The organism is Paraburkholderia phytofirmans OLGA172 (assembly GCF_001634365.1).
In the GTDB taxonomy this organism is placed as follows: Bacteria; Pseudomonadota; Gammaproteobacteria; order Burkholderiales; family Burkholderiaceae; genus Paraburkholderia.
This window is the reverse complement of the sequence record NZ_CP014578.1, coordinates 115,344-230,686: the sequence shown is the minus strand read 5'-3', so window position 1 is coordinate 230,686 and position 115,343 is coordinate 115,344. Positions and strand designations below refer to the sequence as shown.

The following is a 115,343-nucleotide window of genomic DNA, read 5'->3' as shown; positions in this document are numbered from 1 at the left end:
GTGCTCGGTCCGCAAGGCCGCGGCGCAGTTGCAGAAGCCGCATTGCGCTCGCCGAACCTGATTTCGATCGGCACGCTCGGTAAGGCGGCGGGTGTATCGGGCGCATTCGTCGTCGCGCATGAAACCGTGATCGAATGGCTCGTGCAGCGCGCCCGGCCGTATATCTTCACGACCGCTTCGGCGCCCGCTGCGGCGCATGCGGTGTCGGCGAGTCTGCGGATCATCGGCGGCGAAGAAGGTGACGCGCGGCGCGCCCATCTCCAGCAACTGATCGAACGCACGCGCGCGATGCTAAAAGCCACGCCGTGGCTGCCGGTCGATTCACACACCGCCGTGCAGCCGCTGATCATCGGCTCGAACGAGGCCACGCTCGATATCGCGGCCACGCTCGATCGCGCGGGTCTCTGGGTGCCGGCTATCCGTCCGCCGACCGTGCCCGCGGGTACGTCGCGGCTGCGCATTTCGCTTTCCGCCGCGCATGCGCAAGCGGATCTGGACCGGCTCGAAGCGGGCTTGCAACAACTCGGGGCGAAGGCGGCATGAGTCGGGCGCTGTCGCTATTCGTCACCGGCACCGATACGGAAATCGGCAAGACGTTCGTGTCCGCAGCGCTTCTGCGTGGCTTCGTTCGCGAAGGCCTGCAAGCCGCCGCGATGAAGCCGATCGCCGCGGGCGCGTTCGAAGTGAACGGCGTGTTGCATAACGAAGACGCGGATCAACTCGACGCCGCGTCGAGCGTCCTGCTGCCGCCGGCGATTCGCACGCCGTACCTGCTGAAAGAACCCGCCGCGCCGCATATCGTCGCCGCGCTGGAAAACGTAACGTTCGATATCGACCACATCGTCGATTGTCATGCGCAGGCTTTGCAGCAAGCGGAGATCGTCGTGGTCGAAGGGGTCGGCGGTTTTCGCGTGCCGCTGACCACCACGCAAGACACGGCCGATCTCGCCGTCGCGCTGAAACTGCCGGTCGTGCTGGTGGTTGGCATGCGTCTCGGTTGCATCAGTCACGCGTTACTCACCGCCGAAGCGATCGCCGCGCGAGGGCTGACGCTTGCCGGCTGGGTGGCGAATCGCGTCGATCCGGACATGACGTTCCCCGATGAAAACATCGCCTCGATTCGAGAGCATCTCGCGCGCGAATACGACGCGCCCTTGCTCGGCATCGTGCCGCATTTGAACCCGGCTTCGCCCGAGCTCGCGGCGGATCAACTCAACATCAACCGACTCCTGCAGACGCTGCGCCACGCGCAGCGCTGAAAACCCATTACATCCATCCATGAGGATTGACGACATGACGCAATTGAACATCGCTCCGACGCCAGCCGACGCGGCCGCCTCGAACCACGCCAACAACGCCGCCGCAGGCGCCAAGCCGGTGGCCAAATGGCGCGTCGCCGACATCGTCGCGTTGTACGAACTGCCGTTCAACGACCTGATGTTCCGCGCGCAGCAAACCCACCGCGAACACTTCGACGCGAACACGGTGCAACTGTCGACGCTGCTGTCGATCAAGACCGGCGGCTGTGAAGAAGATTGCGCGTACTGTCCGCAGTCGGTGCATCACGACACGGGCCTGCAGGCCGACAAGCTGATGCCGGTCGATGAAGTATTGGCCGCCGCCAAGGTCGCCAAGGAAAACGGCGCGACGCGCTTTTGCATGGGAGCGGCGTGGCGCAATCCGAAGGACCGCCACCTCGAGCCGATCAAGGACATGATCCGCGGCGTGAAGGCGATGGGTCTCGAAACCTGCGTGACGCTCGGCATGCTGGAAACGCATCAGGCGCAAGGTCTGCGCGAAGCGGGCCTCGATTACTACAACCACAACCTCGATACGTCGCCGGAGTTCTATGGCCAGATCATTTCGACGCGCACGTATCAGGACCGTCTCGACACCCTGGAACGCGTGCGCGATGCGGGCATCAACGTATGCTGCGGCGGGATTGTCGGTCTGGGCGAATCGCGCCGTGAGCGCGCCGGCCTGATCGCGCAACTGGCGAACATGGAGCCGTATCCGGAATCGGTGCCCATCAACAACCTGGTGCAGGTAGAAGGCACGCCGCTGACCGGCACCGAAGCGATCGATCCGTTCGAATTCGTCCGTACGATTGCGGTTGCACGCATCACGATGCCGCGCGCGATGGTGCGTCTGTCGGCCGGCCGCGAGCAGATGGACGAAGCGTTGCAGGCGCTGTGTTTCCTGGCTGGCGCAAACTCGATTTTCTACGGCGACCAGTTGCTGACCACCAGTAATCCGCAAGCCGAAGCGGACCGCAAGCTGCTCGAACGCCTCGGCATTCGCGCGGAAGCGGCGCAGCAGATGCCGCTGGATCAGAGCGGCTGCGAGCACGGCTGTGACAAGCACGCTGCGCCGAACTAAAAAGCGACGCGTACCCGGCACGCGTGATGAAACGCGCGCAATAAAAAAGGTCACCTCGTTTCGGAGGTGGCCTTTTTACTTCCAAGCAAAGATTAACTTCGTGACATGACGCCACCGGTCAGGCCGCGATCTGGGCGACCATCCCGCCGACGATCCGGCAAAACCCATCGGGCTCCTCGAGCATCATCATGTGGCCGACATCCGGCTGGACCACGTAGGAGCGCGCCGCAGCGCGCGCCCAGTCCGGCGCGTCCCATCCGGACGCCGACCGTTCGCCGGCGAGCATGAAGAGGGGAGTGCCCCGTTCGACGACCATGCGAATGTGCGAAAGGAAATCGGGTGCGCCGGTTTCCGCCACCACCGCGCGCGCCATCGCCTGAATCGTTTCGCGCGGTTGGTTCGCGAGTGCGGTGCGCGCCCACTCGAGACGCTGCGGCGTGACGGCAATACCACCGTTCTTCAGCCAGCCCTCCGGATCGGCGACGAGGCGCATGTGCTCCGCTTGCCACGCGGCGGCGTCGAGACCGGCGATTTTCCGGCACCAGAATGCGTCGTCGAGCGTGAAATTGCCTTCGACATTAATCACCCCGCACACAAGGTCGGGCGCGGACGCGGCGGCGAGCATCGCGACCGCGCCGCCGACACTGTGTCCGAGCAGGATGCTCGGTGCGCCGACGTGCTCGTGCACATAGCGGATCACATGCGCCGCTTGGCCGGCCAGCGTGATCGGCTCAACCGCGCTGTCTTTCAGCGCGCCGTAGCCGATCAGATCGGGTGTATGAACATCGACGGCGACAATGCGCCGGCTCGGTGCATAGAAGCTTTGTGACCCGAACAGGCCGTGGATCATGACCAGCGGCATAGCTTTATTCATGGTGTTTCACCTGGTAATGGACATGCAGCGATGTCTCCGGCAACGCCGGCCTGAACCGAACGATGGAGGTCTGTTTCAGCGGCCATAAGCCGATTCGCGCACAGCGCTGATGTCTCGCATGGCGTTCCATGTCATGCTCGCCACGTAGAACACGACGAACGCGAGCGCTGCGACGAACAGACCGTACCCCTGCGCGACCCAGCTGCCCGCGAATCCAGCGACGATCATCCCAAGATAGACGCTCGCATACTGGAACGTAGCGACGAGCGCCATATGCTCGGGCGGTGTCGCCGCGACGACGTCCGCCTGATGCTTGAAGAACAGCACCTCCCAGAAAAACATGTAGACGAAGTAGAGTGTGTAGCTGACCGTCACGTCCCGGAACGCCGCCGATCCCGCCATCGCGCCGAGACAGATCACGTTCATCGCGAACATGGCCACCTTGCCGAGCGTGACGCCACGCCGGCTCGCAAACGCAAACATCAATGCAGCGATCAGAGCTGACGTCGCGCTGATAATCTGCAGATAGCCGACATGGGTCTGCGACAGGCCAAGCACCGAGATTGGCAGCGTCACCCGCGACACGTTGAAGAAACCCTGGTAGACCGACACCAGCAGGATGAACGCGATAAAGTGACGCTGCAACGCGGGCGAAGTCCGCAGCACTTGCACGAGCGTGCCGAAAGCGCCGGCCGACGCGGCGGGGGCGGGCTGGGCCGGCGCGCGGGGCAGCAACACCGCTGCCAGTGTGCCTAGACCGTATGCCGCGATCGTGATCGCTCCGGCCATCGTCGACGTGATCTCGCTCTTGTACAACGACAACGCGACACCCGCAATCGCGCCGGCGATGAACTGCGCGGTCAGCGTGATCGGTAACGCATAGCGAATGTCGTCGTTCGAGAAATAGCGTTTGATCGCGACGGTTCGCGCGATCCGCTGCGTCGCATCAAGGAAACCGATCACCAGCGTGCCGGCAACCGCCGCAGCGACAAAGCGGTCGACCAGCGCGTAGGTCGCCGCCGCGACCAGCATGCCCGCGAAATTGAACCAGACGAGGATAGCCTTCGGCGAGCGCCGGCCAGCCGCCGCGTTGATGACAAAGCACAGCAAGACCGGAATCACCATCGGCGCCAGCAGAACCGCCTCGGACAGCAACATCGAGCCGGTCTTCTGATACGCACTGTACGACAGATAGACATAACTGAAGACGCTCGCCGCGATGGACGAAAGATTGACAATCCAGAGCAGCAGGCTGACTCTCGGGGGGGTCGGGTTCATTGTGTGCAGTCTCCGCTCGGTGCTCACGCGTGGTCGGGCAAACGCGCCTCGAGCCCGTCGATCAGGCTATAGGCCGCACGCTTCAGATCGGCCGGCGTGGCGCTGACGAGGAACGCCTGCCCGGCATAGTTCAGCAATCCGCCTGCACCGTCGTAGGGCATCATGCGGCTGCCCGGTTCCACCGACTGAGCGGCTTCTATCCCCACGTTGGCGCGCTCGTCGACGAGCGCGCGCCAGTCCACCTGTGCTGGCTCAAAGGTCTTCGCGCCACGCCACGGGGTGCCATTGCTGTCGCAGCCGACCAGCGCCACTGACGCCGCCGCGCAGCGCGGCGGGTTCTGCTCGAACGAAGGAATCGGCGCCCGCTCGCCAAGCATCACATCGAGGAACAGGTTGATGTAGTCGATGCCGAACACCTCAGCCACTTCCTTTGCGATCGCGACGCCGCCCATCCGCGCAGCAGTTTCGAGGAACGACACGCCGCCGTTCGCCATCAGCTTCATCTCGGTGTGCGTCGCGCAGTTCTCGAAACCGAGCGCATCGATCGCAGTCCGGACCAGCGCGACGATCTGCTCCTTCTTCTCGCGACTCAGCACACACGGCGCTACGTTGCCCAGTTCGGTGAACGGCTCGATGGTGCGCAGACGGCCCGTCATCGCAAGCGGGAAATACTCGCCGTCGCGCACCAGCCCCTCGACGCTCAGATAATCGCCGTATCCGTCCTCGGCGTACCACGACTCGGTAGTCGACTCGATGATCTCCTCCGCGACCAGTTGCGGAAAGCCAGACTGCTCCGAGAACTCATGCTTTCCGGCGCGACGCGCCGCCTCGGTGGCCTCTAGCAGACGCGCGACGGCGCTGTCGAGTTCATGCATGCCGTGGATGATCTGCTGGCCGATCGAACCTGCGCCATAGGCGAGCTTGACGAGCACCGGGAAGCGCAATTCCGCGACCCGATGCAGATCGTCGCGCCGCCGGATCGCGCGGAACGCCGGCTGCGGCACGCCCGCTTCCTGCCAGCGCTTGCGCATCAGTATTTTGTTGCGCGCGAGGTCGATATTCGGGCCTACGCCGCGCACGCCCAACTGCGCCGCGAGCTCCGACACGGACTTCAGCAGGAACTCGGAAAACGTGAACACGACGTCCGGCTTCAGTGCATGCGCGATTTCGGCGACACGCGCGAAACCGTCGTCCGGCCGCAGCCCACTGAAATCGTGCAGCGTGGTGCTGTGCTTGCACAGAATCTCGAGGTTGTAGGCGGATGGCTTGCTGACGATGCAGGTGTGCACGTCGCCGCGGCTCGCGACTTTCGGGAAGAAGTAATCGAGCGGCGGCCCAGCCGGCGCATAGACGTAGAGAATCTTCTTGGTCATGGTTGCGGAATGTCTCAGGGGTATACGATTCGGGAATTCGGCGGGCGACCCTCTGGCGGCCCGGTGGGAGCTTACTTGCGGATCACGCAGAACCGGTCGTCGTAGACGAAGCCGTCGATCCCCGTGGTTTTGCAGTACTGGTAGAGGTCGCTCGTGCGGTTGATGAAACCAGTGCCGTTGAAGTTCAGCGACGTGTTGCACAGCACGCCCGAGCCGGTCTGAGCACGGAACTGCGTGAGCAGCGCGTGCATCCGTGGGTTCTGCTGCGCGTTCACGGTCTGCACGCGCGCGGTGCCGTCGACGTGCGTGATCGCAGCTAGTTCGCGATTACGCACTTTTTGGAAATACAGCATGTGCGGCGAAGGACCGGCCCAGTCGAAATGACGCGACACCTCTTCCTCCATGCAGATTGGCGCTACAGGACGGAACCCTTCGCGCTTCTTGATGTGGTTCAGGCGATCGCATGTCGAGCGCGCGAAAGGCGCGGCGAGAATCGAGCGGTTGCCGAGTGCGCGCGGGCCGATCTCGCACCGTCCCTGGGTCCAAGCGACGATGTTGTCCTGTGCGAGAAAGCCGGCGACGCACTCCAGATCCAGCGGATAGGTGTCCACGTCCGGCATGTCCGGCTGATCGTCAATGAAGGCACGGTCGCTATAGACGGTCCACTCGAGCTTCGCGCGGCCCGTGAACTCCCGCATCGCGTCGACCGCGGTGCCGATCGCAGAGCCCGTGTCGTTCGTACACGGCGGTACAAATACGTCCTCGAACAGTCCGCTGTTGCGCCACATCGTGTTCCAGTCACAGTTGAGCCCGCATCCTCCGGAAATCAACAGCGGATAGCCATCCGTCAGATGCTCTTTTGCGTACTGATAGAAGTGGTTGAAGATCTCATCGGAGTAACGCTTCGCGAGCCGGGTGAAATCCGGATGCTGCAAACCGATGTTGTGATACTTCGATTCGCTTAGATCGTCCTTCGACAGCGTCGCGAGGATGCTGTCGCGCTTCAGCAGAAAATCGGTGATCTCGCGCTCGTCGGGCGTCATTTCGCCGGATTCCCCGTACGCGCACAGCGCCATCAGTTTGCCCGGGTCCTCGTTGCGTAGCTTGCCTTTCGGCAGCGTGAACGTGGGGTCCGCGAGCGCGTACAGAAATGCGTACTTGTTGCCCGGCGTAACCATCACTCGACCGACGTGATGCACGTCCAGCTTTTCGTCGACCCGATAGAAGTCGCCGAGCGCGCCTTCCCATGCGAGCACATAGCACGGCTTGCCCTGCTCGAAAGGCGACAGGCCATACGTGCACCAGATGTGCGAGCGTTCATGGCTGCTGGTGAAATAGTTCACGTTCGCGCCGAACATCGTCGTGCGGTGATGTTGGACCGCTCCGCTGCCGTGTCCGTAGTAGCCGGCACCGATGGGCGCGTTCGCGGCCATCGAGCCCTTGCCCCAGCCACTCACGGCAAATACGTCCGGCATCGCGCCAAGCTGCTCGGCAGCAAACACGAACTGCGACGGATTGAACACCTCGTAGCGCGGAAAGCTGTCCTTCTCCGGTTCGAACGACCATTCCAGCTTGCCGCTCGCAGCATCCACCAGCGCGATGGCGCCATCATGGCCCGGCTTCATAGAAAAGATCTTCACGAAACTCCTGTCCTTATTGACATGGGGCGCTCACCGTCCCCAGATGAAATGAACATCGCGGCGCCCCGTCGGTTGCGGAGGCACCTCGGCCGCTTGTTCTATGCCTCAGCGAAGCGGATAGATCGAACTCTCCTGCTTCTTCTTTTTCTTCCGGAACAGCTTGCGGAACAACGCGGCGATGATCGCGAGCGGGCCAGCTTTCTTCGTCTGCGGTTTCATGAATTCCTCCAGTTGCCACTTTAGGCAAGTCGTTAAAGCATCTTGTCGGCGATCAGGCGCGCCACCTCGTCGTAGCCCTTGTCGTTGAAATGAACACGGTCGACAAACAGGTAGTCGTCGATGACCGGCGAGTCGCGCAGTAGCACGTTCATGTCCGCGAAACCGATCTTCCGCTTCTCGCAGACCTCGCGTATGCCGTCGGCAAACGGGGCATGAATCTCTTTGCCGAGGATCCCCGCAAACAGTCGCCAGAAGTTATTCGGACAACTGTCGATCGCGTGAAATATTGCCGCCTCGTCCAACGCCAGGTGATCACGGGTCCAGAACGACATCGGTTGCAGCACGAAACTCAGCTTCGCGCCCGTTCCGGTCAGTAACTGCTGCCACTGCTTCATCGCGTTCGACACGACCCAGGCCGCGCGCTTGACCCGCGCATCGGTGTCGGTACCGTCGTCGGTGATCACGACGTCCGCAGGGTTGTCCTCCGACAGAAACCGGTTGATATATCGGGAGATGAAGCTCTTCTCACGGCCGTCCAGCGCCGACGCGTAAGTTCGCGCGCGCCGTTTCAGGTCGTCGTTGTACCGGTTCATGTAGTGCGGGTACTCGAACGAGTAGTAGTAACGTCCGTGGTCGGTGGCGAGTTCGTCGGGCTGCCCTTCGAGCGCGAGTGTATTGATGCCGCTCAGCACCACGACGTGATTAATTTTCTCGAAGCGGTGCTGATGCATCATGTACATCAACACCTCCTGGACCGCGTTATAGCCGCGCCCGCTGAAATTCAGCCATGGCTCGCCGGTCCACGCCGCGAGCCGTGAGGCGACCGTATGCGAATCTGCCGTCGCGCCCGTGCCCAGCGCGGTCGAGCCACCGACCAGCAGGTTGACCGGTCGCCCCTTCGGCGGGTTAACCACGCTCACGTCGCGGGCGTCGCCAAATGTGCTGAGCCGGAAGCCCTGATCGTCCGTGTTAATCACGTCGGACCGGTAGTTCTTATGATGAAAGAACATCGTATACGGCAACCAGCGCACGCCAAGATACATGAACTGGTCATACTCGCGGATCTGCGGCGTCAATCGGTACACCTCACGAACTGCCTCATCGTGCGTCAATGCGCGCCTGTCCATTCAGCCTCCTCGTCTCGACGTCAGGAATTGCGGCTCGTGAACTGCTCCACGCTGCCCCGGTGAAGGCGCCCACCGTTCATCCGGGCGGTCGGAGACAGATGAAAGTAGGTTGACGCCCGTTCGTGCCTGCGCAAACGAAGCTTGTCCGAGACGAGCCGCGCACATGCACCGAACGGAACGACGAAGATGAAAAACGACAACGTGAGAACAGCAAGCAACGCAAATCTGAAGACCATTTTCATGGACGTCCCGATGAATAAAAGTGTGTCGATGCAGGGCGACATCGCCCCGGTTCAGTCGAGTGCGAATTCGGTGCGCCAGTCGCCCTCCTCCGCCAGTTCCGGCTGATTGGCCTTGCGCAGCACGTAGTTGCCCACCACGAGGTAATCCATCTGGGTGCGCATGAAGCAGAGATAGGCATTCGACGGCGTCTCGACGATCGGCTCCCCGCGCACGTTGAACGACGTGTTGACGAGGACTGGACAGTTCGTCTGTTGATGGAACGCTTCGAGAAGCTGCCTGAAGCGCGGATTCGCTTCCTTGCCGACCGTCTGCACGCGCGCCGAGAAATCGACGTGCGTAACGGCGGGAATCGACGAGCGCGTGCAGTTCAGCAGTTCGATGCCGGTCAGCGTTTGCTGCGACGCGCTGACCGGCTTGCGATGCGTGGGCTGGACATCGACGACGAACAGCATGTACGGGCTCGCGCTGTCCAGTCTGAACCACTCCTGCGCGTGTTCCTCGAGCACCGCCGGCGCGAACGGCCGGAACGACTCGCGGTTCTTGATTTTGAGGTTCATCACGCTTTGCATGGTCTGGTTGCGCGGATCACCAAGAATCGAGCGCGCGCCCAGTGCGCGCGGCCCAAATTCCATGCGACCCTGAAACCAACCGACCACATTGCCTTCCGCGAGAAGCCCAGCAACATGAGCCGGCAGAGCTTCATCGGAGAGCCGCTCGAACACCGCACGATGGCCGGTGAGCACGACCTCGATCTCCGTATTGCTATACGACGTGCCGAGCAGCGTCGCTTTCATCCGGTCCGTCGTTCCGAGCGTGCGAGCGTGCCCCATCTGCACGTGCCAGCCCGCGAGCGCCGCGCCAAGCGCGCCGCCTGCATCGCCGGCGGCGGGCTGCACCCAGATTCGGTCGAAGACCCGCGCCTCGAGCAGCCTGCCGTTCGCGACGCAATTCAGCGCGACGCCGCCCGCAAGACACAGATTGCGCTGGCCCGTCTGCTTGCGCATCGTGCGGCCGATGCGCAGCATCGCTTCCTCGAGCACGCGCTGCACCGACGCGGCGAGGTCAAACTCACGCTTCGTGATGCGGCTCTCGGCTTCGCGGCGGGGTCCGCCGAATAGCGTCGCGAACTCGTCGGTGATCATGCAGTTGCCGACCGCGTAGTCGAAGTACTTCATGTTCAGCCAGAAGCTACCGTCCGGCTTCAAGTCGATCAGGTTGTCGAGGATCGTGTCGTAGTAGACCGGCGTACCATACGGCGCGAGTCCCATCAACTTGTATTCGCCCGAATCGACCTTGAAGCCACAGAAGTAGGTCATCGCCGAGTACAAAAGGCCAAGCGAGTGGGGAAAACGGATCTCCCAGACCGGGTGCAGTGTGTTCCGCTCGCCGACCCACGCGCTGGTGGTCGCCCATTCGCCGACGCCATCCACGCACAGCACGGCTGCCTCCGAGAACGGACCGGGGAAGAACGCCGCCGATGCATGCGACATATGGTGATCGATGTAATGGACCGCCGGTATACACGCGGACACCCCAAAGCCGCTCTCCAGTTCCCGGCGAATCAGCTGTTTGACGAACACCTTGCCGGTAAGCCAGTCCGGCACGTCCGAAATGAACGCCCCGAAACCGCGCGTACCGAAGGCGAAGTAGGTCGACACGATGCGACCAAGCTTCTTGACCGGATTCTCGTAGTAGAAGATCGCGGAGACATCCGCTAGCGTGACGCCGGCCTCACGCAAACAGTAGCGCAGCGCGTTCAGGGGAAAGCCCGGATCGTGCCGGACCCGCGTGAAGCGCTCCTCCTGCACCGCAGCGACGATCTCGCCGTCGCGGACTATCGCAGCCGCGCTATCGTGATAACCGAACGAAACGCCAATGACATATGAACTCACTCTCAGATCCCTTTTTCAATGTGCGGCGCGTGAATCGTCAAACGGTGTAAGTCGGTTTCGCGAACACTTCCTTCCAGCTGCGTCGAGGAATTGCGAGCGCACGGAAGCCGGTCCATACGCGTCGCCACTGCGTGCGTGATGCTGCCGGGCTGGCCATGGCCAGCGCTGCGTCCATATATACTTCGATCGCTTGCAGCGCCATGGCGGAGTGTCCGGTGGAGGCGTTGTCGATCGTGTTGTGCAGATCGACGAAGCGGGTATCGAACTGGTAGTGGCGAAGTTCGTCGCGCGCGGTGCGGTACGCACCTCCGACGCCCGACAGCTCCATCGCCAGATTCAGCCCGAGCGTTTCCGGCAGAAAGCGGCGCGGAAACTGAGAGATCGACAGCCAGAACGCTGGCACTTCGAAAGCAGCGTCGCTGAACAGCTCGCTCATTGCGAATGCGCGGCTCCTGAAATCCGGCAGTTCGATACCCATCTGCCGCATCAAGTCGCGATAGATGTTCGGATGATTAAGTTGCGTGTCGCCGTTGCCGATCTCGTCAGAAAATATCTTGTACAGCAGCGTGCCAATGCCGGTCTCCACATACCCGGCGTTGGTCCAACGCTGCACCCAGCCGCCGTCGATAAAGATCATCGGGCAGAGCTGTACGGCCTCCTCGATCACCTGCTCGCGCGGCTTGTCGATGTTCTGTCCGGGGCCTGCATACGACTGCGTCTGACGCAGCGCCCGGTCTTCGAACCAATGCCGCAGGCGTTCATGCGTGTAGTCCGCGAATGGCAGCGCGTCCGGACCGCGCTCGGCGACCTCGACTGCACGCGCCAGCCACGTTTCCGCAAATGCGCCGGCGTAGTCGAAGACGGTCGGGTTGTTCTCGTGGTTGAGCAGCCGGTGATATAGCTCGCGCGGCCCCACGTTGCCGCTCGCGGCGCGCACGGGTTCCGCTTCGGTGCGAGTATGCGTCGCGGGTTCGGCAACGCGATGCTCGCTCGGCACAGACGGGACGGATGGTGCTGATGTTGTAACCCACGAGTTATTCGTGGAGGGTCCTGCCGATGCGCCGGCAGGCAGCGATGCAATCCAAGCGCGCATCACATCAAGTTCTTTATTAGAAAACACACGAAACATCGGGCCGCCGAATGCGACTAGCCTGGTCAGCAACAGGCTCTGTTCGGGATGGCCGCGCACGATCCAGCGCGAGTGTGCAAGATCGCGGACAAAATGCTCGGGATCCTGCACCACGTAGTCGTCGAATGGGCGGTCGGCGAGCGTGAGCCGACTGTGGTAGCCCGCCGCGAAGCGGGATTTTCGGCGGATCAGTTCGACCATGGCGACCGTCGGATCGAGCAGAAGCTCGCGCACGTGGCGAGCGATCGCGGCGTGCCAGGCGCCTTGCAGATGCATCGACATGCGGTGTCCGCGTTCGATGCGCGCCGCCGTGGTCGACGAGTCGATGCCCGGCTCGCCGAGCATCCCACCAATCGCCTGCTCGATGTGGCGTTGCGCGGCCTGCCTACATGCGTCATGCCGCGCCGTCAGGTACGGGTGTCCGCGTGTGATGTCGCTGGTGCGCAGCAAGGCCTCGACGACCGGGGAAACCGCGACCTGCAACTCAAACAGCGCCGCGCCGAGAATTTCCGGACCATACGCGCCGGGGCTCAGCGACAACGCCAGCCAGCAAGCCGCGAGCTCCGGCGATGTCGGCAGCAATCCGGCCTGCTCCGCGAACATCGGCGAATCGATCGTCGGCAGATACTGACCGGTATGTTCGAGCAACTGACGGTACAGGCAAGCATGATTGCGCGCCGGGGAAAAATCGCCGACATGCCACAGGTGTGCAGCGTGCGCGTGCGCGGGCACCGGCTCGTGACAGTTTGCTGCGTGCACCACGTTCTGCAGCGCGCAGCCCGGCGCGAGTCCCACTGGCGCATATTGCGCTGCGACGAAACGCACAGTAGCAGAGGTGCACGCGACCGGATGGCGGGCCAGTTCATCGGACTTCCAGTGTTCAGCGAGCGCGTTCAGTCGCGCGACCAGATCGCTGACATCCACGCACGGAAATGCTGTGTCTCGAGAACCGGATTGCAGCGCCGCATCGTCATCCGCAAAAAGCGATTCGATATATGCTTTTGCTGCACGGCGCACGTCGATATGCGCCTCCTCCAGATTCATAATGCGATAATAGAGCCGTGCGACCATCATGTTCCCACCCGTCGAAAACCGAATACGACCCGATTGTTAATTTTTTACTGGGCATTCACGGGACGACGAAAACCGTCCGGGTCTTATGGGCGCTTTTTGAAATGGGAGTACGCCGACACCATTCAATTCAAAGGTGGGAGCCCTCCTCACCGAACCGGTGATCCTCTACCGCCCTCAATACAATCAATCCATAAATGCAGCAAACCCGCTGAAGGGATGACTAGCGCAGAATTCGTCGCCCTCACTAAAAGCGGTATTAACACTTTCCGCGGGAACATCAGTCACATGCTGCCGTGGCGCCACGTGGGGAGTGCCCGCTGCGTTCAGTCGACTATCGGATCGAAAAAATTCGCTATCGGCGAAGTGCTCTGGATGACCCACAAGCTGCTCTCGAACATTCACGTCTTTTCTCCGTCGTCGTAACAGAAAATCCCTTCTCCTTGCACCACCACGCCAAACAGAACATCCACGAAAACCTTAAGCACGTGCAGCGACAGGTGAAATGGATGCTTGACGTACAGCGACGTCATAAAGAAAGCCCAACAAAGGTTTGATTGATCATCAGATAAAATAGAAACATCCAATACCAGGGGAATCGACAGGATAGATTTCAGACTTATCCGATATCTATGAATCAATTTTTATGAATCCAACCACGCCGCAGGAGACGCCAAGCCGGTGGCCAAATGGCGCGTCGCCGACATCGTCGCGTTGTACGAACTGCCGTTCAACGACCTGATGTTCCGCGCGCAGCAAACCCACCGCGAACACTTCGACGCGAACACGGTGCAACTGTCGACGCTGCTGTCGATCAAGACCGGCGGCTGTGAAGAAGATTGCGCGTACTGTCCGCAGTCGGTGCATCACGACACGGGCCTGCAGGCCGACAAGCTGATGCCGGTCGATGAAGTATTGGCCGCCGCCAAGGTCGCCAAGGAAAACGGCGCGACGCGCTTTTGCATGGGAGCGGCGTGGCGCAATCCGAAGGACCGCCACCTCGAGCCGATCAAGGACATGATCCGCGGCGTGAAGGCGATGGGTCTCGAAACCTGCGTGACGCTCGGCATGCTGGAAACGCATCAGGCGCAAGGTCTGCGCGAAGCGGGCCTCGATTACTACAACCACAACCTCGATACGTCGCCGGAGTTCTATGGCCAGATCATTTCGACGCGCACGTATCAGGACCGGCGCCAGCCAGGAAACACAGCGCCTGCAACGCAAACTCGATTTTCTACGGCGACCAGTTGCTGACCACCAGTAATCCGCAAGCCGAAGCGGACCGCAAGCTGCTCGAACGCCTAGGCATTCGCGCGGAAGCGGCGCAGCAGATGCCGCTGGATCAGAGCGGCTGCGAGCATGGCTGTGATAAGCACGCCGCGCCGAACTAAAGAGCCAGGCGTACCAAGCGCGCGTGATAAAACACGCGCTCAATTGGGCGCTCGGCCATCCGTCTGGTCACGCGATCACTTGCCCGGCGCTCGACGCCCAAGCGCCGGGTGAAGCACTCAAACCCACTCAAACGAACGCATGCTGCGCGACCCTCGAACGCCTCCTCGCGAAAGCGCAGCGGCGCCGCGCAATGCACCAACGTGTCGATGAAATACCCGGCACGCGGCCAAGGGCCGAATCCCGCCGCGGTGTTGATGTGTCCCGCATCGCCAAGATTGACGAACGCGCTGCCGAAACGCTGCGCGAGCAAATCGTGCAGCGACTTCGCCCAGACTGCGACGTCCGGGGCGGGCCAGAGGCCCAAGCCAAAACAGCATGCCAGTGCGCAAACGCGCGCGATTCGCCTCGAAAAAGTAGAATGAAGCCTGTCCATAAAAGGAGGAGGCACCATGCCGCAAGCGTCGTCTGAAGCGCCGCAGGCGTTGCAGCCGTTCTACCGGGCCTTTCCCGCCATCGGACTCGACAACGCACGCGCCTTCCGGACCGTATGAAAATCCTCTTCTACATGCCGCATGCCGACGCCGCCGCGTGGCTTCACGACTTCGCCCGCGCGCTGCCGGAAGCCGAACTGCGCGAATGGCAGACCGGCGACATCGACCCTGCCGATTTCGCGGTCGTGTGGCGCCCGCCGCGTGAGATGCTGGCCGGCCGCGACAATCTGCGCGCGATCTTCAATCTCGGCGCGGGCGTCGATGCGATCCTCGCGCTCGAACACGAGCAACCCGGTACGTTGCCGCGCAACGCGCAGTTGATCCGGCTCGAAGACACCGGCATGGCCTCGCAGATGGCCGAATATGTGACGCATGCCGTGCTGCGCTACCTGCGCCGTTTCGACGAATACCAGACGCTGCAAAACGAACGCCGCTGGGAAGTGCTCGATCCGCACCCACGCGAGACCTTCACGGTTGGCGTGCTCGGCCTCGGCGTACTCGGCGCGCAGGTCGCGCAAACGGTCGCGTCGTTCGGCATGCCGGTGCGCGGCTATAGCCGCAATGCGCGGCAAATCGACGGCATCACGGCCTTCGCCGGTGAAGCGCAGTTCGATGCATTTCTCGACGGCGTGAAGGTGCTGGTGAATCTGCTGCCGCATACGCCGGATACGGGCGACGTGTTGAACCAGCGCACCTTCGCGAAGCTCGCGAAGGGTGCGTATCTGATCAACGTCGCACGCGGCGGGCATCTGGTCGAACAGGACCTGCTCGAAGCGCTCGCAAGCGGCCAGCTCGCCGCCGCGACGCTGGACGTGTTCCGCGAAGAGCCGTTGCCGCCCGATCATCTGTTCTGGAGGGAGCCGCGCATCACAATTACGCCGCACATGTCCGCGCTCACCTTGCGCGAAGAGAGCGTCGCGCAGGTCGCACGAAAAATGGCGGCGCTGATGCGCGGCGAAACCGTGAGCGGCGTGGTCGATATTGAGCGCGGATACTGAACGTGGATACTGAACACACCTATCGCGTGCGGATTTTGAACGCCACCGGATCCAACCGAACAACTGAAGAAGCGCCGCCACGCGCGGGCTCATTGCATGGGACCGGAGTAACGCGCTAAAGCGCAAACTCCGGTCAACACAGGAGACACATCATGGCCTTGCCCCAACACGTCAAAATCGTCGAAGTCGGTCCGCGTGACGGACTGCAGAACGAGAAAGAATTCGTCCCCACCGCGATCAAGATCGAGTTGATCAACCGCTTGTCGGCGGCGGGTTTCCGTAATGTCGAAGCGGCCTCGTTCGTCTCGCCGAAATGGGTGCCGCAAATGGCCGACGGCGCCGACGTGATGGCCGGCATCGAGCGCCGGGCGGGTACGATCTACTCGGTGCTGACGCCGAACCTGCGCGGTTTCGAAGGCGCGCTCGCCGCGCGCGCGGACGAGATCGTGATCTTCGGCGCCGCCAGCGAAGCGTTCTCGCAGAAGAACATCAACTGCAGCATCGCGGAAAGCATCGATCGATTCGCGCCGGTCGCGCAGGCGGCGAAGGATCATGGCGTGCGAATTCGCGGCAGCGTGTCGTGTGCGCTCGGTTGTCCGTATCAAGGCGAAGTGCCGGTGGCATCGGTGGTCGATGTGGTCGAACGTTTCGCGGCGCTTGGCTGCGACGAGATCGATATCGCCGATACGATCGGCGTCGGCACGCCGAAGCGCACGCGCGAAGTGTTCGAAGCGGTCACGAAAGCGTTCCCGCGTGAACGTCTGTCGGGACACTTCCACGACACCTACGGCCAGGCGCTCGCGAACATCTACGCCGCGTTGCATGAAGGCATCGAGATCTATCACGCTTCAGTGTCAGGTCTCGGCGGCTGCCCGTATGCAAAGGGCGCAACCGGCAATGTCGCGACCGAAGACGTGCTGTATCTGATGAACGGTCTCGGCATCGAAACCGGTATCGACCTCGCGCAAGTCGTCGCGATTGGCGATTTCATTTCGACGTCGATCGGCAAGCCGAACGTCTCGCGCGCCGGCAAGGCACTGCTCGCCAAAGCGCGCAGCGAACAAGCCAGCTGCGTTTGACGCCTGCTCATCCTTGAGGACCCTGAAACAATGACGGACCAAGTTTCTCTCGAATCCGACGATCTCGCCGCGTTGCCTGACTCGGCGCGCCGCGTCGCGCAGTTGTTGCGTGAACGCGGCCACGCGGGCCGGATCGTAATGCTGCCGGAAACCGGCAAGACTTCCGCCGAAGCCGCCGCCGGCCTCGGCTGTTCGGTTGCTCAGATCGCCAAGTCGATCCTGTTTCGCCGCCGCGAAGACGACGCACCGGTACTGGTGATCGCGAGCGGCGCAAATCGCGTCGACGAAAAGAAGGTCGCGGCGCAAGTCGGCGAGATCGGCCGTGCGGATGCGAAGTTCGTCCGCGAGAAAACCGGTTATGCGATCGGCGGCGTGTGCCCGATCGGCCACGCCACGGATCCGGTCACGCTGATCGATGCCGATCTGCTGGAACTCGACAGCCTGTGGGCCGCCGCGGGTCATCCGCATGCAGTGTTCAATCTGACGGCGCAAGAGCTGATTGCGCTGACGGGCGCCCCGGTGATCGACGTGGCGCTGCGCGAGACGGCGTGAAGCGATGACAGCGGACATCGATAACGAAGACGACGAGGCCGCCGTGCCGTCACCGTGCATCAGCGTGTGCAGGATGGACGCCTCGACCGGTTGGTGCGAAGGCTGCTTGCGCACCATCGACGAAATCGCCGGCTGGTCATTATTCGACGACGACGCGAAGCGCGCGGTCTGGGACGCGATCGAGGAACGTCACGCGGAGTTCATGGCAAAGCAGGCAAAGGGACAGCGATGAACGCCGCGCCGCGCATCGTGACGGTCGGCGAGACGTTCAGCTCGACGCTCGAACTATCGGCGGAATCGGTGAAATCGTTCGCCACGCTCGTCAACGACTTCAATCCGCTGCATCACGACGACGCCTATGCCGCGCAAAGCCGCTTCGGCGGTTTGATCGCGTCCGGCACGCAACCCACCGCGTATTTCATGGCGCTGCTGGCCACGCATTTCTCGACCTACGCGCAACCGCTTGGGCTCGAGTTCGACATCAAGCTGAAGAAAGCCGTCCACGCGAACGATACGCTGACGATCACCTGGCGCGTACGCGACGCTTACTGGAAGCCGAGTCTGAACGGCGATCTGGCGCATCTCGAGGGAAGCGTGGTGAATCAGCGCGGCGACACCATGTTGATCGGTACGTCGACAATTCTCGTGATGCCGAAACCTGAAGCATTAGCGAATTCGGGCGCGGACATAAACTCGGATACAAGCGTGGATACAAGCGCGGGCACGAATCCGGGCACAAGCGCACCATGATCACGCTACCGGAATCGATCCGAGTCTTCGAACGCGGCTGGCTTTCGTCGAACAACGTGCTGCTGGTCGACGACACGTGTGCCGCGCTCGTCGATACCAGTTACGCGACGCACGCGCCGCAAACCGTCGCACTGGTAAAGCAAACGCTCGGCGCGCGCCCGCTCGATCTGATCGTCAATACCCATCTGCATTCGGATCACTGCGGCGGCAACGCGCTCTTGCAGTCGACGTGGCCGTGCCGTACCGCGATTCCCGCATCCGAAGCCGACTCGGTGCGCAGCTGGGACGAAACCCGTCTGACGTTTCGCGCCACCGGCCAGACCTGCGAGCGTTTCACCTTCACCGAGACGATCACACCTGGCGCGCAGCTGCGGCTCGGCGCGCTCGACTGGCAAGTGCTCGGCGCACCGGGGCACGATCCGCATTCGTTGATGCTGTATTGCGCGGACGAACGCATCCTGATCAGCGCGGACGCGCTGTGGGAAAACGGCTTTGGCGTGATCTTTCCCGAGCTGGAAGGCGAAAGCGGTTTCGCCGAGGAACAGGCGGTCCTCGAAGCCATCGCGAAGCTCGACGTCCGGCTCGTGATTCCCGGCCACGGCTCACCCTTTACGGATGTCGAGCAGGCGCTTGAACGAGCGTTTTCACGCGTTGCGTGGTTACGCGCCGATCCGGCGCGAAATGCGAAAAATGCGCTGAAGGTGTTGATCGTGTTCAAGCTGCTCGAAGTTCGCGCGATGAGCTTCGACACCTTGCTGCGGATGCTCGACGATGCCGCCGTGATGCGCGCCGCCGCAACAATGCTCAAGCCACGAGGCGAATGGTCCACGTTGGTGCACACGATCGTTGAGGAACTGGCTGCCAGGAACGGGCCATTGGAAATAGATGGCGAGCGCATCGTCGCGCGCAAGGGTTGATGCGCGCGGGGCAGGTGGTCGGGTGGTCGGGTGGTCGGGTGGTCGGGTGGTCGGGTGGTCGGGTGGTCGGTCGGGCGGTCGGGCGGTCGGGCGGTCGGGCGGTCGGGCGGTCGGGCGGTCGGCAGGTTGTAAGCGGTAAGCCGCGTAGGACACGCAAAACACCAAAACCGTCGCCACAAAAAGAAAGCCGCTCGACCATCAAGGCGAGCGGCGGAAATTCTGTCGGACGTGATCAGCGTCGCTATGAATGATACGCGCGCCGGTTTTTCGACCGCATCAGTGATTTCCCTACAGAAGCATGACGCCGCCTTTTAAACCCGCATACAGACCATGCTACGAGGCCTCGTAGCCGTGCGAATTGAATATTATTGATCCGTCTATATAAACAATGTAGCGCGCCGGTTGCTCCGGAATCCGTACTAATACAGTCCGATTCATCGGCATGGCAAGCATCACATCAGGTCGAGGACAGACGTTTCTGCGGCACGATCCGCCAGCCGAGATTCACGCCGGCCGCCGCGAGCAGGATCAGCACCGCACCGAGCACCTGAATCCACGCGAGCGTCTGCCCGAACGCGACCCGGTCGACAATGATCGCCACCACCGGATAGATGAACGACAACGCCCCTGTCATCGAGGTCGGCAGCTTCTGGATCGCGCCGTACAGCAGCACATACATGAGCCCCGTATTGATCACCCCGAGCACGATCAATTCAAGCCACTGCACGCCGCTAGTCGGCAGCGCATCGAAGCGCACGAACGGCGCCAGCATCACGACGCCGAGCGACACCTGGATCAACGCAATCAGATGCGGGGGCGTGCCCTTCAGCCGCTTCGTGATGATCGACGAGACCGCATACATCGCCGCCGCGCCCACGGCATAGGCGACACCGACCAGATACTGGCCCGGCACCGCCAACACCGCCGGCTCGACCTTCACCACGAACACAAGGCCGACAAACGCGACCGCCAGCCAGGCGAGCGTCGAGGCGCTGATGCGCTCGCGAAACACCAGTGCGCCGAGCGCCACCAGCATGAACGGCTGCGTGTTGTAGACGGCGGTTGCCATCGAGATCGAAGCCCGTGAATAGGCCGCGAACAGCAACACCCAGTTGATGACGATCGCCGCACCGCCGAGCAGCGCGAGGCCGAGCATCTTCCACGAAAAGAGTTTGCGCCTGAACAGGCCGAGCACGGCGCACACGAGCGCCAGCGTCGCGCCGCCGAAGATGCAGCGAAAGAACACCACATTGAACGGGCTCTGCTGCGACGACACCACCAGCCAGCCGATGGTGCCGGACATCAGCATGGCCATGGTCATTTCAGCCGCGCCGCGGCGAATCTCATTTGACGCCATGATTCGATCCTTGAATTGATTCCTGCATGAGAAGCAGTGTAATTAATCCAACCGCCCGAATACATGGCTAAACTTAAGTCTTCCTGCGAAGGAGCCTAATATTTGAAGGCCATCATGACCAAACGCCTTGCTGCCGCCACGCCCGCCGCACTCGATGAAACCGACCGCGCGCCGCTTGCCGCCGCTAGGCTAGGCGAAACGCTCGACCGCGCAGCCTTGTCACCTCGTCACCTCGTCACCGCAGCCTCGTCACCTCGCGCTGAGCGGCCAGCGACCGGAGGCCGCCATTGCGCATGAACAAAGCCGCTTACTGTTCGACCGCTTCGAAAAACGACAGCATTTCCGTGACCAGTTCCTCCGGCGCCTCTTCAGGAATGTAGTGCCCGCACGGCAATGAACGCCCGCTCACGTCCCGCGCGACGTGACGCCATTCCGCCAGCGCGTCGAAGCACTTCTCGATCACCCCCTTGTCGCCCCACAGCACACGCAGCGGACAGCCGAGCTTGTGGCCGCGCTCGATGTCGGCACGGTCGTGTTCGAGGTCGATGCTCGCCGACGCCCGGTAGTCCTCGCACATCGCATGCACGGCGCCGGGTTGCGCCAGCGCGCTGCGGTAAGCGTCGAGCGCTTCGGGCGTGAACGGCGCGAGGCCCGCATGGCGGCTCCCCATCACCGCATCGACATACGCAGCCGGGTTCGCGCCGATCAGCGTCTCCGGCAGCGGCTCCGGCTGGATCAGGAAGAACCAGTGGAAGTAATGGGTTGCGAAGGCGCGGTCGGTGGCTTCGTACATCGCGAGCGTCGGCGCGATATCAAGCAGCATCAAGCGCTCGACGGCATCGGCATGATCGAGCGCCATCCGGTGCGCAACCCGGGCGCCGCGATCATGTGCGCACACCAGGAATCGTTCGAAGCCGAAGTGGCGCATCATGGCTACCTGATCGGCCGCCATCGCGCGTTTGGAATATGGCGTGTGGTCGGCGTCGCTCGGCGGTTTGCCCGAGGCGCCGTAGCCGCGCAAGTCGGTGGCGATGACGGTGAAGTGCTCCGCCAATTGCGCTGCGCACCGCTGCCAGATCAGATGCGACTGCGGGTGACCGTGCAGCAGCAGAAGGGGCGGCCCTGCCCCGCCCTTCACTCCGAAAATATCAACGTCGCCCACGGCGACGCGAAAGGGCGTGAAATCCTCGAAGGCCATAGCGGGTCTCTTGTCGTTTGGGAGTCAACGCATTGTAGGAGCGCAATGTGTCGATGCGGGGTGGGATAGCCCACGCAAGCATAGAAACTGAACACTCCTTCCAACTGTTCCTAACGGGCACGGCGCGGCAGCTTCGCCTATAATCGAACGACCGTTCATAAAATTTCCGGGCGGTCATGGCAAATACGGGGCGAGATCGTGACGTCAGCATGACACCGGTCAGCCTCGACGCATCACAGGCCATGTGCCGCTAAACTCACTATCGCCGGGCGCTCTACACCGCACCGGTCCGTTCATCAGGAGACTCGCACCATGGCATTGCCCGCCGTCCTGCAAAAACTCGCGCTGCCCGTTGTCGCTTCGCCGATGTTCATCGTCAGCTATCCCGAACTCGTGTTGGCTCAATGTAAGGCCGGCATCGTCGGCTCGTTCCCCGCGTTGAATGCTCGCCCGGCCGAACTGCTCGACGAATGGCTCACGCAGATTCAGGCCCAGCTCGCCGAGCACAAGGCAGCTAACCCCGACGCGATCATCGGCCCGATCGCCGTCAACCAGATCGTCCATCAGTCGAATACCCGGCTCGAGCACGACGTGCGTGTGTGCGTCGAACACAAGGTGCCGATCTTCATCACCAGCCTGCGCGCACCGGCGCGTGAGATCGTCGACGCGGTGCACAGCTACGGCGGCATCGTGCTGCACGACGTGATCAACCTTCGGCATGCGCAGAAGGCGCTGGAAGCGGGCGTCGATGGGCTGATCCTGGTGGCGTCGGGCGCCGGCGGCCATGCGGGCACGACCTCGCCGTTCGCGCTGGTCGGCGAAGTGCGGCGCCTGTTCGACGGCCCGATCGTGCTGTCCGGCTCGATCGCCAACGGCGGCTCGATTCTCGCCGCCCAGGCAATGGGCGCGGATCTCGCCTACATGGGCACGCGTTTCATCGCGACCAAAGAAGCGCACGCGGTCGACAGCTATAAGCAGGCGATCGTCAATTCCACGGCGTCGGACATCATCTACACGAACCTGTTCACTGGCGTGCACGGCAACTACATCCGCGAAAGTATCGTGAACGCGGGGCTGGACCCGGACGCGCTGCCGGAATCGGACAAGACCGCGATGAACTTCGCCAGCGACAAGGCGAAGGCGTGGAAGGACATCTGGGGCGCAGGCCAAGGCGTCGGCCTGATGGACGATGTGCCGAGCGTGGGTGAGCTGGTCCGGCGTCTGACGCAGGAATATGACGACGCGAAAGCGCGGCTGGGCATCGCGCGGTAAGCGGGCCTCACATATTGCGGCGGTACTGCCCGCCCACTTCAAACAACGCGTGCGTGATCTGCCCAAGCGAGCAGACGCGCACGACGTCCATCAGCACCGCGAACACGTTGTCATCGTCGATCACCGCGCGCTTCAAGCGCTCAAGCGCCGCGGGCGCGTCATTACGATGCCGCGCCTGAAAATCGCGCAGACGCTTCAACTGGCTCTGTTTTTCTTCGTCGGTGGAGCGGGCCAGCGCGATCGGCTGCGGCGCTTCGTGCGGATGCGCGCTCAAAAACGTATTCACGCCGACGATCGGATACGAGCCGTCGTGCTTGCGATGCTCGTACAGCATCGACTCGTCCTGAATGCGCCCGCGCTGATAACCCGTTTCCATCGCGCCTAGCACGCCGCCGCGCTCGGTGAGCCGATCGAATTCCGCCAGCACCGCTTCTTCCACCAGATCGGTCAGTTCCTCGATCACGAAGCTGCCCTGATTTGGATTCTGATTTTTCGCCAAGCCCCATTCGCGGTTGATGATCAACTGGATCGCGACCGCACGGCGCACCGAATCCTCGGTGGGCGTGGTGATCGCTTCGTCGAATGCATTGGTGTGCAGCGAATTGCAGTTGTCGTAGATCGCGATTAGCGCCTGCAGTGTGGTGCGGATATCGTTGAAGTCGATTTCCTGCGCGTGCAGGCTGCGACCCGAGGTCTGCACGTGATACTTGAGCTTCTGGCTGCGTTCGTTCGCGCCGTAGCGCTCGCGCATGGCAATGGCCCAGATGCGCCGCGCGACACGGCCGAGCACCGTGTACTCCGGGTCCATGCCGTTCGAAAAGAAGAACGACAGATTCGGCGCGAAATCGTCGATCGACATGCCGCGCGCGAGATAGGCTTCGACATAAGTGAAGCCGTTCGCGAGCGTGTAGGCGAGCTGCGAGATCGGATTCGCGCCCGCCTCGGCGATGTGATAGCCGGAGATCGACACCGAATAGAAATTACGCACGCCGTGATCGACAAAGTACGCCTGAATATCACCCATCACTTTCAGGCTGAACTCGGTCGAAAAGATGCACGTGTTCTGGCCTTGGTCTTCCTTCAGGATGTCGGCTTGTACCGTGCCGCGCACGTTTTCCAACGCTGTGCGGCGAGCGGTGGCGAGTTCTTCGCCGGTGGGCTTGCGTCCTTCCTGTTGCAGCCTTTCGTTTAGACGCGCGATCTGCTGATCGATCGCGACGTTGAAGAACATGGCGAGAATCGTCGGCGCCGGGCCGTTGATCGTCATCGACACCGACGTCTCAGGTGCGCACAGATCGAAGCCGTCGTAGAGCGTTTTCATGTCGTCGAGCGTCGCGACGGAGACGCCCGAGTTACCCACCTTGCCGTAGATGTCGGGGCGCTCGTGCGGCTCTTCGCCGTAGAGCGTGACCGAATCGAACGCCGTCGAAAGACGTTTGGCCGGCATGCCCTCGGAGAGCAATTTGAAACGGCGGTTGGTGCGGAACGGATCGCCTTCGCCAGCGAACATCCGTGTCGGGTCTTCGTTTTCGCGGCGGAACGGAAACACGCCTGCGGTGAACGGAAAGTAGCCAGGGAGATTGTCGAGCATCAGCCAGTGCAGGATTTCACCATGGTCAGCGAATTTCGGCAGCGCGACTTTGCGGACCTTGGATCCGGATAGTGTCGTGACGGTGAGTGCGGTATGAATTTCGCGGCCACGAATACGGACGATGTGTTCGTCGCCGGAATAGGCGCTCACCGTTTGCGGCCAGGCTTCGAGGAGTCTGCGTTCGCGCTCGCCGAGGGCGGCGGTGCGTTGGGCGATGAGTGTGTCGAGTTCGGTGTGGAGGTGAATCGCTGCCGCTGCACCTGTAGTTGTTGCGGCGCTCGCGCCCGGACCTGTTCTCGTGCCTGTGCCTGTGCCTGTGCCTGTGCCTGTGCCTGCATCAGCTTCGCCGAGCATCCGCCGCGCTTCAGTGAGGTGCCAGCGTTCACGTGCCACACTGGCTTGCGCGTCGGCACGCTCGCGGTACGCGTGGACGGTCTGTGCGACATCCGCCAGATAGCGCACGCGCGCGGGCGGCACAATGGCATTGCGGCCGCTCGAAAAGCGCAGGTCGTCGAGCCTGGGCAGACGGCCGCCGCCTGAACGCAGGCCGTGCGTGCGCAGCGCCCCGGCTACGTGCTGATAAAGCGCGGTCACGCCGTCGTCGTTAAAGCGCGAGGCGATTGTGCCGAACACCGGCATCGCGTCGGGCGCCTTCGCGAAGTCGCCGCGATTGCGCTGCACCTGCTTGGCGACATCGCGCAACGCGTCCGGCGCGCCTTTACGGTCGAACTTGTTGATCGCGACGAAGCTGGCAAAGTCGAGCATGTCGATCTTCTCCAACTGGCTCGCCGCGCCGAACTCCGGCGTCATCACATACAGCGATTCGTCGACGAACGGCACGATCGCCGCATTGCCCTGCCCGATCCCGGACGTCTCGACGATGATCAGATCGAAGCCGGCGGCCTTGCACAGCGTGAGCACGTCGGACAACGAATCGGTGATTTCACTCGACGCTTCACGTGTCGCCATCGAGCGCATGTAGACGCGCGCGCCGCCGCCCCAATCGCCGATTGCGTTCATGCGGATGCGGTCGCCGAGCAGCGCGCCGCCGGATTTGCGGCGCGACGGGTCGATAGCCAGCACGGCAATGGTGAGGGCGTCGCCATAATCGAGGCGAAAGCGGCGGATCAGTTCGTCGGTGAGTGAGGATTTGCCGGCGCCGCCGGTGCCGGTGATGCCGAGGACGGGAATCTCGGTCGCCTCAGCGAGGACCGCTAGTATTTCCGGTTCGGCCGATTTGACGCGGCCCGCTTCATACGCGCTGATCAGTTGGGCCAGGCGGCGGAAAGTGAAGGCTGCAGGGTCTGGCTGCTCGGCGGTGTCGTCGATCTGGCTGGCGTAGAGGGCTCCGCCCGCTTGCCGTGCCGTGCCGGAAAGATCGCGCGCGTTGGCGTGATCGTCGGCGCGCGCCTCGACGTCCGACTCTGCACGCGGCTCGAAACGCGGCAGCCCACACGCCGACAAATCGGCCACCCACTCGCCAACCGGACTTTCCCGTACGGCTGCAGCGGCGCGCGCCACTTCAGCGCAGCGCGCAATCATGTCGTCGATCATGCCTTGCAGGCCGAGCCGCTGGCCGTCATGCGGCGAATAGATCTTCTCGACGCCGTACCGTTCGAGTTCGGCAATTTCTTCGGGGACGATCACACCGCCGCCGCCGCCGAACACCTTGATGCGCTCGCCGCCGCGCGCGCGCAGCAGGTCGACGAGATAGCGGAAGTACTCGTTGTGGCCACCCTGGTAGCTCGACACGGCGACGCCGTCGGCGTCTTCTTGCAGCGCGGCGGTGGCGACTTCATCGACGGAGCGGTTGTGGCCGAGGTGGATCACCTCCACGCCGCTCGCTTGCAGAATGCGCCGCATGATGTTGATCGACGCGTCGTGGCCATCGAACAAGGCGGCGGCGGTGACGAAGCGCAGGCGCCGACCCGCGGGCAGCTTGTGGCCGCCGGCGCGCTGCGGCGTGGACAGATCGGTCATGTCTCCCCCAGATCGTTACGCGTATGGGTGCTTCCAACCAGTATAGCGAAACGAGTGCTGGCGCCTGCTCGGCCTGCTCAACATGCTTGCGCACCGGCTGGCGCGGTCGCGCAACACACCTATCGCGCCGCCAGCGCCTTGATCTGTTCCAGCGAAGGCCATAGCGATTCGTTCGCAAACCGGTCGGCCAGGAAGTCGACAAACGAACGCACCTTGGCCGACAGATGCCGACGGCTCGCGTAGACCACGTGGATGGGTAACTCGCGCGGCGGCACCTCGTCCACCAGCAGCGGCACCAGGCGCCCCGCCGCCAGATCGTCGCCGATCACCTCGGTGCCGAGCATCGCGATGCCCGCGCCTTGCAGCACGATCACGCGCTGCGCCTCCAGATGGTTGACGATCAGATTGCCGGACAGACGCACGCGCGGCGAGGCATCGCCGGTCGCGGGAACGATTTCGAGCGCGGACACGCCCGCATACTGCAGATAGTTGTGGCGCGCCAGATCGGCGACGGTCTTCGGCGTGCCGTGCCGGCGCAGATAAGCCGGCGACGCGCATAGCACCAGATGAGCGGTCGCAATCTGCCGGGCGATCAGCGAAGACGACTTCAGTCCGCTCGGCGAAGCCCGGATTGCAACGTCGAACCCTTCGTCGATCAGTTCGACCACGCGGTCGGACAGGGTCATGTCGACGGTGACCTGCGGATACTGCGCGGCGTAGTCGGCCACTGCGGCCATCACGTGGCTCAAGCCGAACGCCGACAACGACGACACCCGCAAACGCCCTTGCGGCACGACGCTCGCCGCGCCGACCACCTGCTCGGCTTCTTCGAGCTCGGTGAGCACCTGGCTCAGGCGCTCGTAGTATTCGCGGCCCGCCTCGGTCGGCGCGACACGGCGCGTGGTGCGGTTCAGCAAACGCGCGCCGAGCTGCTGTTCGAGGTGCATCACATGCTTGCTCGCCATCGCCGCCGACATCTCCATCCGTTCGGCCGCGCCGACAAAGCTACCGACTTCGACTACATGGCGGAACACTTTCATGCTGACGAGGGTATCCATCTCAATCGCTCGCTTCAGGAATCAATCGGCGCCATTTTGCCGGGTTTATCAAAAGCTGGGCGGCAAATCAGGCGGAAGCGGACACCGAAAGCGGACGCAAGAAACGGCAAAGCCCACCTTCCGGGGAAGGTGGGCTTTGCAGATGTTGCCGGGTACGGCAGCCTTGGCAGTGGCTGTGGCGGCGCGTTCACGTTGACCGCTACGCGGCAGTGACCCGGCACCTGTTCGCAGGCGCCGACCGCCATGCCCCCAGACGCCTAGAACTTCGCGCGCAGGCCGACGCCGTACGTATTGCCGCTCGACTGGCTGGTGATCTTGTCGTACATATAAGCCGCGTAGATATCCGTGCGCTTGGACAGCGGATAGTCATAGCCGAGCGCAGCCGTCTGACGGGTCTGGTCGAGGCCGCCACCGTCGCGCGAATAGGCGTACGACGCCATCACCGTGCCCGGGCCGGCCGGTACCGACACGCCGCCCTGCGCCGTATTCACGTGCCAGCTCGAAATGGTCTGCTGGTTATACGTGTACATGTACTGCCCAAAGAACTTCACGAACTTCAGGTCGTACGAGACGCCGGCTTGCGCCACGCTCTGGCTCTTCAGGCCCGGAACGCCCGACGTATTGAAGCTGCCGAGGTCGCCCGGCACGTTGTTGAAGTTCACGTACTGGTACACCGCGGTCGCCGCGAACGGGCCGTGGAAGTACAGCACCTGGCCGCTCCACTTCTTCGCGCCGTTTTCGCCCGCCGTGTTGCCGAGCGCGTACATCGCCGTCGCGGACAGGCCGTTGAAATTCGGCGACGAGTACGACACCGCGTTGTTCCAGCCCGAGTCGCCGGTCACGCCCTGATCGGTGTTGTAGGTCGGGAACGTGCCGAGGCCGAGGTACACGTGGGCCACCATCGGCGAGAACACATACGAGTCGATGAACGGGTTGAACAGAATCGTCGACACGAACAGCGGCGTGGTCAAACGGCCTGCCGTCACCGTGCCGTACGGCGACTCGATACCGACGTACGCGTTGCGCGAGAACATCGTGTCGCCCTTGAAGCGGCCGTACTCGCCGTTCTGCGCGAGGAAGAAGCCTTCCAGCGCAAAGATCGCCTTGTAGCCGTTGCCCAGATCCTCCGCCCCCTTCAAGCCCCAGTACGACGTCGACATGCCGCCGCCGGACACCTGCACTGCCGTCTTGCCGCCCGGGAATTTCTGCGCGCCAACCCATTCGTCGACCTGACCGTAGAGTTGTACGCTCGATTGCGCAAAAGCAGACGATGCACTGGCCAGCAGAGCGGCACACGCGGTTGCCTTGAGGGTGGTCTTCAGCGCACTGCTGATGCTTGTTTTCATGGGTTCTCCTGTCTTTGTCAAAAGGGGTGCGGCTGTGCGAAAGGGGGAACTCGCGCGAACCGTTGTTGTTGTCCGTTCGATCATCGAGCCAATCTGGGCGGGACCATCTTTGCGGACCATTTTTATGGACAAAAATATCTTGGCTTATTGCGGGTATAGCGGTCTGATTAGTTTTGCCACTTATCGGCCGGATAGAGGCATGGCCGTGTATGTCGTCACCGCATCGCCGCGGACCTCGCGGTTGGGCGCAAAACGTTACTGACAGTGCGCCCGACTGGGAGATAACGGCTCAGAGGACATGCGGAAGACGCGCCGCGGCAAGACCGACCAAATTTGACGACGAGAGGTGGTGTGCTGCCGAGTGTTTTCAAAAAAGTGTGGTGTCGAAACGTCACATTGACAGGGGCGTTCTGGACGGCAGCGACGCGCCATGCCGCAGCAAACCGGTTTGAAAGCTGGAAAGGCGGATTTGGCGAAGCGTGGGGAGGGAAATTCGGTGAGACGAGGAGCGGCGCGGGATCGCATTTGGCGCGAGCCCGATTGCCGCGCTGCCGCTAGTTACGGTACGGCGAACCTTCCGGCTGACGCGGGTCGTCCCCTTGGCGCTGCATGACACGCGAGGCGCCGCGCTCTTCGTTGTAGCGGGCGACATCGGCACGAATCGAGCCGGCGCGAACCGGTGCGTTGGGCGGCGGCCGGGGCACCGCGCGCGATTCGGCGCTGACCGGGGTGATAGCGCCAGCGTACTGCATGCTGCCGCGGCCATCGTTAGCATATCCGGCCTGTCCGGCGACACGGTGCATGCCGGGGGTGTAGCCGCCAAAGCCGTTGGCGTAGCTGCCGACGGCGAAGTTCACGCCGCCATGCGGCAAGCGTGCGTTGCTGTCGGCCATGTTGTTGCGAGCCGGTCTTACATTGGCCGCGCCGTAGCGATAGCCGCCGTTGCGCGCCTCGCCGCGCATGGCGCGGCCCGCAGCGGCATGCGAGTAACCGCCGCCACCGCCGCCGTGCGGTATGCCCAGCTCTTTTGCGTAGGCGAACGAGCACAACGCAGCGATAACCGCGCCCACTGCCCAGTGCTTCGTTCTCGACAACCCGTCCACCCAGTAACTCACATGCCCGAAGACCTGCCTGAAGCCCACCGTTCGAGCTGCGATGGACTTGTTCTGGGATCGGCGCGAGCGCTGCGTATCTGTCGCGGCGCGGGGCATCCCGATGGCCTTTGAGCGTAATTTATGGGTGCCGGCAAAGGGTGTCGAGCCAAAAAGTGTTAGGCCTCGACCGCTGTTGTAACACCTTGTTACTGCGACGTTTTTCCGAGACAGTGTCCTTGCGCGAAAGCCTTGAAACAGCTTGGTTCGACGGCATTATCGAGATTGGCCGAGGGTGCTTGCATATGACGAATCCCACGCGGATTTTTCGCCGGATTGTCAAAAGGGCAGTAGACCAAACAAATACGGTCGCCAATACTGGAACTGACCGTGGACATCGGCTGAAGCTCAGCCGATGCAGCAATTTGATGCGCGAGGCTCATTAATCGATTCGGCAAATGAATTTGCATTTTCAATCGGTTTTCAATAACAATAGGCGTTTTCCATAGCCTCAGGCGGGCGTATTCGCGCGCCGTGCTTTCCGCATCACCGAATCGAGATTCCGCCATGGCCCGCCCGAAACTGCTCCCCGACAATTTCACCTTGTGCCTCGTGAGCACCGTGATCCTTGCCAGCTTTCTGCCGGTTCACGGGCAGGCCGCTGCCGGGTTCAACTGGGTGACAAACGTTGCAGTCGGCCTGCTGTTTTTCCTGCACGGCGCCAAGCTCTCACGCGAAGCGATTATTGCGGGCGCGACGCACTGGCGCCTGCATCTGGTAGTGCTGCTCAGCACGTTCGCGCTGTTTCCGCTGCTCGGCCTCGCGCTTAAGCCGCTCCTTTCGCCACTTGTCACGCCGGCGCTCTACGCGGGGGTCCTCTTCCTCTGCACGCTGCCGTCGACGGTTCAATCGTCGATCGCGTTCACGTCCATTGCCAAAGGCAACGTGCCGGCCGCCGTATGCAGCGCGTCGGCCTCGAGCCTGCTGGGCATCTTCATCACGCCCGCACTCGTCAGCCTCGTCGTCACCAGTCAGGCTGCGAGCGGGGGCGCCTCGCCGTGGCATACGGTGGGTAACATCGTTCTGCAATTGCTGGTGCCGTTCGTGGCCGGGCAGTTGCTGCGCCCGCTGATCGGCAAGTGGATCGAGCGCAACCGTGGCGTACTGAAGTTCGTCGATCAGGGCTCGATCCTGCTGGTGGTGTACGGCGCGTTCAGCGAGGCCGTTGACGAAGGCCTGTGGCACCAGATCCCGTTGTCCGCGCTCGGCGGCCTGGTGTTGATCAGCGTGGTGCTGCTCGCGCTCGCGCTGGCCGCGACGATCCTGGTCAGCAAGCGGCTCGGATTCAACCGCGCCGACCAGATCACGATCATTTTCTGCGGTTCGAAGAAAAGCCTCGCTGCCGGCGTGCCGATGGCCAAGGTGATTTTCGCCTCGCATGCGGTGGGCGCCGTGGTCTTGCCGCTGATGCTGTTCCACCAGATCCAGCTGATGGTGTGCGCCGCGCTCGCGCAGCGCTGGGGGGCTCGCGACACCAGCGGCGAAACCCGCGCTGCCTCGCGCGAGCGGCCCGCCGCCGCCGTCGCGCGCCGTTGAATACGCGCGCAATGCAAACAGGACATTCATAAGCGCCCTCCCTGAGCGTCATTTGAAGAAAGCCGCCTTGTGCGGCTTTTTTGTTATTTCACGCTCAAACGCCGCAGCTGTCGCCTCAGCCGGATGGCATAGGCAAAGTCCTGGCCGTGGCAACGCCAGCCGGCAGCGGGCCCAAGACCAAGACGCACCATTTTTGTGCAACGCTTCACTAAAAATTCACTTAATTTCAAGCAGAATGGGACGATAAGACGAATGTCGATCGCTACGCCTAACTGCCATGCAACCTCGTTCGCCCTCCCGATCCGCTACGCCGCGCATCGAGGAATTGATCGCCCGGCGTGCCTTGTCCGCCGTATTCCAGCCGATCATCGATTTCGACGACGGCGCGATCCTCGGTTACGAAGGTCTGATCCGTGGCCCGGCCGGCACGCCGCTCGAAGCGCCGTTCGCCCTGTTTTCGCAGGCACTCGCCGAGGGCTGCGCGCTTGAGCTCGAGCAGGCCGCCGCGCGCACTTGCATCAATGCGTTCACGAAGCTCGATTTCGACGGCAAGCTGTTTCTCAATTTCAGCGCGGGGGCGATCCGTCAACTAGCCGAAGCACGCGACGACGCGCTCGCGCTGCTGCACCGCCGCGACATCGACCCGCAACGGATCGTGATCGAGCTGACCGAGCAAAGCACGATTGCGGATATCGCCAGTTTCCTGCCGGTGATTTCGGCATTGCGCACGGCCGGCGCGCAATTCGCGCTCGACGACTACGGCACCGCGAACGCCAGCATGAATCTTTGGGTGCGCCTGCAACCGGACATCGTGAAGATCGACCGCTTCTTTATCCACGGCATCTCCAGCGATTCGCTCAAGTTCGAAGCCGTGCGCGCCATGCAGCACTTCGCCAACGCGAGCGGCGCGAAGCTGGTGGCCGAAGGCATCGAGGACGAAGCGGATCTGATCGTGGTGCGCGATATGGGGATCGGCTGCGGGCAGGGCTATTTCTTCGGCAGGCCGCATGCCCAGCCGGCCCGCAGGGTCACCGACGACGCCCGCGCCGCACTGCGCGCCGGCCACATTGCCGTGTTCCCGGAGACCACGCGCACGGTGAGCAGCGCATCGCCATCGGGCGGCATGGCGTCGGCGAAGATGATGGTGCATGCGCCCGCGCTGCCGCGCCATGCCACTAACAACGACGTGCTCGACCTGTTCAACCGCATGCCCGATTTGCACGCGGTGGCGGTGGTCGAGCACGGCGACCCGGTCGCGCTGATCAATCGCCGCAGTTTCATGGACCGCTACGCGCTGCCTTACCACCGCGAACTGTTCGGCAAGCGGCTGTGCCTGCAGTTTGCGAACGCATCGCCGGTGATCATCGAGCAATCGATGACCGTCGAACAAATGGCCAAACTGCTTGCAAGCGACGACCAGCGCTATCTCGCCGACGGCTTCGTCATCACCGACAACAACGGCAAATACGCCGGTCTCGGCACCGGCGAGAATCTGGTGCGCGCGGTGACCGAAGTGCGCATCGAAGCCGCGCGCTACGCGAACCCGCTGACCTTTCTGCCGGGCAACATCCCGATCAGTTCGCACATCGCCCGCCTGCTGGGGAACGACGCGGGCTTCTACGCCTGTTACGTCGATCTGAACCACTTCAAGCCCTTCAACGATCAGTACGGCTACTGGCAGGGCGACGAAGTCCTGAAATTCGCCGCCGCCGTGCTCGCCGACGTCTGCGACCCGACCCGCGATTTCCTTGGTCACGTCGGCGGCGACGACTTCCTGATCCTGTTCCAGAGTGAGGACTGGCAGGACCGCGCGCTGCGCGCGATTCACCTGTTCAACGAAGGAGCGCAGCGCTTCTATGCGCCCGCCGACCGGCTGGCCGGCGGCATCCATGGTGAAGACCGGCGCGGCAATCCGACCTTCTTCGGCTTTGTGACAATGGCGATCGGCTGCGTGCACGTCGAGTCGGACGGTGGTCCGTCCTTTTACAGCAGCGAGGAAATTGCCTCCGTCGCAGCGCTGGCGAAGCGGCGTGCGAAGCACGAAACAAGCGGGTTCGTGCTGATCGATGCGGATGAGAGCGTGGCGCTGCTACGCGGACAGGCCGACATGTCGGCTAAGCCGTTCGACTGAATGCACCGGCGCGCCAACGCCAACGCCAACGCCAACGTCAACGCCAACGTCAACGCCAACGCCAACGCCAACGCCAACGCCAACGCCAACGCCTTGTTTAGCATATTTTACTAAACAACATAAACCAGGCCAGCGTCACTGCCTACGGGTATTTCCGGGTACCGATCACTTGTTCACGAGGCGGTTTCGGTCGCGGTTTACTATACAATCGCCCGAACCCAAACACCGCGCGGCCGCCCTCCTGCGGCCGCTTCATTCGATGGCCACAACCATCCGCGACGTCGCCCGCGCTGCCAGCGTGTCGATCGGCACCGTCTCACGCGCATTGAAGAATCAACCAGGCCTGTCCGAGGCCACCCGCGAACGCGTCGTAGAAACGGCGCGGCAGCTCGGCTATGACGCGGCCCAACTGCGTCCGCGCATCCGCCGCCTCACTTTCCTGTTGCACCGCCAGCACAACAACTTCGCCGTGAGCCCGTTCTTTTCGCACGTGCTGCACGGCGTGGAAGACGCGTGCCGCGAACGCGGCATTGTCCCGTCAGTGCTGACCGCCGGTCCGACCGAAGACGTGATCCAGCAGATGCGCCTGCATGCGCCGGACGCGGTGGCGATCGCCGGTTTCGTCGAGCCTGAAACGCTGACCACGCTGGTGGCGATGCAACGCCCGCTTGTGCTGATCGACCTGTGGGCGCCCGGCCTGCGCTCGGTGAATCTCGACAACGCCACAGGCGCCACGCTCGCCATGCGGCATCTGTTCGACCAGCAGCGCAAGCGCGTCGCGTTCATCGGCGGCTCGCTCGCGCACTTCAGCATCGCCCAGCGCGCGCTCGGTTACCGGCGCGCGTTTTTCGAAGCGGGGCTGTTGTTCGACCCATCGCTGGAGGTCACGATCGACGCCGGCCTCGATCCCGACAGCGGCGCGGCGCGCGCCATGCATCATTTGCTCGATGCGCCCGGCCCGCGGCCCGATGCCGTCTTCGCCTACAACGACGCCGCCGCGCTCGCCGCGCTGCGCGCGTGCCTCGTGCGCGGCATCCGCGTGCCCGAAGACATCGCGATCATCGGTTTCGACGACATTCCCGCCGCCGCTCATTCCACGCCGCCGCTGTCGACTATTTCGGTCGACAAGGAAGCGCTCGGCCGGCGCGGCGTCGAGCTGCTGCTTGAAGACGCACCCGCCGAACTCGCAGTCCGCTTGCCCGTCCATCTCATTGCCCGTGCCAGTACTTTGGTAAAAACGCCATGACGCAATCCGATCCGCTTCCCCCCGTCAACGGCGCCGCCGCGGTGCCGCCCGTCGAAAGCTTCCGCAGCCGCGACTTCCTGCTCTCGCATGTGCAAGACACGCTGCGCTTTTACGCGCCGAACGTGCTGGATCCGAGCGGCGGCTTCTTCCATTTTTTCCGCGACGACGGCTCCGTCTACAACAAGACGACGCGGCATCTGGTGAGCACGTGCCGCTACGTCTTCAACTACGCGATGGCGTATCGCCAGTTCGGCGACCCGCAGCATCTCGAGTACGCGCGCCACGGTTTGCGCTTCCTGCGCGAAGCGCATTGGGACGCCGAGCACGAAGGCTACGACTGGGAACTCGAATGGCGCGACGGCAAGAGACGCACGCTCGACGCAACGCGCCACTGCTACGGTCTCGCATTCGTGCTGCTCGCGTATGCGCATGCGGCGATGGCCGGCATCGAGGAAGCGAGGCCAATGATCGGCGCAACCTTCGAGTTGATGGAACACCGCTTCTGGGATGCGGCCGCAGGTCTCTATGCCGACGACGCAACACCCGACTGGCGCGTCAGTTCGTACCGCGGCCAGAACGCGAACATGCACACCACCGAGGCGTTGCTGGCCGCGCACGAGGCGACCGGGCACCTCGTCTATCTCGATCGCGCGGAACGGGTGGCGTCGAACATCACGCTGCGTCAGGCGAAGCTCTCGCAGGGTCTCGTGTGGGAACACTTCCACGCGGACTGGTCGGTCGACTGGCATTACAACGAGGAAGACAGCTCGAACATTTTCCGTCCGTGGGGCTTCCAGCCTGGGCACCAGACCGAGTGGGCCAAGCTGCTGCTGATTCTGGAGCGCTATCGCCCGTTGCCGTGGTTGCTGCCGCGCGCCATCGAGCTATTCGACGCCGCCATGACCCATGCATGGGACGAGGATCACGGCGGCCTCTATTACGGCTTCGGCCCGGACGGCACCGTATGCGACCACGACAAGTATTTCTGGGTTCAGGCAGAGACGTTCGCGACCGCGGCGCTGCTTGGCCAGCGCACCGGCAACGAGCGTTTCTGGGACTGGTACGACGAGATCTGGCGCTACAGCTGGGCGCATTTCGTCGATCATAAATATGGCGCGTGGTACCGCATCCTCACATGCGACAACCGTAAGTACAGCGACGAAAAGAGTCCCGCCGGCAAGACCGACTATCACACGATGGGCGCGTGCTATGAGGTGCTGGCGCACGCGCTGCCTGACGGCGCGGCCGCTGCGTCCAAATCCGCGGAGTAAGCAAAATGAACAGCTTGAGCGCGAACACCGAATTCCCCTTTTTCGTCTCCGCCGGCGACATCCTCACCGATCTCGTGCGGACCGGCGCTTCGCAATGGCTCTCACGTCCGGGCGGCGCCGGCTGGAACGTCGCGCGCTGCGTGGCGCGGCTCGGTTTGCCGACGGCGTGCGCCGGGTCGCTGGGCGTCGATAACTTCTCCGACGATCTGTGGAACGCGAGCGTAGCCGCGGGGCTCGACATGCGCTTCATGCAGCGTGTGGAGCGGCCGCCTCTGCTGGCAATCGTTCATCAGACCCATCCGCCTGCGTACTTTTTCATGGGCGAGAACGGCGCCGACCTGGCGTTCGATCCGGCGCGTTTGCCGGCCGGCTGGATCGGGCAGGTGAAGTGGGCGCATTTTGGTTGCATCAGCCTCGTGCGTCAGCCGCTGGGCGACACGCTTGCCGCGTTAGCAGCCGAGTTGCGCTCGCGCGGCGTGAAGATCAGTTTCGATCCGAATTACCGGAACCTGATGGAGCACGGTTACGAGCCCACGTTGCGAAAAATGGCGGCGCTGGCCGATCTGATCAAGGTGTCGGACGAGGATTTGCGGATGCTCTTCAAGACAGACGACGAAGCCGGCGCACTTGCGCGGTTGCGGGCCATGAATCCTGCCGCCACCGTGCTGGTGACGCGCGGACCGGAGACGTCCATGTTGATCGACGGCGCCATGGTGGTGGAGGCCCGGCCGCCTCGGGTCGAAGTTGTCGATACCGTTGGCGCCGGAGATGCTTCCATCGGCGGCCTGCTGTTCAGCCTGATGACCGCACCGCAGCGGGCATGGCCGGAGCACCTTGCCTTTGCTTTGGCCGCCGGCGCCGCGGCTTGCCGCCACGCCGGTGCGCATGCGCCTTCTTTGGATGAGGTTGTGGCGCAGCTGTAGTTTTTTTGCCTTATGCGGCGCGTATGGTCTTAGCCATCGGTCGTCGACATCGAGCGCCGCGCAGGCGAAAAACCGAACCTCGATCATCGTGCTAGGATGAAAAACCCAACCCTTTGGAAGAAGGAGCGTCGCCATGGATGACATCACCTACACCAAAGGCATCTACACGGCCACCGCGTCGATGAGGGAAGTACAAAGCGACACGTGGCGGGGCCTGGTCACGCTTTCCCGCGACGAAGGCGAAGCGTCGGAAGACCAGGAGACTACGGTCTACGAAGTCGAAGCCACCTCGTCCACGCCGGAGGAAGCCCTCGAAGAAGCCAAGGCCCTCGCGCACCGCATCCTCGGGGAAATCGAACTCTAGACAAACCGGCGCCGCGCCCATCGCACGCGCCCCCCTGAATCAACCGGCTGGAGGCGACCATGGCTGAACAGCTCTTCCTCTACGGCGTGTACTCGATTCACGTCCGCCCTCTCGAACTCAACGGCGCCCGCTGGGACGCGGAATACGAAATCCGGCATCGCGAGAAAGCCGTCAAGTCGTGGACCACCGTGGGCGGCGACAACGGCTATGGTGACGAAGCCGAAGCCGTCGCCGCAGCACACCAGCAGGCCGTCGACGACATCGAACACGGCGCCGGCATTCCGAAGCCGCGGGCCTTTCCGTAGACCCACGGCGAGTGCGCCTGGCACCACGTGCGCGCCAGCGAACGTAGTCGCGGCGCCCCGGGCGCGTTCGCCCGAAACACCGCAGGCACGCGTTGGAAACGCCACGCTGAAGCCCCTGCAGGCCACAAGTAGAGACACTACTTCCACCGCCCCTGCAGCGCGCCGAAAATCAGCTTCTGCGCGCTAACCGGCGTGCTACGCTTTGCGCGTTTTCATCTCCACGGGCACGCGATGGCTACTGAACCGTCAAACCGCTTTTCCGGCATCGGCGACGACGAAACGCGGGCGCAGAAGCATCGCGCGCGCGGCAGCCGGGAATTGCGCCTGGACGATCGCGTAGTCATCGCCCACGGCATGCCGACGCCGCTCTGGCAGGATCTCTATCACCGTGCACTGGTCGTCCGCTGGCCGACGTTCTTTGTCTCGCTCGGGGTTTTGTTCCTGCTGCTCAACACTGTGTTTGCCGCGCTCTACATGCTCGGCCAGGCACCGATCGCCAATCAGTTTCCGTCGGGCTTCGGCGGCGCATTTTTCTTCAGCGTCGAAACGCTCGCGACGGTCGGCTATGGCGACATGCACCCGCAAACCGTCTACGCCCATTGGATCGCGACGCTGGAGATCTTTGTCGGCATGTCCAGTATCGCCTTGGCGACGGGGCTGATCTTCGCGCGCTTCTCACGCCCGCACGCGAAGATCATGTTCGCGCGCTACGCGGTCGTGCGGCCGATCGACGGCCGCATGACGCTGATGGTGCGCGCCGCCAACGCGCGTCAAAATGTGATCGCCGAAGCGCGTGCGAAGCTGCGCATCATGCGGCTGGAGACCACCGTCGAAGGTTTTACGCTGCGCAAGCTCTACGATCTGACGCTGGTGCGCGACCAGCATCCTGTGTTCAAACTGGGCTGGGTCCTGATGCACGTCATCGACGAAAGCAGCCCGCTATTTGGCGAGACCGCCGAAACGCTCAAGGACCGTGACGCGTCGCTGCTGCTCACGCTCGAAGGGGTCGACGAATCGACCTCGCAGACCATGCAGGCGCGTCACATGTGGAGTTGCGAGCAGATCCGCTGGCAATACCGGTTCGTCGACATCATGCGCGAGGAAGACGGCGTGAGTCACATCGACTACTCGCATTTCGACGAGGTCGTGCCGCTCGACTCGGCGCCGGTCGCCGCGCCTATGGCGAAGGCGCCGGCATCGTAAAAACAGGACTAAAACGCACCAGGGCATACCCGAATCCGCCCGTTACGTGGAAGATCCATCTCAAAACCTCATTAAAACGCGTGAGCCGTCGCGCTGTTTCGTTGAACGCCTCGCCAAGTAGAAAAAATTCACTCCAATTGGCGCTAAAAAATAGAGTCTCTTTCGTCGCGTCACCTTTTGGGGTCCCCACCCCACGGCGCGCGGATGCAAAACCGCAATTAATTGCATGGGATCGGAGTAAGCATGGGACCAGAGTAAGCGCTAAAGCGCCAACTCTGGTCGACACGCTAACTCCGATCGACAACGGAGACTCCCCCATGACCGCTCGCCTGCCCATCGACGGCACGCCCGCTCTCGCCGACTACAAGCTATCCGACAATCTCACCGCCACCCGCGGACGGATTTTCCTGACCGGTACCCAGGCGCTGGTGCGCCTTGCGCTGATGCAGCGCGCAGTCGACCGCGCGCACGGCTTGAACACGGCCGGCTTCATCAGCGGCTATCGCGGCTCGCCGCTCGGCATGGTCGACCAGCAGTTGTGGAAAGCGAAGAAACTGCTCACCGCGAGTGATATTCGCTTTTTGCCGGCGATCAACGAAGAACTGGGCGGCACCGCTGTGCTCGGTACGCAACGGGTGGAATCGGACCCGGAGCGTACGGTCGAAGGCGTGTTCGCGATGTGGTACGGCAAGGGCCCGGGCGTGGACCGCGCGGGCGATGCGCTGAAGCACGGCAACGCGTACGGCTCCTCGCCGCACGGTGGCGTGCTGGTGGTGGCGGGCGACGACCACGGCTGCGTGTCGTCGTCGATGCCGCATCAGAGCGACTTCGCGTTGATGGCCTGGCATATGCCGGTGGTGAATCCGTCGAACATTGCCGACATGCTCGAGTTCGGCCTGTATGGCTGGGCACTGTCGCGTTTCTCCGGTGCGTGGGTCGGCTACAAGGCGATCTCGGAAACGGTTGAATCCGGCTCGACGGTGGACCTCGATGCGCTGCAAACCGAATGGGCGATTCCACAGGATTTCGAAGCACCCACCGGCGGTTTGCATAACCGCTGGCCCGATCTGCCCAGCCTGACGATCGAATCCCGGATGCACGCGAAACTCGATGCGGTTCGTCATTTCGCGCGCACCAATAGCATCGACAAATGGATCGCGCCGAGTCCGCATGCGAATGTGGGTATCGTCACCTGCGGCAAGGCGCATCTCGACTTGATGGAAACGCTCCGCCGGCTCGATCTGACTGTGGCCGATCTGGACGCGGCCGGTGTGCGCATCTACAAGGTCGGCTTGTCGTTTCCGCTGGAAATGACACGCATCGACGCGTTCGTGTCCCGCTTGTCCGAAGTACTGGTGATCGAGGAGAAAGGCCCGGTCATCGAACAGCAGATCAAAGACTATCTGTACAACCGCACGCAAGGCACTCGGCCGATCGTGGTCGGCAAGAACGCCGAAGACGGCACGCTGCTGCTGTCGTCGCTCGGTGAATTGCGGCCGTCGCGCATTCTGCCGGTGTTCGCGAACTGGCTCGCGAAGCACAAACCCGCGTTGGATCGCCGCGAACGTGTGGTCGATCTGGTTGCGCCGCAAATCCTCTCGAATGCGGCGGATAGCGTGAAGCGGACGCCGTATTTCTGCTCGGGCTGCCCACACAACACGTCGACCAAAGTACCTGAAGGTTCGATTGCGCATGCGGGGATCGGCTGTCACTTCATGGCGTCGTGGATGGAGCGCGACACCACCGGCCTGATTCAGATGGGCGGCGAAGGCGTCGATTGGGCCTCGCATTCGATGTTCACAAAAACGCGCCACGTATTCCAGAATCTCGGCGACGGCACCTACTTTCACTCGGGTATTCTCGCGATCCGCCAGGCGGTGGCCGCGAACACCACCATCACCTACAAGATCCTCTATAACGATGCGGTCGCGATGACGGGCGGCCAGCCGGTCGACGGCAGCATCTCGGTGCCGCAGATCGCGCGTCAGGTGGAAGCCGAAGGCGTGTCGCGTTTCGTCGTGGTCAGCGACGAGCCGGAGAAATACGACGGCCATCACGACCTCTTCCCGAAAGGCACGACGTTCCACCATCGCAGCGAAATGGACACGGTGCAGCGCGCGTTGCGCGATATCGACGGCGTGACCGTGCTGATCTACGACCAGACCTGTGCGGCGGAAAAGCGGCGTCGCAGGAAAAAAGGCGAGTTTCCCGATCCGGACAAGCGTCTGTTCATCAACGAGGAAGTTTGCGAAGGCTGCGGCGATTGCGGCGTGCAATCGAACTGTCTGTCGGTCGAACCGGTTGAAACCGCGTTGGGACGCAAGCGCCGCATCGATCAATCGTCCTGCAATAAAGACTATTCCTGCGTGAACGGTTTCTGCCCGAGCTTCGTCACCGTGGAAGGCGGCAAGCTGAAGAAGGCCGCGGGCGCCGCGTTCGATCCAGCCGCGCTCGCCGCACGCGTCGACGCCTTGCCGATTCCCGCGACACATCTCGATGCCGCGCCGTACGACATCCTGGTGACCGGCGTTGGCGGCACGGGGGTCGTGACCGTCGGCGCATTAATCAGCATGGCCGCGCATCTGGAAGGCAAGAGCGCGTCGGTGCTCGACTTCATGGGCTTCGCGCAAAAGGGCGGCTCGGTGCTGTCGTTCGTGCGCTTCGCCGCGCGCGACGAGTGGCTCAATCAGGTGCGTATCGACACGCAACAGGCCGACGTGCTGCTCGCCTGCGACATGGTGGTGGGTGCGAGCGCCGATGCCTTGCAAACGGTACGTCATGGCCGCACGCGCATCGTCGTCAACACGCATGCGATCCCGAATGCGACCTTCGTGCAGAATCCGGACGCGACGCTGCATGCCGATGCATTGATCGACAAGATGCGCCACGCGGCAGGCGACGATCGCATGTCGACGTGCGACGCCCAGGCGCTCGCCACGCGTTTTCTCGGCGACACCATCGGCGCGAACATTCTGATGCTCGGTTATGCCTGGCAACTCGGTCTGGTGCCGGTGTCGTTCGCCGCGATGATGCGCGCGATTGAATTGAACAACGTCGCGGTGCAGATGAATCAACTGGCGTTTTCGATCGGGCGTGTGGCGGCGAAAGACCCGGCCGCGCTGGAATCGCTGTGGCAAGCACGGCATCTGGCGAAGCAGGCGGTGCGCGTCGATACGCTCGACGAATTGATCGCGCATCGCGAGGGCCGTCTCCAGACATACGGTGGCGCGAGCTATGTGAAGCGATATCGCGCGCTGGTCGATGCGGCGCGCCGTGCCGAAACCGCGCTCGATGCAAAGAGCGAGCGCATCACGCGCGCCGTGGCGACGACGTTCTATCGTCTGCTCGCGGTGAAAGACGAATACGAAGTCGCGCGTCTGCATACCGATGCGGCCTTCCGTGAAGCGCTGGAAGCGCAATTCGAAGGCGTGGCGGGCAAGGACTTCGGCATCAAGTTCAACCTCGCGCCGCCGACGCTCACGCGTCCTCAACCGGGCGTCAATCCGACCAAGAAGATCTTCGGTCAGTGGATGTGGCCGGTGCTCGGGATGATGGCGAAATTCAGTGGTCTGCGTGGCACGATGCTCGATCCGTTCGGCCGCACGCTCGAACGCAAAATGGAGCGCGAACTCGCCGACGACTATGAAACCACCCTGCAACGCGCGTTCTCGAAGCTCAACGCGAACAATCTGGAAGACGTCGCGAAACTCGCGGATCTGCATGCTCGTGTACGCGGTTATGGCCACGTGAAACTGGCGAATCTGGCGGGCGTGAAGCGCGGCGAGCGCGATCTCGCGGCGCGCTTGCAGATCGAAGCAGCGACGAGCCCGTCGGTGAAGAAGTCGCTCGATGAAGTGAAGGGCGCCGGGCAGTTGCGAGGAATTCCGGTGGTCGTTGCGAAGTAGTTCTTTTGCTCCGTGAATGAAAAATGCCGCTTCGGGTTGAACCTCGAAGCGGCATTTTTTGCCTGATGGATTTGTCACGCGTTGCGTCTGGTAGCGTTGCTTATCTTCCTGACTAATCAGCTACGCTTTGCGTCCAGTAGCGCTCTCACCTGCGCGACTTTCGCCGCGTCAACGGGCGCAAGACTGTTGCCGCCAACGCGCACACCGGCCCCGAAGTGAACCGCTTGAACTTTCGTCGCGCTCACGAAGCCGGCGACTGCGTCGACAGTCAAACCCGCGCCCGCCAGCACCGTGCAATGTGAGCAGGCCGCTTGCCGTACCAGCTCGCGCACGATCGACTCCGCCTGCAGTACCGAAGGTTTGCCGCCCGAGGTCAGCACATTCGTCACGGCATCGAAACCGAGCAGCACGTCGAGCGCTTTTTGCAGATCGCGCGTTTCGTCGAACGCGCGGTGAAACGTGATGGCCATTCCATCAGCCGCATCGATTGCGCGCGCGAGGCCTTCGCGATCGATCTCACCGTCTGGCGTCAGCATGCCGATCACCACGCCGTTCGCGCCGGCCGCTTTGACTGCACGCACGTCGCGCAGCATCACGGCGTAGTCGTCGGCGTCGTACACGAACGAGCGGCTATGCGGCCGCACGATCACATTGACCGGCACGCCGGCCGCCGGAGCGCCGACCGCCGCGTTGGCAGCACGGAAATCCGCCGCGGCAACCACCGCCTCGATCAACCCAAGGCTCGGCGTTAAACCACCCTCGCCCATCGCGGTGACGAGTTCAAGGCGGTTCGCGCCCGCCTGCACGGCAAGCCGGGCGTCGGCAACGGTCGTGGCGATGACTTCGAGTAGGACTGACATAGCGCGGCTGTGTGTCGTTAAAAGCGACATGATCTCAGAACCGCCCCGCGCCCTTCCCATCTGAACGATGAGGACCGCCGCTCGCGCTGCCAATTTGAGCCACCGGTGCCGCCACTCACCGTTCCGATCTATACCATCAGAGCCGCTACTCGCCCTTCCAATCTAAACCACCAGGACCGCCGCTCATCCTCACGAGCGAACCATCGGAATCGCTATTCTTCGACCCAATCGATATCGCCGCACAGCACACATGTCTGCTCGCCAACACGCGTCGCGACCGAAAGCGTCACGCACGGCAAGGCCTCGTTGATCGACAGATACGGACGCGTCACGTGCACACGTTCCGGCGCGCTGATCGCCGCGCGGAAATACGGACGACGCAGCCAGTTCGCCCCTTGCGCGTCGGCAAGCGGCAAAAAGCGCGTCTCAGGCGCCGCGCGATCGACGCGCAACACGACGTTGCGGCCCGCCTGCTTGCCCTTCGCGTCGAGCAAAAAACAGCGCGCGGCATGGTCGAGCCCGAGGAAATTCCAGCAGACCTCCTCGAGCGGTTCGCCGGCGGCGAGCCGTTCCGCGGCGCGCTCGAACGCCCGCAGGTACGGTGTGAGACGGCTCGCATTGCGGCGCTCGCGCGCTTCGGCCTGATCGCGATAGCGGTCAGTGACTTCGCTGATGCAGGTCATGGCGTGCGCCGCGTCGGCCGCGCCGGGATTCGGCCGGCCGAAGAAAAAACCCTGCACGAAGTCCGCGTCGCAAGCGAGCGCCATCTGCGCTTCATGCTCCGTTTCTACGCCTTCGACCAGCACCAGCTTGCCCGCTTCGTGCAGCAGCGCCACCAACCCCGGCAGGATCGCCGCCATATCCGCACGATGCGCGGCATGCGACAGCATGATGCGGTCGAGCTTCACGATATCGGGATTCAATTGCCAGATCCGTTCGACATTCGAGTGGCCCGCACCGAAGTCGTCGAGTGCGATCAGGAAGCCGCGCTCACGGAACTGGCGCACCGCGTCGGCGAGGCGTTCGAGATCGTCCGCGCGTTGTTCGAGCACCTCGAGCACGATCCGCCGCGGCGGCAGATCGAGCCGCCGGAGATTGGCGAGCAAGGCGGCGGCGAGATACGGATCGGTGAGCGCGCCGGGATGGACGTTCAGGAACAGCCATTCGTGCTCGGCGCCAAGCACCTTGAAGTTCTCCAGATGCAGGGTTTGGGCGAGCCGGTCGACTTGCAGCACGTCGCCCAGACGCGCCGCCTCGCCGAAGACGTCGAGCGGCGACACGGGCCGGTCGAGCGCGTCGTGCGCGCGCAGCAGCCCTTCGTAGCCGACCGCCCGCATATGCGACAGGCTGAAAATCGGTTGAAACACGCTGGTCAAAGTCAGCTCGCCATGCTGCGCCGAAAAACGTTCGAGCCCCGACGTCACTTCGACATCGAAGCCATGCGGCGCGCTGGCCATCCTTTCCTGTTGCGCAATCGTCATGCAATCCTCTCACGCGAGGGCCGGGCCGGTCCGAACGCGGAAGCGAACAACCTCGGCACCGATCCCCAAAATGTGCGTCATCGATATTCCTTAAGCAAGGTCCATGCGCACGGTGGCGCACATTCGAATGGTATTTGCGTGCGGGGTTGCACCGGCGAAAGGGTTAGTGCGCCGCCCACGGGCGTGATGCGCACCGTCGAGGTGCATTGCCGGCGGCGTTGGTCTTTTTTGAAAGTGCCCGCCCCGCACTGGGGCGACGCTAATAAACCAAAACCACCCTTAAGCCACCGGCCCTTGCGCCGGCTTCCTCCTCAGAAGAGCATAAAGAATAATCGCCCCAAAGGTAGCGGTACCAATCCCCCCAAGCCCAAACCCGCCAAGCTTCAAAGAAAAATCCCCAGCCCCCAGCACGAGCGTCACCGCCGCAACAATCAGATTCCGATTGTCAGAAAAATCCACCTTATTGACGACCCAAATTCGCGCACCCGTCACGGCAATCAACCCAAACACAACAATCGAAACACCGCCCAGCACAGGCCCCGGAATAGTCTGAATCACCGCCCCAAACTTCGGCGAAAAGCCAAGCACGAGAGCAATAAGCGCAGCAATAACAAACACCAGCGTCGAATAGATCTTGGTCACCGCCATCACGCCGATGTTCTCGGCATACGTCGTCACCCCCGTGCCGCCGGCAAACCCGGACAGCATCGTCGCAAGTCCATCGCCGAGAAACGCGCGGCCGACATAGCGGTCGAGGTTCTGACCGGTCATCGCGCTCACTGCCTTGATGTGCCCAAGATTCTCAGCAACCAGAATCACCGCAATCGGTGCAAGCAAGGTCATCGCCTGCATGCTGAAAACCGGCGCGGTGAAATGCGGCATACCGAACCATGCGGCATTCGCCACAATCGCAAAGTCGATCGGCTTGCCCATGCCGAGACCATTCGTGACGATCGCGTAAATCACATACGCCATCAACAAACCAACCAGAATCAGCAATCGCTGCAGCATGCCGCGCGCAAACACCGCGACCGCACCGACGCACAGCACCGTCACCAGAGCCATCCACGAATCGAAGTTGCTGCCGCTCACGCCATGCACCGCAATCGGCGCCAGATTCAGCCCGATCACGCAGACAATCGCCCCGGTCACGACCGGTGGCATCAGCGTTTCAATCCACCGCGTGCCGACCGCCGACACGATCAGGCCAATGATCCCGTACACCGCCCCGCAAGCAATGATCCCACCCAACGCCACCGGGATGTTCATATTCGGACCGTGACCGCCATATCCCGTCACCGCGATCACCAAACCGATGAACGAGAAGCTCGAGCCGAGATAGCTCGGCACGCGCCCCCCCACCAGCACGAAGAACAACAGCGTGCCGATCCCCGACATGAAGATGCACAGGTTCGGATCGAAGCCCATCAGCAACGGCGCAAGCACGGTCGAGCCGAACATGGCGACGACGTGCTGAACGCCCATCGCAAACATCTGCGGCCACGCGAGCCGCTCGTCCGTGGCGACAATGCGGCCCTCGGCAGCGTTCGGCTGAACGCGCCAGCGTGGGAAGTAGGAATCGGCCATGGCGGGGGTTCTCCTCTATCGGCGTTTTAGTGGACGGTGCAACGAAACTGCGCCGTCTGGGAATTACGCGCGAGTGTACGGAGAGCCACCAGGCCTGGCAAGGGCGGCTGAAACTGCGCTAAGAGCGCTACGCACGCCGCGCCATGCGCAACACCGCCCGCCTGCTGCGCGCTCTCGGCATTCATCTTCACCGTCGAGGTCAATTGCTGCATGCTCGACGCGGTTTCCTGCCACGCGGCCGCCTGTTCTTCGGTGCGTTGCGACAGATCGGTGTTGCCCTGCGCGATCTCGCCCGAGGCCATCAGGATCGATTCGCTCGATTCGCTGATGCCCGAGACGATGCCCGCCAGCCACTCACGCATGTTGCGTAGCGCGAACAGCATGCTGCCGGCGGCGTAGCCGAGATTCGCGGCGGCAAGATCGGAATCGATCTTGTGGCGGTTCGCCTCTTCCATCCAGTAGAGGCCGCGCCGGGTCGCTGGGTCCATGCGCCTTTTTGCGTCGGCGCAGTGATTGGGATTTGTCTGATATATGGGGATGAGCTGAACTCTTAGACTTTGTTTGCTGCGTTCGCCCCCATGAGCGCACGCGATGTTGTAACTCTCCGACTTTCCGCTCACGCTCCCCCGGCGTGAGCGGATTTTTTTTCGTCCATGCGCTTCGTCGGCGGCGCACTCGTCAGTACGCGTTCGAATTTACGGATGCCTGAAGAAAGCGTCTGCGGCAAGACGGAGCGTGTGGTTGCGCACGTCCTCTGGCCATGCCACAACGATGTCTTCAAAACGCACCCGATCGTCTGCGTAGAGCGCGCGCGTCGCATCTTCATAATCAGGCAGATTGCCGGCGAGTGCGGTCATGAAGCGATACACCGCTTCTTGCGCGGCGCGTTGGCGGTCCTTGTCCTCGCCCGCAAGCCGCGCCGCTTCGACTAGTTTGCGCAGCGCAACCGAAGCGCCCCCTGATTGCCCGTTGAGCCAATCCCAATGACGCGGCAGTAACGTGACCTCTCTCGCCACCACACCGAGCTTGGGCCGACCACGGCCACGGGGGGCGTCGTCCTCCCCGGCATCAGCGATCGGAGCCGGCTGCTCGGCGGGCGCCTCGCTGGTCAGCCGCGCGAGAATTTCTTCAGGCGTGCCGCGCAAATCAAACTCGACCGGGCGGCTCGTGATGTTGTCGAAAATCAGCACAGGCGCCCGTTCGCCGCGCGCCAGCACCTGGCGTACAGCGAGCGCAACCTCGGGCAACGGACCCGAGGCGATGCGGCGGTGCCCCTCGAAGGCAGTGCAGGTAGCAGGAAGGGGGATCATGACAAACTCCAGAAGAATGGATCTGTCGAATTATACCCGGGTATAAACTAAGCGCAATATATTGCCCGGGTAAAATTACCCGGAGCGGCACCCGATGAGTCCTGCCCCGCCAGCGGTAGCCTTCTGCCTGAACTCGACGCGATCGGCGGACCGGCACCTGGCGAAATGGTCCTGCCTTATCCCGCCGGTGACACGACGTCGCTGCGTCGATCCGCCCGCGCCGCCGCCGGATAACACAGCACGCGGTTGCGTCCCGCGTCCTTCGCTTCGTAGAGCGCCTCGTCCGCGGCGTTGACGAGTGCGCGGCTCGTCGCGAATCTCTGGCTCCTGGTGCATGCAATGCCGATGCTGATGGTCAGCACGTGGTGTGAACTCGCGACATGGCGAAGCTCGAGTGCCTGAACCGCGGCGCGAATTTTCTCGGCGATACACGCCGCCCCGGCTTCGTCGGTTTCCGGCAGCAGCACGGCGAATTCTTCACCGCCATAGCGCGCCGCAGTATCGCCCGGACGCCGCACACTCTGGCCAATGCAGCGCGCCACGGCAATGAGCGCGTCGTCGCCGGCCGAATGGCCGTATAGATCGTTGAAGCCCTTGAACGTGTCGACATCGATCAGCAGCATCGACAATGGCCACTCGTTGCGTTGCGCCCGGCGCCACTCCTCCTCCGCATGTTCCTCGAAAGTGCGGCGATTGTTCAGGCCGGTCAGCCCGTCGGTGCTCGCCAGCACGCGCAACTCTTCTTCGGCAGCGCGGCGCTGCCGCAGTTGTTGCGAGAACAGGATGGCAAGCGCAATGATCGCCGCGTCGAGCGCCGCGATCAGCGTGCCGAAGATCCACGCGCGATGCCGCCACTGCACATAGATATCGTGCGTAGAGAGCGCAACGTCGAGAATCATCGGATACATATCGATATGGCGGAACGCGTACCAGCGCTCGACACCGTCGATCGCCGCCGTGCCGAAGAAGTCCCCGCTTGGCTGCAGGAGGAAGCGTGTGTAGTTCGCGGTGCCGGCCAGACTCCGGCCGATGACTTTTGGATCGTAGGGGCGCCGCATCAGCATCGTGCCGTCGCTCAGCATCAGCGCCATCGAACCGCCCGCGCCGAGATTCATGCCGGCGAACAGGCGTCTGAAGTAAGTCAGGCGCATCGTGCCGACGACCACGCCGCCAAAGCTGCCGTCCGGCCGCGAGATGCGCCGGCTCAACGCAATGCTCACGTCCTTGCCGGTCACCTTGGGCATGAACGGGTGGCTAACATACAGGCCGACATGGGGGGAATCGCGCTGAACCTGGAAATAGTCGCGCTCGGCGAGATTGAGTTGGCGCGGAGGCGTGGATTGCGAATCGAAGATGACGTTGCCGGCGGGGTCGAGTACGAAAATCGAACCCATGTCTTTTGCGCTGGCGGAGCTGTCGAACAGCACCATCTGGCGGATCGCCGGCGGCAGGTCCAACACGCCGGGTTGGTTCAGGCCGTCGACGACGGCCCGCAGCGACAGATCGTAGATCTCGAGATTGCGCGACACGTCGCGTTCGACCAGCAGCGAGACGTTGAACACGGAATCCTGTGCACGCCGCAGTGCGTCATCGCGCATCTGCGCCAATACCCACACCGTAATCGCAAGTATCGCGCCGGCTAGCACGATGCTGATCGCAATCACGATGTTCGGTCGACGCGTCACCATAAACTGTTCATTCGAGCATGCGCTGACCTACGCGCGTGAAGAAGTTGGCCGCGTCCGGAAGCCGCGTCTCGTGAAACGGTAGCCTACCAGAGGCTGAGGCGTATCAAAGCGGGAAAGACAGGTTTTTCGTGGACTGGGCGAAAATTTAGCGATGGCGTGCTTCAGGCCGCTGGCGCCGGCGGCCAATTTCCGAAACGGCACGGACGTTAGATTCTGCGCCTGCGTTTTGCACCTGCGTGGACCTTCGCCCTACAACCAGCGGGGCAGCGCGCGGACGCCACGTCGATCCGGCTCAGCCGGCGCGCAGATCGACCGCCGGCTCGGATGCGGTGCGGCTGAGCGCGCGGATATCGGCGACTTCGAGCACCGCTTTGGCAGCGCCAGGTGGCCGAAGCCCGCATTGTTCACGACTACATCGAGCCGGCCGAATGCATCTGACACGCATCGCGTGCAAGCCAGGTAAAAAAATACGCTCAATGCCTTCAGTACATGGGAATCCAATCCGATAACCGATAAATGGGATACCCATTTATTGGCTGACGTGCGACACGTCTTAGCCGGTGCGCCTTGCGGGAGGCGAAGGGTCAAGCGCGGGACTGCCGCGCTGATCGGCAGCCAGATAGACGCCCCATGCCCGGACCTGAGAGTCCATTGCGAACGCTTTAACGTTTCGTTATTGGAGAAGAAATCGTGACACTCAAGAACCTCACCATCAAGACAAAACTCATTGCTGGTTTCGGCATGCTGTCTTTCATTGTCGTCGCGGTTTCCGGCCTTTCCTTAAAAGCGCTGAGCGATTCGACCGATGGGTTTTCCAACTTCGTACACGGCATCAACGCACGCGCCGACATGGCGGTGCAGGTCCGAACCGCGGTAGACCGCAGGGCGATCGCGGCGCGCAACCTTGTGCTTGTGACCAAACCCCAGGATCTCGAAATAGAGAAAGCCGACGTGACGCGTGCGCACGAAGACGTGCAAGCCGACCTGAAAAAGCTCAACGACATGATCGCGAACGCGACCGATACGACGGAGAAAGCGCGCAGCCTTGTCGCTGAGATCAATCGGGTCGAGTCGGCTTATGGTCCGGTTGCGCTCAACATTGTCGATCTCGCGCTCACCAACAAGCGTGACGAGGCGATCGTCGAGATGGACGATCATTGCAGGCCGCTGCTCGCCGCGCTGGTTCGCGCGACCAACGCGTATGCCGACTACACGCGCGCACGCCAGGATCAACTGGTCAACGAGTACACGGCGCATTACGAGAACCAGCGCAATCTGCTGATCGCGATCTGCCTCGTCGCGCTGGGGCTCGCCGTCAGCGCGTGCGTGGTGATCACGCGTGCTGTGACCGGACCGCTGCGATTTGCGATCGGCGTCGCACGCACCGTGTCGGAAGGCGATCTGCGCACGCGCATCACCGTCGACGGCCGCGACGAAACCAGCAAACTGCTGAGCGCCCTGCGCGAGATGAACGAACGGCTGACGGCGATCGTCGGACGCGTGCGCGACAGCAGCACCAGCATCGCCGGCGCGGCACGCCAGATCGCGGCGGGCAATATGGACCTGAGCCAGCGTACCGAGCAGCAGGCAGCGTCGTTGCAGGAAACCGCTTCCAGCATGGAGGAACTCACCTCCACCGTTAAGCAGAATGCCGACAACGCGCAACAAGGCAGCATGCTGGCTGCGAATGCTTCGTCGGTGGCGCAAAAGGGTAGCGAGGTCGTCAGTCAGGTGGTGAACACGATGCACGACATCAGCGATAGCTCGATCAAGATCGCGGACATCACGGGCATCATCGAAGGCATTGCGTTCCAGACGAACATCCTCGCGCTGAACGCAGCTGTCGAAGCCGCGCGTGCGGGCGAACAAGGGCGGGGTTTCGCGGTGGTCGCGAGCGAAGTCAGAAGCCTGGCGCAACGTTCATCGAGTGCGGCAAAGGAGATCAAGGACCTGATCGCCAACTCTGTGGGCAAGATCCGCGATGGTTCGGCGCTTGCCGGCGAGGCGGGGAAGACGATGGCCGAAGTGACGCATGCGGTCGCGCGAGTGACCGATATCATGTCGGAGATCGCGGCGGCATCCGTTGAACAAAGCCGCGGGATCGAGCAGGTCAATCTTGCGATTACCCAGATGGACAACGTCACGCAGCAGAATGCAGCGCTGGTGGAGGAGGCGGCGGCGGCTTCGCGGTCGATGGAAGATCAGGGGCAACAATTGAATGAGGCCGTGGCGTTTTTTCAGGTGAAGGACGGTGCGCCGGCGGTAGCGGCGCTGGCGCCTGCTCCTGCCCGGCGGGAAGCGCCGCGGCGCGAGGCTGCGGTTGCTGCTGCCCCTAAGCGCGTTGCGCGGGCTGCCGCAGTTGCGCCGGTTGCTGCGCTTGCTACTGTTACGCCTACTGCGGCTGACGGATGGGATAAGTTCTGATCGAGGTCTTTCGGATGGCGCGTCGCTCACGGGCGACGCGTTGGCAAAGTCACCCGCAATGCTCAACGTAGCGGGCTGTAGGACGACCGCAGCACCGGGTGTAAAACCCGAAAGCCAGAAACGCAAAACGTTCCATCTCGTCGTCCGTTCATCAACGTTAAGTTATCGGGTTTGTGCAGACCGCGGGCGCACGCCAGAGTCGGGAACTGCTTCCATGTCCCACGAATTCCGTGCTTCCCCGACGTCCGGCGCTTCTTAGCCCGGCATCAATCGACGTACCGTTCGTCTTCGCCCGCAACTCGCTGTGCCAGCCCATTCCGGTGCTGACGTCGACGCGGCCACGGACGTCACTGTCAGCCCACGCACCAACCATCCTCTTTGCGGCATGACGAAACGAAACTTGAGGGTGAGGAATTCGCCCGCAGCGCGTGCATACGCGCGCCGCGCGCCGCGTGATGCGTGATGCGTGATGCGGGTTGCGGGTTGCGGGTTGCGGGTTGCGGGTTGCGGGTTGCGGGTTGCGGGTTGCGGGTTGCGGGTTGCGGGTTGCGGGTTGCGGGTTGCGGATCGCCGACGCGAAGAATTCCAGGAAGCGCATTCCGGCGCGGTCGCCGGCGGCAACGACAAGCACGGGCAACCGGCCCGGTGGGACAGGCGCGATCGCGGCAAGGGGCAGATGACATATAAAGATCGTGCCCTTATTGCCGATAAAGCGTCTTTAACAAGATCGATTAACCACCGAGGGGAAACAGATGCGCGGGAAATACGTAGTCGGCCCTGCAAAATTCAGTTTGCTTGACGCACGACGCCGATCGGGTATTTTGTCGGAGCGGGACGGTTAGCCCGCCGGAAGCGTTCCCGGTGCGCAAGCAGCGGATGCGACAGGACATCGGCGATCGAATGCAGCCAGGCGAGGACAAAAAAGATGGGCCCCAGACCCAGGCGAACAATCGCGCGCAACAGCCAGCGCAGGTTGTAGCCCGTGGCGCACAGCACGGCATGCAGCGCATCGCCGGTTTGTCCTTTGAGCCAGCAGCGACGCATACCGTGGTCGTGCTTCACATGGCCGATGATCGGTTCAATCGCCTGGCGTCGCTTGAGCCAACGTCGCTGCGTGCTGGTCAGTGTCCTGTGTTTGCCGCGATGAATCAGGTGTACTGATGATACCTCCACGTCGACGCCGCGAAACCCGAGATCGACCAACACGGTCTTCGGCTGTGGTGTACCGGGCAGGTCCTGCAACAGAATGGAGCTCTGTTCGAGTTGCTCGGCCAGCGTATGGCCGTCATAGGGGTTGCCGGGGAACGCCCGCGCACCGACGATCAACCCTTGTTTCTCCGTGATCGCGAGGCTCACCTTGACGCCGAACTCGTAGGGCTGGCGTGCCTTTCCTTTCCCAATGCATTCAACTTCAGGCGCATGCAGTGCGTAGAGTTTGTTCCTGTCCTTTGGACGTTGGTGGCAAATGCGCCAGGCCCGCTCAAGCCAGACGCGCAGTTGTGCCTGCCGTTCGTCTGAAGCTCCAGACAGCTTGCGTTCGATATCGCGCAGCAACCGTCCCAGTACCGTGCGCTGACGCTTGAGTACACGACGCAGGCGCCTGAACTGCTTCGCATGGGCATAGCCGCCCGCGCGGCGACGCAGTCGCTTGCCTTCGCGCTCGTACGTTTGCTTCAGCCCCAACCCTGCGCGTTGCGCCAACTGAACGAGTCTGGCCCGCGCCACCTCAAGCAGACGGCTGTCGGTCGGATACGCAATCGCCTTCTCCTGCACCGTGGTGTCGACAATCACGCGCTCGAATTCGACCGGCGTCACCGCCTTCATCTGCACCGCAGCCGCGATCGTCGCCGCGAGCAGCTCCTCGACACCGGCTTCGCCCAGCGCCTGCCGAAAACGCACCAGGTTGGTCGGGTCGCACGGCAGACGCGGCTGGAAATACTCCTCGCCGCAGAAGAACTGAAAGTACACGTCCTGTGCCCAGCGCTCGCACACCGTTTCGTCACTCTCGTTGTAGGCGTGCTTCAGGTACAGCAGACCCACCATCAGCCGCATAGGCAAGCGCGGACGTCCAGCCGCACTGACGCCACCGGCAAATTCCAGCGAGTTCGAGCCAAACAGGTCAACCGCTTCGCTCACCCGTCCATCGCGTGAACGTCGCTCGAACAGGGGAGCAAGCGTCGTTTCGATTGAAGCCCATGACATCTTCGTTGCCAACACGGCAAGCGGGTGACGTAGATCAATCATCGCGTCCAGACGGCTACGAAAGAAATCAGGCGTGCTCATTGGCGACCACTCCGAAACTCCCAGAATCTTTATCAGATCGATATTCGTTCTGGGAGTTCTATTACCCTCCAACAAACTGCATCGCTTGGCCAGGCGGGGCTTCACGAACTTCTGCAAGGCCGACTACGTACTTGGATTGACTGTCCTTGCTTTGAGCTTGAGCGGATGTGCTCCTGTGATGGAAGCGAATCGTCCGGACCCCGTTAACCTGAAAAAATTCGTGCTGGGAGAGACTTCGCGGATGAATGTCATCGCCGAAGTGGGTAGTCCAGCTAGCACCGAGCAAGACCAGGCCAACTCCTGCGACGTGTACAAACTCTATACGCACGGCCCAAGCGGAGCCGGCAAAGGTGCCATTGCAGCGGGAGAAGTTCTGGCCGATGTAGCCACCTTGGGACTCGCCGAGATCATTTTTACCCCTACGGAAGCCGCTACCAAGAGTTCCAAGCACACAGTCATGTTCTGCTATGGCTCTGACGGCAAGCTCGCGTCGATCAAAGAGTCGGACGCCGCGTCGGGAAGCTAATCTTCGTTAGTTCCACGCCCCCGCAAGCGGGAGCCGCAAGGGCCTGCGGCGCACCCGGTCCTGGCGCTTTTGTGCCAAGACCGGGATAAAGCGTGAGGATCGTCGCCAACCGCATACCAAGGAATACAACGCACGCTCGACAGCCGCACGTCTGCTGCTAGGCGTGCTCGCGAGCGGCGATCACATTAAAGCAGGCGTGAACGTGGGCGCCTCGAGCCTCGTGGTCGAAGACAGCGCGAAGACCACGATCAACGGCATCGGCACCGTGGCGAAGAACGTGGGACTTGAAGCGGCCAACGGCGTGGTCACCCTCGCCGGACAACCCGTCGCAAACTGACCTATCTCTGCCAACATATGACCAAGACACACATGAAAAAACTTACTCTCATCGCCTCGGCCGTGCTCGTCGCCGCGTCGCTCGCCAGCTGCGCCGATATTTCGCAGAATCCGCTTGCCAAGGCCATCAACCCGCCCGCCGACGTGACGCCGATCTCGTATCCGCCGGTTACCTTCATCGTGCCGCATGACCCGCATATCTTTGCGAACGGGCAGGTCGCGGGGCTCGTACCCGGCGGGGCAGGCCTGCGTCCGACAATTGGCAGGACTGACTATGCACTCCAGCTGCGCGACATCACGGCCGATTCGTTTGTCATTCACGCCTACTACAGCAATGGCTATGTCGGCTCGGGAGTCAAGTACACCATTGACTATTCAAAGACGGACAATGGCAGCTACTCAACGGTGACAATGAAGCCAGTCAAACGCGCCACCTACCAGCAGGGGCTGGTGGGCAAGTTCCCGGTGCCGGGTTTTAACGAGGCGCTAGTGCATCGGTACATCGAGGCATCGAGCTTCTGGTACAAGTTTGAGATCGACACGAAGTACGACACGGCTTCGGTCTACTCGAGCTTCCGGCGACTTGCACCGTCGGCGAATATGGGACAGGGCTCGACGGACCCTGTCACCGGCAAGATTATCTCTGAGTGGTTCGTGGGCAACTACCGCGGCGTGGAGTATGAGTACTCCCTTGAGGTCTTCCCGTATCGTAACGGTAGCAAGGCAGTCATCGGTCTCGGCATCCCTGCGGTCGAAACCGCGCCTAACGTCGTCGACTATCGCGTTATCCTCAACGACATCCGCAAGCAACTCGACGGCATCGCAAACAGCTAATGCAGCGAAAATGGCACGTGCCCATCTCGCTGATGGGGCGGCCAATTTTTTGGAACAGGGTCTTTGACTTTCCTCGCGCGATCGGCCAGGCACGCTTGACATGAGGTGCCCGGCCGGCAGGCCCTTTTAACGATGGGCTCCGCTCCGGGCGCTATGAGCCGAGCCGGCGGTCAGTTGACCCTCAGGTTGCCGCCGTTACCGAGACCACCATTGACGCTCTGGGCTTTGTATTGCTTGACGGAGCCAACAAGGTTGTTTAGCGAATCGGTGAAGGCTGCGACCACGACCTTACCTTGCGGCGTGTTCGAGTAAGCGCCGACCGTGCCGCCGCTCTTGGTGGTGACAAAGCTCGCGAGCATGCCGAAGTCGATGTTGCTCGCCGAACCGGTTGCCGCCGCGAGTTGCACACTTGAGCGGGTATCGACTAGCGTAAGCACCGTCGACGCTTCCTTGGTGTTCATCGAGCCAGCGACGCCAGCGAGCGCGCTGCCAACTACCGGCACGTAGGCAAGCAGGCTGGATGCGCCACCCGTGTTCTGCGTGGAGAAGGTGATGCTCGGGCTCATCTCATAGTCGGCAGCGACCATCTGCCCTTTGTGCATCTTCGAGGTCTTGCGCAGTTCGCCCGACTCGTTCAACTGGCGTTCCGCGAGAGCGGCATTCAGCGCGCGGCCGCGGTCGACGATGACAAAGCAGTTCGATTGCTGGACCAGCATCTTGAGCACCGGGACGGTACTGCCCAACTGGTATTGCCCAGTCAGGATGCTATACCACGGTGCGGCCGTGTCTTCAACGATCGACACGGTACCAAGCGGTGCCGCGCAGTGCTTCAGCCCATCGTCCGCGTCCTGGCGGGTAGCCCCAGCCACCGCCGTGCTATCCGGCGTCTTTCCCCCGCCACCGAGTTGCATTTGAGCGCACGCCGAAAGCAGGAGCAACGACGTCCCAGCGATAGCTGTCATTTTCGCAATCATGGAAATGGTCCCTTTTTTTGATATTCACTTCTGGTACGGTCGCCAACCGGCGTCTCGAGGAGACACGTCATCAGACGACTAAGGTTCCACGTTTCGACGCCGACCGGAAATAGGTTCATACAGCGATGCCGCCTGTATATCGGCAAACTGGCGGTGCAATTGAGGGTGCGATCAAATTTGACGTGCAACGCCTTGCTCACTGTGGTCAGCGCGTGATCGCTTATTCGCGTGACATAACGCCTGCCCCCCCGGTTGATGGGGAAACGGCCGAAAGCCGCGTCCGGGGCGTGCGGTGACTGGGCGTCTCGCTGCCATACCTCAATTGCAATGCTGCGACCCACTCCTTGCGTGTCGTCATGCTGATTCGCCTCGTCACCTCGTGTCGCCCCCGCTGGTCGATCCGGCTGGTAGCAAACTACGTGAGGCAACAGGTCAGCGCGAGTTGCAATTCTGATAAGTCAATGTGCCGGATATCGTAGTTGACGATATCCACACATTGCGCAAATTGATCGGCCTGAGTAATGCTGGCATGGACAATGGCCTTTTTGTGCCATGTCACGTTCGTGCACACAGCGGCGTTGGTTAGCTGATGCATGCAAGATTGCGTTTTAGGGTCGGTGAAGTCTCGGTAGAATTGCGAAGTTTTTTCTACCAATGCCTCGCGCTTGATGTGGAAGACGTGTGGCGCCACAAATTTGCCACACCGAGTGCGCAAAAACCTGCGCCAGAATGCAAAACAACGCACTACATCGCAAGACGTAGTGCGTTGTTTCTCAAGCAGAACCTGGTGGGAGGAGGAGGATCGAACTCCCGACCTTCGCATTGCGAACGCGACGCTCTCCCAGCTGAGCTACCCCCCCAATGTGCAAACAATTCTAGCACAGGCATTTTCCGTTTTGCCAAGCCCCCAGGTAGGCAAAACCCGGCGGCAAAACGAGTGGCAAAACATCACTTCGACGGCGCGCCAGCCAGCACCCAATCCACCACCGTGCGGATGTCCGCATCGCTCATCGATTGATGCGCCGGCATCGGAATCATGCCCCACACGCCTGAGCCGCCTTCCTTCACCTTGCGCGCCAATTTGGCCGGCGCTTGCGCATCGCCCTTGTATTTTGCAGCGATCTGCTGGAACGACGGGCCGACCAGTTTGCGGTCCACGGTGTGGCATCCCATGCAGGCATTCGAGTTCGCAACGATCTGCCCACGCGGCGCATCGGCTGCCCGCGCGGAAGAGGCAAAAGCACCCACCCACGCAGTAACCGTCAACATCACGGCAACGAAAGCAACGCCCCGTTTCATGGCGTCGTCGCCTTCGGATTACCCGGATGCACCGAGTTCGAATTGCTGACCGGCGCCGGCGGCTGCTGATCGAGCGGACGCGAACTCACCGATGAATCGGGAATCGCACCGACGGTCGGCGCACTCGCGTCAGGCTGCGACGCCGCTGCCGGCGTGCTCGCGGCGGCAGCAGCAGCGGCCGCCGCCGCTTCCTGCGGCTGAATGTACTGGAACACCTTCACGACCTGCGTCACACCCGGCACGCGGCTCGCGACATCGGCGCCGCGATTGCCTTCGTCCATCGTGACAAGACCCATCATATACACCGAGCCACGCTCGGCCACGATCTTGAAGTTGTTCGCCGAAATGTTCTTCTCGGCGATCAGCGCGGTCTTCACCCGCGTTTCCAGATACGTGTCATTAGTGCGCGACGAGAACGAACTCGCCGGCATGATCGCCAGTTCGTTGACGATCGTGTTAACGTTGTTCAAGCCACGCACGATGGTCTCGGCCCGTTGCTTCGACACGTCCCCCGCTACTTCGCCGGTCAGCAGCACGCGGCGGTTGAACACCGCCACGTTGACATGCGCACTGTCGGGCAAGTTCTGGCTGATCTGCGACAGTGCCTTCACCTGCAACTCGCGATCCTCGGTCTGCGCGCCGAGCGTGCGCCGGTCGGTTGCCACCAGCGCGCTGCCGCCCGCCGCGCCGGCAACGGCCAGAAAGCAACCCTGCAGCGCCGCGGACAGTCCCGCCGCGAACCCGACCACCAGCACGGTTCTCACCAGTGTCTTCTTGACGCGGAATACGCTCATCAACTAGCTCTCCTTCGGAATCAGTCTCAGTCTTCGCCCAGCAACATGGCATCAATGCCGTCGCACAGACAATGGATGGTCAGTAAATGCACTTCCTGAATACGCGCAGTACGATCGGACGGCACGCAAATGTGGATATCGGTATCGCTCAGTACTTCCTGCATACGGCCGCCACCTTTGCCGGTCAGCGCGACCACGATCATTTCGCGCTCGTGCGCGGCCTCGATCGCGGCCAGCACATTGGCGGAATTGCCGGACGTGGTGATAGCCAGCAGCACATCGCCCGGCTGGCCAAGAGCCCACACCTGCTTCGAAAAAATCTGCTCGAACGAGTAGTCGTTGGCGATGGCAGTAAGCACGGACGTGTCGGTGGTCAGCGCGATCGCCGGCAAGCCCGGGCGCTCGCGCTCGAAGCGGCCGATCAGTTCGGCAGCGAAATGTTGCGCGTCGCCCGCCGAGCCGCCGTTGCCGCACGCCAGAATGCGGCTGCCGTTGGCAAGCGCAGCGAACATCGTGTCGATCGCAGCGGCGATCGGCATCGACAGGGTTTCGAGGGCTTCGAGTTTGACTGCCGCGCTGTCGCGGAAGTGTTGTTGAATGCGTTCGACTGACATCGAGTCTCTATTTTCTGCCGCGAATGGACCGCAATGCGCGGCCGTGTTGTGAAGTCGTATTGCGAAGTCGTACCGCGCTGATGAACCGTGCCGGCAACGCAGTGCAGATGCGCAAAATCATCGCGAAATGCGCTGCTTCCTCGCTGCATCCCGTATGCCGGCGTCGTCCACGAGGCCCGCACGCGAGCGCAAGTTTATCGCACTCACGAGCGTTCTCCGTGCACTGCGTCAGACTTCGTCGGCGCGAAATGCATCGCGCAGCCACACGAGCCGGCCCGCTTCGAACGCAATCACGTCGAAACGGCACACGGGCTCATCATGCGAACGCCTGCTGCGGGTCGCCAGATAATGCCGCGCGGCACGCACGATGCGCTGCTTCTTTTGCCACCCGATACTCGCCGCCGCGCCGCCGTAATGCTGCTGCGCTCGCGCGCGAACTTCGACAAACACCAGCGCGCCGTCACGGTCGCGCATCACCAGATCGATCTCACCGCCCCGGCACAGCACATTGCGCGCGACGAAGCGCAAACGCTGCCGCTGCAAAAACTCCATCGCACGCGCCTCGAACGCTGCGCCGACGAGTTTGGACCCGGTTGGTCTCGAAAAGTTGTAACCATCGGCCCGCGCACTCGCCTGTCCGCCAACCGGCTCACGCGCCGCTGCGTGGCACAATGGCGGCCTCGTTCTGTCTGTCTGCGTCTTCTGCCTCATGACTCCTCTCTCCGAACTCGCGCAAGGGCAGCAGTACCCTGCCGCCGCGCTCTATGTGGTGGCCACGCCGATCGGCAACATCGCCGACATCACGCTGCGCGCGCTGCATGTGCTCGGACTGGTGGATCGCATCGCCGCCGAAGACACCCGCAACACGGGCCTATTGCTCGCGCGCTACGGCATCTCGAAACCGCTCGTCGCGGTTCATCAACACAACGAGCGGGCCGCGGCGCTGCGCCTGATCGAACATCTGCAAGCGGGCGAACGCGTGGCCTACGTGTCCGATGCGGGCACGCCAGGCATCTCGGACCCCGGCGCGAAACTCGTCGACGCGGTGCGCGAAGCCGGCTTCCCGGTCATTCCGCTACCCGGCGCAAGCGCGCTCGCCACCGCGTTGAGCGCCGCGGGCGACTGGGTCGCGACGTTCTCGTTCCTCGGCTTCCTGCCGCCGAAGGCAAAAGCACGCGCCGCGGCACTGCAAGCGCTCGTGAATCACCCGCACGCAATGGTGTTTTACGAAGCGCCACACCGGATCGTCGAAACAGTGCAGGCATTGGCAGACGCATTCGGCGGTGAGCGCAAGCTGCTGATCGCACGGGAATTGACGAAGTTACACGAAGCGCTGCATCGCGGCACCCTGGCCGAAGGGCCAACGTGGCTCATCGCCGATCCGAACCGGCAACGCGGTGAGTTCGTACTGGTGGTGGAAGGCGCGCAGCAGGAAACCGCAGGCGAACACGATCACGACGCGTTGCTGGGCATCCTGCTGGAAGAGTTGACGGTGAGCAGCGCGGCAAAAGTTGCGGCAACCCTCACCGGCGCGTCGCGCAATGCGCTCTATACGCGCGCTTTGGCGCTGAAGAACGACGAGGAATGAAGCAGACGGAGACGGGATGTCCGCCAGCGGATCAGGCTCGCAGCGCGAACCAAGGCCGCAAGGAATGAGCGGTTGCGTCCAGCTACGGTTGATGAGTAAAGGAAAAGGGCCACGTGGAATGAACTGACCCTGCAAAGGTTGGATCGGTGTCCAACTTTTGGGGTGCAGTTCAGAAGCGGCCCCTTTTCCATTCGGCGAACAACGGCGTGAGTTAGCGCCATGTCGCCCGGCGTCACGAACGCGCTTGCAGCGCGCCCGCTGCCGTCACATTACTTTTCTGCAGTCGAAATCGAGTTCGATGCCAGCATTTCGTCACGCGCAACGCGTGCTTCCTGCTGCGTCAAACCTTCGATCTCGACCCGCGCCGTGCCGGCATGGCGCATGTGGAGCGCAGTTGCGGCAGCCATCGAAAGGTCAATGATCCGGCCACGCGCATACGGGCCGCGGTCGTTGATGCGCACGACCACGGAGAGCGAGGTGGCCGGATTGGTCACGCGAACGTACGAGCCGAGCGGCAGCGTACGATGCGCCGCGGTCAGCGAGTGCATATCAAAACGTTCGCCGTTGGCGGTGAGGCGGCCATGGAAGGCGCGGCCGTACCACGAAGCGCGACCGCTCTGATGAAAGTCCGAAATGCTGGAGCCATCGTCAGTGAGCGGCGTGGCATCGGCCAGCGGCGTGCCCTTGGCGTCTGCATCGGAGGCCGGTGCGCTACCAAAAGCTTGCGGGGCGGAGGAACTTGCCTGCGCATTCGTCGTGCTCAGCGGTACGTCGCTTTCAGACGTGCTGCTCGCGCCCGGAGGCGTGGCACAGCCGGCCAGCAAAAAAAAGGCAAAAAGAGTCCCCAGACCACGGGATAACCGAGTTTTCATAAGACGTGTAATCAAATTGTCGAGCCGCATCACGCGAAAAGTTGAGCGTGTTGCCTGCGACTCCGGCGGCAATGGACGACAACGCGCCGCGCAGAAAAGCGCAGTACGTCAAAGCCCGGACGCGGCTTACCCAGCCGCTACCGCACGGTTAATTTTCACGTCTGGCGCAACCTGTCCCCGGCAGCCTGACCAGACCCCACATGCCGCCATCGAACGTGGCAAACACGTTCTTGCGCGCGGAACTCAGCGCGCAGGAACAGCGGCGTAGGCCCCACCCAGCGTCACGGCAGTTAAGTCCGTTGCAGGCGCGCGGCGCCTGGCTGGGTAAGACGTGTGCATCGAATACATCGATACCTGATGGCCGCCAAAAACCGCGGCAGCCCATACTTGAATAGCAATCCGCGTGCCCATTTTTGATGGGGACGCATCGCCTTGTGGCATGCACAATTCCTTGTGCATGGGGGCCATTATACCCAAAAGAAAATTTCGGGATGACAACTGACTGAAAACCTTGAAGAATTTTCACTCCTGCTGCAAAAATGGGCAGCCGAAAGCCCGCTGGAGCGGGGCCTCCACGCCCGCGACGAGCGTCGACGAGACGCCGGTACAATCAACGTTTTTCCAGCGGCGCCGTCACCCATGAAAGTCACCTTGATCCCCGTCACGCCGTTCCAGCAGAACAGCTCGCTGCTCGTTTGCGAGGCAACCGGACGCGCGGCCGTCGTCGATCCGGGCGGCGACCTTGATATCATCCAGGCTGAAATCGCGCGCCAGAACGTAACGGTCGAAAAAGTGTTCCTCACGCATGGCCACATCGATCACTGCGCCGGCGCGAAGACGCTCGCCATACATTACGGCGTGCCGATCGAAGGCCCGCATCCCGACGAAAGCTTCTGGCTCGACAAGCTGCCGGATCAAAGCACGCGCTTCGGCTTTCCTGCTGCCGAGGCGTTCGAACCGGACCGTTGGCTGCAAGATGGCGAGACCGTGCAATTCGGCGACGAAACCCTCGATGTCTATCACTGCCCAGGCCACACACCGGGCCACGTGGTGTTCTTCAGCCGCGCGCATCGGCTCGCGCTGGTGGGCGACGTGCTGTTCGCAGGCTCGATCGGCCGCACGGATTTTCCGCGCGGCAATCACGCCGATCTGGTGCGTGCGATTCGCGAAAAACTCTGGCCGCTCGGCGACGACGTCACCTTCGTTCCCGGCCACGGTCCCACTTCGACGTTCGGCGCCGAGCGCCGCACCAATCCGTATGTCGCCGACGGAGTAGAAGCATGAGCGGCGAAATCTACGTGAGCACCGATGTCGAAGCGGACGGCCCGATTCCCGGCCCGCATTCGATGCTCAGTTTCGCCTCCGCCGCGTACACGGAGGACAAGCAGCTGATCGCCACTTTCTCGGCGAATCTCGACTTGCTCGAAGGCGCCAAGCCGCATCCGGTGCAGGAAGCATGGTGGAAGACGCAGCCGGAGGCATGGGAGGCCTGCCGCAAGGATTTGCAGGATCCGCAGGCCGCGCTCACGGCCTATGTCGAATGGGTCGAGGCGTTGCCGGGCAAGCCGGTGTTCGTGGCAATGCCGGCCGGTTTCGACTTCACCTATATGTTCTGGTACATGATGCGGTTTGTCGGCCGCTGCCCGTTTTCGTGGTCGGCGCTCGACATCAAGACGCTAGCCTTCGCACTGACCGGCCTGCCGTACCGCAAGAACATCAAGCCACGCTTCCCGAAGCACTGGTTCGACGAACATCCGCATACGCATGTCGCGCTGGACGACGCGATCGAGCAGGGCGCGCTCTTCTGCAACATGCTCAAGGATCTGCGCGCGGTCCAGGCGGCCACGCTGGCAGCCGGTAAAGATGGGGACGACTCAGGACAAAACACCACTGAGGAACCGGCAAATTAGGTAATCTCCCTCGCCGGAGCCGTTTTGCATTGCGTTTCGTTTTCGAGACCTCTACCATGCGTTGATACGGCGACGCCAACGGAGGCGCAGTTGACACTCGATACGTTCTCTCAAAAAATCCTGCGCCTGCTGCAGCTCGACGCACGCCGGTCCGTGCAAGAGATTTCTGACCAGGTCGGCCTGTCGAGCACCCCATGCTGGCGCCGTATCAAGGATATGGAGCAATCGGGGGTGATCCAGCGCTACACGGCATTGCTGGATCGCGAAAAGCTGGGCCTGCACGTCTGCGCGCTCGCGCATATCCATCTCACGCGCCACACCGAGGGCGGGGTCGAGCAGTTCGAGCGGGAAATCGCCATCTGCCCGGAAGTCACCGAGTGCTACAGCACGACCGGCGAATCCGACTACATCCTCAAGATCGTCGCGTCGGATATCAAGGCGTATGACAGCTTTCTACACGAGCGCATCTTCAAGATTCCCGCCGTCGCACAGGTACGCACGAGCGTCGTGCTGCGCGAAATCAAATTCGATACGCAATTGCCGCTGTGAGACGGTGAAGCTGTGAGGGCGTGAAGCCGTCTCACCGTGACGCTATACCATCTTAACTTCAGGCTGGTGCCGCCGTAACGCCTTAGAGCTGCGGCTTGTGCGCGCCCGGCTGATTCGGCTCGAGCTCGAGTAACGACACTCACGTGGCGCTATGCGGTTCCGCAGCCTTGGCGCGGGCGATGGGCCTCGCCGCCCCCGGCTTCCGTCGAGACGCCGCTTTCGGCGGCCAGTGTGTCCAGTCCTTGCAGCACGTTGAGCTTCCGGGCTCCCAGGCTGCGCCTGAGCGCTTCCAGATCGACACGGGCAAGACATGGCGCATCGCTTTGGGCCGTGCGCGAGCCCGCCGCCGGCAGCACCACTTCGACATCAAGCCCCGTGCTCAAGTAGTGCATATTGACCGACACGGCCTTCACACCGCCCGCGGCCAACGCCGCGTTGACTTCGGCGACGACCCGCTCCCGGGTCGGCAGATTGACAGGCGGGCGCGCAACCGCGTCGTTCTCCGGGTCGACATGGATCAGCGCGTCGAGCACGCGACTGTCGCCCAGCACGCGCAAGCGCGCCGATTCGGCGATGTAATGCCCCTCCGACACCGAGATCAGCGGGTCGACCAGAATGTGCGCATCGACAAGAGCGAAGTCACCCATCTTGCGGGTGCGCATTTCGTGCACGTCGCGCACGCCGGGTGTCGCGAGCAAGAGCGCGCGCACGTCGGCGGAAGCGGCTTCGTCGAGCGCGCGGTCGGAAAGATCTTGCAGTGCATCCCAGCCAAATGTCCAGCCCATGCGCGCCACCATAAAGCCGACGATCGCCGCGGCGATCGGGTCGAGCAGGCGCACGCCTGCGAGGCTGCCGACAATGCCAAGCGCGACGACCAATGACGAAGCGGCGTCCGAGCGGGCATGCCATGCGTTCGCAATCAACATCGCTGAACGCACACGTTGTGCTTCGCGCAGCATGTAGCGAAACAGGCTCTCTTTGGAAATCAGCACCAGCACCGCGACCGCGAGCGCGCTCATATGTACGGCGGGGATGCTTTGCAAATCGGCGAGACGCGTCCCGGCGCGCCACAACATACCGACGCCGACCACAATCAGCAGTGCGCCCAAAAACAACGACGCAACCGTCTCATAGCGGCTGTGCCCGTAATTGTGATCGGCGTCGGGCTTGGCGCCGCTGTGCCGATTAGCGATTAGCACGACAAAATCGGAAATCAGATCGGCAAGCGAATGGATACCGTCGGCGACCAGCGCCTGCGAATGGGCAAACACCCCTATGACGATTTGCAGCGCCATCAGCACCGTATTGAGCGCAATACTGACAAAGGTACTTTTGCGCGCGACACGATGTTTCTCGACGGACTGGACGGCGGCGGTGGAAGGCATCTCTGAAACGACGTGAAGAGTTTAATACCTGCATTCTACCCCGCGCATCTCGATATGCGCTGAAGAAACCGCAAAAAATCCTTTAAAATCAGTTGCTTATCTAAACGAAAAGCATTCGTGTTCCAGTTTCATGGAGCGCGTGTAACAAAGAGGCACAGAAATTTTCAGAGACAATAAAAAACCGCGCCCTTGACGGTACGCGGTTTTTTCTGGTAACAGCGGGGACTACACGCGCCGCTGATTGACCGTACTAGTACTAGTATTACTTCTGGATCAGAAACTTCTCGCGATCCAGACCTGCGATCCAGCGCGGCGGCTTGCCGCGGCCCGACCACGTGCTGCCGCTATCCGGGTCACGATACTTCGGCGCGACACCTGCACGCGGACGACCGGCTTTAGCCGCTTTGGCACCACGGCCGCCGCCGAGTTCAGTCAGCGAAATGCCGTAATCGGCCATTTTCTGCTTGATCTCATTCAACACTTCTGCGTATTCGCGCGACTTTGCTTCTTCGATCTGCTTTTCGAGCTTCTCGCGCTGAGCGAGTAGTTCCTTGTAGGAAGACATAGGTTCCCTTGTGGTTTGGATAAATGACTGCCAGTCTTAAGCCAGCTTGCCCTTTGAAGTGATCATGCCTCGGAATTTGAGGGCGAGATTAACACAAAATAGAAAGACTACAAAAGCGCCATCGTAAAATTAATCCCAATTCGTTTCAAAAGGTTTCACTTAAAGGTAACGTTACGCCGATCCTTTCAAATAGCCAATTTTTACATTTCACCGAAAGGCGTGGCCGCATATCAGCAATTACTGAATCAACTATCAAAAAATGAAATTTAAGATAAGAAATTTGCATCAACATTTCATGCCATGAAAACTTTAGCGTGAAACATCGGAAAATATTGCGACACATGCGCTGCATCATTATTGCAGCACGAGTGTTTTCCCGAAACAGCAATCAAAACCTAATTAGCATGGTGCTGGATGCAATCTTCGAGCGCGACATGCAAGGTTTCAATATTGCGTTTGGCGTCGTCGAAGGCGAAACGGGAGCGCTCACCGTCTAGCTTCAGATCGGCGCCATAGCGATCGACGCCGAGCAGCTGGAGTCCCCTGCCACCTGAGGAATGACCGGCGAAGTGCCTGATCAGTGCATTTTCCTCATCGAAGCCGAGTGGCGGCAGTGGATCGAGTTCGGCGCCGGCGAGCCAGCCCATCGCGCCGAAGCCGCCGATGTAGCGCAGCCGTTCAAGCCTCATTACCCAGAACGTGAAATCGCCGAGAGCCAGGTACCGTTCCGCCTCCGCGTGATAGCGCAGATAGCGCTGCACGACTTCGGGAGTCGAGTCGACCGGTTCGAACGTGCCGAGCAAGGTGACACGCTGGCCGCTCAACACATCGCCGTCGGGTGCATCGACCACCAGAAAGCCGGCGCGCGGGTCGGCATGGAGGTTGTGCGTATGCTCGGCGAGCCGGCTCACAAGGATCGTCGGACGGTGCTGAGGGTCGGGCGCGAACGGCAGCACCGTAGGATAAGGAAAGCCTTCGAGCTGACGCGCGTGGGTCGCAAGCGTACCGATAGCGGCCCTATGCAGCAGATGCAGCGGAGCGTGAGCGGGAATGTTCAAGTGCGCGGTCCTCGATGAATGAGCGTTGGATCAGTCCGCTTCAAGCATAAGACAGCGCGCTTCGTTAGAATCGAAAATTCGCTTTCAAGGCGCTTTCTTCCACGTCCCCCTCCACGAGATCTCCGTGTCCGACCGCTCCTCCGAATTCCCCACCCTCCCTGCTGCGCATCGCGATCTCTCCGACACCGCACGGCAGCGCGCCCGGATCGCCACGATGGCGGTGTTCTTCATCGCCGGCATGATGTACGCGTCGTGGGGGGTGCATGTGCCGACCGTGCGCGACCGCTTCCATCTGAATGCGGCGATGCTCTCGTTCGCGTTGCTGGCCGTGGCCGGCGGTTCGATCGGCGCAATGGCGGCGAATGCACCATGGATCGCGCGGGTCGGCACGCGGCGCGCCTGCCTGACGGGTGGTCTGGTCATGACGGTGTGTGCGGCGCTGATCCTGATCGTGCCGGCTTACTGGATGCTGCTGATTGTGCTGGCCGTCTTCGGCGCTGGCATGGCCACGCTCGACGTTGCGATGAACGCGGAAGCCAGCGCGGTCGAGAAGACGCTCGGCAAGCCGATTATGTCATCGCTGCACGGCATGTTCAGCGTCGGCGGGATGTTCGGCGCGGCAGTGGGCGGCGCCTTGCTGGCGCGTGGCATGGCGCCGGCCATACATCTCGCGCTAGCCGCGGCAGTCAGCGCGCTGGTGCTGATCGCGGCCTGCCCTTCCGTCCTGCCACACGTGCCGCACGCCGATGATCCCGACGCCGCTACGCCTCGCGCCAACCGCTGGCGATCGCCGGCCTTGTGGGCGCTCGGCGCGATGGCGCTGGTCGCGCTGATCGCCGAAGGTGCGATGTACGACTGGGCCACCGTGTACATGCGCGACGTCGTACTGTCCACGCCGGCTCTCGCGAGCGCAGCCTATGCGGCGTTTTCGGGCGGCATGGCAGCGGCGCGTTTCGCGGGCGACGCCGTGCGTGCCCGCTTCGGCGCACCGCAACTGGTGATGGCGAGCGCGTCGCTTGCCTGTGCGGGGATGGTCGGCGCACTGCTGCTGCCGAATCCGGTCGCCGCGCTGATTGGCTTCACGCTGATGGGTCTCGGGCTCGCGAACATGATGCCCGTGCTGTTCGCGGCAGCGGCGAGCGTCAAAGGTATTCACGCTGCCGAAGGACTCGCGCATGTTGCCGGGCTGGCGTACTTCGGGCTGTTGCTTGGGCCGGTGATCATCGGCGCGGTGACGCAGGCGACCAGTTTGCCGATCGGGTTGTCCGTGGTGGCCGTGTGTTCGGCGCTAATCGCGATCGCGGGTCCAAAGGTGCTGCGGCGTTTGAAGATCTGACGCGGACGCGCGCGGCTGTTGCATCGGCGGACGTCACGCCATATGAAGCCCTGCGCCCTTACGTTACGTTACGCGAAGCCTGCACGCTGATGTGTTTCCCGTCACATCGGCCACATCGACACTTTCACCGGCCCATGCGAACGCCCTCAACCTATTGATTTTTATTAATTTATTCCGCGCACCGGTCATGCAAACAGAAATGGCATAGGCCTTGCGGTTAGCTCCCCAGCAATTTGCAAATTACGGGGGAGCATTATGAACAGCAATTTCAAACTGTCGGCGATCGCCATGTGCGTGACGTCGATGATCTTACTGACGGGATGTGGAAGCACGTTGGTCATGCCGGGTGTCTCAAGCGGGTCGGATAGTGGTTCCGGTAGCGGTTCGGGAAGCGGCACGCCTACTCCGACACCTACTCCGACACCTACGCCTACGCCGACTCCGACTCCAACACCCACACCAACCAGCGCCAAAAATCCAATCGGCGTCGTCGCCCAGAACACGGGCAATGTAGTCACTGCAACCGGCCAAACCGTTTCCGCGATCGGCAGCCAGATCGGTCTCACGCCGATCCCCGGCGCGAACCCGGCCACCACGACTGCGCTTGGCGACGTTGTCTCGCATCTCGGCGCCGGCGTCACGGCGCTCGGCACAGGCACGGCGAACGGCCTCGGCCAGCTCGGCAATTCCACCGACCCGCTCGGCACGACGCTGGCGAGCAACGGCAACCTGGTTTATGACGCAGGCCAGGCCGTCAACAGCGCCGGCCAGCTCGTGACGAGTCTCGGCAGCGGCCCCACCGCGCCGCTCAGTCCGCTGACCACACCGCTTGGCAGCACGGTCTCGACGCTCGGCAATGCAGTCGGCGGCCTCGGCACGCAACTGGGCTCGCAGCTGACGAGCGGCCCGATCCAGCAAGTGACGCAATCCCTCAGTACAGCGATCACGCCGATCACCGCCACATTGGCGCAGACGACCCAAACCGTCGGCGATACGACGGCTCCCGGTGCACCGCAGAACGGCCTGCTGTCGACCATCGGTCACGGCCTCGACAGCGCGGGCAACCAGGTTAGCAGCGCGACCAACGACCCGGTCGGCCAGAACCTCGGCAATGTCGTGACCAAGCTCAGCGACACCGTCCCGTCCGCCGGCGGCCTGCTTACCGCGGGCGGCTCGAGCAGCGGCAACCCGCTCGGTGGCCTCACCGGCATTCTGAATCCGGGCGGCAACGACGGTACTGGCGGCAGTCCGCTGGGCGGCAGTCCGCTGGCGCCATTGACCAGCATTCTCACCGCGTTGCCCAGCACCTTGAGCAGCGGCCTGACCGGCGGCAGCGACTCGGGCAGTCCGCTTGCGCCATTGACCAGCATCCTCAGCACGGTGACTGGCGGCCTCCGTGGCAACGGCGGCGGCTCGGGCAGCAGCCCGCTTGCACCGCTGACCAGCATCCTCAGCACGGTGACCGGCGGCCTCGGTGGCAACGGCGGCGGCTCGGGCAGCAGCCCGCTTGCACCGCTGACCAGCATCCTCAGCACGGTGACCGGCAGCCTCGGTGGCGTCTCCGGCGGCTCGGGCAGCAGCCCGCTTGCACCGCTGACCAGCATCCTTAGTACGGTGACCAGCAGTCTCGGTGGCGTCTCCGGCGGCTCGGGCAGCCCGCTTGCACCGCTAACCAGCGTGGTGAACTCGGTCACCGGTGCATTGAGCGGCGCGACTGGCAGCAGCGGCAATTCGCTGGGCGGCAATTCGCTGGGCGGCAATCCGCTGGGCAGCACTCCGCTCGCACCGGTGACGGCGGCCGTGTCGTCGCTGACAGGGGCACTCGGGTCGGCGGGTTCGGGTGGCACCGGCGGCACCAGCAACCCGCTTGCGCCGATCACAGGTCTACTGAACACCGTCACTGGCACATTGACCGGTACGACGAACTCTGCGGGCGGTACCACGGGCGGCGGCTTGCTCGGCGGTCTGGGCAGTCTGACGACGAAGAAGTGACGAATACGAATAACGGCGGCAAATAACGGCGCGGCAAAACAAGCGTCGAAGGGGGGCGGCGAGCCGGGTCAACCGGCTCGCCGTTTTTTTTCACAGTTCGTGATACGTCACGTAATCACGCGAGAAGTCGTTACGTTGCAGAAAATTGGTGAACGTCATCGTCACCGATGCATCGAGTCCTTCCACGTAATGCCACCAGCCGATCGGCAGGAACAGCAATTCACCGGGTTCGAGCGTGCATTCCATCAAATGCGCATTGCGCATCGACGGGAAGCGCTCGTAGTCGATTGCACTGCCGTCCACCTGCGAAAAGCAATGCAGCGTGTTCACCATATGCGGCGTATCGGACAATGGAACCAGCTTGATCTGTTTGCGGCCGATCACCTGCGCCATGAAGTTATTGGTCAGATCATGGTGAAACGGCGTCTTTGTTCCAGCCGGTCCCATCCAGAAAAAGCCGGTATCGGGCGATCCGGCATCGAGATATTCGCCGATGGCCGGCACATCCGGCCATAACGCCGCGAGTGCCGCGCGATTGTGCGAGGTGTTATTGGCGGTCATATAGAAATCGTTAGTCGGACCGCTGCGCTCGACGAGATCGACATAATCGGCAAAGCGCATCATGCGCTTGAGCTTCGGCTGATTGATCTCATAGTTCGCATCCGACTCGCGGCCGAACTGCACTTCGACTTCGCAATCCCCGCAACGCTCGCGAAAGTAGTCGAAACTCCACTGCGTGCGTGCCGGCCAGAAATCGAAAGCACCGGTGATGACGACCGGCCGGTTCTGAAAGTAGTACTGCTCGAAGAACTCGCCACGCGATAAACGCTCGCGGCTTTCGATCACACCGCTTCCAGCACGCATGCAATTGAGGGTGCCGTACACCGACAACATCCATTCGCGCTTGCGCAAACGATTGCGCAAGCGCACCGCACCGTCAAAATAAGGACTCGCGAGCGCTGCCCCGATTTCGCGGGCGGCTTCGTCCGGGTCGAAACCATGTCCGACCAGCGCACCGTGCACGGCCAGCGGCGGTGCGTCGAGCAGCAGATTCTCGGCAATCCAGCGGCGCCAGCCGTTATCGATCGAACGGATCACAGGGGTCAAGGCATTCTCCCAAACGAGGTTCTCAAACCCGTCAGCCTCTCACGCAGATACCCAAAAGAAAAGGCACGCGAGCCTTGCGGCGCGCGTGCCTTTTAACTGCCTGATCGAAGACAAACAAAGCTGTCTTCGATCAGGCGGCCTTTACATCTTCACTACGTCGAGCAGCGTCTTCTTGCCGCCCTTGTAGTTGTACAGCGAGATCACGCCGTGCTGAAGGTCGCCCTTCGAGTCGAACGTGGTTTCACCGATCACACCCTTGTAGTCGGTGCTCGGCATAGCGGCCAGGATCTTCGCCGGATCAGTCGAGTTAGCACGCTTCATAGCGTCGACGATGATGTACACAGCGTCATACGTGAACGGAGCGTAGATCTGGATCGGCTGACCGAAACGCTTCTGATACTTGGCGAGGAACGCTGCACCGCCAGCCATCTTCTCGAGCGCCATACCGGCTTCCGAGCAGACGATGTTGTCGGTTGCGTCGCCAGCCAGGTCCGACAGCTTGTCGGTACACACGCCGTCGCCAGCCAGCACCTTCGCGCGCAGGCCGAGTTGCTTGGCTTGCTTGGCGAACGGGCCGCCGGTTGCATCCATACCGCCGTACATGATCGCGTCCGGGTTTTCGCCCTTGATCTTCGTCAGAATCGCGCGGAAGTCGACGGCCTTGTCGTTCGTCGCGTCATGCGACATCACGTTCAGGCCCAGCGATTTCGCGGTCTTTTCGAATTCGTTTGCCAGACCCTGGCCGTAAGCGGTCGAGTCATCGACGATCGCGACGCTCTTCATCTTCATGGTCTTGGCTGCGTAGTTAGCCAGTGCCGGACCTTGTTGCGCATCGGTCGCCACGACGCGGTACGTCGTCTTGAAACCTTGTTGCGTGTACGCCGGGTTCGTTGCCGACGGCGAGATCTGCACGATGCCAGCATCGCTATAGATCTTCGAAGCCGGGATCGAGGTGCCCGAGTTCAAGTGGCCGACCACTGCGACGACCTTATCGTCAACCAGCTTCTGCGCGACTTGCGTAGCCGTACGCGGGTCAGCTGCGTCGTCTTGTGCATCGAGTTGCAGCGTGATTTTCTGACCGCCGATCGTCAGGCCCTTGGCGTTGATTTCTTCAACTGCCAGGCGCGCGCCGTTTTCGTTGTCTTTACCCAGGTGAGCGATACCGCCGGTCAACGGTGCAACGTGGCCGATCTTGACGACCTCGTCCGCCACCGCGCCCGTTGCCAACGACGCAAACAACATGGCCGCAGCGCTGATCGGCAACAGCTTTTGAATCTTGATGTTCATATAAGTCTCCAGTTTCGGTCCCAAAAACAACGTAATCGCCCTGTGCCCCCGCTTCCCTACACGTGTCGCTCAGTCCCGTGGACGACCACGCCGGTTGCATCGTTCATGCACTTGGCCAGCACGTTCACCAGACTGTTTGTGGCAGACGGCAAACCGTACTTGCGCGCAAGTGTAGGCCATCAAATTAAATTGTGGGACTTTTTTGAGGAAGTGGGATGAACACCAATAGCGTTTATCCAACAGGAGCCGATTCCGGCTAAAAAGACGGGCTGGAAAGCACCAGCCCATGCGGGTTTCCGCTAGGTGAGCCTTTCGTCTAACGGCGCGGCCTAAAGCTTTTAGCATGTTAAACCGTTAATATTTCGAATCGGCTTTGTGCTTAAAAACAAGGCGCGCCGCAGGTTGTTGCGAAGCGCGCATGAGCCATGCTGAATCAACGTTCGAGCGCGGCGATCCGTGCCGCCCGAGTCAATGCGTTTTGCAGCGGATAAGGCGCGGCCTGATGCGCCGACTCGCTCTAACACGGCATCAACGGATTGCGTATGCCGCGCGCATGGCAATACGCTCGCAGCATCGCTGAGCCAGGTCGCTGGACTTTATCGAGGCGGCTGCGCGCGAAGAAATGAATGATCGAGAATGTTTCAATCGTCTTACGACATACGCGCCGCGCTGCGGGCCTCGTCAGGCCGCACGCGGCCTCGCTGCAAGGCGTTTCTTTTGATGGCAAACTGACCGCCCGCCTCAGGCATTCAGGCCGCGGGCATTCATTCGGACCGACCCCGCGCATCAACGCACTGGTAAATGGAGAGCAACATGAGCACGACTTCCCGCTGGATCGACATTCCCGCCGGCAACGACAGTTTCGGCGGCTATCTGGCGCTGCCCAAAGGCGGCAAGGGACCGGCCGTCATCATCATTCAGGAAATCTTCGGCGTGAACAGCCATATCCGCTCGGTCGCGGATCAGTACGCGCAGGACGGCTACGTCGCGCTCGCACCGGACGTGTTCTGGCGCGTGCAGCCGCGCGTCGAATTGACGTATGACGGCGCGGATCGCGAGAAAGGCATCGAGTTGATGCAGAAGACCAACGTCGATCAGGCGGTGGCCGACATCGGTGCAGCCGCCGCGGCGTTGCGCGCGATGCCGGAAGTGACCGGCAAGGTTGCCGCGATCGGCTTTTGCTTCGGCGGTCAGCTCGCGTATCTGGCAGCCGCGCAAGGCTCGCTCGACGGCGCGGTTGCGTACTACGGCGGCGGCATCCAGAACAAGCTCGATCAGGCCGCGAAGATCAAAGTGCCGATGCAATTCCACTACGGCGAACTCGACGCGCATATCCCGCTGTCGGCTGTCGGCCAGATTCAGGAACGCTTCGCCGGCCGCACCGACGCGGAATTCAACATTTATCCGAACGCCGATCACGGCTTCAACTGCTCGGACCGCGCGTCTTATAACCAGCGTGCTGCCGCGCTGGCGCATGGCCGCACACTGACTTTCCTCGGCGAACGCCTGTAACTCGGTTACGCTCTCAAAGACGGCGCGTAATGCGCGCGCCGTCCTCTGCATTGTGCTTCCATGAATCGGGGCGACGGGACGTCCAGCGCAGCCGCTCATCGGCGCCGATGCAACATGCACAGTCCAACATCCGATAGAGAGGCCCCGTCCGTCGTGCAATCAGACTATCTCGCCCATGACGCCATCGGCCTCGCCGATCTGGTTCGACGCCGCGAAGCAAGCGCGCGCGAGTTGCTGGACATCGCGATCTGCCGCACCGAGGCCGTCAATCCCGCGATCAATGCGGTCGTCCTGAAGGACTACGACGCCGCGCGTCAGCGCGCCTCGCGCGATGATGCGACGAGGGCAAATGGCGCGAACCATGCGGATGGTGGAAGCGCGCAAGCGGCGCTCGCGGGCGTGCCCTATCTGATCAAGGATCTGGGCGCAGCGGTCGCCGGGTTGCGCATGTCGATGGGCAGCCGTCACTATCGCCATTTCATTCCTGCTGAGGACGCGCCGGTCGTCGCGCTTGCGAAAGCGGCCGGCCTCAATATCTTCGCGAAGACCAACACCTCCGAACTCGGGCAGATGCCTTATACCGAGCCCGAATTGTTCGGCGCGTGCCGCAATCCGTGGAGTCTCGATCACACGCCTGGCGGTTCAAGCGGCGGTGCGGCCGCGGCGGTCGCCGCGGGCATCGTACCGCTTGCGCATGCGGCGGATGGCGGCGGCTCCATCCGCATTCCCGCGTCATGTTGCGGACTGTTCGGCCTCAAGCCTTCCCGCGGACGCGTGCCGCTCGCAACGCCGACCGCTGCGGCCGGTGAGCTCGGCGTCGATCACGCGGTATCGCGCAGCGTGCGCGACAGCGCCCTGCTGCTCGATCTGCTGGCGGGCAACGCGGACCGGCCGCTCGGCGCGCCGGGCACTTTCCTTGGCGCAAGCCGCGAGCCATGCAAGCCGCTGAACATTGCCTACGTCACCGATCCGATGCTGGCACTCTCGCTCTCCGCCGACTCGCGCGCCGCCCTCGAAGACGCCGCGCAACTCGCCAGTTCGCTGGGCCATAACATCGAACCGGTGTCGCTCGGGATCGATTTCGCGGCAGTCCGCCATGCGTTCCTGATGCTCTGGTCGGTGACGGCGGAAGAAATGGTGCTCAACGCGGACCGCATCACCGGCCGCAAACCGCTGCGCGACGAATTTGAAATCTCGACGTGGACCATGGCGCACGTCGGCCGCAAACTCGGAGAGCGCGGCCTGCCCGGCGCACTGGAAGAACAGCGCCGCATCACTGAACGCCTCGCCGATTTACTGAGCCGCTACGACGTGCTCCTGTGCGCGACGCTCGCCGGCGCACCGATCAAGATCGGCGAAATGCATCCCTCCTCCGCGGAGCGCATGCAGATGCGCGCCGTCACGGCGATGCCGCTCGAAACCCTGATGAAGAAGGTGCTGACCGAAGCATCGAACAAGGCGTTCGCCTGGGCGGGGTGCACGGAGTTGTTCAATCTGACTGGACAACCGGCGATGTCGGTGCCGCTTTACTGGAACGCACGCGGGCTGCCTATCGGCGTGCAGTTCGCCACGCGTAACGGCGGTGAAGCAACGCTGTTGCGACTGGCCGCGCAGCTCGAAGCGGCGCGGCCGTGGTTCGACAAGCGGCCACCGTTGATACAGGCGCGCAGCTAGACGCGGGGGCGCCCAGCGTATCGACTCGGGCGCCTGCTTAAGCGCCCACTCAGGCAAGAACTCGGGCAACAACTCGGGCGACAACAGACGAATCAACTCGAACAGCGGCGTCCACTGGACACTCAAGCCGGTTTGCGCCGCGCATCGAGATCCGCATGGCGCTTGCCGGGGATGCACGCCACCGCGACGATCGACAACGCCAGTCCACCCATCACGTAATAAGTCGGCGCGAGCGGCGAACCTGTGGTGTTGATGAGCCACGTCACGACGAAAGGCCCGAAGCCGCCGAACAGCATCACCGCGACGTTGTACGCGAGCGATAAACCAATCGAGCGCACGTTCGCCGGAAACAGTTCGGCGATCAACGCGCCGAACGGTCCGTAGTATCCGGACAGCGTAATCGACAGGAGCGCCTGCACGAGAATCAGTTTCGACACGCTCGGCTCCGCCGCGAGCCACGCGAACAGCGGGTAGATGATCACGAGCGTCAGGACCAGCGACCACAGCGAAAGCCCCTTGCGTCCGATCCTGTCCGACCATGCGCCCGTCAGCGGCGAGAGCACGGTCAACAGCAGATTGCCCACGATCACCGCGTAAAAGGATTGCGCATAGGGCAGCTTCAGTTGCTTGACCGCAAAGGTCGGCAGATAGCTGATCAGTACGTAGATCGTCACGGTGAGCGCGATCACCGCGCCGAGTCCACACAGCACGTCGCGGCTATGGCTCCTGAACACTTCGCCGAGTGTCGCGCGCCGCGCCGTTTTTTGCGCATGCAGAAAGGCTTCCGAATCGGAGAGATGCCGGCGGATATAAAAGCCGATCGGCCCGATGATCAACCCGAGAATGAACGGTACGCGCCAACCCCAGGACTTCAGCGCCTCCGGCGAGAGGCCATGCGTGATCAACGCGCCAACCACAGCACCGAGCAGAAGCGCCGCCGCCTGGCTCGCCATCTGCCAGCTGCCGTAGAGGCCGCGCTTCGAGAACGGCGCCGCTTCGATCAGCAAAGCCGTCGAACTGCCGAATTCACCGCCAGCGGAAAAACCCTGCAGCAAACGTCCAAGCACGATCATCAAAGGCGCGCCGATGCCGATCGCCGAATACGGCGGGGCGATCGCCAGCAGCAGAATGCCGAGCGTCATCAGCGCGATGACGAGCGACAGTGCCGCCTTGCGTCCCGCGCGATCCGCGTAAAGTCCAAGGACGATTCCGCCGACCGGCCGCATGACAAATGCAACGCCGAAGGTCGCGGTGGTCAGCAGCATCGACGCATAGTCGTTGCCTGCCGGAAAGAACAATTGTGCGATCACCACCGTGAGGAAACCGAACACGGTGAAGTCGTACCATTCGAGCGCATTGCCGATCACAGCCGCCACAACAGCGCGTGTGTGGAGGCTCCTTGACGCTGGTGCCATTCGAATCTCCGGCCTGCGAAAGGTGTCGCGTAGTAAGGCGTCTCAACGCAGATGTGCTTCAGCGTGCTTTAGGGCGTCTTGGCGCGAGCGAGAAAAAACAATGCCGCCCGCAGCAATCGCATGGAGTGTAAAGAGCGCGCAAGCTGTTTTCAAGCAGCAAAAAGGCGTCTGTCGCGCAGGGCGGCAGACGCCTCGATGAGCGGACCGCAGTCCGGCGCCGGCATGTTGCAGCGCATTTACCGCGCCACTGAGCGTGTCCGCGGCGTGAACGAAATCAGGCCTTCTTGTTATATGCGCTGCACCAACCCGTGCTCGCGACCTGCTTGCCCGCGAACATCGGGCAGCCGGCGTACGCGTCGGTCGGCTTGCCTTGGTAGAAGCTGCAGTTGCCGCAGTCCTGGCCTGCTACATACTTCGCGAACTTGGCCTTGTCGACCTTGCTCGCATCAGTCTTGTAGCCGAGCGCTTGTGCGGTCGGATCCGTTTCGGCAACCTTCGGTGCGTCGGCGAAAGCCTGGCGCGACAGCGCGAAAGTGGATGCCACACCAATGCTGGTGATCAAAAACGTACGACGGGAAGATTTCATGGGGACTCACTCCATTTATATTGAACTGATCGCCGTTCTGATGACAGCGGTCCCCAAGGATAGCAACGAAGCCGTCGCGCGTGACGGCTCAAATGATAGAGATAAGCGAATTGGTACGACGCCGCGCTCGAATATCGAGCGCGGCACGCCGGTTGATCGCGTGGCGCGAGAACCCGGGTGAAAACCCGGGGTGCGACGATCAGGCGCGCCCGCTCAATTCGCAGACGCGCTGCGCAATCGCCAGCGAGGCCGTCAATCCCGGCGACTCGATACCGAACAGATTGACGAGCCCGCGCACGCCATGGGCGGCCGGACCCTGAATCACGAAGTCGGCGGCGGGCTCGCCCGGGCCGGAAAGCTTCGGACGAATCCCTGCATAAGCGGGCTGCAAGGCATCGTCGGGAAGCGCGGGCCAGTACGCGCGAATCGCCGCGTAGAAAGACTCCGCGCGATGCGGATCGACGTCGTAATTGATCGCATCGACCCATTCGACGTCGGGACCGAAGCGCGCCTGGCCGCCGAGATCGATCGTCAGATGCACGCCGAGGCCGGCTTCGTTCGGCATCGGATAGATCAACCTGCTGAACGGCGCGCGCCCCGAGATGCTGAAGTAGTTGCCGCGCGCGAGGTAGAGCGGCGGCACATGGCGCGCGTCGAGGCCGCGAATCGTGCGCGCCAGCGCGTTCGCGTACAAACCGGCGCTGTTGATCACGCAGGCGGCGCTGATCGTGGTCGGCGCGCTGCCGCCTACCTTGATGACGAAGCGGCCGTTGCTCGCCTCGATCGCCTCGACCGGCGCATGGAACGCACACACCGCGCCGTCGCGCTCGGCGTCGCCCTGAATCGCCAGCATCAACTGGTGACTATCGACGATGCCGGTCTGCGGCGAGAACACGGCCTCCACACATTCGAGCGCGGGCTCGAGCGCTTGCGCCTGGTCGCCGTTGATCCGCATCAGGTCGAGCACGCCGTTCTCACGGCCCTTCGCCATGATGCTTTCGAGCTGAGGAATCTGATTGCGCGAGGTGGCCACCAGCAGTTTGCCGCAGCGCGAATGCGGCACGTTGTGCTCGACGCAGTAGTCGTAGAGCATCTCGCGGCCGAGCACACAGAGCGCCGCCTTCAGCGAGCCGCGCGGATAGTAGATCCCCGCGTGAATCACTTCGCTATTGCGCGAGCTGGTGCCCACGCCGATCGCTTCGGCCGCTTCCAGCACGATCACCTCGCGCCCGCGCGCCGCCAGTGCGCGCGCCACCGCAAGCCCGATCACGCCCGCGCCGATCACTACACATTCGATTTGATCCATGTCCCTTGACGCGGCTGACCTCGCCGCGCGCTGCCTCGTTCACCCGATATACATGAAGACAGCGTACGGCTATCGAGGACCGCACACCGCTCGCTGTCGAACGCACCTGGCCTTACGCAACCGCTTTGCAAAATTGTACGACGCTGCACAGACAGAAATGCCCGCAGTCGAACGACTGCGGGCATTTCTGTCTTGAGCCTGTCTAAAACATATGGGCTAGACAAGATTAGTGTACGCCGTCGACGGTCGTCGCGCTCGACTCTTCATGCGGGCGGGACGCCATACGGTGCCGTGCGGCGACATGCAATCGCACCTCACAATTAGCAACAATTGCCAAAGCATTCATCATACTTTCAATATAGGTACCCGTCTCGTCGCCATAAAAAAGTCGCCCGAAGATGGATTTCAGGCAAAAAAATGACAAAAAGCCTCAAAAACCGATCGGTTTACGGCGATTTCCGTAGTCCAGCCGGATGTCACGGGCATCGATCCAATCGCGCCCGTCGATCCGCGCCGCACCGAAGCCATTGAGAATCGCGCGCCGCATTTCACGGGGCGATGCCAGCTTCAGCGCGTCGAGCGCGGCGTCGCCGAGCGTTTCGGGAAAGCGCAGACCCCAGTTATGCGCCGAGCGAATCTCATCGTAGATCGATTGAGCGATACGGCGTGCGCCGTCATGATCCGGCGGCGGAATCTCGTACACGTTCATCCGGTTCAGAATCGGCTCCGGGATCGAGCGCTCGTCGTTCGCCGTCGCGATCCAGATCACGTGGCCGGCATTGATCGGAATCTCGGCGAATTCGTCGATGAAGGTCTGCGCCGTGTCGTGTTCGAGCAGCGCGTAAAGCGCGCCGAGCGGATCGTATTGCGAATCGCCGGTGGCCTTGTCGATTTCGTCGACCGCGATCACGGGGTTCGCGTAGCTGCCGTTCACGAGCGCATCGAACACCTTGCCCGGCTTTGCATTCTTCCACTGCGACGACGCGCCCGACAGAATCCACCCCGCCGTCAGCGAACTCATCGCCACGTATTGATAGGCGGTGCCGAGCAGCCGCGCCAACTGCTTGGCAAAGTGGGTCTTGCCGATGCCCGGGTCGCCGAGCAGCAGGATCGGCATCAGTTCGAGCCGGTCTTCAGTCTCGAGACACAGGGCAACCTGCTTGCGGATATCGTCGAGTGGCGCTGAAAAGTTGGGCAGCGCGTCGATCAGATCGTCGATCGACGGCATCCGGTTCGGCTTGACGCAGAAGCGCAGATTGCCGGTTTTCAGCATCTTTTCGTAAGTGGCGCGCAGCGCCTCGTTCGCGCCTTCGCCGAGATCGTTCAGCGCAGTCTCGACCTGATCGAGGTCGTACACCCGGCTGAAAGACGCCACGGCGATTTCCTGTTTGACCATTGCTGTTGTCATGACTCACCCCGTCTGACTGGTCCCGCTACTGCGGCACCTGGCGGGTGCCGTTTCAAGTCCAGTGTAACGAGGACATATTCGTGCGCAAGCCAGCAGTCGTGCGGCTCTGCTGCTAACAACGGCCCGTTTTCGTCGCCCCCCGAAGGAAGTCCCCCTGGGGCATTCCCACCTCACCTGAAATAGTGTGTTGCCGAACCCGGTCCCGTTTGAAGTGTCAGAAAAACGTTCAGCCCATCAGGCGTAAGATGGCCCTCTGACTACTCTGCCGGACGCAGTGACCGGAGACTCTTTTTTATGTGGAAAAACCGTATCGCCGCCGTGCTGACCGCTGCGCTGTTCAGCACCTCGCTGCTTGCGAACGCACAAGGGTCAACGCAGCAAGTCGTGCAATGGCAATTGCAGGTCATGCGCGACGGCCAGCAGATCGATTCATTCGATGGCACCACCACGGTCGGCCAGGCGCGTACGGACACGCATCACAAGGTGGTGCAGCATAACGTCGGCTGTAAAGACCAGCCCGGCGGCAGCATCGATCTGGCGCGCACGTTGACGGTCTCGCCGCTGCAGGCGGACACGAAGGCGGTCACGCTGTCGATCGAAGTCCAGGAAACGCTTGAGGAAGACACTTCGAAGCAAACCGATACCGGCTGCAAACTGCCGCCGCAACCGCGTCAGGTGAATGCGAGCCATCCCGGCCTGAAAGTGCCGGCCGGCCAGTGGACGAGCTGGACGATCGTCGACAAGGATCCGAACCTTGTCTATCGCGTGCGTGCGAGCCTTGCGAACAGCCCGAGCTAAGGCAACCCGGCGCAGTTCAAAGCAAACTCAAGCGAATCACCGAAGCCCCAACAGAACACGTGGACAACGCGGCATGCGAAACCCCGAAGAATTGATCCGCGAGAGCGTCGCGCCCAAGGATTTCATTGCGGTAAGCTGGAATCTTCATAAGGGCCGCACGCCGCTCGGCTTTCAGGCCTGGCAGGCCATGCAGCGCTGGGTTCAGTCGACCCATGCGGACGCCTATTTTTTGCAGGAAGCGATGGCGCGGCGCATGCCCTCGCCAATCCTGGCAAGTAGTTTCGGCTCGCCGCTCGCCGATCCGTTGAGCGATGTCTGGCATTGCCAGGCCACCGAGATCGCACGCGCGGCCGAACTCGAAATCGCGCTTGGGCCGAACGTGTTCAAGCCGTCGTGGCGGCATGGCAATGCGATATTGTCGCCGCATCCGCTCGATCTCGGCGGGCGCTGGGATATCTCCGCGCATCGCTTCGAAAAGCGCGGGCTGCTAGTGGCGCGGGCGACCTTCAGCGGTCATTCAGTCACGCTGCTGTGCGCGCATCTCGCGCTCACGCGTTCGGCGCGCTTGCGGCAGATGAACTGGATCGCGCACTGGATCGCGAAAGAAGCGCCGGAGGGCCCGCTAGTGCTGGCCGGCGATTTCAACGACTGGCGCAACGACTCCGTGCCACTCTTCGCCGAACACGGTCTGCAGGAAGTGGCCACGCTGCTCGGCGAATCCGCCCGCACGTTCCCGGCCTTCTCCCCTGCGCTGGCGCTCGACAAGATGTTCGTGCGCGGGATGAAGCCGGTCGAATGGATCCAGCCGACGCAGGAAACCGCGTGGCTGTCGGATCACTTGCCGTATATGGCGCGGTTGCGGGTGGAGTGAGCCAGGTTGAAGGGACGGCACGCAACTCGCCCGAGCGGCCCAATATTCCCCGCTTTCGCGCGGATTCCCTCTGCCTTTGCCAGTTTTATCAGCAGGGTCAATGCTGCGGTGCACGGCAGGTTTCGGTATCATCCTGAAAATGTTGCCCGCGCGGCGCGCCTATCCGGCGCATGCCGGACAGCCGATGGCAGCCGCGCTGCGCGGTTTTCGCCCATCGCCGTACCCTTGCTGAAGCGCGGCAGCAACCACGCCAACGTACTTCGCGGCGCCGATCGTATCGATAACCGGCACCGGCGCTTCCAGGTCCGGTAACCCGCTTCACCACGCTCAACCGCCGCGCGGCAGCCCTCGGGCAGCGGGCGCGGTAAAATAGCGGATTGCGCGTGATTCCCGACCTCGGGTTAGCGCAGCATCGCCCTTGCCGTGCCGGCCGGCTAAAACGACTGGCCGCCTTTGTTTTCGCACTATCCAAGAAGCCATGAGCAACCTGAATTCACAAACCGTCCTGAGCGTCCATCACTGGACCGATACGCTTTTCAGCTTCACTTGCACGCGCGATCCGTCGTTCCGTTTCGAAAATGGCCAGTTCACGATGGTGGGCCTCGAAGTCGACGGCAAGCCGCTGATCCGTGCCTACAGCCTTGCGAGTGCGAACTACGAAGAGCACCTCGAATTCCTGAGCATCAAGGTGCAGGACGGCCCGCTCACGTCGCGCTTGCAGCATTTGAAGGTCGGCGACGAAGTCCTGATCGGCAAGAAGCCGGTCGGCACGCTGATGGCCGACAACCTGCTGCCGGGCAAGACCCTGTGGCTGCTGTCCACCGGCACGGGTCTCGCACCGTTCATGTCGATCATCAAGGATCCGGACATTTACGACCGCTACGAGCGCGTGGTCCTGACGCACACCTGCCGTTTCGTCGACGAGCTGGCGTACAAGGAATACATCACGGATCACCTGCCGGCACACGAGCATCTGGGCGAGCTGGTGCAGGAAAAGCTGCTGTACTACCCGACAGTCACGCGCGAAGCGTTCCAGAACCGCGGCCGCATCACCGAACTGATCGAAACCGAAAAGCTGTTCGCCGACCTCGGCGTGCCGGGCTTTTCGCTCGAAAACGACCGCGTGATGCTGTGCGGCAGCCCGCACATGCTGCGCGACACGCGCAAGCTGCTCGACGACCTGGGCTTCCAGGAAGGCAGCAACAACGCTCCGGGTCACTACGTGGTCGAAAAGGCGTTCGTGGGTTAAGCGGACACTCGGATTGAGCGGCTCACGCCGCATCATCAGCAGAAAGGAGCCTTCGGGCTCCTTTTTTGTTGCTCAGTTACAGATTGCCGCCATCGTGCTGACATTTGGTGTCAGCCTTCTTCCTACAACAGCGGCGTTGTAAAACGTCACCCGTTGCATCAAATTCCCGCGCTAACCCTTGGTGTGCCTGCACTCATTCTTTTTTTGAGATATCATCGCGGCGCACGAACGGTCGTTTAGCATGCATGTCATGGCACGACCGGCATGTTACTGAATGTAAATTTCGTTACGTCGTACCGTAGCAATGTGTCCGTCGCGCACAACGCGTCAAGGACATCACTGGAGGCCAGAGAGTCGCATGCGTTCTTTTGTCTTCGCGCCGCCGATGCGCACCCGCTTCGCCGTCCACCTTGCTTCCTGAGAGGGAAAGTCATGGATACGTCGACCGTCGTCCCGTTTAGCTCCCACACTCTGCCTTCACTTGCACACGCTGCGCAGCAATCCGCTGCTGAGCGCGAACTCGCGCTGCTGCGCGCCCGCGTGTGCGAACTGTCGGCGGAACTCGTTCAGGCGCAGGAAGCTGCCTGCCGCCATGTGGCGCGCGAGCTGCATGACGGCGTGGGCGCCGAGCTGACCGCGACGCGGTATGCCCTTGCCGGCATCGAAACCTGGCTGCCCGCCGATGCGCCGCCGCAATGCGCCGCCGCGCTCGCCGTGGCGAATCGTTCGCTCGACGCCGTGTGCGCCGCCACCCGCCAGGCCGTCGCGGAACTGCATGCGCCTTCGCTCGAGGCGGGGATCGCGGGGGCGCTGGCGCAATGGACCCGCGAGTTCGCCGCCCGCACGAACCTGCGCACGAGTTTCGTCTGCGCCGCCGACGTGCGGCTCACCCGCCTGCCCGCCGACGCGGCGCTAGCCGTGTTCCGGGTCGCGCAGGAAGCGCTGAACAATATTGCCAAGCACGCGCGCGCCGAATCCGCCGATGTGCGGATCGAAACCGGCCGCCACCACCTGACGTTGATCGTCAGCGACGACGGCATCGGCGTGACGCGCAACGCCCGCAGCCGTCGCGGCCATTTCGGCCTAAGCGGCATGCAGGCGCGCTGCGCTGCGTTCGACGGCACCTTGCAGGTCAGCGCCCGGCGGCTCGGCGCATGCTGCGGCGACAGCGGCGACGCAGCGCGCGGCACGCTCGTGCAAGCCCGCTTTGCATGGGATGCGATGCTGGCGAGCGCACCGGGCGCCGAGCGTCGCGCGCTGCAATCGTGAGCGCGCCATCATGAGCCTGCGCATCCTGCTCGCCGACGACCACGCGGTGGTTCGCCAGGGCGTCCGTCAGTTGCTGCTCGACCGCGGCGTGGCGCGTGAAGTCACCGAGGCGCAATGCGGCGCGGAAGCGCTCGACGCCGTCGCCCAACACAGCTACGACGTGGTGCTGCTCGACATTTCGCTGCCCGACATGAACGGTGTCGAAGTGCTCAAGCGCTTGAAGCGCAAAGCGCCGCGCGTGCCCGTGCTGATGTTCTCGATGTACCGTGAGGACCAGTACGCCGTGCGCGCGCTGAAGGCGGGCGCTGCCGGCTACCTGTCGAAGACGGTCGACGCCGCGCAGATGATCGCCGCAATCCAGCAGGTCGCGGCGGGCCGCAAATATGTCAGCCCGGCCATGGCCGAAGCGCTGGCGGACTATGTCTCCTTCGACGGCGAACAATTGCCGCACGAAAAGCTCTCGGACCGCGAATACCAGACGCTGTGCATGCTCGCGTCCGGCAAGCGGCTGACGGACATCGCCATGGCGCTATCTCTATCGGTGAAGACGGTCAGCGTGTATCGCACCCGGCTACTCGAGAAAATGAAGCTGCGCAATAACGCCGAGCTGACCTTCTATGTAATGAGCAACCGTCTCGTCGATCTGAATCCAGCGATGGCCGGCTGACATCGGTCTGCGATCGCTGCACGGCCGGCAAACACCGTCCCAAAATGGTGCGGAAGCGCGCATCCGTTAAAATCGCGGGTTTCCCCGACATTCGGCGCGCAAGATGCGTGCACCACTGGAGACCCACCGCCAATGTCCCTGTTCCGCAAGAAGAGCGTCGAGCACATGATCGCTGCGAGCGCCCAGAACGCCGGCTTGAAGAAAGCGCTCGGCGCGCTCGATCTGACTTTCCTCGGCGTCGGCGCCATTATCGGCACCGGCATTTTCGTGCTAACCGGCACGGGCGCCGTCCAGGCGGGCCCGGCGCTGATGGTGTCGTTCCTGATCGCGGCGATTGCCTGCGGGTTCGCCGCGCTCGCCTATGCCGAGTTCGCGTCGACGATTCCGGTTGCCGGATCCATTTACACGTATTCGTACGCGACGCTTGGCGAACTGGCCGCGTGGATCATCGGCTGGGACTTGATGCTCGAATATGGGCTGGCGACGTCAGCGGTGTCGGTCGGCTGGTCGGGCTATCTGCAATCGCTGCTGTCGGGCTTCGGCGTCAGCCTGCCGGTTGCGCTGACGGCGGCGCCGGGCGCCTTGCCGGGTCACGAGACATGGTTCAACCTGCCCGCTTTCCTCGTGATGATGGCGATCACGGCGCTGTTGTCGCTTGGCGTGCGTGAATCCGCGCGGATCAACAACATCATGGTGGCGATCAAGGTGGTCGTGGTGCTGCTGGTGATCGGCGTGGGCGTCTTCCACGTGACGCCGGCGAACTGGCATCCGTTCATGCCGAACGGCTGGAACGGCGTGTTTGGCGCGGCGGCGGTGATGTTCTTTGCGTTCATCGGCTTCGATTCGGTGTCTTCCGCTGCGGAAGAAGTGAAGAATCCGAAGCGCGATCTACCGATTGGGATCATTGCATCGCTGGGCGTATGCGCGGTGCTGTACGTTGCTGTGGCGGCTGTGGTCACCGGTATCGTGCCGTCGGCGCAGTTCGCGAACATTTCGCATCCGGTGTCATATGCGTTGCAGGTAGCGGGTCAGAAGTGGGTTGCGGGTTTTATCGACCTGGGCGCTGTGCTGGGCATGCTGACGGTGATTCTGGTGATGGCTTATGGCCAGACGCGCGTGATCTTCGCGATGTCGCGGGATGGTTTGTTGCCTGCCCGGCTTTCTCGTGTGCATCCGAAGTTTGCTACGCCGTTCTTTACGACGTGGCTTGTGGGGATTTTCTTCGGGCTGATTGGCGCGCTGGTGCCGTTGAATGTGCTGGCTGAGCTGATCAATATCGGCACGTTGGCCGCGTTTTCGATGGTGTCGATTGCGGTTCTGGTTTTGCGCAAGACGCATCCTGAGTTGCCGCGGGCGTTTCGGTGCCCTGGTGTGCCGGTGGTGCCGGTGTTGGCGGTCGCCTCTTGTCTGTTTTTGATGATTAATCTTCAGGCTGTCACCTGGGTGGCGTTTGTTGTCTGGTTGCTCATTGGGATGGTTATTTATTTTGGCTATTCGCGGCGGCATTCCAGGTTGGCGAAATAAAGGTTTTGGTTTTTTTGCCTGCTCGGCGCTTTTTGTCTGTTCTTCTGGCTTTGGTGCCTTTCCTTGAATTGATATTGGTTTATTAGCGTCGCCCCTGTGCGGGGCAGCACTTACTTCTCTTTGCCGCCGCAAAGAGAAGTAAGCAAGAGAAAGCGGCTCAAACCGCCAATGCTAAGCGGGGGCCGTGGTTCGCACAGCGTAGTGGCACATCTGGAATCAGTGTTCTCGCACATTCAGCGTTAGTGACAAAGGAGTCATCAGCTCCCACTCCGCACTAAGTGCGTCGCGGACGGGCCTGCATGGGAAACCACAGGCTTCGGTTGACGTCCGTACGGACCATCGGCTTCGCCTCGGCGACGCGCCTCTGCACTCACCCGGGAACCCCCACTTCAAATGATATGTCGGTGTGCTGAATCACCGCCCCTGCCGTTGCCCCTGCCCCTGCCCCTGCCCCTGCCCCTGCCCCTGCCGTTGCCCCTGTCGTTGTCGTTGCCGTTGCCGTTGCCGTTGCCGTTGCCCTTGCCGTTCCAATCGGAATCGGGGTGGTGATGGCGGAGCGATGACGGGCCACGCCCCGTTGGCGAGGCATGAGCGTCAAAACGTAGGGGGGGGTTTTGTGAAGTACTCTTGGGCGCGCGCAGCGCCGCTGGAAGTATGACGCCCTTGTCACTAACGCTGAATGTGCGAGAACACTGATTCCATATGCACCACTACCCTGTGCGAACCACGGCCCCCGCTTAGCATTGGCGGTTTGAGCCGCTTTCTCTTGCTTACTTCTCTTTGCGGCGGCAAAGAGAAGTAAGTGCCTGCCCCGCACAGGGGCGACGCTAATAAACCAATATCAATTCAAGGAAAGGCCAACGCCGCAGGCAAATAGACAAAGCGCCACGCAGGCAAACAAATCAACCCAAGCCCAACGCCGTAGGCCTACAAAAAACCAACCGCCGCACAGGCAAACAAGCCAAACAACCGCCGAGCAGGCAGACAACCCAATAGCGCGCCCACGCAATTTGTGCTTTACTTTTCGGCAGCCCCATAAAAAAGCACCGCAAAAGCGACAAACCCGCAGCCCCCTCATCGGACCCCACGAACAGGCAGCTGAAGGCAGGAAAAACAAAGGTCCGGTTTCACCCCATAAGGAGACAACTTCATGGCGATCAGCATCAGTCTGACGGTGAACGGCGCGCCCATCAGCGCCTCAATCGACCCTAACACCCTGCTTGTCCAGTTCCTGCGCGATCAACTTCGCCTCACGGGAACGCACATCGGCTGCGACACCGCCCAGTGCGGCGCATGCACGGTCCACCTGAACGGCCGCGCAATCAAATCCTGCAACATCCTCGCAGTCCAGGCCGAAGGCGCCGACATCACCACCATCGAAGGACTCGCCAAAGACGGCGCCCTCCACCCGATGCAAGCCGCCTTCAAACACTGCCACGGCCTGCAGTGCGGTTTCTGTACGCCTGGCATGGTGATGAGCGCGGTCTCGCTCGTCGAGCGCCAGCCCAATCTCACCGGCGACGACGTGCGCGCCCAGCTCGACGGCAATCTCTGCCGCTGTACGGGCTATCACAACATCGTCAAAGCAGTGCTCGAAGGCGCCGAAGGCATGAAGTCCGCCGGCACGGCCAGCGCCGTGGCCACTGCGCCAGCCACCGCCTGAGGAGCCGACGATGAACGCACCCGACACCCACCTCATCGGCGCTTCCGTCGAACGTAAGGAAGACTATCGTTTCCTCACCGGCAACGGTCAGTACACCGACGACATCGTCCTGCCGCAGCAAACCTACGCGGTGTTCCTGCGCTCGCCGTACGCGCACGCAAGGATCAAAAGCATCGACACCACCGCTGCGAAAAAATCGCCCGGCGTCGTCGCGATCTTCACCGGCGCGGACATGGCCGCGGACAACGTCGGCGGACTGCCGTGCGGCTGGCTGATCCACAGCACCGACGGCAAGCCGATGAACGAGCCGCCCCATCCGATCATCGCGCACACGAAAGCGCGCCACGTCGGCGATCAGGTCGCGCTCGTCATCGCCGGCTCAATCAAGGCCGCGAAAGACGCGGCCGAACTGATCGAAGTCGATTACGACGTGCTGCCGGCCGTGGTCGACACCGCGCACGCGGCCGATCCGGGCCAAGCCGCGGTGCACGACGAGGTGCCGGACAACGTCTGCTACAACTGGGGCCACGGCGACAAAGCCGCGACCGACGCCGCCTTCGCCAAAGCCGCGCACGTCACCACGCTCGACATCGTCAACAATCGCCTGATCCCGAATGCAATCGAACCGCGCGCGGTCAACGCGAGCTACTCGGTGCAGGACGACAGCTACACGCTCTACGTCGCGAACCAGAATCCACACGTGGAACGCCTGTTGATGGCCGCGTTCGTGCTGTCGCTGCCAGAATCGAAACTGCGCGTCATCGCGCCGGATGTCGGCGGCGGCTTCGGGTCGAAGATTTTCCTGTACGCCGAAGATGTCGCGCTGACGTGGGCTTCAAAGAAGATTCGCCGCCCGATCAAATGGACAGCGGAGCGCTCGGAAGCTTTCGTGTCCGACGCGCACGGCCGCGATCACGTGACCAAAGCCGAACTGGCCATGGACGCCGACGGCAAGTTCCTCGCGATGCGCATTCATACGATCGCCAACATGGGCGCGTATCTATCCACCTTCGCGTCGAGCGTGCCGACCATCCTGTATGCGACGCTGCTCGCCGGCCAATACGCGACGCCCGCCATCTACGCCGAAGTGAAAGCGGTCTTCACCAACACCGTACCGGTCGATGCCTATCGTGGCGCAGGCCGTCCGGAAGCGACGTACGTGGTCGAGCGTCTGGTCGAAACCGCAGCACGTGAGATGAATCTCGATCCCGCCGAAATCCGCCGCCGCAATTTCATCCGCGCGTTTCCGTACGCGACGCCGGTCGGCCTCACCTACGATACCGGCGATTACGACGCCACGCTTGACCGTGCGCTCGAACTCTCCGACGTAAAAGGGTTCGCCGCGCGCAGGCAGGAATCCGAAAAGAACGGCAAGCTGCGCGGCCTCGGCTACTCCTGCTACATCGAAGCCTGTGGTTTGGCGCCGTCGAACATCGCCGGAGCATTGGGCGCACGAGCCGGGCTCTTCGAAGTCGGCCAGATTCGCGTGCATCCGACGGGTTCGGTCACCGTGTTCACCGGCTCCCACAGCCACGGCCAGGGGCATGAGACGACCTTCGCGCAGGTCGTCGCGGACCGGCTTGGCATTGCGCTGGAAAGCGTGGAGGTCGTTCACGGCGACACTGGCCGCATTCCGTTCGGCATGGGCACGTACGGCTCGCGCTCGATCGCGGTCGGCGGCTCGGCGATCATGAAGGCGCTCGACAAGATCGAAACCAAGGCGAAGAAAATCGCCGCGCATCTGCTCGAGGCCGCAGCGGAAGACATCGAGTTCAAGGACGGCGTGTTCCGCGTCGTAGGCACCGATCGCACCAAAGCATTCGCCGACATCTCGCTCGCCGCTTACGTGCCGCACAACTATCCGCTCGACGTGCTCGAACCGGGTCTCGATGAGTCCGCGTTCTACGATCCGAGCAACTTCACGTATCCCTCGGGCTCGTACGTCTGCGAAATCGAGGTCGATCCGGAGACGGGCGTGTGCCGCATCCAGCAGTTCACCGCGGTCGACGATTTCGGCAACGTGATCAATCCAATGATCGTCGAAGGCCAGGTGCACGGCGGGCTCGCTCAGGGCATCGGGCAGGCCATGCTGGAGCGCTGCGTGTACGACAACGAGAGCGGCCAGTTGTTGTCCGGCTCCTACATGGACTACGCGATGCCGCATGCGTCCGATCTGCCGAACTTCACCGTCGAAACCGTGAAGGGCACACCGTGCACGCACAACCCGCTCGGCGTGAAAGGCTGCGGCGAGGCGGGTGCGATCGGTTCGCCACCGGCGGTCATCAACGCGATCCTCGACGCGCTCGCGCCGCTCGGCGTGACCGACCTGCAAATGCCGGCGACGCCGCATCGCGTGTGGTCCGCGATCCACGCGGCCAAGCAACCCCACTGAGATCCTGAGCGGAGCATTCGACATGTATTCATTCGAGTATCAACGCGCGACGGATCCGCAAGCGGCCGCCGCAGCCATCGCCGCCGACAGCGAAGCGAAGTTTCTTGCCGGCGGGCAAAGCCTGCTGCCGACCATGCGCCTGCGTCTCGCGCAGCCCTCGCAACTGATCGACGTGACGCGGATTCCGGCGCTTAAATCGATCGCCGTCGATGCCGGCAAGGTGACAGTCGGCGCCGCCGTCTGTCACGCGGACGTCGCTGATCACGCCCAACTTCGGCGTGTGCTGCCGGCGCTTGCAGACCTCGCCGGGCACATCGGCGATCGCCAGGTGCGCGCGCTCGGCACCATCGGCGGCTCGCTCGCGAACAACGATCCAGCTGCCTGCTATCCGGCCGCGGCGATGGCGCTCGACGCGACCATCGTCACCGATCGGCGACGGATTTCGTCGAGCGATTTCTTCGTCGGCATGTATGAGACCGCGTTGGCGCCCGACGAGTTGATCGTGGCCGTCGAGTTTCCGGTGCCCGAACGCGCGGCGTACGTGAAATTCGAGAATCCGGCTTCGCACTTTGCGCTGGTCGGCGTGTTCGTCGCGAAGTTCGCGAGCGGCGTGCGCGTCGCGGTGACGGGCGCGGCGGCTTCGGTTTTTCGCGCGCCGGAACTGGAAAGCGCGCTATCGGCGAATTTCACGCCCGAGGCTGCGCGAGCGGCGACCGTATCCGACACCGACCTGAACACCGACATGCACGCGAGCGCTGAATATCGCGCGCATCTGATTCCGGTGCTGACCGCACGAGCGGTGACGAAGGCGAACGGTTAGCGATCCCTGCGGTTGGCGGCTGACGTGACGTGCCCCGGCATGGCACGTCAGCCGCGTTCCCGGCCCGCGCAGTCCGTCGCCGCCGCGCCGCGGCCGCGCTGCCCCGCGCGTAACCCGTTTCATCGTGCAGATTCAGGAACACCATGCAGCCTGCTTCAATCGACGACACCCTCGCGCAACTCGCAGCCCAGGACTACTTCGCCAGCCGCGAACTCGCGACCGCGTTGTATCTCGCACTGCGCATGGAGCGGCCGTTGTTCGTCGAAGGCGAGCCGGGTGTCGGCAAGACCGAACTCGCCAAAGCCGCGGCGGGGATGCTCGGCACCTCGATGCTGCGGCTGCAATGCTACGAAGGACTCGACACCGCCAGCGCGCTCTACGAATGGGACTATCCGCGCCAGATCATGGCGCTGCGTCTGGCCGAAGCCGCCGGCGAACGGCCGGGCAACGACACGCTGTATCGCAGCGAATTTCTGCTGAAGCGTCCGCTGCTGCAAGCGCTGATGCCCGACGAAAATCATCCGGACGCGCGCCGCGTGCTGCTGATCGACGAAATCGACCGCGCCGACGAACCGTTCGAAGCCTTTCTGCTGGAACTGCTTTCGGACTTCCAGGTATCGATTCCCGAATACGGCACGGTGCGCGCGGAGCAGCCGCCGCTCGTCGTGATGACGTCGAACCGGACGCGCGAAGTACACGACGCATTGAAACGCCGATGCCTGTATCAATGGATCGGCTATCCCGAGCGCGATCGTGAACTGGAAATCGTCGCCGCGCGTGCGCCGCAAACGTCGGCGGAATTGCAACGGCGTGCCGTCGATTTCGTGCATCGGCTGCGCGGTATGGATCTGTTCAAGGCACCCGGCATCGCCGAAACGATCGACTGGTGCCGCGCGTTGGAAGCGCTGTCGGTGACGGAACTCGACCCGCAATCGGTGCAGAACACCCTGGGTGTGCTGCTCAAGTATCAGGACGATCTGGCGCGCGTCGATGCCGCGCAGATCGCACAATGTCTCGCGGTGCGGGAGTAACGGCGATGACGCTGGCAACGGACGGTGACCACGATGCGTCGGCTGGCGGCGGAGCGCCCGCAAGCGAGGCCGGCGCGCGTCCGATGAATGCCGCAATCGACAGGTCAGCCGCGCAGGCCGATACGCCCACCCTGGCCCGCAACGTCGTGCACTTTGTGCGCGTGCTGCGCGGCGCGGGCTTGCCGATGTCGCCGGCGCAAGCCGTCGATGCACTCGCCGCGTTGCACTGGATCGACCTCGGCCGGCGCGACGATGTGCGCGCCGCGCTCGCCACGCTATTGGTCTGCGCGCCGGACGAACGCGACCTCTTCAATGCCGCCTTCGATCTGTTCTGGCGCGACCCGGATTGGGAAGGCAAGCTGCGCGCGCTGCTGCTGCCGAAAGTCCGCGATGGTCTGCCACCACCCAAACGCAACAACCGTCTCGCCGACGCGCTTGCCGTGCGCACGCCGCCTTCGCCGCACCGCAAAGCGCCGCAGGAAACCGAACAACACGAACTGCATGCGCACGTCACCTTCAGTGCTGAAGAGCGGCTGCGTCATCGCGATTTCGACACGCTTTCCGCTGACGAATGGCGCACGTTGCGTCATCTGATCCGAGGCCAGCGTCTGCCGCTCGCCACTGAACCGACGCGCCGCCTGAAGGCGGCCTCGCACGGCACCCACGCCGATTTGCGCGCGAGCGCCCGGCACGCAGTGCGCGCAGGCGGCGACTGGACGGTATGGAAATATCGCGCGGTGGCGGAACGCAAGCCACCGCTCGTGTTGCTGCTCGATATCTCCGGCTCGATGAGCAACTATTCGCGCGCGGTCCTGTACTTCTGCCATGCGCTTCTGCAATCGCGTGAGCGCCTGCAGGTGTTCCTTTTCGGCACACGCCTGACCAACGCGACGCGCGCGCTACGCGAGCGCGATCCCGACGTCGCAATCGCGACGCTCACCGATCAGGTGGTCGACTGGTCGGGCGGCACACGGATCGGCGCGGCGCTCGCCGAATTCAACCGACGCTGGGCGCGCCGCGTGCTGACGGGCAGAGCCACCGTGCTGCTCGTCACGGACGGCCTCGATCACGAAGCGATCGAGGTGCTCGACACCGAAATGGCTCGCCTGCGCCGCTTCGCGCACCGTATCGTGTGGCTCAATCCGCTGCTGCGTTTCAGCGGTTTTTCACCGAAAGCGCGCGGCGTGCAGGCGATCCTGCCGTATGTCGACGCGCATCGCCCGGTTCACAATCTAGACAGTCTGGCGGCGTTTGGCCGCGATCTCGCGCAACTCACGCGCGCGCCTCGCGTCACCCTATCCGCCACGACAACCGCAGGAGCAACGCCATGGAATTAAGTGAAACCCATACGCTGCCGGTTTCTCAGCAGCACGCCTGGGATGCGCTGAACGATACGGAAATCCTGCGCGCATGCATTCCCGGCTGCGAGAGCATCGACCCGGATGGCGAAAATGCATACGCGGTGGTGATGAGCGCGTCGGTCGGTCCGGTGAAGGCACGCTTCAAAGGGCGTATGGAGTTGACCGACATCGAGGCGCCGAACACCTACACCATCGTTTTCGAAGGCCAGGGTGGCGTGGCAGGCTTCGGCAAGGGCAATGCGCACGTCACGCTCGAGCCCGAAGGCGACGCTGCGACGAAGCTCACGTACACGGCGACTGCGCAGGTGGGTGGCAAGCTCGCGCAGATCGGTTCCCGGCTGGTCGACGGCGCGGCCCGTAAAATCGCGGGCGAATTTTTCAAGCGCTTCGGCGCGCAGGTCGGCGGCGACGCTGACGGCGCACCGGCCCCGGATGAGGGTGGCACTGCAGCAACTGAAGCGGCGGCGCAAAATACAGAATCGGATGAGGCCGCGGACACTGAGTCCGGCGGCGACGGAACCAAAAGGAAGAAATCATGGAAAGCGTGGATCTCGAAGTTCTGAAGTCCAGCGCACGCTGGCTAGGAGAGGGACATCGCGCGCTGCTGGTGACGGTGGTGAAGACGTGGGGCTCGTCGCCGCGTCCCGAGGGCGCGATGCTCGCGGTGCGTGACGACGGACTCGTGGTGGGTTCGGTATCGGGCGGCTGCATTGAAGACGACCTGATTGACCGTGTGCGGCAAAGGGGCATTGAGCAGACGCGCCCGGAAGCGGTGAAGTACGGCATTACGGCTGAGGAAGCGCATCGCTTCGGCCTGCCGTGCGGCGGCACGATCCAGCTGGTGCTGGAGCCTTTGACACCGCAAAGCGGTATTGCCGAGCTGTGCCATGCGGTCGAGGACGGTCGTCTGGTAGCGCGCGAAGTCGACATGGTGACGGGCGCGGTGCGGCTCGATGCGGCGCAGGCGACGGACGGCGTGCATTTCGACGGCGAGCGTCTGCTGACGATTCACGGCCCGCGTTACCGGATGCTGGTAATCGGTGCGGGGCAGTTGTCGCGCTATCTGTGCAACATCGCGGTCGGGCTCGACTATCAGGTTACCGTGTGCGATCCGCGCGAAGAGTACACCGAGGAGTGGAGCATTCCCGGCACGAAGATCGTGCGGACGATGCCGGACGATACGGTGATCGAGATGAAGCTCGACGAGCGGTGCGCGGTAATTGCTTTAACGCACGATCCCAAGCTGGATGATCTCGCTTTGATGGAGGCGTTGAAGACGCCGGCGTTTTATGTCGGCGCTTTGGGGTCGAGAAGGAATAACCAGGCGCGGCGCGAGCGGTTGAAGGAGTTTGATCTGAACGATGTCGAGTTGGCCCGGTTGCATGGGCCGGTTGGGATTTATATTGGCAGCCGGACGCCGCCTGAAATTGCTGTTTCTATTCTCGCTGAGGTTACTGCGGCTAAGAATGGTGTTTCGTTGCCGACTTTGTTGCAGGTTGAGGGCGCTAAGGCCGCGCGGGAGATTGCTGCTTCTGGGGGCACTGCTTGTAGTGTCTAGTCGCTTTTTTACATCAATCCACAAACCACGGCGGCAACCACCGAGCCGCCAACCAACACGACACCGACGACACGCCGCTTATTCAGTTCGGTCCACAGCAAGACGCCAGTCAAAGAAAGCAAAATCATCCCACCAGCAATCGTATCGATCAGCAAAACCCACCCAACACTCAACCCCACGCCGCGATGCAGGTTATTCATCGTCGTAAGAAACGAGTTCTGCGTGCGCTTCACCGCAACAAACCCATTCCCAACCCAATACTCCGCCTGCACATTCTGAGCAGGCCCAACAATCCCGACTTGCCAGAACTCCGGCTGCATCGTCCTGCGATCGCCCCACGCCACCGGGTGCGCCGGCTCGCGCTTCACCTTTCCCGGCTTGCCGTCGATCTTCAACTCGCCCTTGAGCCATTTCGCCATCTCCATCGGCGACTTCAACTGCCGTTGCGGCACAGGAATCTGCAGCTCCTCCACCTGCGCCTCACCAGACGACACCTTCAACGGTCCGCCCCGATGGTTCAGCAAAAAACCGGTCGCGCCGAACATCAGTCCCAACACCGCGCCCCACAAACCGACCCAGCCATGCACCTTGCGCAACCACTTGATGAAATTCGCCCGCCGCGAACGCTGGCGCCGCGCCGCCTGCTCGGCGTCGTCCATCGGATGACGACCGCGCTCCGGCGTATGAGCGGTGTCTTGCGTGCCGCCACTAGCAGCAGGTTTCATATCGATCGAATCAGGCGCGTTCACATCCAGGCTCCAGGCGCAGCAAGTTAAACCCTCGCCGACCGGCGAAGGGCAACGACGAGGCGCCCGCTCACACCAGCGGTAAAGGAAAGTCGAAAGGAAGAACCGGACAAACCCGGCTTGCGGTTCGGGCCATCCGGCTGAGAGGCTGGCTGGCAGTCACAGAAGAGGAGCAATGCGACAAAAAGCTGTCGATACCTTTCAATTGAGAATGGCTATCATTACATAATTGGGGCATTTGCTCAATCGCAAAGCGTGGTATCCGCTTGACATCCAGGCGGCGCAAACCGACTCTAATTGGCGATCCCGTCAACGTTGCCGTTCCGGATACCTGCCCGCCATGCGCCTCGCCTCTTTGGTTTGTCTTGCTTGTCTCGGCTGGCTGGCGTGCACTCACGCCGCGAGCGCGAGTATCGCGGCCAAACTGGACGACCCCTATACCAACGAAGGCGAAACGCAGACCTTCACCGTCAACGCCGACGGCTCCTTCTCGAAGCTCGATTCGATGACGCTGCACGTGAACAACGAAGCAGGCGTCGCGCGGGTGGCGCAGCAGTACGTCTGGTTCAACCGCAATATGGCGGACGTGCAGATCATCGAGGCGTATACGATCACTGCCGACGGCGTTCGTCACGACGTGCAGCCCGAGCAGATCCGCGACGTGCAGGAAGCCCGCTCGTTCGACGCGCCGATGTTCCAGGACATCCAGGAAAAGGTGATCGTGTTCCCCGCCGTCGAACCCGGCGCGCGCGTGCACCTCACCTATCGCAAGACGCAAAAGCAGCCGATCGTTCCGGGCGAGTTCAGCGACTTCACGCCGCCCGATCTCGCGCCGACGCACAACTTTCACCTCATCTACGACCTGCCCGCCGACAAGCCGCTCTATGCCGATGCACGCGGCTTCACCGCGCTGCAACCGGTCACGCGCGACGGCCGCACGCGCTACGAATATCGTTACGACAAGGCGCATTTCAGCCGGCTCGAGCGCGGCTCGATCGCGTACGTATCGTATGGCGACCGGCTGATGGTTTCGACCTTTCCGGACTACGCCGCTTTCGCCGCCAGCTACCGGGCGTCCAGCGCCGACCCGAGCGCGCGCGACGCCGCCGTCACGCGTCTCGCGCACAACCTCACCGCGCGTGACCACACCCCACGCGACGAAGCCAAAACGCTGTACGACTGGGTGCGCCGCAACGTCCGCTACGTGGCGATCTATGTCGGCCGCGGCTCAGTGGTGCCGCACAGCGCAAGCGCGATCCTCGCGAACCGCTACGGCGACTGCAAGGATCACGTGGCGTTATATGGCGCGCTGCTCGACGCGCTCGGCATCCGCAACGAGCCGGCCTTGATCAGCAGCGGCTCGATCTATACGCTGCCGAGCGTGCCGGGTTACGGCGTCATCAATCACGCCATTACGTGGCTGCCGGATTTGCAGCAATACGCCGACTCGACGGCCTCGAATGTCGAGTTCGGTTTTCTGCCGTCGTCCGATATGAACCGGCCCACCGTCCTCGTCAATCAGGGGGTGGTCGCACAAACGCCGGCCACGGAGTTGACGACGCGCAGCAGCGACCTGTCGATCAAGGTCGAACCGGACGGCTCAGCAAGCTTCACCTATCGGCTGGAAGCGTCGGGCGCCACGGCCGAACAGGCGCGCGCGATGTTGCGCACACAAACGCCCGCGCAACGTGAGGACTCGATCCAGGCGGAATTGCGCAGCGCCAACCTGCGCGGCACGGCCACGCTGACCACCAACGACCTCGACGTGGCCGACGGCCCGCTGACGATCACGATGAAAGGCACGCTCGAAAGTCTCGTGGTGCCGGGCGCAGCGGCCTCGATTCCGGCGCTGACAAGTCTGGCCGGCGGCTTCGAAGCGGACACCCGATATTGGCTCGGCGAACGGCAGCGCACGCAGCCCTTCGTCTGTCACAACCTGGCCTTGCATGAACACGCGCGCATTGAATTACCCGCGAATTTCCACGTGCTCGAGATGCCGGAAGCGAAACAAACCCAGGACCGCTTCGTCGATTTTCAGTCGCAGTACGCGTTCGATCCGCTCAGCAATGTGATGACGATGACGCGCGACGGCGCCACCCATTTCGGCAGCGAGGTCTGCACACCCGACGACTTCGTGCAGATGCGCCCCGCGCTCGAAGCAATCGGGCGCGACGTGCGCGCCGAAGTGATCGTCAAATCGACGCTGGTGGAATCGTCGAGCGTGGCCGCGCAGGCGCCGTGAGACATCGTCGACGTGCCGGACGGCGCCTTGGAGACATCGTCGACGTGCCGTGACGGCGCCTTGGAGCTAACGGCCCATGCGCTGCGCAGTATCACCGGCCGCCACAGACCCGGCGAGCGCACGGAAGCGCCAACGCTCAAACCGGCCAGAGCGGCCCTTCCTGCATCGCGCCAAGCTGCTCGCGCAGTTCGAGGATGCGGTCTTCCCAGTAGCGCTGCGTGTTGAACCACGGAAACGCCGCCGGAAACGCCGGGTCGTCCCAGCGGCGCGCGAGCCATGCCTGATAGTGAATCAGCCGCAGCGTGCGCAACGCTTCGACGAGATACAGTTCGCGCGGCTCGAAGTCGCAGAAGTCTTCATAACCGGCGAGCAGATCCGCCAGCGCACGCGAAGCCTCGGCGCGCTCGCCCGGCAGCAACAGCCACAAATCCTGCACCGCCGGCCCCATGCGGCTATCGTCGAAGTCGACGAAATGCGGGCCCGCGTCGGTCCACAACACATTGCTCGGATGACAATCGCCGTGCATCCGCAGCATGCGAATATCGCCGGCGCGCTCGAATGCGCGTTCGACGCCCTCAAGCGCGAGATTCACCACGGCTGCCCACGCGGGCCGTACGTCGTCAGGCACGAAGCGGTGCGACAGCAGGAAGTCGCGCGGCTCGTAGCCGAACGTGTTGATGTCGAGCGTGGGACGTTCGGTGTAGTTCTGCGTCTGCCCGACCGCATGGATGCGGCCGATAAAACGCCCCAGCCATTCGAGCGTATCGCGCCGGTCCAGATCGGGCGCGCGGCCGCCGCGGCGTTCGAAGATCGAGAAACGGAAACCGTCGAAGGTATGCAGCGTGCGGCCTTCGAAAACACGTGCAGGCACGGCCGGAATCTCGCGCGCGGCGAGATCGGCGACAAAGGCGTGTTCTTCGAGAATGGCGGCGTCGGTCCAACGCTCGGGACGGTAGAACTTGGCGACCACCGGCGGGCCGTCTTCCACGCCCACCTGGTACACGCGGTTCTCGTAGCTGTTGAGCGGCAGCATGCGACCGTCGGTGTACACACCGACGCTGCTGAGCACGCTGTCGAGCGCGTCGAGCACGATTTCCGGCTTGAGCCGGGCGAAAGGCACGGCGCCATCGGCGCCGTCCTGTGGGTCGAAATTGTCGTCGTTCATGTCCGCATTGTGCGCCGCGCCGCCATCAAAGACGAGGGCGTCGGCTCACTTTGCGGTTGACTGCCTCCTGTCACTACCTGAATCGGAATCAAACGAGTGTCAATGCACCTGCGCGCTCGCCGGGCGCACTTGCTCGCCCGTATCGATCAGATCTTCAAGGAAAAAGGGTTCAGTGTTCAGATGCTCCGATGTGCCGGGTTCGCCGGCATACCAAGCCACCATCGCCATGTCGCCGAGAATGCGCATGACAATCCCACGTGCGTCTTTCGGCACGGCGATATGCACCGATCGGACAATGGAACCGATTTGCATGATGTTTCCCCGTTTCTCCTATAGCCGGCTTTATGGTTTCCACGCCGGTCAAGGTGATGATAAAAGCGCCGCTTCGCCAATAACGTTGCGTACGCACCCAATCTGCTGCGCGAGACGCGTGAGAGGTTCGAGTCATTGTTCCCGTTTTGCGGGGCCATGAAAAGCGCGAACACAAGGCTGTTCACCCGTCGTTTCGCCCTATTCCCATTACAGCGCGCCGGGCCGATGATCTGGGCGTAAAGCGTCGTAACGAGACCATCATAAACCCAGCCGGGGCGATATATCAAAATCATGCACCGCCAGAACGCCCCGCCTTAGCCGCCCATTCGGGCTCCTGGCCGGCGCCGCGGCATGCGCCATGGCCGCTATGCGTGCCGCGCCGGCGGCTCTGGCTTTCAGCGACCTCGCTAGCCATGTGGATCGTCGGGCGCGACGTGGCCGGCAATCGCGCCTTCGCCGCGCAGTTGCTGAACCGCCTGCGCACGGTGCCGGGTCTTGCCGATGCACGCGTCCAGCAGCCCGCCGATTTGCCGCGCATCTTTATCGATGTGGACCGCACGCGCGCCCAGCAAGCAGGCTTTTCGCAACGCGACATCGCGAGTGATCTGCTGATTACGCTGTCCGGCAGCCAGCAGACTACGCCGACGTTCTGGCTCGATCCGCGCAACGGCGTCAGCAAGATCATCGACGACACCAAGGCCGATCTGCCCAAAAGCTCGACCATCGAAGTGCGCGGCCAGGTGCAGACGATGAACGAATCGTTCTCAGGCCTCTTCGCCGGTCTCGTGTTCGCGATCCTGCTGGTGTACCTGCTGATCGTGGTGAACTTCCAGTCGTGGCTCGATCCCTTCATCATCATCACGGCGCTGCCAGGCGCGCTGGCGGGCATCGTGTGGATGCTGTTTCTCACGCACAACGGTTAGCGCATCCGTCCGGATTTATCAGCGTATCCTTAACTCCTTTGAGTACTTCCCGCGCCCCAAGGAGATTTTTTCGTGACCGCATCGCCGGAATCCCACCGGACTGCTACTTCGGCTGTTCCTGCTTCGTCTGCTTCTTTCACCTCCGCTGCCGTGTCTGACGTCCTCGACATTCCCTATCTCGAACGCGGCACGCGTGTCTATTGGCGCGCCAGCATCGCGCTGCTGTTCGCCGGCTACGCCACCTTCTCGTTGCTGTATTGCGTACAGCCATTGCTGCCCGCGTTCTCTACGGCGTTCAGCGTGACCCCGGCACAGAGCAGCTTGTCGCTTTCGCTGACGACAGCCGCGCTCGCGCTTGCCATATTCGTGGCCGGTTTCGTCTCGGAAGGCTGGAGCCGGCACAAGCTGATGACCGCGTCGCTCACGCTGTCCGCGCTCTTGACGATCGGCGTGTCGATCGCACCGCATTGGCATCAATTGCTCGTGTTGCGCGCACTCGAAGGCCTCGCGCTCGGCGGCGTACCGGCCGTTGCGATGGCGTATCTCGCGGAAGAAGTGCACCCCGATGGACTCGGTCTCGCGATGGGGCTGTATGTCGGCGGCACGGCGATCGGCGGGATGGCGGGGCGTGTGATTACCGGCGTCGTCGCGGATCTGTTTTCGTGGCGCGTGGCAATCGGCACGATCGGCGTGCTCGGCATTCTCTCGATGCTCGCGTTTCGCGCGCTGCTGCCACCGTCGCGCCATTTCGTGCCGCGTCGCGGGCTCGGCTTCGCCCATCACCGCACCGCCCTGCTGAAGCAATTCACGCGGCCCGGCTTGCCTCTGCTGTTTCTACTCGGCTTCGTGCTGATGGGCAGCTTCGTCACGCTGTACAACTACATCGGTTACCGGCTGCTCGCGCCGCCCTACCTGTTGAGTCAGACGGAGATCGGCGCGATTTTCATCGTGTATCTAACGGGCGTGGTTGCCTCGCCGTGGTCGGGCCGCATGGCCGATACCTTCGGCCGGGCGCGCGTGTTGACCGGCAGCCTGCTGCTGATGGCGCTCGGACTCGCCCTCACGATGCTCCATCCGATCACGGCAATTGCAATCGGGATCGCATGCGTGACGTTCGGCTTCTTCGCCGGACACTCGGTGGCAAGCGGCTGGGTTGGACGCCTCGCGAAAGAAGCCAAGGGGCAGGCGGCCGCGCTGTATTTGCTCGCGTATTACATCGGCTCAAGCGTGGTCGGTTCCTATGGCGGGCATGTCTGGGCGGGTTATGGCTGGAATGGCGTCGCTGCACTGGTGAGCACGCTGCTCGTCATCGGCATCGTTGCGGCCACGCGCTTGGGTCAACACGAACGGACCGCGGGATGAGGGAGCACTGCTGTTCAGCCTTGGGGAACCAAGCGTGGACGCAGCATGGAACCTGTCTTATCTTGGAGGTGCCTGAGCTTTGGGAGTACCCGGGCTTTGGGCGTACCCGAACCTAGGGACACCTGAATTAGGCGACAACAATCCGCCGTGCATCGAACCAGGCTGAAAAGTAAGGGCCGTGTAAGCAACCCCTTCACCCTCTACTACGCTTTTGCTGCAGCGCGCCAATCGCGGCGCCCCTTGCAGCACTGGGTTCAGCGGCCTGCGAAGACACGCTGCAGCGCCGCAAAGCGTGGCTACGTCGATCTAATCGTCGCCTATACTCGATTCGAGCGTCGGCAGCGCATGACTCCAGAAATAGAGCCGCTGCCTTCGCCAGTACTAAAAAAGGAGACGGGTATGACGACCTACTTCACGATCGGCGATTTCATCCTGGTCATTCCGATGGCGCTGGCCGGGGCTTTGTTTGTCGGCGCGCTTCCCTGCAAGACGGAGTTGCGTCACAACGCGCTGCGCGTGCTAGGTGCGCTGATCGGAGTGATGTTCGCGGTCGTGTTGGTCGAGGGCTTGCCTGCGCTGGTTTAGCGCGGTCTGGCGAAGCCGGCCTCTACGCTTCGCCGATGGTTCGGTTGCCTGAACATAGTCGCTTCGGCCACTGTGCGGGAAGCGTGTGCGCTTGAACTGCATCGAAAAAGAAAGCCGCCTCATGGGCGGCTTTCCTTGTTTCTACCACCTGAAACACCGTGCGATCAGATCGCCTGATCCGTCGACGGCTTTTCCCACAGATTGATGCCACCTTCAGTCGCGTAGCGGTCGATCTCCGCCAGCTCTTCCTTCGAGAACGCGAGATTCTTCAGCGCACCGACGTTCTCGCGCACCTGTTCCGCGCGGCTTGCGCCGATCAGCACGGACGTGACGCGAGGATCGCGCAGTGCCCAGGCAAGCGCCATCTGTGCGAGGCTTTGTCTGCGACGCTGCGCGATGTCGTTGAGCTTGCGCACGTGTTCGATGTTTTGCGGGCTCAGATGCTCCTGCTTCAACGAACCGCCGCCCGGCTTGTTGACGCGCGCGTCTTCCGGCACGCCGTTCAGATACTTGCCCGTGAGCAAGCCCTGCGCGAGCGGCGTGAACGCGATGGCGCCCGCGCCGACTTTCCCGAGCGTGTCCAGCAGTTCCCGTTCGATCCAGCGGTTGAGCATGTTGTACGCCGGCTGATGGATCAGCAGCGGCACCTTGTACTCGGCGAGCAGCTTCGCCATGTCGAGCGTCTTGGTTGCCGAGTATGACGAAATACCGATGTACAACGCCTTGCCTTGCTGCACGGCACTCGCCAATGCACCGGCGGTTTCTTCGAGCGGCGTATCGGCATCGAAACGATGCGAATAGAAGATATCGACGTAGTCGAGGCCCATGCGCTGCAGGCTCTGATCGAGACTCGCGAGTACGTATTTGCGCGAGCCGCCGCCCTGTCCGTACGGACCCGGCCACATGTCCCAACCCGCTTTCGACGAGATCAGGAGTTCGTCGCGATACGGCTTGAAGTCGTCTTTGAAGAGCCGGCCGAAATTGGTTTCGGCGCTGCCGTACGGGGGGCCGTAGTTGTTGGCGAGATCGAAGTGAGTGATGCCCAGATCGAAGGCCGTGCGCAGGATATCGCGCTGCGTGGAGATCGGCGTGGTATCGCCAAAGTTGTGCCACAGGCCCAGCGACAGCGCCGGCAGTTTGAGCCCCGACTTGCCGCAGACGCGGTATTGCATGTCCGAATAGCGTTCTGAAGCTGCTTCGTAAGCCATTGCTAGTGTCCTTGATGTTGAAGTCGCCCGGCGATCACGGGCGTGAGGAAATCACGTGCTGCGCGAGGCGTGCAAGTTTTATGTCTGGATATGGGCGGGACCAGAACGGTATGGTAGCCAATCGTCGTGCTGCCTGCAGAGGCCCACTATGCGGGATGGACGACTGCCTGCGGCTCCCCTACACTTTGGCCGATCAGAGCTTATCGAAGGGAGGCGGATTCATGACGAAGGCGATTTCAATCGCGCTGATTGTCGGCGGTATTGTCTTGTTGTATTTCGGCGGGCAGGCGTTCAACTCGGTCAGCAGCGAGGTGTCTCGCGTGTTTACCGGGTCTCCGACTAATAAGGCGATCATGTTGATTGCGGCAGGTGTAGTGGCGACAATCGCCGGCCTCACGGGCGTGGCACTTTCCGGTCGCAAGCGGTAGAGAAGCGTTAGGGCGCTGATTGCCCGCGCGGCGCGAGTCCAGCAAACATCCGCGCCGCGCAGGGCAAAAAAACTAAAAGGCAATTTCAGGCTTGGCCGCCGAGCGGGATCCCGGCAGGGGCACATTGCTCGCCCCGTGATAGGTAAACACCAAAGAAAATTTCACCTGATCGCTGAGGTTCTTGCCAGCCGAATGCAGCGTGTTGCAATGAAAGAACACCACGTCGCCGGCATTGAGCTCGGGCGAAACCGCGGTGCGAATCAACGCCTGATTCTCTTCCAGATCGGAGCGGAAAAACTTGGCCTCGTCGAAACGGTCGGAAGTAAAGGTAGCGCTGTGCGACTTCGGCACTAGCCACAACGCGCCGTTATCGACCGTCTCCGGCCCGACCGCAAGCCACACCGACACCAGATCGTCACGCTCGAACGACCAATACCTCACGTCACGATGCCAGCCGGTCAAGCTGCCGTAAGCAGGGTGCTTGGTCATCATGCAATTGTGATGCGCCCGCGATAAGCGGGGTTCCTCACCGAAGTACAGTTCCATCCAGCCGCGAATTTCCGGTGCGGTCGCCCACTGCGCAAAATCCGGATGGCGCCCGTACGCATCCAGCAGCCGGCGAACCGTATGGCCGCCCGGCGCATGCTTTGACTCCGGCGCGCCCGGATACCGTAGATCCGCTTCGAACTCGATCGGCGCCACCGCTTCCTGCAACTGCCGCTCGGCAATCTGCTTCAGTTCGCCGCAACGCTCGGGCGACACCAACCCAGGTACAACGACAAATCCTTGCTCCCGCAACGTTTGAATCTGCTCTTTCTTCGAGTGAAGTGACATGGTGTTCCGTTACTTTCGACTGGCTGATGCTCGATTGTAAAACGGGCGCGATCGGACCGTGCGCTGTTTCGCCTTTCGAGAAGCCAAGGCCTTACGCACTACTCTCACGCGAAATGGCAGTTTGCACGGCACCCTGGCAGGGCAAGCACGCACGAAAATCGACCGCAAAGGGCTCGACCCCGCAAGCGTGGCATATCGCGTTTACCCCGTAAAAACCCGTATTCGCAGGGTAAAAACCGACTTTCTGACGTCATGAATCGCGTGTAGCCTGCACACATGTTGATCGCTACTCCCGCACTTTTGCGGCGCGCAAGCGCCGCTGTGACCGGCTCCACCGGCCTCCGCGCCCTTTTCCCTCGAATTCCGGGCTTCCGCGCTATCCAGCGCGACACCGCCATTGGCACATTTGGTGCTCTTTCTGGCACACACTCCGTCGCGCGGCACGTTGCCCACTTGTGAAGCCATGCATACTCTTCTGAGCACCCGTCTTACTCGCGCCGCGTTGAAAGCGGCGCGTCCGGCGCGCCGCCATGTCGTGCGTGCGCTGCGTCACCATGCCACCCGCACTCGCGCATTGGGTGAACAATGGCGCGAAGCCAAAGCGGTCGACAGCATTCGCACGTGGTTCCACACCTTCTTCTCCGCGCTGCGCCTGAAAGGCAGTTCGCGCCGTTTTTCTCTGCGCACGCTGCTGCGCAAACCGACGCCGCTGCACCTCACCGCTACGCGCAATGCGCCGGTCGCCGCACCGCAAAGCACGAGCCGCCGACCGCGCCGTATGTCGACGAACGGCAGCACCGGCTGGTTTGCGTTCGCGTTTGCGAGCCGCTGAATGAGCTGCCACACAATTCACAGGCGATAAAAAACCCCGCACAGCTTGCGCCGGCGGGGTTTGGCTGAAGCGGACCGCGCGCCTGTTTATCAGGCGATCGCAGCGACCGGTTCGGTGCCGGCTGCTTCGGCGAGCGCCATAGCCCTGTCCGTGGCTTCCCACGTGAATTCCGGCTCTTCGCGGCCGAAGTGACCGTAGGCCGCGCTCTTCTCGTAGATCGGGCGCAGCAGGTCGAGCATCTGGATGATGCCCTTCGGACGCAGGTCGAAATGCTCCAGCACAAGCTTCGTGATCGTCGCATCCGACACACGGCCCGTGCCGAACGTGTTGACCATCACCGAAGTCGGCTGGGCAACGCCGATCGCGTACGACACCTGAATCAGGCAGCGCGACGCCAAACCAGCAGCCACGATGTTCTTCGCGACATAACGGCCGGCATAAGCTGCCGAACGGTCGACCTTCGACGGATCCTTGCCCGAGAACGCGCCGCCGCCGTGCGGCGCTGCGCCGCCGTACGTATCGACGATGATCTTGCGGCCCGTCAGACCGCAATCGCCTTGCGGGCCGCCGATCACGAACCGGCCGGTCGGGTTCACCAGGAACTTGATGTTGCCCTTGATCAGGTCAGCCGGCAGCGTCGGCTTGATGACTTCTTCGATCACGGCTTCGCGCAGCGTGTCCAGGTCGATGTCCGGCGAATGCTGCGTGGACAGCACGACCGTGTCGATCGCGTGCGGCTTGCCGTCGACATAACGCACGGTGACCTGCGACTTCGCATCCGGGCGCAGCCACGGCAGACGGCCGTCGCGGCGCAGATTCGCCTGGCGCTCCACCAGACGGTGCGACAGGTGGATCGGCAGCGGCATCAATTCCGGCGTTTCTTCGCACGCGTAACCGAACATCAGGCCCTGGTCGCCGGCGCCTTGATCGAGGTTGTTGTCGTGCGCACGGTCCACACCCTGGGCGATGTCCGGCGATTGCTTGTCGTATGCCACCAGCACCGCGCAGCCGCGGTAATCGATGCCGTACTCAGTGTTGTCGTAGCCGATGCGCTTGATCGTGTTGCGTGCGACCTGGATGTAATCGACGTTCGCGGTCGTGGTGATTTCCCCGGCCAGCACGACGAGACCCGTGTTACACAGCGTTTCGGCTGCAACACGCGAGTATTTGTCCTGGGCCAGGATGGCATCGAGGATGGCGTCCGAAATCTGGTCCGCGACTTTGTCGGGATGGCCTTCGGAGACGGATTCGGAAGTGAAGAGATAGTCGTTTGCCACGTTGCGGACTCCTGTTGTGTGGTTACGGTTGAGTTTCACGTAGCCAACTTCGGGAGACCTGAAGCGGCGACGCTTTAGCGGATTACCTTACCGGCAGGGGCCTATCCTATGGATCGCACCCGCCAGCTTCGCCCCGCAAGTTGTCTATTAACTCGGCGAAGCCCTTATTATAGCGATTTCCTTTGAATGTCACAGGGTGTCCACGAGTGCGGTATCACGTCAATTTCTCCGCTTTCCTGACAACAGCCTGGCAAGGCACCCCGCAGCGGGGTGCCTCATGCTGAGCCGCTATGGCGCGATGCTCGCAATCGGGCTGCTGAAATTGTTTGCACTGTTGCCATATGGTTTCGTCGCCCGCGTGGGCGACGGACTCGGCTGGCTGCTGTACCAGATCCCGAGCCGGCGCAAGCGCATTGTTCATATCAATCTGAAACTGTGCTTCCCCGAATGGAATGACGAGCGCCGCGACGAAGTCGCCCAGAAGCACTTCCGGCATGCGATCCGAAGTTATGTCGAACGCAGCGTGCAATGGTTCGGCTCGGCGGAAAAGCTCGAAAAGCTGATCCAGCTCGACAGCGAAATCGACCTCACCGACCCGAATCTACCGCCTACGCTGTTCCTCGGCTTTCACTTCGTCGGTATCGAGGCGGGCTCGATCTTTCTGAATTACTCGCTCAAGCGCCAATGCGGCTCGCTGTATCAGCCGATGTCGAACCCGGAGCTCGAAGAAGTCGCCAAAGCGGCACGCGCGCGCTTTGGTGCCGACATGGCGAGCCGTGCCGACAGTGCGCGCATCGTGCTGCGCTGGCTGCGCGACCGCAAGCCGGTGATGCTCGGCGCGGATATGGACTACGGCGCACGCAATTCGACATTCGCGCCGTTCTTCGGCGTGCCCGCCTGCACGCTGACCGCGGTCGGCCGTCTGGCCAAGGTCGGACATGCGCAGGTGGTGCCGTTCATCGGCGAGGTACTGCCGAACTACAAGGGTTATCGGCTGAAGGTGTTCAAGCCGTGGGAAAACTACCCCACCGGCGACGACGACGCCGACGCGCGCCGCATGAACATCTTCCTCGAAGAGCAGATTCCGTTGATCCCCGAGCAGTACTACTGGGTGCACAAGCGCTTCAAGACCCGGCCGCCGGGCGAGCCGAGCGTCTACTGACCGGCCGTCGAAAAAAGCGCCTGAACGAGGAAATGAAGCGGCAAACAAAGCAGCAAATAAAACGGCGTTCGGCCCGCCTGCAGGCGCGTCACTTACAATAGCGCGATGAAACTGAAATTCACCAAAATGCACGGCGCGGGTAACGACTTCGTCGTGCTCGACGGCTACACCCAACCGGTCAACCTGACGCCGGCGCAGGTGCGCGCGCTCGCGGACCGGCATTTCGGCGTCGGCGCCGACCAGTTGCTGCTGGTCGAGAAGCCCACCGTAGACGGCGTCGATTTCAGATACCGCATCTTCAATTGCGACGGCGGCGAGGTCGAGCACTGCGGCAACGGCGCGCGCTGCTTCGTCAAGTTCGTGCGCGACAGCGGCCTGACCGACAAGCGCAGCGTGCGCGTGCAGGTGCAGAACGGCACCATTCTGCTGACCATGCAGGAAAACGGCGAAGTGCTGGTCGACATGGGCGCGCCCGTGTTCGAACCGGAGCGCGTACCGTTCGCCACCAAAGGCCTCGAAGGCCGCCGCGAGGGCACGGACACGCTCTGGCCGCTCGACGTGAACGGCGTGACGCGCTGGATTTCGGTAGTGTCCATGGGCAATCCGCACGCCGTGCAAGTGGTCGAGGACGTCGAAGATTTCCCGGTACTCGTCGAAGGCCCGGTGATCGAACGGCATGCACGCTTTCCGCAACGGGTGAACGCGGGCTTCATGCAGATCGTCGGCCGTAGCGAGATCAAGCTGCGGGTCTACGAACGCGGCGCCGGTGAAACGCTGGCGTGCGGCACGGGCGCGTGTGCGGCAGTCGCTGCCGGCATTCGCCGCGGGCTGCTGGATGCGCCCGTGCTGGTGCACACGCACGGCGGCAAGCTGACCATCACGTGGGACAGCACGCAAGAAGGTGCGCCACTGCTCATGGCCGGCCCTGCGGCAACCGTCTTCGAAGGCGAGATCGAACTGGCCGACTGACCCGCGCCAGTGGAATACCCGATTCAGCGGCCGAGCGATCGGTCGAGGAAGTACCCGACACATGGCCTCGAACAGGCCGATGAAGTAGCCGATGAACAGCCCGATGGAGAACCAGAAGGGCTCTTTCACCGGCCGACCGAACTCATGACCGATGCGCCGCCCGAAGGCGTCGTCCCGTAGTCCTTTAGCCGAAACCATGAACGATCGCGAAGTCGCCGAATATCTGCTCGCCAACCCCGAATTCTTCGCCGAACACGCGGAAATGCTCGCGACGATCCGGCTTGCGAACCCGCACGGCAAAGCCGCGGTGTCGCTGCAGGAACGGCAAATGGAAATGCTGCGCGACAAGAACAAGCATCTCGAACGGCGCCTGGCCGAGCTGCTGCGCTACGGTCACGAAAACGACAGCATTGCCTCGAAATTCAATCGCTGGACCATCCGCGTGATGGCCGAGCGCGATCCGTACGCGCTGCCGCGCACGATCTCCAACGGCTTGCGCGATATTTTCGATGTGCCGCAAGCCGCGCTGCGCGTATGGGACGTCTCCGAGCCGTATGCACAGGCCGAGTTCGCGCGCCATGTCGGCGAAGAAGTGCGAATCTTCGCGAACAGCCTCACCACGCCGTACTGTGGCGCGAACACCGGCTTCGAAGCAGCGCAGTGGCTGGCGCCGGCGGTGTCGGCGGTGAGCGACGGCGCGTCAGCGGGCGGTGCGAGTGAGTCCGCACACGCTACCGAGTCGATTGCGCTGCTCGCGCTGCGCGACCCCGAAGGCAAGGAAGAAGCGCCCACCTTCGGCCTGCTGGTCATGGGTTCGGCGGACGCACGCCGCTTCCACGACGGCATGGCCACCGATTTCCTGACGCAGATCGGCGCGTTGGCCAGCGCGGCGCTGAGCCGTCTGCTGCCGCGCTAAGCCGCCGATCCGCCGATCCCGCCAAAGGCCATCGTGACCGCCGCCGACCCGATCGCCGCCTATCTGTCGAATCTCGAACATGAGCGGCGACTATCGGCGCATACGCTGCGCGGCTACACCCACGAACTCGACGAGCTCAAGCTGCTGGCCAAAGGTCGGCCGCTTGAAAGCCTCACCGCTGTCGATATTCGCGGCGCGGTTTCGCGGGCGCATGCCGGCGGCCTGACGGCGCGCTCGATCAGTCATCGGCTGTCGTGCTGGCGGGCGTTCTACCGCTGGCTCGCGGGCCGCGTCGATCTGCCGGCCAACCCGGTCGCCGCCGTGCGGGCGCCGAAACAGGCCAAATCACTACCCAAAGCGCTTTCCGTCGACGACGCCACGCGCCTGATGGAGAGCCCGCCCGCCGCGACGCCCGAAGGTCTGCGCGACCACGCGATGCTCGAGCTGTTCTACTCGTCGGGCCTGCGTCTGGCCGAACTGGTCGGCCTCGACGCCCGTTTTGCCGACGCCGACGGCTACCGCTCCGCGGGCTGGCTCAAACTCGACTCCGCCGAGGTCGAAGTGCTTGGCAAGGGCGACCGGCGTCGCATCGTGCCGGTCGGCAGCAAAGCTATCGACGCCTTGAACGCGTGGCTCGCGGTGCGCGAGCAGATGGTGAAACACGATCCGCATCCGCTGTTTCTTTCGACGCGCGGCAATCGGCTGTCGCCGAATGTCGTGCGTGAGCGTGTGAAGCGCGCGGCGCTGGTCGCCGGCATTCCCGCCAACGTCCATCCGCACGTGCTGCGGCATTCGTTCGCCACGCACGTGCTGCAGTCGAGCGGCGATCTGCGGGCCGTGCAGGAACTGCTCGGGCACGCCAGCATCACCGCCACCCAGGTCTACACCGCGCTCGATTTCCAGCATCTTGCGCACGTCTACGATCAGGCGCATCCGCGCGCCAAAAAACGCGACTGATTCCGCTCTTTGCTTTTTGTTTTGCTTTTTGCGGCTTGCGGTCTGAACCTTCGCTTCACCTGCCGTGTGCCTCTTTGTCCACGCGGCCTACTGCTCCTGCTGACACCCTGATGAATACCGTTACGCTCAAACCGTCGAAAGAAAAATCGCTGCTGCGCCGCCATCCGTGGGTCTATGCCAACGCGATCGATCGCGTCGACGGCAATCCCGCTCCCGGAGCGACCGTGCTGGTGCGCGCGCACGACGGCCGCTTCCTCGCGCGTGCAGCCTACAGCCCGCATTCGCAGATTCGCGCCCGCGTGTGGAGCTTCGACGAAGCCGAACCGATCGATCATGCATTCTTCAAGCGCCGCGTGCAGCGCGCGCTCGCGCATCGTCAAACGATGGTGCACAACACGGGTGCCGTACGGCTGATTTTCGGCGAAGCGGACGGCCTGCCCGGCCTGATCGTCGATCATTACGTGGCCGAAGACGAAGGCCAGCGCAGCCAGCTGGTATGCCAGTTCATGGCGACCGGCGTCGAAGCATGGAAGGAAGCGATCGTCGCCGCGCTGACCGACGCGACCGGCTGCCCGAACGTCTACGAGCGCTCGGACGTGTCGATCCGCCAGAAGGAAGGGCTTGAGCAGATCACCGGCGTGCTGGCGGGTGAAGCTCCGTCGGAAGCGCTGATTGCGAGCGAAAATGGCGTGCGTTACCACGTCGACGTGCGCAACGGCCACAAGACAGGCTTCTACGTCGACCAACGCGACAACCGCCTGCTGGTGCAGGAACTTGCGAAAGATCGCGACGTGCTGAACTGCTTCTGCTACACCGGCGGTTTTTCGCTGGCGGCATTGAAAGGCGGGGCGAAGCGCGTGGTATCGATCGATTCGTCGGGCGACGCGCTCGCGATCGCGCAACAGAACGTGGCCGCCAACGGTTTCGACGCCGAGCGCGCCACCTGGCTCGACGCCGACGCGTTCAAAACGCTGCGCCGCCTCTACGACGAAGGCGAGCGTTTCGACCTGATCGTGCTCGACCCGCCGAAATTCGCGCCCTCGCGCGAACACGTGGACCGCGCCTCGCGCGCCTATAAGGACATCAACCTGACCGGCCTGAAGCTGCTGCGCCCGGGCGGCCTGCTGTTCACCTATTCATGCTCCGGCGCGATCGACTCGGAGTTGTTCCAGAAGATCGTCTCCGGCGCGGCGGCCGATGCACGCGTCGATGCACGGATTCTCAAGCGCCTTGGCGCTGGAGTCGACCACCCGTTGCTCACCGCATTCCCGGAAGGCGAATATCTGAAAGGCCTGCTGTTGCAAATTGCCTGATCGCCCATAGCTTCAGGGCTATTTCCCGAGTGCCGCGGAGGGGTTCGCCCCCGCCGTCAGCGCCGGCTTGACAGATATGTTTCAATATCCGCCTAGATCGGGCCGCGCGCCGTCAGGCTGCCGTGCCCGGCAAACCGGATTCGCAGACGCATTCGCTGCAGCTTGCGCGCTGCGCATTTCGCGCTGCAGATCCGGCGCTGTACATTTCGCGCTGCACATTTCGCGCTGTAAATTCGCGCTGTAAATTCGCGCTGTAAATTCGATTACGCACAGACTCACGTAAAGGCGACCAACATGATCCCAGTCACCATCCTGACCGGCTTTCTCGGCAGCGGCAAAACCACCCTGCTCAAGCGCATCCTGAACGAAAAGCACGGCATGAAGATCGCCGTGATCGAGAACGAGTTCGGCGAAGAGAACATCGATAACGAAATCCTCGTGCAGGACACGAGCGAGCAGATCATCCAGATGAGCAACGGCTGCATCTGCTGCACGATCCGCGGCGACCTGTCGCGCGTGCTGGGCGATCTGGCGGCGAAGAAGCAGTCCGGCGAACTGGATTTCGACCGGGTCGTGATCGAAACCACCGGTCTCGCCAATCCAGGCCCGGTCGCGCAGACGTTCTTCATGGACGACCAGATCGCCAACGAATTCCTGCTCGACGCAATCATCACACTGGTCGACGCGAAGCACGCGAACCATCAACTGGACGAGCATGAAGTGGTGCAGCGTCAGGTCGGCTTCGCCGATCGCCTGTTCATCACCAAGGCCGACCTGGTCGATGAACAGCATGTGGACGATCTGCGCCATCGCCTGTTGCACATGAATCCGCGGGCGGCGATCAAGTTCGTCAATTTCGGCGAAGCGGACATCAAGGAAATCTTCGACTTGCGCGGCTTCAACCTCAATTCGAAGCTCGAAATCGACCCGGACTTCCTCGCTGAAGACGAACACGCGCACAGCCACGCTCACGCGCATGACGAGCACGGCCACACCCATGCCGACCACGACGGTCACGATCACGAAAACTGCGATCACGACCACGGCAAGTGCGACCACGAAGGCCACGACCACGCGCATCACCATCACGCGCACCACGACGACAAGA

At 62.5% G+C, this 115,343-nt stretch carries 97 protein-coding genes, 1 tRNA gene and 5 pseudogenes (2 of these 103 cut by a window edge); 58 read left to right on the top strand and 45 right to left on the bottom strand.

The window, feature by feature from the left end:
- The 3 genes in view from bioF to bioB are tightly spaced (at most 34 nt apart) and all read left to right on the top strand, a layout consistent with a single transcriptional unit that may run on beyond the window.
- A protein-coding gene (bioF, locus tag AYM40_RS00990; RefSeq protein WP_063494579.1) for an 8-amino-7-oxononanoate synthase crosses the window boundary here: on the top strand, positions 1–543 show its end. 642 nt of this gene lie to the left of the window's left edge; only the last 543 of its 1,185 coding nucleotides appear in the window; its start codon lies off the left edge, out of view; it ends in the stop codon at positions 541–543.
- Entirely contained in the window at positions 540–1,259 is a 720-nt protein-coding gene (bioD, locus tag AYM40_RS00985) for a dethiobiotin synthase (RefSeq protein ID WP_063494578.1), read from the top strand. The genes bioF and bioD overlap by 4 nt, the downstream gene beginning before the upstream one ends.
- Before the next feature lie 34 nt (positions 1,260–1,293).
- The gene (gene bioB / locus AYM40_RS00980) at positions 1,294–2,379 is read left to right on the top strand and encodes a biotin synthase BioB (RefSeq protein WP_063494577.1); all 1,086 of its coding nucleotides are present in this window, start codon (positions 1,294–1,296) and stop codon (positions 2,377–2,379) included.
- A 118-nt stretch (positions 2,380–2,497) separates the two neighbouring features.
- On the opposite strand, the gene AYM40_RS00975 is transcribed toward bioB, so the two are convergent.
- From AYM40_RS00975 to AYM40_RS43205, 8 genes are all read right to left on the bottom strand, one after another.
- Positions 2,498–3,253 carry an alpha/beta fold hydrolase gene (locus tag AYM40_RS00975; protein ID WP_063494576.1) on the bottom strand — a complete coding sequence of 252 codons (756 nt, stop codon included), beginning with the start codon at positions 3,251–3,253 and terminating at the stop codon, positions 2,498–2,500.
- Positions 3,254–3,328: 75 nt separating this feature from the next.
- On the bottom strand, positions 3,329–4,531 hold the full coding sequence (locus AYM40_RS00970; RefSeq protein ID WP_063494575.1) for a hypothetical protein: 1,203 nt from the start codon (positions 4,529–4,531) through the stop codon (positions 3,329–3,331).
- 23 nt (positions 4,532–4,554) lie between these two features.
- The gene (locus AYM40_RS00965) at positions 4,555–5,904 is read right to left on the bottom strand and encodes an ATP-grasp domain-containing protein (RefSeq protein ID WP_063494574.1); all 1,350 of its coding nucleotides are present in this window, start codon (positions 5,902–5,904) and stop codon (positions 4,555–4,557) included.
- 71 nt (positions 5,905–5,975) lie between these two features.
- Positions 5,976–7,529 (bottom strand): carbamoyltransferase C-terminal domain-containing protein, encoded by a 1,554-nt coding sequence (locus AYM40_RS00960; RefSeq protein WP_082854903.1) that lies wholly within the window; start codon positions 7,527–7,529, stop codon positions 5,976–5,978.
- A gap of 266 nt (positions 7,530–7,795) precedes the next feature.
- Positions 7,796–8,890, bottom strand: a complete 1,095-nt coding sequence (locus AYM40_RS00955; protein ID WP_063494572.1) for an SGNH/GDSL hydrolase family protein — start codon at positions 8,888–8,890, stop codon at positions 7,796–7,798.
- Positions 8,891–9,183: 293 nt separating this feature from the next.
- Positions 9,184–11,025, bottom strand: a complete 1,842-nt coding sequence (locus AYM40_RS00945) for a carbamoyltransferase (RefSeq protein WP_063494570.1) — start codon at positions 11,023–11,025, stop codon at positions 9,184–9,186.
- A gap of 37 nt (positions 11,026–11,062) precedes the next feature.
- Positions 11,063–13,228 (bottom strand): iron-containing redox enzyme family protein, encoded by a 2,166-nt coding sequence (locus AYM40_RS00940; protein WP_063494569.1) that lies wholly within the window; start codon positions 13,226–13,228, stop codon positions 11,063–11,065.
- Between the two features lie 398 nt (positions 13,229–13,626).
- Positions 13,627–13,758, bottom strand: coding sequence for a hypothetical protein (locus AYM40_RS43205; protein ID WP_256390470.1), 132 nt, complete (start codon positions 13,756–13,758; stop codon positions 13,627–13,629).
- A gap of 103 nt (positions 13,759–13,861) precedes the next feature.
- Here AYM40_RS43205 and AYM40_RS00935 point away from each other — a divergent pair.
- Positions 13,862–14,616, top strand: a pseudogene (locus AYM40_RS00935) (biotin synthase BioB).
- A gap of 127 nt (positions 14,617–14,743) precedes the next feature.
- On the opposite strand, the pseudogene AYM40_RS37870 reads toward AYM40_RS00935, so the two are convergent.
- Positions 14,744–14,924, bottom strand: a pseudogene (locus AYM40_RS37870) (alpha/beta hydrolase); the annotation flags it as partial.
- Positions 14,925–15,164: 240 nt separating this feature from the next.
- Here AYM40_RS37870 and AYM40_RS00925 point away from each other — a divergent pair.
- From AYM40_RS00925 to AYM40_RS00900, 6 genes are all read left to right on the top strand, one after another.
- Positions 15,165–16,106 (top strand): 2-hydroxyacid dehydrogenase, encoded by a 942-nt coding sequence (locus tag AYM40_RS00925; RefSeq protein ID WP_063494567.1) that lies wholly within the window; start codon positions 15,165–15,167, stop codon positions 16,104–16,106.
- 152 nt (positions 16,107–16,258) lie between these two features.
- A complete protein-coding gene (locus AYM40_RS00920; RefSeq protein ID WP_063494566.1) occupies positions 16,259–17,185 on the top strand; it encodes a hydroxymethylglutaryl-CoA lyase in 927 nt (308 codons plus the stop codon).
- 30 nt (positions 17,186–17,215) lie between these two features.
- On the top strand, positions 17,216–17,737 hold the full coding sequence (locus AYM40_RS00915) for a YbaK/EbsC family protein (RefSeq protein WP_063494565.1): 522 nt from the start codon (positions 17,216–17,218) through the stop codon (positions 17,735–17,737).
- Positions 17,738–17,741: 4 nt separating this feature from the next.
- Positions 17,742–17,969: a DUF1289 domain-containing protein gene (locus AYM40_RS00910; RefSeq protein ID WP_063494564.1), complete on the top strand. Its 228-nt coding sequence runs from the start codon at positions 17,742–17,744 to the stop codon at positions 17,967–17,969.
- Positions 17,966–18,487 carry a MaoC family dehydratase gene (locus AYM40_RS00905; protein WP_063494563.1) on the top strand — a complete coding sequence of 174 codons (522 nt, stop codon included), beginning with the start codon at positions 17,966–17,968 and terminating at the stop codon, positions 18,485–18,487. Before AYM40_RS00910 ends, AYM40_RS00905 begins: the two co-directional genes overlap by 4 nt.
- On the top strand, positions 18,484–19,404 hold the full coding sequence (locus AYM40_RS00900) for an MBL fold metallo-hydrolase (protein WP_063494562.1): 921 nt from the start codon (positions 18,484–18,486) through the stop codon (positions 19,402–19,404). The genes AYM40_RS00905 and AYM40_RS00900 overlap by 4 nt, the downstream gene beginning before the upstream one ends.
- A gap of 457 nt (positions 19,405–19,861) precedes the next feature.
- On the opposite strand, the gene AYM40_RS00895 is transcribed toward AYM40_RS00900, so the two are convergent.
- Both AYM40_RS00895 and AYM40_RS00890 read right to left on the bottom strand, forming a co-directional pair.
- Positions 19,862–20,761, bottom strand: coding sequence for a DMT family transporter (locus AYM40_RS00895; RefSeq protein ID WP_063494561.1), 900 nt, complete (start codon positions 20,759–20,761; stop codon positions 19,862–19,864).
- Positions 20,762–21,068: 307 nt separating this feature from the next.
- Entirely contained in the window at positions 21,069–21,959 is an 891-nt protein-coding gene (locus AYM40_RS00890; protein WP_063494560.1) for an alpha/beta fold hydrolase, read from the bottom strand.
- A 312-nt stretch (positions 21,960–22,271) separates the two neighbouring features.
- Here AYM40_RS00890 and AYM40_RS00885 point away from each other — a divergent pair, with 312 nt between their 5' ends.
- The gene (locus AYM40_RS00885; protein WP_063494559.1) at positions 22,272–23,231 is read left to right on the top strand and encodes an NAD(P)H-dependent flavin oxidoreductase; all 960 of its coding nucleotides are present in this window, start codon (positions 22,272–22,274) and stop codon (positions 23,229–23,231) included.
- A 7-nt stretch (positions 23,232–23,238) separates the two neighbouring features.
- On the opposite strand, the gene AYM40_RS00880 is transcribed toward AYM40_RS00885, so the two are convergent.
- The 5 genes from AYM40_RS00880 to AYM40_RS00860 form a co-directional block, all read right to left on the bottom strand.
- On the bottom strand, positions 23,239–26,802 hold the full coding sequence (locus tag AYM40_RS00880) for a methylmalonyl-CoA mutase family protein (RefSeq protein ID WP_063494558.1): 3,564 nt from the start codon (positions 26,800–26,802) through the stop codon (positions 23,239–23,241).
- 119 nt (positions 26,803–26,921) lie between these two features.
- Entirely contained in the window at positions 26,922–27,860 is a 939-nt protein-coding gene (locus AYM40_RS00875; protein ID WP_063494557.1) for a LysR family transcriptional regulator, read from the bottom strand.
- 257 nt (positions 27,861–28,117) lie between these two features.
- On the bottom strand, positions 28,118–29,206 hold the full coding sequence (locus AYM40_RS00870; RefSeq protein WP_063494556.1) for a porin: 1,089 nt from the start codon (positions 29,204–29,206) through the stop codon (positions 28,118–28,120).
- 554 nt (positions 29,207–29,760) lie between these two features.
- Entirely contained in the window at positions 29,761–30,417 is a 657-nt protein-coding gene (locus tag AYM40_RS00865; RefSeq protein ID WP_236720877.1) for a hypothetical protein, read from the bottom strand.
- Between the two features lie 89 nt (positions 30,418–30,506).
- Entirely contained in the window at positions 30,507–30,866 is a 360-nt protein-coding gene (locus AYM40_RS00860) for a hypothetical protein (RefSeq protein ID WP_148662073.1), read from the bottom strand.
- Here AYM40_RS00860 and AYM40_RS00855 point away from each other — a divergent pair.
- The 9 genes from AYM40_RS00855 to AYM40_RS00815 all read left to right on the top strand — a co-directional run bounded on the left by AYM40_RS00855 (position 30,865) and on the right by AYM40_RS00815 (position 43,241).
- Entirely contained in the window at positions 30,865–31,893 is a 1,029-nt protein-coding gene (locus AYM40_RS00855) for a bile acid:sodium symporter family protein (RefSeq protein ID WP_063494554.1), read from the top strand. The genes AYM40_RS00860 and AYM40_RS00855 overlap by 2 nt on opposite strands.
- A 277-nt stretch (positions 31,894–32,170) precedes the next feature.
- Positions 32,171–34,024: an EAL domain-containing protein gene (locus AYM40_RS00850; protein WP_063494553.1), complete on the top strand. Its 1,854-nt coding sequence runs from the start codon at positions 32,171–32,173 to the stop codon at positions 34,022–34,024.
- A gap of 259 nt (positions 34,025–34,283) precedes the next feature.
- Complete coding sequence (locus AYM40_RS00845; RefSeq protein ID WP_063494552.1) at positions 34,284–35,270, top strand: LacI family DNA-binding transcriptional regulator; 987 nt, start codon at positions 34,284–34,286, stop codon at positions 35,268–35,270.
- Entirely contained in the window at positions 35,267–36,541 is a 1,275-nt protein-coding gene (locus AYM40_RS00840; RefSeq protein ID WP_063494551.1) for an AGE family epimerase/isomerase, read from the top strand. The genes AYM40_RS00845 and AYM40_RS00840 overlap by 4 nt, the downstream gene beginning before the upstream one ends.
- Before the next feature lie 5 nt (positions 36,542–36,546).
- Positions 36,547–37,464 carry a carbohydrate kinase family protein gene (locus AYM40_RS00835; RefSeq protein WP_063494550.1) on the top strand — a complete coding sequence of 306 codons (918 nt, stop codon included), beginning with the start codon at positions 36,547–36,549 and terminating at the stop codon, positions 37,462–37,464.
- 133 nt (positions 37,465–37,597) lie between these two features.
- Positions 37,598–37,828 (top strand): hypothetical protein, encoded by a 231-nt coding sequence (locus AYM40_RS00830; RefSeq protein ID WP_063494549.1) that lies wholly within the window; start codon positions 37,598–37,600, stop codon positions 37,826–37,828.
- Between the two features lie 59 nt (positions 37,829–37,887).
- The gene (locus tag AYM40_RS00825) at positions 37,888–38,133 is read left to right on the top strand and encodes a hypothetical protein (RefSeq protein WP_063494548.1); all 246 of its coding nucleotides are present in this window, start codon (positions 37,888–37,890) and stop codon (positions 38,131–38,133) included.
- 231 nt (positions 38,134–38,364) lie between these two features.
- Positions 38,365–39,336 (top strand): ion channel, encoded by a 972-nt coding sequence (locus AYM40_RS00820; RefSeq protein ID WP_063494547.1) that lies wholly within the window; start codon positions 38,365–38,367, stop codon positions 39,334–39,336.
- 317 nt (positions 39,337–39,653) lie between these two features.
- Positions 39,654–43,241, top strand: coding sequence for an indolepyruvate ferredoxin oxidoreductase family protein (locus tag AYM40_RS00815; RefSeq protein WP_063494546.1), 3,588 nt, complete (start codon positions 39,654–39,656; stop codon positions 43,239–43,241).
- Positions 43,242–43,357: 116 nt separating this feature from the next.
- Here the strand turns inward: AYM40_RS00815 and AYM40_RS00810 are convergent, their stop codons facing one another.
- The 6 genes and pseudogenes from AYM40_RS00810 to AYM40_RS00785 all read right to left on the bottom strand — a co-directional run bounded on the left by AYM40_RS00810 (position 43,358) and on the right by AYM40_RS00785 (position 50,167).
- Positions 43,358–44,101: a copper homeostasis protein CutC gene (locus AYM40_RS00810; RefSeq protein WP_063494545.1), complete on the bottom strand. Its 744-nt coding sequence runs from the start codon at positions 44,099–44,101 to the stop codon at positions 43,358–43,360.
- Between the two features lie 212 nt (positions 44,102–44,313).
- Positions 44,314–45,582 (bottom strand): EAL domain-containing protein, encoded by a 1,269-nt coding sequence (locus AYM40_RS00805; RefSeq protein ID WP_063494544.1) that lies wholly within the window; start codon positions 45,580–45,582, stop codon positions 44,314–44,316.
- 279 nt (positions 45,583–45,861) lie between these two features.
- The gene (locus AYM40_RS00800; protein ID WP_063494543.1) at positions 45,862–47,169 is read right to left on the bottom strand and encodes a solute carrier family 23 protein; all 1,308 of its coding nucleotides are present in this window, start codon (positions 47,167–47,169) and stop codon (positions 45,862–45,864) included.
- 125 nt (positions 47,170–47,294) lie between these two features.
- Positions 47,295–47,555 (bottom strand): annotated as a pseudogene (locus tag AYM40_RS43375) (methyl-accepting chemotaxis protein); the annotation flags it as partial.
- Between the two features lie 309 nt (positions 47,556–47,864).
- Complete coding sequence (locus tag AYM40_RS00790; protein ID WP_063494541.1) at positions 47,865–48,479, bottom strand: DUF2239 family protein; 615 nt, start codon at positions 48,477–48,479, stop codon at positions 47,865–47,867.
- 176 nt (positions 48,480–48,655) lie between these two features.
- Entirely contained in the window at positions 48,656–50,167 is a 1,512-nt protein-coding gene (locus tag AYM40_RS00785; RefSeq protein ID WP_063494540.1) for a sensor domain-containing diguanylate cyclase, read from the bottom strand.
- 690 nt (positions 50,168–50,857) lie between these two features.
- Between AYM40_RS00785 and AYM40_RS00780 the strand changes: the two genes are divergently transcribed.
- On the top strand, positions 50,858–52,591 hold the full coding sequence (locus tag AYM40_RS00780) for a methyl-accepting chemotaxis protein (protein ID WP_063494539.1): 1,734 nt from the start codon (positions 50,858–50,860) through the stop codon (positions 52,589–52,591).
- Between the two features lie 786 nt (positions 52,592–53,377).
- Here AYM40_RS00780 and AYM40_RS00775 read toward each other — a convergent pair.
- Complete coding sequence (locus AYM40_RS00775; RefSeq protein WP_063494538.1) at positions 53,378–54,874, bottom strand: IS5 family transposase; 1,497 nt, start codon at positions 54,872–54,874, stop codon at positions 53,378–53,380.
- Here AYM40_RS00775 and AYM40_RS00770 point away from each other — a divergent pair.
- From AYM40_RS00770 to AYM40_RS00765, 3 genes are all read left to right on the top strand, one after another.
- Positions 54,867–55,400 (top strand): hypothetical protein, encoded by a 534-nt coding sequence (locus AYM40_RS00770; protein WP_063494537.1) that lies wholly within the window; start codon positions 54,867–54,869, stop codon positions 55,398–55,400. The genes AYM40_RS00775 and AYM40_RS00770 overlap by 8 nt on opposite strands.
- A 202-nt stretch (positions 55,401–55,602) precedes the next feature.
- The gene (locus AYM40_RS43200; RefSeq protein ID WP_256390469.1) at positions 55,603–55,737 is read left to right on the top strand and encodes a hypothetical protein; all 135 of its coding nucleotides are present in this window, start codon (positions 55,603–55,605) and stop codon (positions 55,735–55,737) included.
- A 32-nt stretch (positions 55,738–55,769) separates the two neighbouring features.
- Positions 55,770–56,570, top strand: a complete 801-nt coding sequence (locus tag AYM40_RS00765; protein WP_148662072.1) for a hypothetical protein — start codon at positions 55,770–55,772, stop codon at positions 56,568–56,570.
- A gap of 170 nt (positions 56,571–56,740) precedes the next feature.
- On the opposite strand, the gene AYM40_RS00760 is transcribed toward AYM40_RS00765, so the two are convergent.
- The 6 genes from AYM40_RS00760 to AYM40_RS00730 all read right to left on the bottom strand — a co-directional run bounded on the left by AYM40_RS00760 (position 56,741) and on the right by AYM40_RS00730 (position 60,923).
- Positions 56,741–57,532 (bottom strand): CsgG/HfaB family protein, encoded by a 792-nt coding sequence (locus AYM40_RS00760; protein WP_236720876.1) that lies wholly within the window; start codon positions 57,530–57,532, stop codon positions 56,741–56,743.
- Between the two features lie 797 nt (positions 57,533–58,329).
- Positions 58,330–58,404, bottom strand: a tRNA-Ala gene (locus AYM40_RS00750).
- Positions 58,405–58,492: 88 nt separating this feature from the next.
- On the bottom strand, positions 58,493–58,843 hold the full coding sequence (locus tag AYM40_RS00745; protein WP_082854901.1) for a c-type cytochrome: 351 nt from the start codon (positions 58,841–58,843) through the stop codon (positions 58,493–58,495).
- Complete coding sequence (locus AYM40_RS00740; protein ID WP_063494533.1) at positions 58,840–59,637, bottom strand: BON domain-containing protein; 798 nt, start codon at positions 59,635–59,637, stop codon at positions 58,840–58,842. The genes AYM40_RS00745 and AYM40_RS00740 overlap by 4 nt, the downstream gene beginning before the upstream one ends.
- Before the next feature lie 26 nt (positions 59,638–59,663).
- On the bottom strand, positions 59,664–60,251 hold the full coding sequence (locus AYM40_RS00735; protein ID WP_063494532.1) for a phosphoheptose isomerase: 588 nt from the start codon (positions 60,249–60,251) through the stop codon (positions 59,664–59,666).
- A gap of 228 nt (positions 60,252–60,479) precedes the next feature.
- On the bottom strand, positions 60,480–60,923 hold the full coding sequence (locus AYM40_RS00730; protein WP_063494531.1) for a YraN family protein: 444 nt from the start codon (positions 60,921–60,923) through the stop codon (positions 60,480–60,482).
- A 37-nt stretch (positions 60,924–60,960) separates the two neighbouring features.
- Between AYM40_RS00730 and rsmI the strand changes: the two genes are divergently transcribed.
- Positions 60,961–61,839, top strand: coding sequence for a 16S rRNA (cytidine(1402)-2'-O)-methyltransferase (gene rsmI, locus AYM40_RS00725; RefSeq protein ID WP_063494530.1), 879 nt, complete (start codon positions 60,961–60,963; stop codon positions 61,837–61,839).
- A gap of 269 nt (positions 61,840–62,108) precedes the next feature.
- Here the strand turns inward: rsmI and AYM40_RS00720 are convergent, their stop codons facing one another.
- The gene (locus tag AYM40_RS00720) at positions 62,109–62,711 is read right to left on the bottom strand and encodes a septal ring lytic transglycosylase RlpA family protein (protein WP_420488455.1); all 603 of its coding nucleotides are present in this window, start codon (positions 62,709–62,711) and stop codon (positions 62,109–62,111) included.
- A 639-nt stretch (positions 62,712–63,350) separates the two neighbouring features.
- Here AYM40_RS00720 and AYM40_RS00715 point away from each other — a divergent pair.
- From AYM40_RS00715 to AYM40_RS00705, 3 genes are all read left to right on the top strand, one after another.
- Entirely contained in the window at positions 63,351–63,995 is a 645-nt protein-coding gene (locus AYM40_RS00715; RefSeq protein ID WP_063494528.1) for an MBL fold metallo-hydrolase, read from the top strand.
- On the top strand, positions 63,992–64,621 hold the full coding sequence (locus AYM40_RS00710) for a hypothetical protein (protein WP_063494527.1): 630 nt from the start codon (positions 63,992–63,994) through the stop codon (positions 64,619–64,621). The genes AYM40_RS00715 and AYM40_RS00710 overlap by 4 nt, the downstream gene beginning before the upstream one ends.
- A 90-nt stretch (positions 64,622–64,711) precedes the next feature.
- A complete protein-coding gene (locus AYM40_RS00705) occupies positions 64,712–65,170 on the top strand; it encodes an Lrp/AsnC family transcriptional regulator (protein ID WP_063494526.1) in 459 nt (152 codons plus the stop codon).
- 149 nt (positions 65,171–65,319) lie between these two features.
- Here AYM40_RS00705 and AYM40_RS00700 read toward each other — a convergent pair whose 3' ends face one another.
- From AYM40_RS00700 to AYM40_RS00690, 3 genes are all read right to left on the bottom strand, one after another.
- Positions 65,320–66,555: a cation diffusion facilitator family transporter gene (locus AYM40_RS00700; RefSeq protein WP_082854898.1), complete on the bottom strand. Its 1,236-nt coding sequence runs from the start codon at positions 66,553–66,555 to the stop codon at positions 65,320–65,322.
- 262 nt (positions 66,556–66,817) lie between these two features.
- Positions 66,818–67,120, bottom strand: coding sequence for an H-NS family nucleoid-associated regulatory protein (locus AYM40_RS00695; protein ID WP_054037926.1), 303 nt, complete (start codon positions 67,118–67,120; stop codon positions 66,818–66,820).
- 395 nt (positions 67,121–67,515) lie between these two features.
- Entirely contained in the window at positions 67,516–68,178 is a 663-nt protein-coding gene (locus AYM40_RS00690) for a HugZ family protein (protein ID WP_063494525.1), read from the bottom strand.
- Between the two features lie 124 nt (positions 68,179–68,302).
- Between AYM40_RS00690 and AYM40_RS00685 the strand changes: the two genes are divergently transcribed.
- On the top strand, positions 68,303–69,514 hold the full coding sequence (locus tag AYM40_RS00685) for an MFS transporter (protein WP_063494524.1): 1,212 nt from the start codon (positions 68,303–68,305) through the stop codon (positions 69,512–69,514).
- A 255-nt stretch (positions 69,515–69,769) separates the two neighbouring features.
- Positions 69,770–71,272 (top strand): annotated as a pseudogene (locus AYM40_RS00680) (collagen-like triple helix repeat-containing protein); the annotation flags it as partial.
- Between the two features lie 324 nt (positions 71,273–71,596).
- Here AYM40_RS00680 and AYM40_RS00675 read toward each other — a convergent pair.
- Positions 71,597–72,613, bottom strand: a complete 1,017-nt coding sequence (locus AYM40_RS00675; RefSeq protein WP_063494523.1) for a cupin-like domain-containing protein — start codon at positions 72,611–72,613, stop codon at positions 71,597–71,599.
- 141 nt (positions 72,614–72,754) lie between these two features.
- Positions 72,755–73,900, bottom strand: a complete 1,146-nt coding sequence (locus AYM40_RS00670) for a branched-chain amino acid ABC transporter substrate-binding protein (protein WP_063494522.1) — start codon at positions 73,898–73,900, stop codon at positions 72,755–72,757.
- Positions 73,901–74,713: 813 nt separating this feature from the next.
- Between AYM40_RS00670 and AYM40_RS00665 the strand changes: the two genes are divergently transcribed.
- Together AYM40_RS00665 and AYM40_RS00660 are read left to right on the top strand one after the other, a co-directional pair.
- Positions 74,714–75,412: a dienelactone hydrolase family protein gene (locus AYM40_RS00665; RefSeq protein ID WP_063494521.1), complete on the top strand. Its 699-nt coding sequence runs from the start codon at positions 74,714–74,716 to the stop codon at positions 75,410–75,412.
- Between the two features lie 153 nt (positions 75,413–75,565).
- Positions 75,566–77,086 (top strand): amidase, encoded by a 1,521-nt coding sequence (locus tag AYM40_RS00660; protein ID WP_181448393.1) that lies wholly within the window; start codon positions 75,566–75,568, stop codon positions 77,084–77,086.
- Between the two features lie 122 nt (positions 77,087–77,208).
- Here the strand turns inward: AYM40_RS00660 and AYM40_RS00655 are convergent, their stop codons facing one another.
- Positions 77,209–78,501 (bottom strand): MFS transporter, encoded by a 1,293-nt coding sequence (locus AYM40_RS00655; protein WP_063494519.1) that lies wholly within the window; start codon positions 78,499–78,501, stop codon positions 77,209–77,211.
- A 274-nt stretch (positions 78,502–78,775) separates the two neighbouring features.
- Positions 78,776–79,087 carry a high-potential iron-sulfur protein gene (locus AYM40_RS00650; protein WP_063494518.1) on the bottom strand — a complete coding sequence of 104 codons (312 nt, stop codon included), beginning with the start codon at positions 79,085–79,087 and terminating at the stop codon, positions 78,776–78,778.
- Here AYM40_RS00650 and AYM40_RS00645 point away from each other — a divergent pair.
- Complete coding sequence (locus AYM40_RS00645) at positions 79,086–79,268, top strand: hypothetical protein (RefSeq protein WP_063494517.1); 183 nt, start codon at positions 79,086–79,088, stop codon at positions 79,266–79,268. The genes AYM40_RS00650 and AYM40_RS00645 overlap by 2 nt on opposite strands.
- A gap of 18 nt (positions 79,269–79,286) precedes the next feature.
- Here AYM40_RS00645 and AYM40_RS00640 read toward each other — a convergent pair whose 3' ends face one another.
- Both AYM40_RS00640 and AYM40_RS00635 read right to left on the bottom strand, forming a co-directional pair.
- Entirely contained in the window at positions 79,287–80,393 is a 1,107-nt protein-coding gene (locus AYM40_RS00640; RefSeq protein ID WP_063494516.1) for an NAD(P)/FAD-dependent oxidoreductase, read from the bottom strand.
- Between the two features lie 430 nt (positions 80,394–80,823).
- Complete coding sequence (locus tag AYM40_RS00635) at positions 80,824–81,801, bottom strand: AAA family ATPase (RefSeq protein ID WP_063494515.1); 978 nt, start codon at positions 81,799–81,801, stop codon at positions 80,824–80,826.
- A 294-nt stretch (positions 81,802–82,095) separates the two neighbouring features.
- On the opposite strand from AYM40_RS00635, the gene AYM40_RS00630 reads away from it, so the two are divergent.
- The 13 genes from AYM40_RS00630 to AYM40_RS00570 all read left to right on the top strand — a co-directional run bounded on the left by AYM40_RS00630 (position 82,096) and on the right by AYM40_RS00570 (position 97,004).
- A complete protein-coding gene (locus tag AYM40_RS00630; protein ID WP_063494514.1) occupies positions 82,096–82,599 on the top strand; it encodes a hypothetical protein in 504 nt (167 codons plus the stop codon).
- A 73-nt stretch (positions 82,600–82,672) separates the two neighbouring features.
- Positions 82,673–83,470 (top strand): endonuclease/exonuclease/phosphatase family protein, encoded by a 798-nt coding sequence (locus AYM40_RS00625; protein WP_063494513.1) that lies wholly within the window; start codon positions 82,673–82,675, stop codon positions 83,468–83,470.
- 478 nt (positions 83,471–83,948) lie between these two features.
- The gene (locus tag AYM40_RS00620; protein ID WP_007179649.1) at positions 83,949–84,719 is read left to right on the top strand and encodes a ferredoxin--NADP reductase; all 771 of its coding nucleotides are present in this window, start codon (positions 83,949–83,951) and stop codon (positions 84,717–84,719) included.
- Positions 84,720–85,151: 432 nt separating this feature from the next.
- Complete coding sequence (locus tag AYM40_RS00615) at positions 85,152–85,988, top strand: sensor histidine kinase (RefSeq protein ID WP_063494512.1); 837 nt, start codon at positions 85,152–85,154, stop codon at positions 85,986–85,988.
- Positions 85,989–85,998: 10 nt separating this feature from the next.
- On the top strand, positions 85,999–86,655 hold the full coding sequence (gene rqpR, locus AYM40_RS00610) for a response regulator transcription factor RqpR (RefSeq protein WP_063494511.1): 657 nt from the start codon (positions 85,999–86,001) through the stop codon (positions 86,653–86,655).
- 132 nt (positions 86,656–86,787) lie between these two features.
- Entirely contained in the window at positions 86,788–88,179 is a 1,392-nt protein-coding gene (locus AYM40_RS00605) for an amino acid permease (protein ID WP_063494510.1), read from the top strand.
- A 1,150-nt stretch (positions 88,180–89,329) separates the two neighbouring features.
- Positions 89,330–89,842 (top strand): (2Fe-2S)-binding protein, encoded by a 513-nt coding sequence (locus AYM40_RS00600; protein WP_063494509.1) that lies wholly within the window; start codon positions 89,330–89,332, stop codon positions 89,840–89,842.
- 10 nt (positions 89,843–89,852) lie between these two features.
- Positions 89,853–92,234 (top strand): xanthine dehydrogenase family protein molybdopterin-binding subunit, encoded by a 2,382-nt coding sequence (locus AYM40_RS00595; RefSeq protein ID WP_063494508.1) that lies wholly within the window; start codon positions 89,853–89,855, stop codon positions 92,232–92,234.
- 22 nt (positions 92,235–92,256) lie between these two features.
- The gene (locus AYM40_RS00590; protein ID WP_063494507.1) at positions 92,257–93,054 is read left to right on the top strand and encodes an FAD binding domain-containing protein; all 798 of its coding nucleotides are present in this window, start codon (positions 92,257–92,259) and stop codon (positions 93,052–93,054) included.
- Between the two features lie 143 nt (positions 93,055–93,197).
- On the top strand, positions 93,198–94,085 hold the full coding sequence (locus AYM40_RS00585) for an AAA family ATPase (protein ID WP_063494506.1): 888 nt from the start codon (positions 93,198–93,200) through the stop codon (positions 94,083–94,085).
- 83 nt (positions 94,086–94,168) lie between these two features.
- Positions 94,169–95,422, top strand: coding sequence for a vWA domain-containing protein (locus AYM40_RS00580; RefSeq protein ID WP_063497781.1), 1,254 nt, complete (start codon positions 94,169–94,171; stop codon positions 95,420–95,422).
- A complete protein-coding gene (locus AYM40_RS00575; RefSeq protein ID WP_063494505.1) occupies positions 95,413–96,009 on the top strand; it encodes a CoxG family protein in 597 nt (198 codons plus the stop codon). The genes AYM40_RS00580 and AYM40_RS00575 overlap by 10 nt, the downstream gene beginning before the upstream one ends.
- Positions 95,982–97,004 (top strand): XdhC family protein, encoded by a 1,023-nt coding sequence (locus tag AYM40_RS00570; protein WP_063494504.1) that lies wholly within the window; start codon positions 95,982–95,984, stop codon positions 97,002–97,004. The genes AYM40_RS00575 and AYM40_RS00570 overlap by 28 nt, the downstream gene beginning before the upstream one ends.
- 8 nt (positions 97,005–97,012) lie before the next feature.
- Here the strand turns inward: AYM40_RS00570 and AYM40_RS00565 are convergent, their stop codons facing one another.
- Complete coding sequence (locus tag AYM40_RS00565; RefSeq protein ID WP_063494503.1) at positions 97,013–97,753, bottom strand: PepSY-associated TM helix domain-containing protein; 741 nt, start codon at positions 97,751–97,753, stop codon at positions 97,013–97,015.
- A 337-nt stretch (positions 97,754–98,090) separates the two neighbouring features.
- On the opposite strand from AYM40_RS00565, the gene AYM40_RS00560 reads away from it, so the two are divergent.
- Complete coding sequence (locus AYM40_RS00560; protein WP_082854896.1) at positions 98,091–99,992, top strand: DUF3857 domain-containing transglutaminase family protein; 1,902 nt, start codon at positions 98,091–98,093, stop codon at positions 99,990–99,992.
- A 136-nt stretch (positions 99,993–100,128) separates the two neighbouring features.
- On the opposite strand, the gene AYM40_RS00555 is transcribed toward AYM40_RS00560, so the two are convergent.
- Positions 100,129–101,157 (bottom strand): serine/threonine protein kinase, encoded by a 1,029-nt coding sequence (locus AYM40_RS00555; protein ID WP_063494502.1) that lies wholly within the window; start codon positions 101,155–101,157, stop codon positions 100,129–100,131.
- Positions 101,158–101,256: 99 nt separating this feature from the next.
- Positions 101,257–101,469: a hypothetical protein gene (locus tag AYM40_RS00550; RefSeq protein WP_063494501.1), complete on the bottom strand. Its 213-nt coding sequence runs from the start codon at positions 101,467–101,469 to the stop codon at positions 101,257–101,259.
- Positions 101,470–101,888: 419 nt separating this feature from the next.
- Here AYM40_RS00550 and AYM40_RS00545 point away from each other — a divergent pair.
- The 3 genes and pseudogenes from AYM40_RS00545 to AYM40_RS00535 form a co-directional block, all read left to right on the top strand.
- Positions 101,889–102,383 (top strand): annotated as a pseudogene (locus AYM40_RS00545) (efflux RND transporter permease subunit); the annotation flags it as partial.
- A gap of 81 nt (positions 102,384–102,464) precedes the next feature.
- The gene (locus AYM40_RS00540; RefSeq protein WP_063494499.1) at positions 102,465–103,754 is read left to right on the top strand and encodes an MFS transporter; all 1,290 of its coding nucleotides are present in this window, start codon (positions 102,465–102,467) and stop codon (positions 103,752–103,754) included.
- A 399-nt stretch (positions 103,755–104,153) separates the two neighbouring features.
- Positions 104,154–104,339 carry a hypothetical protein gene (locus AYM40_RS00535; protein WP_063494498.1) on the top strand — a complete coding sequence of 62 codons (186 nt, stop codon included), beginning with the start codon at positions 104,154–104,156 and terminating at the stop codon, positions 104,337–104,339.
- A gap of 164 nt (positions 104,340–104,503) precedes the next feature.
- Here AYM40_RS00535 and mgrA read toward each other — a convergent pair whose 3' ends face one another.
- Positions 104,504–105,547 (bottom strand): L-glyceraldehyde 3-phosphate reductase, encoded by a 1,044-nt coding sequence (mgrA, locus tag AYM40_RS00530; RefSeq protein WP_063494497.1) that lies wholly within the window; start codon positions 105,545–105,547, stop codon positions 104,504–104,506.
- A 221-nt stretch (positions 105,548–105,768) separates the two neighbouring features.
- On the opposite strand from mgrA, the gene AYM40_RS00525 reads away from it, so the two are divergent.
- The gene (locus AYM40_RS00525; RefSeq protein WP_063494496.1) at positions 105,769–105,975 is read left to right on the top strand and encodes a DUF3185 family protein; all 207 of its coding nucleotides are present in this window, start codon (positions 105,769–105,771) and stop codon (positions 105,973–105,975) included.
- A 72-nt stretch (positions 105,976–106,047) separates the two neighbouring features.
- Here the strand turns inward: AYM40_RS00525 and AYM40_RS00520 are convergent, their stop codons facing one another.
- Positions 106,048–106,809, bottom strand: coding sequence for a phytanoyl-CoA dioxygenase family protein (locus AYM40_RS00520; RefSeq protein WP_063494495.1), 762 nt, complete (start codon positions 106,807–106,809; stop codon positions 106,048–106,050).
- A 463-nt stretch (positions 106,810–107,272) separates the two neighbouring features.
- On the opposite strand from AYM40_RS00520, the gene AYM40_RS00515 reads away from it, so the two are divergent.
- Positions 107,273–107,641 (top strand): hypothetical protein, encoded by a 369-nt coding sequence (locus AYM40_RS00515; protein WP_063497779.1) that lies wholly within the window; start codon positions 107,273–107,275, stop codon positions 107,639–107,641.
- 89 nt (positions 107,642–107,730) lie between these two features.
- Here AYM40_RS00515 and metK read toward each other — a convergent pair whose 3' ends face one another.
- The gene (gene metK / locus AYM40_RS00510; RefSeq protein WP_063494494.1) at positions 107,731–108,918 is read right to left on the bottom strand and encodes a methionine adenosyltransferase; all 1,188 of its coding nucleotides are present in this window, start codon (positions 108,916–108,918) and stop codon (positions 107,731–107,733) included.
- Positions 108,919–109,195: 277 nt separating this feature from the next.
- Between metK and AYM40_RS00505 the strand changes: the two genes are divergently transcribed.
- The 6 genes from AYM40_RS00505 to AYM40_RS00480 form a co-directional block, all read left to right on the top strand.
- Positions 109,196–110,080, top strand: a complete 885-nt coding sequence (locus AYM40_RS00505; protein WP_063494493.1) for a lipid A biosynthesis lauroyl acyltransferase — start codon at positions 109,196–109,198, stop codon at positions 110,078–110,080.
- A 105-nt stretch (positions 110,081–110,185) separates the two neighbouring features.
- A complete protein-coding gene (gene dapF / locus AYM40_RS00500) occupies positions 110,186–111,049 on the top strand; it encodes a diaminopimelate epimerase (protein WP_063494492.1) in 864 nt (287 codons plus the stop codon).
- Between the two features lie 196 nt (positions 111,050–111,245).
- A complete protein-coding gene (locus tag AYM40_RS00495; protein WP_063494491.1) occupies positions 111,246–111,965 on the top strand; it encodes a DUF484 family protein in 720 nt (239 codons plus the stop codon).
- A 33-nt stretch (positions 111,966–111,998) separates the two neighbouring features.
- Positions 111,999–112,922 carry a tyrosine recombinase XerC gene (xerC, locus tag AYM40_RS00490; protein WP_063494490.1) on the top strand — a complete coding sequence of 308 codons (924 nt, stop codon included), beginning with the start codon at positions 111,999–112,001 and terminating at the stop codon, positions 112,920–112,922.
- 110 nt (positions 112,923–113,032) lie between these two features.
- Positions 113,033–114,235 carry a class I SAM-dependent rRNA methyltransferase gene (locus AYM40_RS00485; protein ID WP_063494489.1) on the top strand — a complete coding sequence of 401 codons (1,203 nt, stop codon included), beginning with the start codon at positions 113,033–113,035 and terminating at the stop codon, positions 114,233–114,235.
- 294 nt (positions 114,236–114,529) lie between these two features.
- On the top strand, positions 114,530–115,343 hold the 5' portion of the coding sequence (locus AYM40_RS00480; RefSeq protein ID WP_063494488.1) for a CobW family GTP-binding protein. Its footprint extends 290 nt past the window's final position; 814 of the gene's 1,104 nt are visible here — the first part of the coding sequence; the start codon lies at positions 114,530–114,532; its stop codon lies off the right edge, out of view.

Coding starts and splice junctions, on each gene's coding strand:
- bioD (WP_063494578.1), top strand. CDS start 540: ATGAGTCGGGCGCTGTCGCTATTCGTCACCGGCACCGATACGGAAATC.
- bioB (WP_063494577.1), top strand. CDS start 1,294: ATGACGCAATTGAACATCGCTCCGACGCCAGCCGACGCGGCCGCCTCG.
- AYM40_RS00975 (WP_063494576.1), bottom strand. CDS start 3,253: ATGAATAAAGCTATGCCGCTGGTCATGATCCACGGCCTGTTCGGGTCA.
- AYM40_RS00970 (WP_063494575.1), bottom strand. CDS start 4,531: ATGAACCCGACCCCCCCGAGAGTCAGCCTGCTGCTCTGGATTGTCAAT.
- AYM40_RS00965 (WP_063494574.1), bottom strand. CDS start 5,904: ATGACCAAGAAGATTCTCTACGTCTATGCGCCGGCTGGGCCGCCGCTC.
- AYM40_RS00960 (WP_082854903.1), bottom strand. CDS start 7,529: ATGAAGCCGGGCCATGATGGCGCCATCGCGCTGGTGGATGCTGCGAGC.
- AYM40_RS00955 (WP_063494572.1), bottom strand. CDS start 8,890: ATGGACAGGCGCGCATTGACGCACGATGAGGCAGTTCGTGAGGTGTAC.
- AYM40_RS00940 (WP_063494569.1), bottom strand. CDS start 13,228: ATGATGGTCGCACGGCTCTATTATCGCATTATGAATCTGGAGGAGGCG.
- AYM40_RS43205 (WP_256390470.1), bottom strand. CDS start 13,758: ATGACGTCGCTGTACGTCAAGCATCCATTTCACCTGTCGCTGCACGTG.
- AYM40_RS00925 (WP_063494567.1), top strand. CDS start 15,165: ATGAAAATCCTCTTCTACATGCCGCATGCCGACGCCGCCGCGTGGCTT.
- AYM40_RS00920 (WP_063494566.1), top strand. CDS start 16,259: ATGGCCTTGCCCCAACACGTCAAAATCGTCGAAGTCGGTCCGCGTGAC.
- AYM40_RS00915 (WP_063494565.1), top strand. CDS start 17,216: ATGACGGACCAAGTTTCTCTCGAATCCGACGATCTCGCCGCGTTGCCT.
- AYM40_RS00910 (WP_063494564.1), top strand. CDS start 17,742: ATGACAGCGGACATCGATAACGAAGACGACGAGGCCGCCGTGCCGTCA.
- AYM40_RS00905 (WP_063494563.1), top strand. CDS start 17,966: ATGAACGCCGCGCCGCGCATCGTGACGGTCGGCGAGACGTTCAGCTCG.
- AYM40_RS00900 (WP_063494562.1), top strand. CDS start 18,484: ATGATCACGCTACCGGAATCGATCCGAGTCTTCGAACGCGGCTGGCTT.
- AYM40_RS00895 (WP_063494561.1), bottom strand. CDS start 20,761: ATGGCGTCAAATGAGATTCGCCGCGGCGCGGCTGAAATGACCATGGCC.
- AYM40_RS00890 (WP_063494560.1), bottom strand. CDS start 21,959: ATGGCCTTCGAGGATTTCACGCCCTTTCGCGTCGCCGTGGGCGACGTT.
- AYM40_RS00885 (WP_063494559.1), top strand. CDS start 22,272: ATGGCATTGCCCGCCGTCCTGCAAAAACTCGCGCTGCCCGTTGTCGCT.
- AYM40_RS00880 (WP_063494558.1), bottom strand. CDS start 26,802: ATGACCGATCTGTCCACGCCGCAGCGCGCCGGCGGCCACAAGCTGCCC.
- AYM40_RS00875 (WP_063494557.1), bottom strand. CDS start 27,860: ATGGATACCCTCGTCAGCATGAAAGTGTTCCGCCATGTAGTCGAAGTC.
- AYM40_RS00870 (WP_063494556.1), bottom strand. CDS start 29,206: ATGAAAACAAGCATCAGCAGTGCGCTGAAGACCACCCTCAAGGCAACC.
- AYM40_RS00865 (WP_236720877.1), bottom strand. CDS start 30,417: ATGCCCCGCGCCGCGACAGATACGCAGCGCTCGCGCCGATCCCAGAAC.
- AYM40_RS00855 (WP_063494554.1), top strand. CDS start 30,865: ATGGCCCGCCCGAAACTGCTCCCCGACAATTTCACCTTGTGCCTCGTG.
- AYM40_RS00860 (WP_148662073.1), bottom strand. CDS start 30,866: ATGGCGGAATCTCGATTCGGTGATGCGGAAAGCACGGCGCGCGAATAC.
- AYM40_RS00850 (WP_063494553.1), top strand. CDS start 32,171: ATGCAACCTCGTTCGCCCTCCCGATCCGCTACGCCGCGCATCGAGGAA.
- AYM40_RS00845 (WP_063494552.1), top strand. CDS start 34,284: ATGGCCACAACCATCCGCGACGTCGCCCGCGCTGCCAGCGTGTCGATC.
- AYM40_RS00840 (WP_063494551.1), top strand. CDS start 35,267: ATGACGCAATCCGATCCGCTTCCCCCCGTCAACGGCGCCGCCGCGGTG.
- AYM40_RS00835 (WP_063494550.1), top strand. CDS start 36,547: ATGAACAGCTTGAGCGCGAACACCGAATTCCCCTTTTTCGTCTCCGCC.
- AYM40_RS00830 (WP_063494549.1), top strand. CDS start 37,598: ATGGATGACATCACCTACACCAAAGGCATCTACACGGCCACCGCGTCG.
- AYM40_RS00825 (WP_063494548.1), top strand. CDS start 37,888: ATGGCTGAACAGCTCTTCCTCTACGGCGTGTACTCGATTCACGTCCGC.
- AYM40_RS00820 (WP_063494547.1), top strand. CDS start 38,365: ATGGCTACTGAACCGTCAAACCGCTTTTCCGGCATCGGCGACGACGAA.
- AYM40_RS00815 (WP_063494546.1), top strand. CDS start 39,654: ATGACCGCTCGCCTGCCCATCGACGGCACGCCCGCTCTCGCCGACTAC.
- AYM40_RS00810 (WP_063494545.1), bottom strand. CDS start 44,101: ATGTCAGTCCTACTCGAAGTCATCGCCACGACCGTTGCCGACGCCCGG.
- AYM40_RS00805 (WP_063494544.1), bottom strand. CDS start 45,582: ATGACGATTGCGCAACAGGAAAGGATGGCCAGCGCGCCGCATGGCTTC.
- AYM40_RS00800 (WP_063494543.1), bottom strand. CDS start 47,169: ATGGCCGATTCCTACTTCCCACGCTGGCGCGTTCAGCCGAACGCTGCC.
- AYM40_RS00790 (WP_063494541.1), bottom strand. CDS start 48,479: ATGATCCCCCTTCCTGCTACCTGCACTGCCTTCGAGGGGCACCGCCGC.
- AYM40_RS00785 (WP_063494540.1), bottom strand. CDS start 50,167: ATGGTGACGCGTCGACCGAACATCGTGATTGCGATCAGCATCGTGCTA.
- AYM40_RS00775 (WP_063494538.1), bottom strand. CDS start 54,874: ATGAGCACGCCTGATTTCTTTCGTAGCCGTCTGGACGCGATGATTGAT.
- AYM40_RS00765 (WP_148662072.1), top strand. CDS start 55,770: ATGAAAAAACTTACTCTCATCGCCTCGGCCGTGCTCGTCGCCGCGTCG.
- AYM40_RS00760 (WP_236720876.1), bottom strand. CDS start 57,532: ATGACAGCTATCGCTGGGACGTCGTTGCTCCTGCTTTCGGCGTGCGCT.
- AYM40_RS00745 (WP_082854901.1), bottom strand. CDS start 58,843: ATGAAACGGGGCGTTGCTTTCGTTGCCGTGATGTTGACGGTTACTGCG.
- AYM40_RS00740 (WP_063494533.1), bottom strand. CDS start 59,637: ATGAGCGTATTCCGCGTCAAGAAGACACTGGTGAGAACCGTGCTGGTG.
- AYM40_RS00735 (WP_063494532.1), bottom strand. CDS start 60,251: ATGTCAGTCGAACGCATTCAACAACACTTCCGCGACAGCGCGGCAGTC.
- rsmI (WP_063494530.1), top strand. CDS start 60,961: ATGACTCCTCTCTCCGAACTCGCGCAAGGGCAGCAGTACCCTGCCGCC.
- AYM40_RS00720 (WP_420488455.1), bottom strand. CDS start 62,711: ATGAAAACTCGGTTATCCCGTGGTCTGGGGACTCTTTTTGCCTTTTTT.
- AYM40_RS00715 (WP_063494528.1), top strand. CDS start 63,351: ATGAAAGTCACCTTGATCCCCGTCACGCCGTTCCAGCAGAACAGCTCG.
- AYM40_RS00710 (WP_063494527.1), top strand. CDS start 63,992: ATGAGCGGCGAAATCTACGTGAGCACCGATGTCGAAGCGGACGGCCCG.
- AYM40_RS00700 (WP_082854898.1), bottom strand. CDS start 66,555: ATGCCTTCCACCGCCGCCGTCCAGTCCGTCGAGAAACATCGTGTCGCG.
- AYM40_RS00695 (WP_054037926.1), bottom strand. CDS start 67,120: ATGTCTTCCTACAAGGAACTACTCGCTCAGCGCGAGAAGCTCGAAAAG.
- AYM40_RS00670 (WP_063494522.1), bottom strand. CDS start 73,900: ATGAACATCAAGATTCAAAAGCTGTTGCCGATCAGCGCTGCGGCCATG.
- AYM40_RS00665 (WP_063494521.1), top strand. CDS start 74,714: ATGAGCACGACTTCCCGCTGGATCGACATTCCCGCCGGCAACGACAGT.
- AYM40_RS00655 (WP_063494519.1), bottom strand. CDS start 78,501: ATGGCACCAGCGTCAAGGAGCCTCCACACACGCGCTGTTGTGGCGGCT.
- AYM40_RS00645 (WP_063494517.1), top strand. CDS start 79,086: ATGGGGACTCACTCCATTTATATTGAACTGATCGCCGTTCTGATGACA.
- AYM40_RS00650 (WP_063494518.1), bottom strand. CDS start 79,087: ATGAAATCTTCCCGTCGTACGTTTTTGATCACCAGCATTGGTGTGGCA.
- AYM40_RS00640 (WP_063494516.1), bottom strand. CDS start 80,393: ATGGATCAAATCGAATGTGTAGTGATCGGCGCGGGCGTGATCGGGCTT.
- AYM40_RS00635 (WP_063494515.1), bottom strand. CDS start 81,801: ATGACAACAGCAATGGTCAAACAGGAAATCGCCGTGGCGTCTTTCAGC.
- AYM40_RS00630 (WP_063494514.1), top strand. CDS start 82,096: ATGTGGAAAAACCGTATCGCCGCCGTGCTGACCGCTGCGCTGTTCAGC.
- AYM40_RS00625 (WP_063494513.1), top strand. CDS start 82,673: ATGCGAAACCCCGAAGAATTGATCCGCGAGAGCGTCGCGCCCAAGGAT.
- AYM40_RS00620 (WP_007179649.1), top strand. CDS start 83,949: ATGAGCAACCTGAATTCACAAACCGTCCTGAGCGTCCATCACTGGACC.
- AYM40_RS00615 (WP_063494512.1), top strand. CDS start 85,152: ATGGATACGTCGACCGTCGTCCCGTTTAGCTCCCACACTCTGCCTTCA.
- rqpR (WP_063494511.1), top strand. CDS start 85,999: ATGAGCCTGCGCATCCTGCTCGCCGACGACCACGCGGTGGTTCGCCAG.
- AYM40_RS00605 (WP_063494510.1), top strand. CDS start 86,788: ATGTCCCTGTTCCGCAAGAAGAGCGTCGAGCACATGATCGCTGCGAGC.
- AYM40_RS00600 (WP_063494509.1), top strand. CDS start 89,330: ATGGCGATCAGCATCAGTCTGACGGTGAACGGCGCGCCCATCAGCGCC.
- AYM40_RS00595 (WP_063494508.1), top strand. CDS start 89,853: ATGAACGCACCCGACACCCACCTCATCGGCGCTTCCGTCGAACGTAAG.
- AYM40_RS00590 (WP_063494507.1), top strand. CDS start 92,257: ATGTATTCATTCGAGTATCAACGCGCGACGGATCCGCAAGCGGCCGCC.
- AYM40_RS00585 (WP_063494506.1), top strand. CDS start 93,198: ATGCAGCCTGCTTCAATCGACGACACCCTCGCGCAACTCGCAGCCCAG.
- AYM40_RS00580 (WP_063497781.1), top strand. CDS start 94,169: ATGAATGCCGCAATCGACAGGTCAGCCGCGCAGGCCGATACGCCCACC.
- AYM40_RS00575 (WP_063494505.1), top strand. CDS start 95,413: ATGGAATTAAGTGAAACCCATACGCTGCCGGTTTCTCAGCAGCACGCC.
- AYM40_RS00570 (WP_063494504.1), top strand. CDS start 95,982: ATGGAAAGCGTGGATCTCGAAGTTCTGAAGTCCAGCGCACGCTGGCTA.
- AYM40_RS00560 (WP_082854896.1), top strand. CDS start 98,091: ATGCGCCTCGCCTCTTTGGTTTGTCTTGCTTGTCTCGGCTGGCTGGCG.
- AYM40_RS00555 (WP_063494502.1), bottom strand. CDS start 101,157: ATGAACGACGACAATTTCGACCCACAGGACGGCGCCGATGGCGCCGTG.
- AYM40_RS00550 (WP_063494501.1), bottom strand. CDS start 101,469: ATGCAAATCGGTTCCATTGTCCGATCGGTGCATATCGCCGTGCCGAAA.
- AYM40_RS00535 (WP_063494498.1), top strand. CDS start 104,154: ATGACGACCTACTTCACGATCGGCGATTTCATCCTGGTCATTCCGATG.
- mgrA (WP_063494497.1), bottom strand. CDS start 105,547: ATGGCTTACGAAGCAGCTTCAGAACGCTATTCGGACATGCAATACCGC.
- AYM40_RS00525 (WP_063494496.1), top strand. CDS start 105,769: ATGACGAAGGCGATTTCAATCGCGCTGATTGTCGGCGGTATTGTCTTG.
- AYM40_RS00520 (WP_063494495.1), bottom strand. CDS start 106,809: ATGTCACTTCACTCGAAGAAAGAGCAGATTCAAACGTTGCGGGAGCAA.
- AYM40_RS00515 (WP_063497779.1), top strand. CDS start 107,273: ATGCATACTCTTCTGAGCACCCGTCTTACTCGCGCCGCGTTGAAAGCG.
- AYM40_RS00505 (WP_063494493.1), top strand. CDS start 109,196: ATGCTGAGCCGCTATGGCGCGATGCTCGCAATCGGGCTGCTGAAATTG.
- dapF (WP_063494492.1), top strand. CDS start 110,186: ATGAAACTGAAATTCACCAAAATGCACGGCGCGGGTAACGACTTCGTC.
- AYM40_RS00495 (WP_063494491.1), top strand. CDS start 111,246: ATGAACGATCGCGAAGTCGCCGAATATCTGCTCGCCAACCCCGAATTC.
- AYM40_RS00485 (WP_063494489.1), top strand. CDS start 113,033: ATGAATACCGTTACGCTCAAACCGTCGAAAGAAAAATCGCTGCTGCGC.